This window comes from Campylobacter ureolyticus ACS-301-V-Sch3b (assembly GCF_000413435.1).
Classification (GTDB): domain Bacteria; phylum Campylobacterota; class Campylobacteria; order Campylobacterales; family Campylobacteraceae; genus Campylobacter_B; species Campylobacter_B ureolyticus_A.
The window spans coordinates 666558-781900 of sequence record NZ_KE340326.1 but is presented as its reverse complement, the minus strand read 5'-3'; the positions used below and the strand labels follow the sequence as shown (position 1 = coordinate 781900).

Sequence of the window (115343 nt, the reverse complement as noted above, 5' to 3'; positions counted from 1 at the left end):
TGTTCTAGTCGTAACTCTTAAAATTCTTGCTTTGTCTCTTTGAGTGTAATTCATAAATTTACCTTTTTTTAGTGATAAATTTATCTTTTAGGCAATAAATAATTAACAGCGAAAATAAGTCGTAAATTTATTAAAAATTTAGACTTTATTTCATATAATATAAAGACATATTTTAAATAAAAGGATTATAAATGGAAAATTCACTTTTCTTACAGCTAAAGGATAAGGTTCCTGCTGATTTGCAACTTGCTTTAAAAAAGAAGTTAGAAAATTTAAGTAGCGATAAAATAGATTCGATTTCTATGCTTCAGCTAAAAGATCCTAAATTAGGTCTTATTTTGTCAATTTTACTTGGCGGTCTTGGAGTTGATAGATTTTATCAAGGTAAAATCTTGCTTGGAATTTTAAAGCTTGTAACATTGGGTGGACTTGGAATTTGGGCGATAATTGACTGGTTTTTAATAATGCCTAGCATTAAAAAAGATAATTTTGCAAAAATTAGCTACTTTGCATAAGCAACTACACTATGTGAAGTAAAATCTTAATTATATTTCACATAGTACATTTTTAAAGGAAGATTGATGGATAAAATTTTTTTATCAGAAGAAATAAAAAAAAAGATGTTCTCTAAGGCTTACAATGAATTAGCTTTAAGTGGTAAAATAAATAATCTAGATGATGAAAAATCAAGAGCTCTCAATATATCTATGATGAATATGAAACGACCATTGATTATTGTTTTGCTTGTAATTTTTCTTGGAAATTTTGGTGCTCATCGATTTTACATTGGTGATTATATCATTGGCGGTGCTTATGCTGGAGCTACTGTTATTCTAGTAATAATTGGCTTTTTTATCTATCCAGTCATAGATCCAACATGGCTTGTGTATATTGTAGCACTTGTAGATGGCATTTTATTAGCTAATAAAACATCAGAAGAAAATTATACTAAAATAAAGGAATTATTATGAATAACGCTATTTTAATGCAAAATTTAAGTAAAGTTTTACCAAACAGTGCGCTCTATGGCTTGGATAAAAAACTTGAAAATTTATCTGAAAGCCAACTTAATACACTTATGATTTATAAATTTAAAAATCCAGTATTGTGTTTAATATTGTCTATATTTGCAGGTGGTTGGGGAGTTGATAGATTTTATATAGGCGATATAAAATGGGGTATTATAAAGATTGCCATACCATTTGCAATAGTAATTATTGGATTGTTACTTTCTCTTTTTCTTGCTCAAATAGCATATGCAATTATGGGTGTAGCATTTTTGGCATACATGGTTTTTTTGATTATTGACATCTTTCGCGTTCAAAAAGAGTGCAAGGAGTTAAATTATCAGACATTTTTAAATATCATAAGGTAGAAAATATGTTTTTTTATGATATCCAAAATTATGTGCCACAAAATACTGTTTATATGCTAAATGAGGAAATAAAATCATTAGACGATAAACAAAAAGAGCAAATTTTGATGTATAAATTTAAAAACCCAACAATTTGTTTGATTTTGTCTATTTTTCTAGGTATTTTTGGTGTAGATAGATTTTATTTAGAAGATTTTTTAATTGGAGGAATAAAAGTTGGTTTAATGTGTATGCTCACTTTTTTTGGAGCCATTTCAGAAGAAATAGGTGAAAATGATGTGTTAGATATGATTATAGGGTTTATATTTATAGCTATGATTGTGTTTTGGTTTATTGATATATTTCTTTGTTTTATAAGATGCAAAGATAAAAATTATCAAAAAATGATGGAAATTTTAAATTATTTAAAAAGGAAATAAAAAATGAAAAAAATTTTAAGTTTTTTAATGGTTATGATTTTTATGTGTGGTTGCGGCAATAATAATACAAAAGCTCTTATTCTAAAAGCAAAAACCAATATCATGACAATGCAAACAGATATTTCTGCCTATCAACTAGCTGTTGGAGATTTGGATGATTTATCAAAAATGACAAATGTCCCACTTTCAATCATAAATAAAAATAGTGCTGAAATTTTAATACAAAATAAAAAATGTATAAAATTTACATTAAATAAAAATTTTACTTTTGAGCAGGGAAGCGATGCAAACAATGAAATTTGTAAAAGCATCTTAAAAGATAAAAAAATTAAAAATTTATTAAATAACAATCCACACGAAATGAGCGAAGAGTGGTTTAAATGATTAAAAAAATAGCTTTAGCAATATTAGTTTTATTTTTATTTAATGGTTGTGCTAGTAGTTACGACTGTGACGATGATGAAAGTGCATATACTGCACTTTTAATATTAAACGGTATAGATGATGCTGATAATGATTTTTTAGACGAGTTTAATAAAAACTTTGACATAATAGCGAGCTATGATTACGAACTTCTAAAAAAAGATAAAGAAGAAAAAGTTTCTTTTTGTAAGCTAAATATCAATATCGACCTAACAGCAAAATCACTCAAAGAAGCCAATAAAAAAGTAAAAGCATTTGGATTTTTAAACTCAGCTCCGTATATCGCACAGGCTAGAGCTATGAAAAGTGATTATGGTAGGCAAATGGAAAAAGAAATTATGCAAGACATAGAACTTAAAAATACATTAAATAAAGAAGACTTTAAAAGCTATAATAACAAAGCCAATATTCTAAGTGGAACTATAAGTTATAATTATATAGCATACGACAATGGAAAAGGCGAAATTCTTATAAAAGTAGAAAAATAAATTTTAATTTTAGACCATAGCTTAGGAATTTTTCCTAAGCTATTAAAATACATTCTTACTAAATTTTATTTAATTACGCTACCAAAATCTCATTTACATTTTGACCAAAACTCTCATCAACAAAGAAATTTGTTTCAAAAATATATACTTTTGTTGAAGTCTCAACTCTTAAAATAAGTTTTTTAGAGTTTTTCAAGTTATTTTGTTTGTAGGCAAGATTGTAAATTTCATTAATTATATTTTGGTTTAATTCATCTAAATTTATAGTATAAACATATTCTTCATAAAATCTTTTTTCTTCTTTTTTAAAGCCCTTTTTGGCAAAACTTCGCTTTTTAAAATCTGAGTTTTTTGCCTCATCAAGTCTTAAAAACTCATTTAAGGTTATTTTATACTGCGCATCATCTTTTTCAATTCTTACTCTAAAAGCATACGGTCTTTCAAGCTCAGTTTCTGATAAAGCTTCTATCTCGGGAAGTTTGTTATCAAAAACTACCATTTCAAAGTTTCCGTGTAGATCAAGCACATTAACTATCGCCATTTTAGAGCCTTTTTTGGTTATTCTTGTATTTATCTCTTCTATTTTTCCTACTAGTAAAGTCTCGGTTACATCATTAAGCTCTTCAAATTGACTGGTTAATGTATAATCAATCTCATTTATTTCATTCACATAATCATCAAGCGGATGTCCTGAAAGATAAAGTCCAAGCACTTCTTTTTCGTTTTTTAAAATATCTTTTTGAGTATATTCACCATTAGTTAGTTCTAAATGTACCTCAACTTCCATACTCATATCATCATCGCTTAAATCAGCAAATAAAGAGTTTTCTTTATCGCTTTTTATTTTATTTGCATTACGCGTAGATTCTGTGATATTATCAATATTTAAAAATAAATTTTTTCTCGTTAGTTTTAAACAATCCATCGCGCCGGATTTTATAAGTCCATCAAGCGCTCTTTTATTTACCTTAAAACTATCTATCCTTGAAGCAAAGTTACTAATATCAGTAAAATCTCCATTTTTTCTCTCTTCTACGATATTTTCTATCGCACCAAGACCAACACCTTTTATAGCACCCATTCCAAAAACAATTGCATCTTTTTCGCCTTTTTGAACAACGCTAAATTCTCTTAAGGATAAATTTATAGATGGTGGTAAAATCTCAATATTAAGTCTTTTGATCTCATCTATATATCTTGCAACTTTATCAAGGTTATTTTCCTCACTTGTTAAAAGTGCAGCCATGAACTCAGCTGGATAATATGCCTTTAAATAAGCAGTTTGAAAAGTAATTAATGCATAAGCTGCAGCGTGAGATTTGTTAAATCCATAAGAGGCAAATTTCATAATCATTTCAAAAAGCTCATCGGCTTTTTTGATATCATATCCACCTTTTTTAGCACCCTCTAAATACTCCTTTTTTAGGCGTTTCATCTCTTCTTCTTTTTTCTTACTCATCGCTCTTCTTACGATATCTGCTTCACCAAGGCTAAATCCACCTATTTTTTGAACGATTTGCATAACTTGTTCTTGATAGACAATAATTCCATAAGTTGGCTCTAAAATTTCTTTTATATCATCTATAAGATAGTCAATTTTTGCGTTTCCATGTTTTCTTTCAATAAAGTTTGGTATAAGATCCATAGGACCTGGTCGAAATAGCGCTATCATCGCTATAACATCTTCAAAATTATCAGGCTTTAAATCAGTGGCAAGTTTTTGCATACCGCCACTTTCTATTTGGAAAATTCCTAAAGTATTTCCACTGCTTATGGTTTCATAAACTTTTTTATCATTGATATCGATTTTTTCCCAAATGACATCTTTGTTATATCGCATTTTAACAAGCTTTATAGCGTTATTTATAACAGTTAGAGTTTTAAGACCCAAAAAGTCAAATTTGATTAAATCAACATCTTCAAGATAATCTTTTGTGTATTGCGTGATAAGATGACCTTTATCATTATTTGTTTGGATAAAAACAGGGGTTTTGTTCCAAAGCTCATCATTGCTTATCACAACTCCGGCTGCGTGCATTCCTGCATTTCTATTAAGTCCTTCAAGTTCTAATGCATAATCCCAAATTTTTTTAGCTTCTATGTTTTCTTCAAGTAAAGATCTTATTTTTGGCTCTTTATCAAATGAATCTCTTAGAGTTATTTTTAACTCATTTGGTATTAACTTTGCCATTTTATCAGCTTCGGCATAAGGCATCTCACAAACTCTTGCAACATCTCTAATAACACCTTTTGCAAGCAACTTTCCAAAAGTTGCAACCTGAGCGACATTGTATCTGCCATATTGCTCAATTACATAATCAATTACTTCCCCTCGCCTATCTTGACAAAAATCTACATCAATATCTGGCATACTCACTCTTTCAGGATTTAAAAATCTTTCAAAAAGCAAGTTATATGGAAGTGGATCAATATCTGTTATTTTCAATGAAAACGCTACCAAACTTCCAGCAGCACTTCCCCTACCTGGTCCAACTGGGATACCTTTTTCTTTGGCGTGATTTATAAAATCACTTACTATAAGCATATATCCTGGAAATTTCATAGAATTTATTATGCTTATTTCTCTTTCTAGTCTATCTTTGTAAACTTCGTGTTTTGATGAGTCTATAAATTTAAGTCTTTCTTCAAGTCCTTTCCTACTTAAATACTCAAATAAAACCTTATCATTTTCTAAATCATCTCTAACACCAGGATTTGGCAAAGTTAAATTTAAATTTTTTGCATAATCTGTTGTAAATTTGAAATTTGGTGGAGTTGGGTGACCTAAATCTAGCTCTAAATTGCATTTATCAACAATTTCTTGTGTATTTTCTATAACATTTGGAATATCAGCAAATATTTTTTCCATTTCTTGGCTACTTTTTACATAAAATTGTCTTACGGCATGACGAAGTTTCATGCCTGAAATCGCCATATAAATATTATGTGCTTCACTCATATTTTGATATGGATAATGTGCATCATTTGTGGCAATTACTTTTATACCAGTTTCTTTTGAAATTTGAAGAATTTGCTTATCTATATTTAGCTGATCTGTTATGCCATGACGCATAATTTCAAGATAAAAGTCATCTTTGAAAATTTCTTTATATTCAAGCGCAACTTCTTTTGCTCTTTCATAGCCTTTTGCACCTCTTTGTCTATTTTTTTCACTTACATTAAGATGAAAATTAACCTCACCTTGCAAGCAAGCTGCCGAACAAATCAAACCCTCACTATGTTCTTTTAAAATTTTTTTATTAATTCTTGGATTATAATAAAACCCCTCTAAAAATGCCATTGAACTTAAATACATCAAATTTTTATATCCAATTTCATTTTTAGCAAGCAAAATAATATGAAATCTTTGCCTATCGCTTTTATCACCTAAATCATCGTGATTGTGAATATAAGCTTCAATTCCTATTATTGGCTTGATGCCATTTTTTTTCATAGTTTTATAAAAATCAATAGCTCCAAACATATTTCCATGATCTGTTATCGCAACACTATTAACGCCTTGCTCTTTTAGTATAGAAGCAAGCTCTGGAATTTTATTTGCTCCATCAAGAAGTGAATACTCAGTATGTAAATGTAAGTGTGTAAATTTGCTCATAAAACTCTCTTTAAAAATTTATTTATAGATGTAATTGTATAAAAATCTTATAAAAATATGGTTAATATCAAAAAAAATGAGAAGAAATTTTAAAAAAGGATAAGACCGCAAAAGCGGTCTAAAAAGTAAATTTAGTCTTGTTTAGGACGAGCCTCATTCACTCTTAAAACTCTACCAAAAAGCTCTTTATTGTCCAAAGCTTCTATGGCTTTTGATGCCTCATCATCATTACTCATCTCAACAAAAGCAAAGCCTTTTGAGCGATTTGTTTCACGATCTTTTATGATCTTAGCACGACTAACTTCTCCAAACTGTTCAAAAGCTTCTCTAAGCTCTGATTCAGCTAAACGAAACGGTAAATTACCTACATAGATATTCAAATTATATCCCTTAAAAAAATTCCAAATTTATCTTTTGGTTTGGATATTTTACCTAAATTTTAGCTATTTTGATATAAATTTTTTAAATTTGTTTTATTTATATAAAAGTTCGGTTTTTAAAGCATTAAATTTATCATCTCCTAAAAGTACTTTTACCAAATTTAAAGCAAACTCCATCGCCGTAGCTGGTCCTTTTGATGTTATTATGTTTTCATCAATTACTACATTTTTTTTATCGGTGTAGCCTTTGTGATTTACTTTTTGCTCAAACCCTGGATAGCAAGTGTAGCTGTTTTTTAAAACTTTAGCTGTTGAAAGCGCCCAAGGAGCTGCACAAATAGCCGCAATTTTTAAATTTTTATCATTAAATTTTTTTAAAATTTCAGCTAATTTTTCACTTTTTGCCAAATACTCAGCTCCTGGAAGTCCCCCTGGTAAAACTATCATATCAAACTCGTCTACATTTAAATCATCTAAAATCATATCTGCTTTTACCTCTATGCCGTGAGTTCCATTAACTATTTTTTTATTAAGACCGACACTAACGGCCTTAATCTCAGCTCTTCTTAAAATATCTATTACAGTGATTGCCTCAATTTCTTCAAATCCATCTGCTAAAATAATTGCAACTTTTTTCATATTTTCTCCTTTTGTTTAAATTTAATACTATAATTATACTTGATTTTTTAAATAAAGGAAATTTTATGAAAATAAAGATTACATATTGTAATATTTGAAACTATGAACCAAAAGCTTTCCGTGTGAAAGATGAAATTTTATCCAAATTTCCAAATGCAGATATAGAGCTAATAGCTGGTGGAAATGGAAATTTCATAGTTGAAGTTGATGGCAGAGTGATTTTTTCTAAAAAAGAGACTAACCGCTTCCCAAACAAAAATGAAATTTTAGATTTGATATAGGGCGCTAAAAATTTCAAGGAAAAATCCTTGAAATTTAACTTATTTTTTAACTCTTTCTACATATTCGCCAGTTGTTGTATCAACTCTTATAACTTCACCTTCAAGGATATGAAATGGAATTTGTACAACAGCGCCTGTTTCTAAAGTAGCTGGTTTTTTATTACTTCCTTGAGTATCACCTCTAAAATTTGGAGCTGTTTCTATAATCTTAAGCTCAACAACTTGAGGCACTTCAAGGCCTATTGGATTTCCATTGTGAAAAAGCACATCAACCATCATTCCATCAAGCATCCATTTTTTGCTATCGCCAACTTCTTCATCACTAATTGCAACTTGCTCATAGTTTTCAGTATCCATAAACTGGCAATACTCACCATCATCATATAAATACTGCATCTGTCTTTCTTCCAAATGTGGTTCATCACATTTATCGCCTGCATGGAAAGTCTTTTCTAAAACTTTTCCTGTTGTGTAAGATTTAATTTTTACACGAACAAAAGCTGGACCTTTTCCAGGTTTTACATGTTGATAGTCAACAATTTTATATGGAATACCATCAATTTCTATCTTTAAGCCTTTTTTTAAATCACCCATAGAATAAGCCATAAATTCTCCTTAATCTTAATAAAAACAGCATTATAGCAAAAAATATAGTTAAAATGATAAAATTTTAATCCAATAATGGCTATAATATATAAAATTTTAGAAAGGATGAACTATGAAAAAATTTGCTTTTTACCTAGGTTTGAGTGCTTTAGTATTTACACAAGGTTTTGCTGAAGAAATTTTTAGTAAAAATTATGAAAGCACACTTAAAAATATAGTTAAAAATGTTGAAAAAATTGAGATAATGTCAGTAGATAGACTTGAATCAATTGATGGATTAAATTTTGTAATTACAGATATAAACGGAGAAATGGTGCCGATGTTTGTAAGCAAAGATGGAAAAAGTATAATTGGCTTTTCAAATTTAGTTTTTATAGGAAATGACAAAGATAAAACTTTAATCGAAGGAAGAATGAATAAACTTCACGCAGATATAAAGGCAAATCAAGACAAAATAGCCTATGAAATAATAAAAGAAATTCCTAAAGATAGGTTTATAAATATAGAATCTTTTGATAAAAATAACAAATTTATGACCTATATAGTAAGCGATCCTGAATGCCCTGACTGTCGTGAACATCTAACTAAAATGGTAAAGTATTTAAGAAATGCAAATGTTAGGATAATATTTGCCCCTGTTCATGGAAAAAGCGCTTATACAAAATCAGCCATAATGCTAAAAGAAGCTTCAAAAATAAATCCTGATAATCAAGAGGCTCTAATAAAGCTTTTAAATAAATACTACGATGTAAATGCTACAGTAAGTGATGATCAAGCAAGCGATGAAGAAAGAGATAAAGTACTTCAAGATGCAAAAAAACTTTTCTCAAAAGGTGTTATAAAAGGTGTTCCGTTTAGTTTTACTGTTGAAAAAGAATAAATTTTAAAACCATAAATTTTTAAAAGCTAGGATTTAATTTCTAGCTTTTTATATTTATTTAAACAATAGCCAATATACAGAGCTAAAAATTAATTATTCATAAAAATGGCGACCCTTGGGGGTTTTGAACCACCGTTTTCACACTGAGAATGTGATGTCCTGAGCCACTAGACGAAAGGGTCACAATAAATTTAAAGCTTTGATTTTATTATCTTTTTACAAATTTGTCAAATTTATAGAAATTATGTTTACTTTTACATAATCATTAGTTTATAATATTCTTAATAAAATAAAAACTATTTTACAGAAAATGTAAATTCTTTTTTAAAATAACGTAATATATGGATGCATTAAAAATTAGAATAAAAGATGGTGTCCTGCGTTGGATTCGAACCAACGGCCCCCTCCTTAAAAGGGAGATGCTCTACCTACTGAGCTAGCAAGACACCTTAAAAAGTGGCGCAGCAGACGAGACTCGAACTCGCGACCTCCGCCGTGACAGGGCGATATTCTAACCAACTGAACTACTGCTGCACCTAAAATGGTGGTCGCTAAAAGACTCGAACTTTTGACATCCACCTTGTAAGGGTGGCGCTCTACCAACTGAGCTAAGCGACCACAACTTTTTAAGCTTTTTTCCTTAAAAAGGAAATGAAATTATACAATCAAATATCTTAATTTAAGCTTAAATACTTAAAGTCTTTTATAAAAATTCAAAATTTACAATTTTTGCTATAATTTAAACTAAAATTTAAAGTTGAGAGTTGGATGTGAAAATTTTATTTTTTATATTTTTTTCTATAAATTTACTTTTTTCATACAGTTATGAAGAAATTTTATACGCTATAAAAGATGTGTCTTATAAAGAAGGAATAGCTAACAAAGTTCTTTATACAATAGTAAAAATCGAAAGTGATCTTAACCCATACGCTATTTCGTTTCTAACAAATAAAGAAAACGCAATTTATTTTAAAAGTTTAGAGACAAAAAACATAAGAGTAAAAGCAAGTCAGTATTCGCTAAACAAATCAAAATGGGTAGTTTCCATAAATCCATCAAACGAACCTTATGCAATAGAAATATCAAAACTTCTTTTAAAAAATGGCTTTAATATAGATGTTGGTCTTGGACAGTTAAACTCTCAAAATTTTAGCCTAAATGAGATTGAATATATATTTAACCCAAACTACAATCTAACAAAATGTGCAAAAATCCTAAGAAAATGTTTTAATGCCAAAAATAAAGATATGCAACAAACCATAGAATGTTATAATTACGGCATGAGACACAGAGGCTCAAATCCTTACTATAAGCGATTTTATAAGTATTTTATGAAGGAATTTGGCCAAAACTAAATTTCTTGTAAAAAAGGTAAAACTAATTTTACTTTTGGTATAATCTTGGATAAATTTTTTATTAAGGATTTTTATGAAACCTCATAAATTTAGCATAACTTTACTTATCGCACTTTCAAGTATGGCGTTTGCAAACTCAAATAATGAGAGCTTAAAAGATGCGTTATTAAATACAAAATTTAACTCAGAACTTAAAGCTTGGTATTGGGATAAGACAGATGAAACTAGCAAATTTAATAATGAAAACATTACAAATTTTGCTTTAGAGCTTGGTCTTAAAACAGGTGATTTATATGGTTTTTATCTTGGCTCAACTGCCCAAATAGCTTTTGCTCCAATTGGCACAAAAAATGCAAAACTACTTTATAATGGCGAACAAAACACTAAAGGAATTGTTTTATCGCAACTTCATTTAGGTTATAAAATATCAAATAGTGATATTAAAATCGGAAGGCAATTTATTAACACTCCTTTAGTTGCTGGAAATGGTGCAAGAATTTTAAAAGAATCTTTTGAAGGCGCTACAGCAAACATTAAAGATATAGAAAACAATGATATTTTCTTAGGCTATGTTTATAAATTTCAAGGTAGGACAAGCTCTATAATGGGTGATGAAAGCGGAAAATATCCAAAATTTAAAGATAGAATCACTCTTGGTGGGGTTGGTCCAAAAGCTCATAAATTTGATGGACTTTATTATTTAGGCTTAACAAATAAAAGTTTTGAAAATCTAGACTTGACAGCTCAATATAGTTATTTAAATAATGTTGAATTTGCAATTCCTAATATGAAAGATAAAAGTGGAGATATTCATCTTTATTATACTGAAGCAAACTACAAAGTGCCGTTTGAAAATTTTAACCTTAAATTTGATGCAAATTTTAGAGGCTCTAAAACTTCAGGCCAATTAGAAGAAAGAAATTTTAATGGTCAAATGTATGGTATAAAAGCTGGAGTTTATGACTTAAATGGATTTAACCTTATTGCCGCTGCTACAACCGTAAGCAAAAACAAATCTGTTATAATGAGCGCTGGACTTGGTGGAAATAGCTACACGTTTTTACCAGTTCGAGGCGGACACCTTTTTACCTCAACAGCGGGCATGACAACTTATAAATTTCAAACCGATTATGACTTTTCAAAAATTGGCATAAAAAACTTAAAAACTAGCGCAGCTTATGTATTTTCAAAACATAGCACTCCTAATAAACAAGCAGGAATGAACCCAGCAAATGTAAAAAGAGAATATAATGGATATAGCTTAGCGCTTAACTATAAAGTTCCTTGCTTAGAGGGTTTGAGCACAAATTTAATGTGGGTAAGCCTTAATGAGGAAAAAACATTAAACAACAAAACTGATAAATCAAAAATAGATGAACTTTGGGTAAAACTAAGTTATAAATTTTAATCTTTTAGTGGCAAAAGGCTTTTTCTTATGCCACTTATTTTTTAATTATAAATTCTAATTGATTTGGCAAAATCATATTTTAAAAGCATTATGCATTAAAAACTATAAATAAAATTTATAAAAAATACAATATTAAAGATATAAGTAAAATGCTGATAATATCAAATAGCCCTTTTAAGTTTTAAAATTATCATTACTCATAGCCATATCTGTTTAAATTTATATATGAAAATTTAATCTTAAAAATCTTTGATATTTATTAAAAGTAGGTATTTATTTTTAAATTCTTCGTGGTTTTTTCTTGATAAAATTTAATGGCGGACAGAGAGGGATTTGAACTCCTGTTTTTATTTTTTGTTATTATAAATTTTGGTTTATCCATTTCTTTTTTTTATAGTTTTTTTCTTGTTTTATTTTTTGAATTATGTATTTTATATTAAAGTATATATTCAGTTTATTTTAATTCTTTTTTTTGTATAATTAATTTGCTTAAGCAGGGGGTCGCTCCCTCTTTTTGCCTTATAGGCTTTTAAAAAAGAACCTTTACTTTTGTCAAGGTTCTTTTAAATAAGGTTGTTATCCTATGGATTTTGAAATTTTAATTAAATAATTTCGGCAACCTTATTTTTTAATTACTCTTCATAATAAAATGTTATACTTTCTTGATAATTATCATTACTCCATACACAATCTATTAAATTGTTATCTATTTTTAATTTTATTTTTCCGCCTACTGCTACGCCAAAATTAAAATATTCATCAGTTTTATCTATTACTTCAACATTATCAAATTCATCTATATAAGCTCCTAGAAAATAAGGGTTGGATAGGTATCCGTTTCCTAAACTATATATACCAACATTATTGTAATCAAAAGAATTTTCTATAAATTCCTTATAAGTGCCTATAAATGTTTCATCTACATCCTCTGTTCTAAATTCATAAATTGTATCATCGCCATTATCATAGATGATATTGTCATAACCAAAACCTGCTTGACTATATTGATAATCTTCTTCTTGTGGCAACTTAACTTCTATACCCTCTGCACTCCAACCTAAAACCGCGTCTGTTTGTGATACATAACCTTTAGTCATTCCATCATCAAATTTAAAAAAACTCATTTTCATTTTTTATCCTTTTTTTAAGATGTCTTTTTAACTTCTTTTTATGTTATAATTATATCAAATTGATACTTAAAATATGCTTAAACTAGTGTTATTTTGATATTATATTTGATTTAATAATGTTTTTATGATATAATTTTGCATTTTAATTAAAAGGTTTTAAAATGACTAAAAAAGATTTTAATAATTATTTAAAAAAGTTAGAATTAAATAAAAAAGATTTGTCTATTTTGTTAAATTTATCTTACAATACTATAAATGGCTGGAATGGAGAAAATAAGCCTTTTCCTACTTGGCTTCAAAATTGGTTTTATTATTATGAAAAGTCTTTAAAATTTGATAAGATAAAAAAACTTTTTAATGATGATATTTTATATTAATAATTTTTTATTGTATATAATTTTAGATCATAATTGATAATATTATTCCGATAATTATTATAGTTTCATAAATTCTAGCTATTTTATTTAATCCTTTTGTTTTTTGTTTTAAAAACATTTTATTCCTTATTTTCTATTTTCCTTTTTAAAACTTTTGCTTTAATTTCTGATAAATAATATTCTTTTTCTAAAATACTTAAATCATTAAAATATTTTAGTAATTCATCTATTTCACTTAAATCTTTATTTTTATCTAAATTATTGTTTTTGTATTCCATTACAATTTTATATAAAAGTGGTTTGTCCCTTTTCCAGTTATATAGTGTTGGTTCTGAAATATTCAGTTTTTCACAAAATTCTTTATTATTCATTGTTTAAGTCTTGACTTCTTTTTAGTTTTTTAGTAAAATAACTTAAACTATTTAAGTAAGTTGACTTTTTAATTAAATAGTTTAATTAAATATTTTAGCTTTTATAAGCTTAAATATCAACTTTAACTTTGGACCACTCCGCCATAAAGTAAAGATATGTAGGGAGATAACAGGAAAAGTTATTATTCGTCTTAATTGATGACAACCTAAGCAAGTTGTAAAACTGTTCTGGGGTGGCTGTAGCTCCGCCCCTTAAATCTAAGCCACAAATTTATAAAAAGGTTTGTTATATGTCTCTTTATTTTGATGATGATGATGAAAAAGAATACTATAAAGATAATTTTGATGCACATCATTTTTTTGATGATTATGAAGATATTTCAGATGAAAGTATTATCGCTAAACATATAACACCTGATTATATTCCTATACCTAAAGAATGGCGAGGTTTTGCAAGAGAATATGATCATTTTTCTGTTTTAGGTATGGAAGATGAATTTTTTGAAAAACATAATACACCTCAAGATTTAGAAAAAGTTGAATGGATAGAAAAAATTAATGACGATAATTTAAAAATTGGTCTTGATTTTTATCGTGAATTTTTTCGTGATACTGAGTTTGATTTTTCTGATGATGATGAATTTATTTGTGATGATGAAGACTAAATTTTTAATAATTTGTCCTAAATATGACATTAAACTATTTAAATTTATTTTTTTTAAAGGAGCTACACTATGTACACTTATTTAATCGGATATTGCGACGAAGTTCGCCCACTAACAAGAGTTGACAAAAAGTCTGGTGAAACAATTAGCACAATTGACGTAACTATTACTTTTGAAAGTAGAGATCAAGACGGCTATTTAATTAAATCAACTGAAACTATATCTTTTGACGCAAATTTAAAGCCAAAATTTGATGCTGTTAAGGGCAAGTATGTTGCTATTCCATATCGTTTTTTAAACACCAGGACGGGCGCTTATATGTTCCCAGATGATAGTTTGGATTTTCAAGTATTTGTTAAAAATCCTTTTATTTCAAAAGAAGTAACTAAGTAGAAAATCGCGGGGGCTTATGCCTTAATGTGAGTAGCAAACCCTCTCCCGCAAATAAATTCTAAAAAGTTTATTATTTTTTTTGTTGGTAAGTTTTTTAGAGTTTTAAAAACTCAATTTCTCAAAAAGGAGTATGAAATGAATAAAGCTAAATCATTTCTACAATCTACAAAAGCTAAAGTTGCAGCTACTGGTGCTGCCTTATTAACAGCAAGTCTTTTAACAGCTGCCGATGCTCCTGTTATTCCAACTGAACCATTAAAAGCAGATTACGCAATGTTTGATTATGTTTTCGCTGGAATTATTGGCGTTTGCTTCATTTTTATGGTTGCTGGTAGAGTTAAGAGATTTATCTTTTAATTTATGGGAGCTTTTTTGCTCCCTTAAAGGCTATATTGTGAAAGAAAATGCTATTTATATACCAGATTTAAATATTTGTATAAAGGATTTTTACGTCAAAAATGGAAAAGTTTACTTTATTGGTTTTGATAATAATACCTCTGTTTCTAGTGCTTCATTACAAAACATTTACTCAAATTATATATACGAATCAAACAATAACATCTGTTATATAAATAAAAATAATTATATTCCAAATTTAGGTATTTATGACTATCAATTTAATTTTTTAATGGGTTTAACTGCTATATTAATAGCTTTTTCTTTTTTAATCGGTTTAGTAATCGTAGGAGCTACAAGATGATTTATGATGTTTTAAATAATGATGTATTTAACTATTTTATGAGTGTTTTTGCTTTATTTTTTGTTCCTATTTTTATGTATGTAGTAGTTCTTTCGTTTGTTAAGTAAATGTTTTAGTTTGAGAAATAAAGTTCATTTTTTTGAGTTTTCGTATATTGATCTTATCCAAGTTAAAAATATTTGATTTAGAAAACTCTATAAAAAAATGAACCGAACAAGAAAAGCGATAGCTCACCTTACTTCGTCGCTTTTCGCAGTTCTTAAAAAAATATGAAAGGCTGAAAAATGATTTTACTTTTGATTATTTTAATTATTTTAAAAATAGTTTTAATTTGTCTTTTGATAGATCTCATTTTGTTTTTAAAAAATAAAGATATTAGGTCTTGTTTTTCAAATTTTCATATTTTAAAAGAGTTGAAAGAAAAGTTTTACAAATGAAACCTATACTTAAATTTATATCTATATTTTTCATATTATTAAATTTCAATCTTTTTGCAGATTGCACAAAGTTTTCAAATGTTGGTCTCAAAGTAGAAATTTTAAAAGTTGATTATCCAGGATTATATAAAAAATATAATTTATCAGGTAAAGATTTTATCTTTATTAAAGATGATAAATGGTTTAAGGCTACTTATTATTCTTCTAGTCAAGGATTTGATGGTAGTAATACTCATCTTTGTGGTGATGATGATAGATCTTTTGATGAAAATTCTTTTTATATATCAGGTTCAATAATGTATTATATTGTTTCTTTTTTAGGAAATTTGAATACTGGCGGAAAACCTGATTCTAGATATAAAGCTTATTCTTATGAATTTTATGTAATCGGATCTATTTCTGATCCTTGTCAAGAAAATGAAGTTTATAATCCTGAAACTAAACAGTGTGAACCTTGCCCTGAGGGTTTCTTTCTTGATCCATACTCTAAAACTTGTAAAAGTAAGCAAGAACGCCCTAAATGGTGTCCTGAACCTATGATTTATAAAGAAAGGCAAGGAAATTGGAAAACCGAGGGTCATAGGACAATTAAAGAATGTTTACCAGATCCTAATATTAATGAAGATGAATGTAAGCAAAGAGGTATGAAATATCACGGACCTTGTGCCGATTTGTACGGTGCTGAATTAAATGCTTGTTTAAAATATCCAACTGGGTGTTATGCTAATGAAACATCTAAGCATTTTGGAGCACAAGAGCAGTTAGACAATGATCTGTTTTCTTGGAGTGGTTTTATGTTTCCACTTCCTATTGATGCTATAAAAAATGGCTGGAATGCTTTATCTGATTTTATGAAAGGTCTTTTTAGATCTCCAAATCCTAACACTCCAAATCCAAATTTATTAGAGTTTCGCCCTCAAATAGTTGATATGAGAGCTACAAAAAATGGACCTGAGCCGATTTTTGATTTAAAGCCTATTAATGATAGTGATATTTTTACAAATCATATTTTTAAAAATACTGGTAAAACTGATCTAAATAAAATTAAAGACATTCCTACATCAGTTGATAAAACTCCTCAAAAAATTGTAGATATTTCACCTAATTTAAAAAGATTTGATTTTCCTAATGACGGTTCTATTTCAAAAATGCAAAATAATCAACTTGTTGCCGCAAAAATGAAAGATTTAAGTAAACCTATTCCTACAAAAGAAATAACTATGCCAAATGTAAATAAAGAAATAAATTTAAATTATGATCTAAATTCTATGTTGAAAGATAATCCTACTAAAAATTTACCTATGGTAATAAAACAAACCTCTAAAAATGGAAATAAAATTAATTATAAAGGCGTTATTACAACTCCAGATAATAGTGTTATAAATGTTGATATAAAGGAAACTGATGTTAGCAATGGTTCAAAAGTTCAAGATATAGATCTAAGTTTTGATTATGATACGCCAAGCGGAAAAAAGAAATTTAATACTGGTTACATTATAACTATTGATAACAGTGGAAAAGTTGTTAATAATATTAATAAGCCTAGTACGGTTACAGATCCCTCAACTGGTAACACTAATTTAAACAATAATAATCAAACTCCAGCACCTGCAAATGATCCAGATTTAAGTTCTTTAGAAAATGCAATAAATCGCACTAATTCAAAGCTTGATAACATTGATAATAAACTATCTAATACTAATTCTAAACTTGACAATATAAGCAATAAATTAGATCGCACTAATTCTAAGCTTGATGATATAAATAAAAATGTATCTGATATAAAAGCGGAGCAAAAAGCACAATGGGAGTATAAGCCTAATGTTGATACTGCTACATCTTTTTCAGCTTTAAAAACTGCTATGTCTAATTTAGATGTTTCAATAAATGACGCTTTTAATTTTTTAAATGGTGTAAAAGATGATATCAATAGTTTAATGAATGATTTTGATAATGCTTTAGATGTCTTTAAGGGTGGTATTGATGAACCTAAAATTCCTAATGGTATATGTCCTTTTAAAATTAGTGGTCCAGCTCCAGGAAGTGGAAAAACTAATATTTTTGAGATAGATCCTTGTAGGTTGGTAAGTCCTTATAAATCAATTCTTACTATATTTTTTACATTTTGGTTTAGCTTTGAAATTATTATGTTTTCTTTGAAATATCTTTTTAAGGTAGGGGGTAATTCTTAATGAAGTGGCTAATAAATTCTATTGGTGGTTTTATAGTTTTAGCCATTGAATGGCTTGTAAAAAAAGTAGGTATTAAAGTTACAATTTTAGCCTTTATTATTCCTATTTATGCTTCTTTTATTGTTTTTATGATCGCTTTTGTTGGATATGCTATTTTGTTTATGATGAAAATTTGGAATTTAATAAAAGAATATTTTCCTAAGGCTTTTGATTATAGTTCTGCTAGTGGTAGTTTTGCTGGTCTTTCAAGTCATACTATTACAAGCTCTACAATGGCTTTTTTACATGAAAGTGGTTTAGCTTTAGCTTTTTCTAATGCTATGAATTTATTTTTGTCAATTCTTAGTTTATATTTTGCTTTACAGCTTTATAAAGTGATTATGTATGTTAGAAAAAATATCAATGACATAATTACAAGCTTATTAAATTTGATGAGTAGATAAAAATGTTAACTTTACTTTTAGGACCGCCAAGAAGTGGAAAAACTTACAAAGCTGTAAATGATATTTATGAGGAATATTTAAAATTTAAGAAAAAAGAAAATAAATACAGATTTATTTATACAAATATTGTAGGTTTAAAATTTGATGAATTTGAGGGATATGTTAAGCCTTTTAATAAAACTGATTTTTTTAATGCAACTATTGAAGAAAGTGTTTTAAACTCTCAACACGAAAGCGGTTTTTTAGGCGATATAGTTGATTATGATAAATTTGCCTATGAAAAAGGAATTTATAAAAACTATCATCACACTTTAATTGTTTTAGATGAGGCTTATAATACTTTTACAAAAGAATTTAATAATTCTTTAGGTAGATTTTTGAGTTATCACGGTCATTTTGGTATTGATGTAGTTTTTCTTTTACAATCTCGCCGTCAAACAAATAGGGAGTATTTAGTTCATACAGAATTAATGTATATGGCTCAACCAAGTGGTAAAAGAATACTTTCAAGGCTTTTTAGATATAAAGTCTATTCAACTTATTTAGATTATCAAAAAAATTATATAAAATCAGAAAATTTAAGATTTAATCCTAAAATTTCAAATCTTTATAATAGCGGTTCAACTAAGATTTATAAAAGCTATGCAACTGGTAAAATTGTATTTTTACTTTTAATTATTTTTATTTCGTATTTTGGTTATAAGTTTTTAAAACCTAAACCAGCTAAACAAGAAACTATTATTTCTGATGAACGATTTAAAGATATTAATCAAACTAATCAAGGTGTAAAAGAACCGCAATTAATTCAAAATAGTGATCTAAATTTAGATCTTAATACAACAATTTTCAATGATAAAAGAACTTATTTAAAGATAACTTGCTATTCGCATTTTTGTAAATTTAGAAATTATAGTTTAGATTTGTCTTTAAATAGTTTTTTAGAATTAATTTCTAGTTTTGATTGTTATATTTTTTTAAAAGATGAGAAATCAGTAAATTATGCTGATTATTACTTATCTTGTCCTTTAGACTTTTCTAAAGTTATTTCTAATATTAATGATTTACAGGAGGTTTGCGATGAAAATAAAGGTAGTTTTAATACTTTTAGTTTTAAATAGTTTTTTATATTCTTTAGAATTTAGAACTATTAAATTCAGTGATTTTTTAGGTGAGATTAGCGGAATTACTGGTAAAAATATTGTGATTAGTGGTGAAATTAATACTAATTTTGATGTATTTTTGCCTACTCTTGATCTTACAAAAATTGAAGTTTTGGATGGATTATTAAAAGATATTTTAAAGGTTAATGGTCTTGATTATATGCTTCAAGATAGTGTTATTTTGATTTATAATCCAACTATTGAAGAAAATCCTATTTTAAATGATTATATTATAAAATTTAAGCATATTTCTAAAGATGATGTTATAAGTGCTTTAAATTTATTTAATGAAAATATTAAATTTAGTGTTTATTCTGATCGTGTTTTATTGATCACTACCGAAAGTCAATTTAAAACTATTGAAAGCCTTATAAAAGGACTTGATACAAGTTATCAGTTGAGACAACTTAGTTTTACAATTATAAGCACAGATAATTCAAAGTTAAAAGAAATTGGACCTAAAATAGAAGCTGTTTTAAATCCATTAGACCATTTTTATTTTAAGATAATTACAAATATTTTAACAGTTGATAGCACGAGTATAAAAAAAGATAGTGTTACAAGCTTGATAAATCTTTTGAAAGAAAACGGCGTTTCTGATTTGCTTTATAATCCTAGAGTTACACTTATAGATAATAAAGATAGTGTTATAGAAAGTGTAATTAAAACTCCTATTAAAAAATCACGTGTTGAAGTGCAAAATAATCAAACTGTAACAAGCGATGAAGTAGAGTATAAAGATGTAGGGCTTAGGCTTAATATAAGTAGTGTATTAATCACAAATGATAGTGTTAGTTTTAGTCTTGATCTTTATATTGAAAATTTACTAGATGATACAGATACGCCTAGAATTTCAAGTAGACATTTAAAGACAAATGTTTTTTTAACTGATAGTAATTCTTTTCTTATTGGTGGTATAAATTCAAAAGAAGTTATAACAAATGTAAAATCAATCCCTTTTATTGAAAATATACCTATTTTAGGTGATATAACAACCTATAAAAGCACAAAAATAAACGATTATAGTTTTAGTATTTTTATTACAATGTTACCAACTACAAATGAAGTAATGGTTTTTCCTTGCTATTTAGAAAATACACCTTTAAAAAGTTGTCCTAATGGTTATTTTAAAAGCACGCACGAACCGCGAAAGGGGTCCCCGCTTGCGGGGAATGGCGGGCGTGCTCTTGGCTATATATAATATAAGTGTGTAACCTAAGGTTTGAAAATGTATGGTATTACTGATTTTGATAAAAATCTCTTAAAATTAAAGCTAAAAAATCAAAAAAAGTTTTTAGATGAGAATTTTTTATTTATTAATGGCGAGTATAAACCTTATAGTGATTTTTATTTTTCATCGTGGCATAATTCTAATCGCTACATTGCAGAACTTAACAACCGTGTATCAAGTCTTAATAAATACGCTAATAAAAAAGGTTTAAAGCCTATTTTTGCTGTTTTAACTTTACCTACGGAGTATCATCAAAAAAAGCAAATTACTTTAAAAAGCGGTAGAAAAAAGCTAGTTTATAATAATAAATTTATTGATGATGAAAATCATACTGTAAAAGCTGGAGCTAATAAGCTTCAAAACGTAGTTAGAAGTATAATGAATTCTTTACATTTTAGAAAAATACCAAAAAATGAAAGATGTTATATAACCACTAAAGAACCACATTTAGACGGAACTTGCCATTTAAATTTACTTGTTTTTGTCCCTGAAAAATATGTATATGATTGTGTTTTAGCTATTAAATCAAGATTTTTAGATACTCATTCAAAAGTTACAATAGATATTAAAAATCCAACTGCTTATGTTATGAAATATATTTTTAAAACACTTGATGATTTAAGAAAAAATCCAAGTGTTGATAATTTAACTGATATTACATTTTGGTATTTAAAACATAGAATTAGGCGTTTTACAATGTCTTTAACTTTTATTTCCCTTGAAATTTATAGGAAATTAAGTGGTCGAATTGATTTAATAAGTTTAACTAAAAATTATAATAAAGGCTTAATTACTGTTTTAATTGATGAAAATAATAAACCTATTGTAATATTTGATGAATTCGGTGAAATATGGCAAAAAAAGAGAGTAAAAGAGCCTATTTTATTAAGTCAAAGACTTAAGCCAACTAAACCAAGCAAAAAAGATGAGATTTATTATAAATCTGTAAATAGAAATATGGCAATGAGTAAAAAAGAACTTCAGCATTTTTATAGGTATGATAGTCCAAAAGATAAAAATTATTATACTATGACTGATTTAGAAATTACACAAGAGTATTTTTACGCTACAAATCCACAAAGTGATTTTAATAACCCTTTAAAATTAGCTATTTTAGAAAATGAGATGTTAGATCGTGGCTTAGATAATTTTACTAAAAATCAAGAAATTCATAATCTTAATAATTCTGATGAGCTTTATTATGATTTTATAGATCAGGAAAAAATGTTTTTGGATTTTTAAAAATGAAATTTAGTTACTATTCTGATTTATATTTAAAATTAGGTAAAGATTATTGGAAGAATTCTACTTTTGAAAAAAATAAAGGTATTGTTAAAAATAGATTATCTTTTTTTAAAGATATGCCTATTAAAGATATTAAACCTAGTTTAATTAAACTTTGGCTTAATAATATTGATGATGTAAGTAATAAGAGTAAAAAGCATTATTTAAATTCTTTATCTTTAATTTTTCAACTTGCCCTGGAAGATGAAGAAATTAATAAAAATCCTATAATTTTTATTAAAAAACTTCATCATAAAACACCAAGAATAGAACCTTTTTCAAATGATGAAGTAATTAAAATTTTAAGATATTCAACTAAATTTAACGATAAATATCAATTATTTTTAAAAATAGGTTTTTATACTGGTATGCGAACAGGTGAGATATTGTCTTTAAAATTTAATGAAGTTGATTTAAAAAATAAAGTTATTTATATTAATTCAACTAGATCAAGATTTGGCGAAAATTCACCTAAAACAATTTATTCTATTAGAACAATACCAATTATAAATTTACTTTATGATAGTTTAAAATCTTATATGCAAAATTATCAAAATAATATTTATCTTTTACAAACTCAATATGATGAACCTTATAGAGATACACAGGTATTTACTAAAAGATTTTGGAAACCTACTTTAAAAGCTCTTAATATAGATTATCGTAGACTTTATAATATGCGTCATACTTATGCTACAAATATGCTTTATCAAAATATTGTTACACCTGTTGAACTTGCTAAGTTACTAGGTCATTCAAATCCTAAAATGATTTATGATGTTTATGTAAATTATCTTAATTCAAACTTAAAAGATTTTAATAGAGAAATTCAAATTTACTAAACGATACACAAAGGGTTTTTAAAAATGTGATTAAATCTTTATAAATTCCCTATAATAGGGACTAAATGGCGGACAGAGAGGGATTTGAACCCTCGAGCCCAGGTTATGAGCTGCACCCTTAGCAGGGGTGTGGTTTCGACCACTCACCCATCTATCCAAAAAAATAAGATTATAATTATATCTATTAATTTCTGATATATTGCTTAAATTCTAAAATCATCTAAAATTTAACTCTTTTAACTCTCCTACGATATCACCAAATAAAATAACATCTTTTAAAATGGCTTTTGTCGCATACCCATTTTCATCCAAAGCAAGATGAAGCTCACCTCTTTTTGATGAAAAAATCTTTTGATTTATAAAAACAATATAAGGTTGATATTTAGTATCTAGCTCTTTTTGAAGGCGTGATTTTTCCTTGTCTTGTGGAATTTTAATCTCAATTAATCCATCTTTGTCTTTTGCTCCAGCTACAGCTAAGGCAAAGTGCAAATGAGTAGTTTTTATTTTTGAAAAATTAAAAAACAAAGTCAGCAAATCATTTTGCGAGTAGTAATCCAAAATACTTTCATCTGTTTTTTCTAGGCTCTTATCATCGCCTTTATACCTTACAAATTTGATCTTTTTACTAATCTCATCAAATTTATAATTTTTCTTGCTTATTATTTGCCTACCCTTTTTATTTCGCCTAGTTTCTTGTGTATAAAATTTAGGAATTAAATAGTCCTTATAAATAGTTCCATAGCTATAAAAATACTCTCTTCTATCACCACTTAAACTATTTGCAAGCCCGGTGGTTTTAGCGTCCATATAAATTTCATAAGTGGCGTTGTTTTCATATTTTATAAGTTTTGTTTTTGCCTCTCCTACTTTGCCAAATATTCCAAATTTAACATCATAAGTAGCCGATATCTCACCACTAAAAACAAAACTAGCAAAAATAAAAATAAAGGCTAAAACTCTCATTTATCTACTTTATCCAAAACTCCATTTACAAATTTTGGTGAGGTATCACTTCCCATCTCTTTTGCAAGCTCAATCGCTTCATTTATAGCAACTGCTTTATCAATATCACTAAATTTAATCTCATAAGCTCCAAGCCTTAAAATAGCTCTTTCAACTTCGCCTATTTCATTCATTTTATACTCATTCAAATGCTCATTTAAAGCATCATCAAGAGTATTTAAATTTGACAAAATTCCATTTATCAATTCTTCAGTAAAAATTTTTTGTTTATTTCTTATCTTTTTACTCTCTAAAAACTCATCTTTAAACTCATCATTTTCGCCGTTTATATCTCTTGCATAAAGAAGCGATACAACAGCTTGTCTTACTTGGTGTCTTGTAGCCATTTACTCTCCTAAATTTTCATACAAACTAAGAAGCTCTATTAGTCCACTCATAGCTTCAAAGCCTTTATTTCCAGCTTTGCTTCCAGCTCTTTCAATGGCTTGTTCTATCGTGTCTGTTGTAAGCACTCCAAAGGCTACAGGCATATTATATTTTAAAGTAACATTTGCAATGCCTTTTGTAGTTTCTGCACTTACATAATCAAAATGAGGAGTAGAACCCCTAATTACCGCTCCAACACAACAAACTGCGTCAAATTTTTTACTTTCTAATACTTTTTGCAATGCAAATGGTATCTCAAAAGCTCCTGGAACCAAAATAAGGCTTAAATTTTCATCTTTTCCACCATGTCTTAAAAAGGCATCTTTTGCTCCCTCAACCAATCTATCGGTTATAATATGATTAAATCTTGAGCTAATGATTGCAACTTTTTTACTACCATCAATGCTGAGTTTTCCCTCTATGATTTTCATTTTTTTCCTTTTTTATAAAATTTTTAGCATTATAACACTAAATACTATTAAAGCTAAATAAAAAGCTTTTTTAAAACTAAATTTCTCATTATCAAAAACTATGCCAATTCCTACTGCCCCTATTGCTCCAATTGCCGTCCAGATAGCATAAGCTACACTCATTGGCATTGCCTTCATAGCAAATCTTAAAAAAAGAAGTGAAAGACCGAAATTTGCCATAATTACACTAAAAACTATATATTTTCTATATCCTCTAAATTTTGGAAACCTAGAATTTAGAAAAATACCAAAAATTTCCAAAGCACCAGAAATTAAAAGGGCAAAACTATGCATTTTTATTTTCCTTGCTATTTTCTTTATTTAAGCCAAAAATGCCGATTAAAAGCGTAATTATACAAAGAGTTCTAATAATATCAAAATTTTGTGTCGCAATTATCTCAGCCACAACAACAAAAAGTGTTCCAAGCCCCACATAAAGAATATATGCAAGACTTGTAGGAAGATGTTTAAATGACTGGATGAAGAAAAATGTACTTGCAAAAACAACAAAAATAGTTAAAATATAATGCAAATTTGTATGTGCAAATTTAAGACCATAAACCCATGCACACTCAAATAAAGCACCTATAATGACAAAAAATAATCCTTTATTTTTCACTTAAAATTTCTCTAATTTTTAAAGTTTGCTCGACAACTTTTTCAAGTTCTTTTAAATTTAGCATATTAGGTCCATCACAAAGTGCTTCGCAAGGATTTAAATGTGTTTCATAAAAAAATCCATCCACGCCAACAGCCGCCGCAGCTCTTGCAAGATATGGGACAAATCTAGCATCACCACCACTTTTTCCATCAAGTCCTCCAGGCATTTGCACACTATGAGTTGCATCAAAAATTACTGGGGCAAATTCTCTCATTATCGGCAAGCTTCTCATATCTACAACCAAATTTCCATAGCCAAAAGTGCTTCCTCTTTCACAAAGCCAAACACCATTGTTTTTAGCCACTTCAAAGCCACTTTCATCAACTCCACGAGTTTCAAGAACTTTTTTAACACTATGCTTCATCTGATCTGGCGCTAAAAATTGTCCTTTTTTGATATTTACGATTGTCTCAGTTTTTGCAGCTGCAACTAATAAATCTGTTTGGCGACATAAAAATGCTGGAATTTGCAAAACATCAGCTACTTCACTTACTGGTTTTGCTTGATAACTTTCATGAATATCTGTTAAAATTTTAAAACCAAACTTACTTTTAACTTCACTTAAAATTTTAAGTCCCTCTTCAAGTCCTGGACCTCTAAAGCTTTTAATGCTTGTTCTATTTGCCTTATCAAAACTACTTTTAAAATAAAAATCAAGCCTTTTATCTTCGTTAAATTTAACAAGCTTATTGGCAACTTTAAATATCAAATCCCTACTTTCAATTACACACGGTCCTGCTATTAAAATCATATTTTTCCTTTATTTTTGCATGGCGACTATAACGCCACTAACTATAACTAAAATTATACCAAAACCAGCCATTAAATTTGGCAAACTATCACCCATAATAATTCCTATTATTAAAGTAAAAATTATATCTGAGTATGCAACAGCAGCCACTGTTCCAGCGTGTCTTGAAGCAGCATACGCCTTTGTCATATAAGTTTGAAATAAAAGTCCAAAAACTCCCATTAAAACTATAAAAATCCACATTTTAGGTGTTGGCATTATAAATTTTGCAAATAAAAAATCAAGATAAATAGGCACTGTAAAAAACTCAGATGCAACCATACAAAAAAGTGGAACCAAAGTTCCTGAAAGCATAAAAGATAAAACTATTATTTTCGTATCATAAGCTTTTCTTAATTCATGCACGCTCATATAAGCAACTGCTGCTAAAAAACCATTTAAAAGTCCCATAAGATGGTTTTTTGTAAAACCTAAATTTGGCTGCATTATAAAAACTATCCCCAAAAATCCTATAAGTATACCAAACCAAGCCCAAAATCCAAGCTTTTCTTTTAAAAATATAGCCCCAAAAAGCCCCAAAAACATAGCTGAAGTTTTAGCAAATGTAAAAGCTTCGGCTAAGCCAATATTAGCGATGTTATAAAAAAATGCCATCATCGCAATTATGCCTACAAATCCACGCATAAAAAGCAAAAACAAAGCTCCACCTTTGGAATTATGCCCGTATTTAAAAATAGCCCAAAGAATTATGAATAACCCTACAACATTTCTAAAAAATGAAATTTCAACTGAACTCATCCCACCTCCCAAAGCCTTAGCAAAAGCTCCAGTAAGTGCGAAATAAAATGAGGCTAAAAGCATATAATAAACGCCTAAATTTCTTATCAAAAACCTTTTATTCATAAAATTCTCTCTTTCATAAGCACTATTTTAGTATAATCTTGCTTAACGGCTAATTTAATAAAAATACTTAAAGGCAAATTTATGGATGAAAAAAAATTAAAAAATATAGTGCTAAAACTTGTTAAAATTTTTGCTATTTTTTGTATGAGTTTTGTAGTGCTTTACTCAGCCGCACTTAGTTTAAGTGATAGCAAAGAAATTTTAGATCAAAAGCAATTTTTTATTATAAGTGCCATTACAACGCTAGTTATTTTAACAATTATATTTATTTTTATAAATTTAAGCCCAAAAAAAGATAAAAAAAATATATCAAAAAATGGCTCTAGTAATTCACTAAAATTTAAAGATCAAATTAAAGAAAAATTAAGCACTTATGAAAAAGATCCATTATATATTAATTTAAGCCTAACTATAAAAGACACGTATTCACTAAATTTTAATTATGATTTTACGCTAAATAACAAAAAAATTAATGAAATTTTTGATTTTATTTATAGCAATATAAACTCAGATTTAAAAGAAAATAAAGATGAATTTTTACTAAATTATGAAAAATATTTTCAAAATTATGATTTAAAAAATGCTGAAATTGTGATGTATTTTTCAAATTTAGTAGGTCTTTGGGAAAAAATACAAAATTTAATCTTTAAAAAACTTGATGTAAAAAATAGTGATATAAAAAATATAACCAATAAAATTTGGAATTTGTTTATGAAAAACTATATTAACGCATATTCTCCAGCTACTTTAAAAAGACAAAAAGGTCAAATTGCAATACAAATTTATAAAAACCTACTTTATGAAATTTTGCAAAAAAACTCATTTCAAACAGCAGAAAATCTCCTAGAAGATACAGGTAAAGAAAAAAGAAGACAAGTTATTTTTGAAATTTACAATAGCCCAGATAAAGAACTTTTAGAAGTTTATTTTTATAACACTTTTTATGTAGGGTCGTTTTTAAAAACTTGGCAAAAAAAACAAATTCTTTTTGAACAAGATAGGCTTTTTTACGATGCATTAAATTTTATCTTTAAACAAATGCTTGAAAGCTATATTGACAGTCCAGTTCATTTTAGCAGCCTATCACAAAACGAGGCTAAAAATTTATCTAAAACTATCTTAAAAGCCGCTCTTTATAAAAGTGGATTTGTGCCTTTTAAAGCACCACTAAGAAATGGTTTAGAAATTTTAACATACGATAATAGACCTGAGTTTTTAGGCTCTTTTGATTTTTATTTAGACTTGTTTTGTTATAAATTTAAAGACAAAAAAGAAGATGACTTTAAACAAATTTGTCAAGAAATTTTAAAAACTGAGTTAAACTCATATAGTGCAAACTGGCTTTTGCAAAAAGACGGGGAGTTTGGAAAAAAGCTTTTTTATCAAATTTTACCAATTGCACTAAATAAAATTTAGCTAAATTTAGGCGAATTTGCAGTATAATGAAAACTTAAAAATAGATTAAGGATTAATTTTTGCAAAAAATAATGATTATTGGCCGTCCAAATGTGGGTAAAAGCTCACTTTTTAACCGTCTTGCAAGGCAAAGGATTGCCATTACAAGCGATGTTAGTGGAACCACAAGGGATACAAACAAAACTGAAATTGAAATTTATGATAAGACTTGCTTTTTAATTGACAGCGGCGGACTTGATGAAAGCTCAGAACTTTTTAAAAATATAAGAGAAAAAACCCTAAAAGAAGCAAAAGAAGCCGATATAATTTTATTTATGGTAGATGGCAAAATGATGCCTCAAGATGAAGATAAGAAAATAGTCTATTCTCTTATGCGACTTAAAATTCCTATTTTTTTAGTCATCAATAAAATCGATAGTAGAAATGATGAAAAAAGAAGTTTTGAGTTTAACGAGTTTGGCATAAAGGATAGTTTTGCTATCTCAGTTAGTCACAACACAGGTATTGAAGAGCTAAAAGATGCTATTTATCCACTTTTAAAAGATAATTTAAAACCAGATGAAACAGAATTTTTGGAAGATTTTTTAGAAAACTTTGATGATAGTGGCGAGTTTGTAGAAAGTGATAAAAATATAAAAGTTGGCATAATTGGTCGTGTAAATGTTGGCAAATCAAGCCTTTTAAATGCTTTGGTTAAAGATGAAAGAAGTGTTGTAAGCAGTGTTGCAGGAACTACGATAGATCCTGTTAATGAAACTTTTATTTATAATGATAAAACTATTGAGTTTGTCGATACTGCGGGCATTAGAAGACGTGGTAAAATTGAGGGAATTGAAAAATTTGCACTAAATAGAACTGAGCAAATTCTAGAAAACTCAGATATTGCTTTATTGATTTTAGATAGCAGTGAGGATTTAACAGAGCTTGATGAAAGAATAGCCGGACTTGCAGCTAAATTTGAACTTGGTGTGATAATTGTTCTAAACAAATGGGAAAACAAAGGTGAAAAAGACTTTGATCAAATTTCACTACTAATAAGAGATAAATTTAAATTTTTAAGTTATGCTCCAATTATTAGCGTTTCAGCACTACAAGGAAAAAGAGTTCATAAAATTTATGATTTAATACTTGAAATTTATGCAAATTTTACAAAAAAACTTAAAACATCTCGCCTAAATGAAGTTATAAAAGAAGCTACTATAAATCACCCAATTCCACACGATAAAGGCAAAATTGTAAAAATTTATTACTGCGTTCAGTTTGGATTTAATCCACCAAAAATAGCACTTATAATGAACCGTCCACGCTCACTTCATTTTAGTTATAAAAGATATCTGATGAATAAAATTAGAGAAAATTTTGATTTAACCGGCGTTCCACTTGTATTAATTCCAAGAAGTAAAAACAAAGATGAAAACGATGAAGAGAAAAAATAATATCGTTTTAATTGGCTTTATGGGCGTTGGCAAGGGAACTATCGCAAGAGCGCTATATAAAGAAACTGGACTTTTTCCACTAGACTCTGATGATTTGATAGAGAGTGCGTATAACTTAAAAATAAAAGAAATTTTTGCAAAACATGGCGAAGATGAGTTTAGAAAAATAGAGAAAAAATTGGCTAAATTTATAGAAAAAAATGTTGATAATGCCATTATCTCAACAGGCGGGGGATTTTACAAAGTGCCAAATTTAAAGAAACTTGGAACTATTATCTACCTAAAATCAGACTTTGAGGGCATAATAAATAGGATAAAAAACTCTCCAAATGCTACAAAAAAACTAGCCAAAAGACCACTTCTTAAAGACTTAAATGAGGCAAAAAAGCTTTTTGATAAAAGAGAAGATGAGTATGAAAAAGTGGCTGATTTGATAGTGGATGTAAGTGGCAGATCCCCAAAAATGGTAGCTATAAAAATTAAAGAATTAATAAAGGATAAAATTTGATAACACTAACCGGACTTCAACCATCAGGAAAACTTCATTTAGGCAACTATTTCGCAAGTATAAAACCGATGGTAGAAAAGCAAAATTTAGGCGATAGCAAGATGTTTATGTTTATCGCAAATTACCACGCAATGACAAGTGTAAGCGATGCACACAAACTTAGCGATAACACTTACGAAGCAGCGTGTGCTTTTTTAGCTCTTGGGATTGATCCTAAAAAAAGCATATTTTGGGTTCAAAGTGATGTAAAAGAGGTGCTTGAACTTTACTGGATATTAAGCGCTTATACACCGATGGGACTGCTTGAGCGCTCTCATGCATATAAAGATAAGATTGCAAAAGGCTTTGATACAAAACATGATCTCTTTAGTTATCCTGTTTTAATGGCAGCCGATATTTTACTCTATAGTGCTGATTTTGTACCAGTTGGAAAAGATCAGATTCAACATGTTGAAATAGCAAGAGATATAGCTCTTAAATTTAACAACGCTCACGGTGAGATTTTTACATTGCCACAAGCAAAAGTTGAAGAAAACTTAGCCACAGTTCCAGGCACTGATGGGGCTAAAATGAGTAAAAGCTATAAAAATACAATTGATATTTTTAGCGATGCCAAAACCTTAAAAAAGCAAATTTCAAGCATCGTAACTGATAGTACTGCCTTAGAAGAGCCAAAAGAGTGGAGAGATTGCAATGTTTATAAAATTGCTGAGCTGTTTTTAAATGAAGATGAAAAACTTGCCTTGCAAAAAAGATATGAAAAAGGTGGCGAGGGTTATGGGCACTTTAAAATGTATCTAAATGAAGTCATTTGGGACTATTTTAAAGATGCAAGAGAGAAATTTGACTATTTTATGAACCATAAAGATGAAGTTTTTGAAATTTTAGATGATGGGGCAAAAAAAGCAAAAGCCGTAGCAGAAAAAAATATGCAAAAAATTAGAAAAATTTGTGGAATTTATAGATAAAACATTTATAAAAGTTTATTATAATTTTGACTTTAACTTAAAATTTAGGAGAAATGATGGGAGTATATGAATACGCTAGAATTATTCATCTATTTTGTGCGATAATTTTCGTGGGATATCTATTTTTTGATGTTGTTGTTTTTAAAATGGCTTTAAAAAAAGTTGATAATCAAACTGGTGAAAAAATGAAAAAAGCTATCACTTCAAGTGGAGTGAAAATAATGCCATTTTGTGTTTTACTGCTACTTTTAACTGGTGGACTTATGATGACAAGATGGGTTGGAAGCAACGCTGGTGGATACTTTAACTCGAATTTACAGATATTTTTTATGATAAAAGTGCTTTTAGCATTTGTTATTTTTATCGCAGTTGCTACAAATTTAAGTTGTAAATTCATCTTTAAACGCCCTAGCCCACTTGGAGATATACATCCTTTAGCGCTTATTTTATCGGCATTTATCGTTTTTTTAGCTGTATATTTTCAATATGCAGGATAAAAATTTGATGAGTTTTAAATTTAGATGCGAGTTTTATTAATTTTAATTTTCGTCACAGTTATATTTGGTCTTTTTTTGTTTTATTTTGTGTCTTTTAGGAAAGTAAAAGGCACAAAGTTAATTTTTTATCCAATAAAAATTTTTTCTTATTCGCTTTCGCTTTTTATTTTTATACTTTTTACCTATGCTATTTATGATACAATCACTGAACCTCCTAGAATTTATCATGATAAATATATAAAATTAATTTTAGAAACACAAAAATATCAATTTTATGGTGCAACACTTAGAAATTTAGACTCGAAACATGGCAGAATTTACTCATACGAGGGTGAAATACAAATAAAATGTCTAGATAAAAATGATCCAAAATGCGAAAATGGATTTTTAAAACTAACGCCTGAAAAAGAAGAATACAAAAGATTTATTAAGGCTATTATACTTATAGGGGTAATGTTTTTTCCAATTTCACTTTTAGCGAATAAAGAAATAACTATTTATAAGGGTAAAATTACGAAAAGCATGGAGTTTGGATTTTACAAAAAAAATTACACTATGAATTTAAAAGATATAACCATAAAAAAAGTAAAATCATGGTATGAGCTAATAGACAACTCAAATAACATGAAAATAACTATTTCAGCACCATATTCTAAAAAAGATTTAGATAAAATAGTTGGAATTATTCAAAGATTTCAAAATATTAAAAAATAAAATAAATCTCCAATTTTAGCCTATTTAAATCAAAATTTTGATAAAATAGCGATTTTATGGAGAATAACTATGATAAATTTAAAACTAATAGAAACAAACTTTGATGAGTTTAACAAAAAACTCATCGCCAAAAAAGTAAGCAAAGAGGCATTAAAAGAGCTTTTAGCTGTTTATAACGACTTAAAAGCAAAAAAACTTGAACTAGAAAATTTTCAAGCACTTCAAAACACAAAAAGCAAAGAAGTTGGCATAAAAGCAAGAAATGGCGAAGATATAACTGAACTTAAAAGTGAGCTTGAAGAAAATAAACAAAATATTCAAAAATTGCAAGAAATAGTAAATTCTATTCAAGAAAATCTAGATCAAAAAGCATCTCACATCCCAAACATAATAGATGATGATGTGCCTTTTGGAGAGGATGAAAACGAAAATGTTGAACTTAAAAAAGTTTTAGAAGTTCCTAAGTTTAGTTTTACTCCAAAACCACACTATGAGCTTGGAGAAAAACTTGGTTGGCTTGATTTTGAACGCGGTGTAAAGCTTAGTGGAAGCCGCTTTACCGCCATTAAAGGCTATGGCGCAAGACTAAATAGAGCTTTGATTAATTATATGATTGACTTTAACCAATCTCGTGGTTTTGAGCTTGTGAATGTCCCATTTGTTGTAAAGCCTGAAATTCTTTATGGCACAGGACAACTTCCCAAATTTGAAGAAGATCTCTATAAAATAAACGAAGATGAACTTTATCTGATACCAACAAGCGAAGTTCCAGTTACAAATTTATACGCCGATGAGATTATAAATAGTGAAAATTTGCCAATCAAAATGACTTGCTATAGCCACTGTTTTAGGCGTGAAGCAGGAAGTGCAGGGCGCGATACTAGGGGAATGATAAGACAACATCAATTTGAAAAAGTTGAGCTTGTTTCTATCACAAAAGCTAATGAGAGCGATAAAGTATTTGAGGAGATGGTAAGTTGCGCAAGTGATCTTTTAACTAGCCTTGGACTAGCTCATCGTCATATGCTACTTTGTAGTGGTGATCTTGGATTTAGCGCGGCAAAGACAATTGACCTAGAAGTTTGGCTACCATCACAAAATTGCTACCGCGAAATTAGCTCTATTTCAAATTGCCGTGATTTTCAAGCTCGTCGTGCTAAAATTCGCTATAAAGATGGCAAAAAAAATGTTTTAGCACACACACTAAACGGCTCATCGCTAGCAGTTGGTAGAACCTTAATTGCAATAATGGAAAATTACCAGCAAAGTGATGGCTCTATAAAAATACCAGAAGTTTTGGAAAAATATCTATAAAACAAAAAGTGCTTTACAAATTTAAAGCACTTTAAATTTCACTCCTTTTTTAGGCGTAAAATTTATTTAATCCTTGCAAAAATAGAGGCTAGTATTCCACCTGAAATATTGTGCCATACACTAAATAGCGCTCCAGGAACTGCGGCAAGTGGCTGGGTGGCAAAATGAGTTAAAGCTAAAGATGTTGCTAGACCTGAGTTTTGCATACCTACTTCAACTGATAGAGCCTTTATCTTTGCCATATCTTTTGTAACTGACTTGCCAACTAAAAAGCCAAACAGATACCCAAATAGATTGTGACAAACAACTACTAAAACTATAATTCCTAAATTTGCTATTATTTTTTCAGCACTTACGCTAACTACAGCTATGACAATTGCCACTATTCCAAGGGTTGAGATCATAGGTAAAACATCTTTTAAAATTCCAGCTATTTTTGGTAAAAATCTATGTGCTAAAATTCCAAGCACAATAGGAACAATCACAACCTTAACAACACTTAAAAACATAGCTATTACATTTACATCTATACTTTGACCGATTAATAGTTTTGTTAAAATAGGCGTCATAAAAGGAGCTAGTAGTGTCGTGCAACTTGTAATCCCAACAGATAGAGCCACATCGCCTTTACTTAAGTATGTAATAACATTTGAACTTGTTCCACCAGGACAGGTTCCAACAAGAACAACACCAATTGCAAGACCAAGGGGGAGATTAAACCCTTTTACCAAAACATAGGCAATTAATGGCATTATTATAAACTGCGCGCCAATGCCAATTAAAACAAATTTTGGTCTTATAAAAAGCTCTTTAAAATCACTTGCCTTTACATTAAGCCCCATACCAAACATTATAATGCCTAAAATATAAACTACCCACGATGTTTTAACTAAGCTTGATCCAACTTGTGGATAATAGAGTGAAAATAGTGTAGCAAGCACAACTAAAATAGCCAATTGCTTTGAAACAAACAAACTTATGTTTTTTAACATCTTTTAACCTTTATTAAAAATTTCTAAGAAAATTTAATACTTTAAAACCCCTAATTTTAGAGGTTTTAATTATTTTTTTAAATTAAAATAGCTGTTTAGTGCAGCAACATAGGCTTTTGCGCTAGCAAGCATAGTATCAACATCAAGCCCACTTCCCAAAACAGCTTTTTTATCTTCAAACTGAACTTTTACAGTTGCTTTTGCCATAGCATCTTTTCCACTACTTACTGCTTTTACTTGATAATCTTTTAAAACACCATTAATGTTTGAAATCCTATCAACTACTTTAAAGATAGAATCCACAGAGCCATTTCCAAGAGCTGAATCGCTTATTATTTTATCTTTATTTCTTATTGTAATGCTTGCACTTGAGTGTCCTTTATTGCATGAGTTTGAACTTAGTGTTATAACTTCAAAAACTTCAGGTATTTTTATCATCTCATCAGTTATTAAAGCCCTTAAATCATCATCAAAAATATCTTTTTTTTGATCGGCTAAAATTTTAAATCTCTCAAACGCTGCATTTAGCTCATCATCATTTAATTCAAATCCAAGAGCCTCAAGCTTGCTTTTTACAGCATGTCTTCCTGAGTGTTTTCCAAGCACTATATTATCATTTTCAAGACCAATGTCACTTGCTTTTATAATCTCATAGGTTTCAGGATGCTTTAAAACACCATCTTGATGAATTCCGCTTTCATGTAAGAATGCATTTTTACCAACAATTGATTTATTTGCTTGTGGCTCCATTCCAGTTATTGAAGAAACTAAACGACTAGTTTTATAAATTTCTTTGCAAACTATATCTGTATAAAGTCCCTTAAACTCATCTTTTCTAGTTTTTATGGCCATGACTATCTCTTCAAGTGCAGCATTTCCAGCTCTTTCACCAATTCCATTAATTGTGCACTCTACTTGCCTAGCTCCAGCCATTACTCCAAATAAACTATTTGCAGTAGCAAGTCCTAAGTCGTTGTGATTATGAACTGAAATAATGGCTTTATTTGCAACATAATCACTCATTATTTTTATAAAATTATAAATTTCATTTGGAAGCCTATATCCAACAGTATCTGGTAAATTTATAATGGTTGCACCTGCTTCAATAGCCGCATCAACAATCTCTTTTAAAAAACTTATTTCACTTCTTCCCGCATCTTCACAACTAAACTCTACATCATCTGTGAAAGTCTTGGCATACTTTACGGCATTTTGTGCGATTTTTATAACTTCGCTTGGTGTTTTTTTAAGTTTAAATTCCATATGAATTGGGCTTGTGGCGATGAAAGTGTGAATTCTTTTATTTTTAGCTGGATTTACAGCCATGCCTGCTGCTTTTATATCGCTTTCAACAGCTCTTGCTAAAGAACAAACATTTATTTTATTAACTGATTGAGCAATTTTTTCTATTGCATCATAGTCCCCTGGACTTGCAGCAGCAAAACCTGCCTCAATAACATCTACGCCCAATTTCTCAAGCTGCAATGCTAATCTTAACTTCTCTTCAGTATTCATAGAAGCCCCAGGGCTTTGCTCGCCATCTCTTAGTGTGGTATCAAATATAATTATTTTATTATCCATTTTTTATCCTTTTTTTAGTTATTATGGTATTAAAGAGCTAAAATTTAGCAACAAAATTAAATTGTAAAAATATAGAAAATTTTTTAAATGAGAATAAGAAGCAGTAGGGTATTAAAATCAGTGTGAAATGTTTGAAATTTTTTGAATGCATTTTGTTTGAAATTCATCCTTGCTCCTTTTATAAATAAAATTTATTGATTATACTGCATTTAGTTCTTTTTTGCAAGGATTTTATAAAAATAAACTTTACCGAGAAATTCTCGGTAAAGTTTAGTGACTTTGTTTTTCTTTAGCCTCTTTTATATCTTTTAGCTCATCATCTTCATCAACTTCTGAAAGTCTTGATACAAGATTGTTTTCTTCTTCAAATTTAGAGATTATTTCTCTAACTTTAGCACCTTCAATTGTTTCTGACTTGTAAAGCTCAGCTACCATGTTTTCAATCGCACCAGAATAAAGCTCCATAGTTTTTACAACCTCATCAAATCTTTTTGAAAGCATTTCTTTTATACTTTCATCAAGCTTTTGAGCTGTTTTTTCACTATAATCTTTTACGCTTTGTCCACCAAGGAAAGTGTTTCTTTGCTTTTCTAAAACCATAAGCCCTGCAACTTCACTCATTCCATACATTGAAACCATGGCTTTTAAAATATCAGTTGCTCTTTCAAGATCATTACTTGCACCAGTTGAAATCTCTTTTATAAATACTTTTTCAGCAGCGCGCCCTCCCAAAAGAACATCAACTTCTGCAATTAGCTCATGATATTGCATAAGAAATTTGTTCTCTTCAGGTGTGTTTAAAGTATATCCTAAAGCTGAAAGTCCTCTTGGGATGATTGAGACTTTTGTAACTTTTTTAGCCCCTTTTGTAACCTCTGCAATAAGCGCATGCCCGCATTCATGATAAGCAACAATTCTTTTTTCTTTTGGATTAACTCGGCGTGATTTTTTTTCTAGTCCTGCTATACTTCTTTCAACTGCCTCAACTAAATCCTCTTGTTCAACAGCTCTTTTAGACTCACGTCCAGCTAAAAGAGCGGCTTCATTTACGATATTTTCCAAATCAGCTCCAGCAAGTCCTGTTGTAAGTCTAGCAATCTCTTCAATATCAATATCATCAGCAAATTTTACATCTTTCATGTGAATTTTTAAAATATCAATTCTACCTTTGAAATCAGGTCTATCAACTAAAACTTGTCTATCAAATCTACCAGGTCTTAAAAGTGCTGGATCTAAAATCTCAGGTCTATTTGTTGCAGCCATCACAATAACAGGAGATTTATCAGCATCAAATCCATCCATTTCAGATAAAAGCTGATTTAAAGTCTGTTCTCTTTCATCATTCCCCCCCATTGGAGCACTTGATCTACTTTTTCCAATAGCATCAATCTCATCTATAAATACAATAGATGGTGCCTCTTTTTTAGCATTTTCAAACAAATCTCTTACCCTACTTGCTCCAACTCCAACAAACATTTCTATAAAGCTTGATGCTGAAATACTAAAAAACGGCACATCAGCCTCCCCTGCAACAGCTCTAGCTAAAAGTGTTTTACCAGTTCCTGGAGGTCCTACAAGTAAAATTCCTTTTGGAATTTTTGCTCCAAGGCGCAAGTATTTATCAGGACTTTTTAAATAATCCACAATTTCTTGAACTTCTTCTTTTGCCTCTTCAACGCCTGCAACATCATCAAATTTTACCTTTGGTTTTTCAGAATTAACAAGCTTTTTACTACTTCCAATTCCTAAAATTCCACCACCTACATTTTTTTGCATTCTGCTTACCAAAAACATCCAAATTCCAAAGAAAATAAAAATTGGTATAACCCAAGTAAATAAAATATCGGTTAAAACATTTGACTCATTAAAAGCTCCATAAGGAATTTCATTTTCATCAAGTGTAGCTGTAAGGTTTGGATCTTGCACTTTTTTAGCAGTATAAAGCACATTTCCACCATCTGCTTTTATAGTGCTTTGACCAATATAAACTTTTGAAATTTGCTTATTGGTTATTAAGCTTTTAAGTTCAGAATAAGGAACATTTCTCGTTGTTTTTGAGCCGTCCATACCAATGTCTGGCGACATAGATCTAAATACCGCTATAATCAAAACTGCAAAAATTAAAAACACAATTATAGGATTTTGATTAAAAAAATTGCTGTTTTTATTGTTTTGATCATTTTGGTTATTATTTTTTAAGTTATTATTCAAATTTAATCCTTTTAAATTTATTTTTTAAATACAAAACTTACCCAATCGTTTTTTTGCAAACTCTCAACTAACTCAAGTTGGCAAAATTCTTTTTTAATTTTATCAAAATATTTTTCCAAAATTCCTGATAAAATTAAAATCCCACCTTTATTTAAAGATTTTATAAGATCATTTTTTAACACTATGATAACATCAGCAATGATATTTGCTACAACAATATCATATGTTTTATCTGTGTTTGTAACGCTTCCTGTATAAATTTCAAATAATTCTACACCGTTTTTCAAAGCGTTTTCTTTAGTTGCTAAAACTGCCTGAGCATCAGTATCGCAAGCAGTTACTTCAAGTCCTAATTTTGATAAAGCTATACTTAAAATCCCACTTCCACATCCAACATCTAAAGCTGATTTATAGCCATTTTTATATTTTTGAATAAGAGCTAAGCACATATTGGTGCTTTCATGATGACCAGAGCCAAAAGCAAGTGCTGGATCGATCATTAAATTTAATTTGTTATCTTTTGGTTTCTCCCAACTTGGATGGATATAAATTTCACCAACTTCAACTGGTTGAACACCTTTTTTATACTCATCTATCCAATCGATATTTTTTTTCTTTTCATCTTTTAACTCTAAATCTATTTTTAAATTTAGAGCTTTTTCAAGGCTTTTTCTATACTCTAAAAAGGCAAATTTTAAAGTATCTATAGAGCTTTTATCCTCATCACGAATTATGAAAAAATCATCTTTAAACTCAACTGCATCAACACCCATTTCAAAAGCAAAATTTTTAAAAAATTCCAATGCATTGCTTCTAACAATAAGTTCAAAGTAAAATTCTTTCATTTTTTACCTCATTTTGTAAAATTTGATATTTATTTGAAAATTATTATTTTACAAAAAAATAGTTCAAATTTAGCTTAGTTTAAAAGCTTTTTCTAAATTTATTTTACCTTCGTAATATGCTTTTCCTACAATTACTCCATAAATTTCATCTATTTGTTTTGCTTTTACAATATCATCAATGCTAGAAACTCCGCCACTTGCAATAGTCTTTTTTCCACTTTTTAAGGCTATTTCTTTGGTAAAGTCAAAATTTACTCCACCAAGCATTCCATCTTTGTTTATATCAGTACAAATTATAGCATCAACTTCACTATCTTTATAAATAGCTGCTAAATCAAAAGCTAAAACTTTACTTTGTTTTGCCCAGCCATGTGCTGCCACAAATCCATTTTTTGCATCTATTCCAACTGCAATTTTATAAATTTTAGCTAATTGTTTTGTAAGTTCTGGATTATTTAAGGCAGTTGAGCCTAATATAAATCTATCAACTCCTAAATTCTCATAAAATTTAATTGCCTTTTCATCTCTTATGCCGCCACCTACTTGTATTTTTAAATTTGTTGATTTTACTATTTCTTCAATGACTCTATAATTTATACTTCTTCCTGCAAAAGCTCCATCTAAATCAACTATATGAAGCCACTTTGCACCAAAATCTTCAAATTTTTTGGCCTCATCGCTTGGGTTTTTAGAGTAAATTTTTGCACTATTCATATCGCCCTTGCTAAGCCTTACAACGTAGCCTTCTTTTAAATCAATTGCTGGGAAAATCTCCATTTTATCTCCTTTTGTTTTTTTATTTTGTCTTTAAAAAATAACTTTTTTTAGTTATGTAAATATATAATCCCAAAGAAGCTACTAAAAATGCGATTGCCACTATCAAACAGATTGGATAAATAATTTCATCTGGTGAAGTCATGGCAAATTTAAACACAAGCATCAAAGCTTCAATCGCAAGAGCTATGATAATTGATGATAAAAATTTTATCATAGTTTTTGAATTTGTGCTATTTTTTTCATGTCTTCCTAAAATTTCTTCCTCAAAATATGCTTTTATAAGGTCCAATATAGCCAAAGAAAGAGTTAATAAAATCGTTGATTCAAATATTTTTGATGTATCGTTTAAGCTAAAATTTGTAACAACTATACTTTTTACACCAAAATAAAATAAAATTGCCGCTACACAAAAAAGTGTTACACTTATAATAAAGTATGAAAGTCTTGAAATTTTACCAAAAGCACTATCAACAGAACTTGGATTTATAAGCTTTAAAATATCTTCAAGTAAAATATCACAGCAAACAACATATAAAAGCTCTTTATCTTGCGAATAAATAGGAACTGCCATAGTAACTTTAAGCTTGCTATCAAAAGTGCCAGGATATGGCTCACAAAGATAAGCTCTTTTTTCTTTTACAGCTTTTTTATAATATGACTTAGTGCTTTTATCCTCGCCTTTAAAAGTGTTTTTTATACCCTTAGCAGAAAAAACTAAATTATCACTTATTTGATAGCCATTTTTATCTAAAATATAAAAAGTATCGTATCCCATAAGCTCATCTGAGATATTTTTACAACTTTTTAAGATTTTTTCTTCATCTATATCTTCACTAAAATTTGGTAAATTTTGACTAAAAATATAACTAAGATAGGCTTTTATTTTAGACTTTGTTAGTTTAAATTCTTCAATTTCTCTAATTATCAAATATTAATCCTTTTTATTAAGTGCGTGAGAAAACTCAGGAACTATTTCACAAAGCTTAGACTCCATATCTTTTTCATCTAAATTTAAAAGTTCATTAATTTGTGAATTCAACAAATTTAAATCATATTTTTGAGATTTTGTTACAAAAATAGATTCAAATTTGGTCTGCTTGTCATTTTCATTAATTAAAAGCTCTTCATAAAGCTTTTCACCAGGTCTTAGACCTGTAAATACAACCTTTAAATCAGTTCTGTTTGCAAGTTCAAGCATCTTTTTGGCAAGATCAGCTATTTTAACCTGTTTTCCCATATCTAAAACAAAAAGTTCACCACCTTTTGCAATACTTGCGGCTTGAAGTACAAGCTGACAGGCCTCACTTACAAGCATAAAATATCTTACTATATCAGGATGAGTTACAGTTAAATTCTCACCATTTTTAATTTGTTCTTTAAATTTTGGTATTACACTTCCACTGCTTCCTAAAACATTACCAAATCTTACTGCAACAAATTCGGTTTTTGAGTTTTGATTTAGCGCATAAAGCTCACAAATTCGCTTTGTTGTGCCCATTATACTTGTTGGACGAACAGCTTTATCTGTTGAAATTAAAACAAATCGCTTGACATTATATTTATTACTTAAATCTATCATATTTTTTGTGCCAAGAATATTATTTTTAATGGCTGATTTTATGTTAAACTCACAAAGAGGCACATGCTTATAGGCTGCCGCGTGAATAACAATATCAATATCAAACTCTTTAAAAACTTCGTCTTCAATATCTTTTAAATTAACAACACTTAAAAGTTTTAAAACATTTTTTTTGTTACTTTTGGTAATTTCATTTATTTTATAAAGATTAAATTCGCTGTGATCAAGCATAATAATACGCTTTACACCAAATTTCAAACACTGTTTGCAAATTTCACTTCCTATCGTTCCACCAGCACCTGTTACCAAAACTACTTTATCAAGCATAAATTTTTTTACAATATCATCATTTAAATCTTTTGGTTTTCTAGCAAGCAAATCCTCAATAGAAATATCTCTAATGCTCTCTTTTTCAAGCAGTGAAAAAACTTTAACATCTCTTATGCCAAAGCTTATAAGCTCGTTATGAAGTTTATTAAGCTCATCTTGTTCAAGCCTTAAAGCAATGATTGCAGTTTTTATATCTTGTTTTTTAATGTCATCTTTAAGTTTTGATTTATCCTTTACGCTAAAGCTTTCAAAAGATGTGCCAACAAGCTCTTTTCTCTCATCGTAAACACCAACTGCGTAATAATTTATATATCCTTCTTTTATACCTTGTATAATGTGAACTGCTTTTTTTGTAGCGCCAATTACAACACAAGGTTCGTTTTGATGAGATTTTTTAGAACTATCCAAAAGCATCCTTTTTATAATTCTAAATCCGCTTATTAAAATATATGATATCGCTGCATCGATTATGATAACACTTCTTGGAAAAGGATTAAAAACATCATCAAGCAATAAAAATAGGATAAAAAATGATAAAGCTGCCAAAAAATGAGCTAAGAATATTTTTTTAGCTTCATAAAGTCCAAAAAATCGCCATGGAACAAGATAAATTTTAAAGCTCCATAGATAAAATATCTTAAAAATAGCCAAGAAAATGCAACTTAATAAAAGTCCTTTTTGAAAAGCTTCAGGCATATCTCCACTAAAACGAAGATAAAATGCCCAAATAGTTGAAAAAACTGAGATAAAAAAATCAGCTATTAAAAAAAATAAAAATCTTTTTAACTTAGTTGGTTTTAAGAAATTAGTCATTTTTTATAACGCTTTTTACAATTTCGCAAATTTTATCTATTGTATTATCACTCATATCAGTTCCACTTGGAAGACAAATCCCTCTTTCAAACAGATCCTCACTAGTACCATCAATAACACTTAAAGCTCCTTGAAATACTGGTTGTAAGTGCATAGGCTTCCATAAAGGTCTGCTCTCAATATCAAATTTATTTAATTTATCTATAACTTTTAAATGAGTGTTTTTTTCTTTAAAAACTAAGGTTGTAAGCCATCTATTGCCTTTGGAATTTGGAATTTCTGGCATAAATTCAATGTCTAAATTTGATAAATTATGCTTATATTTTTCAAAAATTTCTCTTTTTTTATCTACCCTTTTTTCTAAGACTTCCATTTGCCCAACACCAATAGCTCCTAAAACATTGCTTAATCGATAATTATATCCATAAGTTTTGTGCTCATAGTGTAAAAATGGCTCTCTTGCTTGAGTGCTTAAAAATCTAGCATTTTTAACTATATCTTCATCATTTGAAACAAGCATGCCACCACCACCGCAAGTTATTATTTTATTTCCATTAAAACTATAAACTCCAACATTTCCAAGTGTTCCAAGAGCTTTATTTTTATATGTTCCACCAAGTGCTTCAGCAGCATCTTCAATAACTTTAATATTATTTTCAAAACAAATTTCTAAAATTTCATCCATTTTTGCAGCTTGACCATAAAGATGGGTTACAATTAAAGCAACAGGCTTTTTAGGAGCTTTTTTAATAGCTTTTTTTAAAAGTTCTCGGCTTAAATTCCAACTTTCATCACTATCAATGAGCAAAGGTTTGCATCTTTCATAAAATATCGGATTTAAAGACGCCATAAAAGTAAAAGTTGATCCAAGTACCAAATCACCATCTTTTATGCCAAGGCTTTTTAATGCTAGATGAAGTCCTGCTGTACCAGAACTTAGTGCAAGTGCTGATTTTACACCTGTAAAATTGCAAATACTTTTTTCAAATCTATCAACAAATTCTCCAAGTGGAGCAATATAATTGCTTTTAAAAACTTCTTCTACATATTTCTGCTCATTTTTGCCCATATTAGGTGGGCTTAAAAACACTCTTGCCATAAATTTTCCTTAAAATAAAACTGTTATTTTACTTCAAAAACATTAAGCTTTTCTTATAAATTCTGTTTTTAAAACAACAGTTCCAAGCTTATCAAGTTTGCACTCAACCTCATTTTCATTTTTTGTTAAGCGAATTTTTGCTTTAGTACCTTGCTTAACACTATTTTTAGAACCTTTTAGTTTTAAATCCTTAATAACAACTATGTTATCTCCACTTTGAAGCTCAACTCCATTTACATCAACAACTGCCATTTTTTCTCCTTTGTTATTAATTTATATTATTCTTTACATTCTTTTAATGTAAAATTTTCAATCTCTACAATATAGCCAAAAAATCTATAATCTTTATAATTTTCTTCAAAACGATTTGTATTAATACAACATTTTACAAGCCTATTACCATTGTCATCCTTGTAAAGTTTGTTTATACTTTTTACAACTCCAACTAGGCTGTATGGATTAATTGCTCTACAATGCCCATCGTAATATAACTCTATGTTAAACTTATCTATTTTTAACTCGACATCTAAATCTACACTCCAGTCAATCTTATCTCTGACACTAAAAGATTTTCCACAGCAATCAAACTCCCAAGACTCATAATAGATAAAAATACTTTTTTTATCCAAAAGACTTTTTAGTTTCAAATTTTTTATTACTTTTGCTGGAACTCCAACAACAACGCTATTTGCTGGGACATTGTTTATCACAACTGCACCTGCGCCTACTACTGAGTTTTTACCAATTTTAATATTTTGAATTACAGAACTTCCAATGCCCAAATGGCAAAACTCCCCAACCACTACGCCACCAGCTAGTGCTGAATTTGGACTAATGTGTGCAAATTTTTTAATCACGCATTCATGCTCTATAACAGCAGCTGAATTTATAATGACTCCATCTTTTATTATTGCATCTGGATTTATTATAGCTCCAGCCATTACAACTACGCCTTGGTTTATAACAGCACTTTTTGAAATAACTGCTTTTGGGTGAATTAAACTAACTACATTAAAGCCTAAATTAAGTACTTTTTCTTGTAATTTTGCTCTAATTTTGTTATCTCCAACTGCGATTATAATATCAAATTTGGCTAAATTTTTACTAAATTTAAGCCCTTTTTTATCATCTAAAAAAATTATATTTTCATATCCGTTTAATCTAGCAATTTCGCCTACAACTTTTCCATGACCACCGCTTCCATAGATATAAATACTTTTAGTTTGAACCATTAAATTCCTCCGCAGTAGCCATACCTTTTTTCGAAATGCCCTCTTTTTTTATAACTTTTTTTATAGTTAAAAACAGTATTTTTAGATCAAGCAAAAAGTTTAAATTTGATGCATAAAAACTATCGTAACGAAATTTGTTTTTCCAAGAAATCTCATTTCTGCCATTAACTTGCGCTAAGCCAGTAATTCCTGGGCGAACGCTGTGACGAAGCCTTTGTTTTGGAGAATAAAGAGTTAAATATTTTTCAAGCAAAGGCCTTGGACCTATGAAACTCATATCTCCTTTTAAGACATTGAAAAGTTGAGGAAGCTCATCAAGACTAGTTGAGCGTATTTTGGCTCCAAATTTGCCAAGCCTAAGTTCATCACTAAGCAAATTTCCATTTTCATCTTTTTCATCACTCATCGTTTTAAATTTGTAAATTTTAAAAAGTTTTTCATTAAGCCCTGGGCGAATTTGCTTAAAAATTGGCTCTTTTGAAATTTTATTTTTGATTAAAAAATATAAGATTATCATGATAGGTAAAGTTATAATTATTAAAATTAAACTTCCTAAAATGTCAAAAAACCGCTTAAAAAACGCTCTATACATCAATAAATTTCCTATAAATTTCTAAATATTTTTTAACAACAATCTTTTCATCGTATTTTTGCAAAACTTCATCTCGTGCGTTTTTACCAAATTCATATGCCATTTTTTCATTATTTGCCAAAATTTCAATTTTTTTGGCTAAATCACTAGAGTTTTTTGGCTCGCATAAAAGACCATTAAAGCCATCTTTTATAGCTTCATTGCACCCTGTTACATTGTTTACAACACAAGGTTTTTGCATGCTCATAGCTTCTAAAACAGTTCTTGGAAAACCCTCTTTATAGCTTGGCAAAACAAACATATAAGCTCCTTTTAAAAGCTGGGCAATCTCATCACTCCATTTTATCCAACTTACATTTTTATTTTCCAAAAATTTTTTATCGGCACTACTTTTATTTCCCTCATAAGTATCTCCCACAAAGACAAATTTAAGATCATTTCTGTTTTTTAAAAGCTGTGCTGCTTCATAAAATTCTCTTATGCCTTTATGCCACAAAGCTCGCCCTATCATTAAAACTATTTTTTTATCACTTTTATAATCATAAGCTTTTACTTTTTGTGGATCAAATTTTAAAGAATCAATTCCAACGCTTTTTACTATGAAGGTTTTTTGTTTTAAAATTAAATTTTTATCTAAAAAGTAGCTTGGATCAGCCTCATTTACAAATATACATGCATTACTCAAATTTAAACTTTTTTTATAAAGTCTTTCCATAGTAAAACGCACAAAGCGTGATTTAAAGTTATTATCAACATAAAAGCTTCCAAGTCCTTCGATTAAATTTATAATAACTCTAATCCCGGCTTTTTTTGCTGCATAAGTTCCAAAAACATTTGATTTATGAGCTGAAGTTTGAAGCATGTCTAAATTTAAGTTTTTTAAAATTTGTGCTAAATCTCGTGAGTTTTTTGCTATTTTAAATGGATTTAAGCTAGCCTTATCAATTTCATAATTTATAGCCCTAAACTCTGATTTTATAACTTCATCCATAATTCCTTTTGGATAAATAGCATAAACTTCATGTCCAAGATCTTTTAAAGCTCTCATTATAGGAGCACGAAATAAAGCTATGCTTAAATCAGAATGAGATAAAAAACCAATTTTCACTACTTTTCCTTAAATTTTTAATTTATAAACTTTTGCAAGTGGCGTTAAAATAACTGGTTCAAAAAGCTTTTCATCATAATTTTCTAAATAAAAAAGCTGAACATAGCTCGATTTTAGCGCTTCATCATCTAATATTATAAAAGTTCCATCATTTTTTACTAAAATTAAGCTTAAAAATCCATCTTTATTTAAGTGAGTAACATTTTTACTAAATTTGCCATCTTTGTTTTCAACTTCATAAAAAGTTTTTATATTAAAGCTTTGATCTGCTAATTTTAGAGTTTTTAAATCAGGCGATAAAACAATGCCATTATTTAGTAAAATTCCATCTGCAGAGCCTGAAACAGCATAAGAGGTATTAAAAAATGGTTTATTTTTACTCTTGCCAGTTTTTAAATCCAAATTTGAAAATAAAACAACAGTATCAAAAATATTTGACATTCTTTTTGGCAGATAATAATAAACATCCCTTGTTTTTTTAGGCAAAGTAAAGTCCCTAAAACTAAGACTTAGAAGTAAATCATCAGCATCTTTAAGATTATAGTCTTTTAAAATTTGATCTAGTATGTTTGGGAATTTTTCTTTATATTGTTTTTCTGTGTATTCTACAATAAGTCTTGCCATATTTGCAGAACTTACCTCATCTTTAAAAAGGGCAAAGCTTACTGGAAAATTTTGATTTCCAAGATGTTTTCCACCATCAATTAGAGTTTTAACATCACTATAATAGCGAATCGGATAGCCATAATCCCACCAAGCAAGTGCATAATCCTCTCTATTGGCAATATTTTTAAGATTGTTTAAAACCTCAACCTCTGGAGCAAAAAACACTGTTGGGCTTTTATACTCTTTAATATGTAAAATTGCAGGAATAGAGCAAAGGATTGCCAAAATAAATGAGATTATAATATTCAAGCCATCCTTAAATTTAAAACTTTTTACAATAAAATAAAGAAAATATCCTAGCCCTAGCCCCATAATAGGTACTGCATAAATAGTAAATCTAAGACCAGCTTTTAAGGCTAAAAAACCAAGTCCTAAAATTGGAAGTGAGAGTAAAAATGCTCTATTTTTAAAACACAATAAAACATATCCTAAAACTGATAAAAAAAATAACGCCGCTTCTGAACTAATCCTATCCATAAAATAATCATAATCAATAATGCCTGATTCTTGGATAGTTTGATTAACATTAAAAAATATATAATTTGTGGTTTTTATCTCTGATAAATCTCTTAAAATATAAAACTGAAGGTTAAAAAATACAGAGTTTAATCCTCCTAAAATAGCAAATATTGCAAAAACTACTCCACCAATAATGGCTGATTTTTTAAAACTAAGTCCTTTTTTAAATATAAAATAAAGTGCTAAAATGGCTATAAATTTTATAAAAATAGCTATATTTATAAGTGCGACTAAATATAAAATAAGATTTTGATAATTTGCTAAAACCTTTCTTTGAAAAACTAATGTATAAAGAAAAAATGTCCCAAATAAAGCCAAATTTAGAGTAAAAGATGATGGATACCACCAAAGGCTAATTAAGACAAACAAAGGAGCTATTATACAAGGTTTTTCTTTTAATGATGCTCTTATAAGCCCCCAAAGCACAAAGCAAGGAAGAACGATATTTAGCATATCAGTATCATAATATCCTGCCATGGTGCGGTTATAATATGAGTTTGCAATAACGCTTGTAAAAGAAGCAATTATTCCTGTGGGGATGGCTTTAAACTCTTTTGATATAAGAAGTAGTGGAATTACTAAAAGTGAGCTTAAAACTACGCTCATATATAAAATCACACTTTCAAACTCAAATGGTAAAATTTTTGCTACAAAAGCTGTAAATTTAGACATTGAGTGATCTACATAACTTAAATCATTTGGTTGATGAAAACCTGCTATTATATCCCTTGCTCCTTCTGCAAAAGCATATCCATCGTTGGTATTTATCATAACAATATCATCAAATTTCATCTCGCTAAACTCACCAGCCCACCAAACCCAATAAAGCCTACAAACAACACCAAATAAAAAAGCTATTATTATAAAAGTACTAACCCAAGTTTTATTATTAAAGTCAAATTTAGTCATTTATTTCCTTAAATTATTGTAAAATTTCCAAATTCTAGCACAAATTTTATAACCAAAACAAAAATAAAGCAAAAAGTAAATTTTATGAGTAAATTTTACATTTTTATTAAATAAAGTTTCTATGAAATCTTTAAATTTAAGAGGTTTTTTATATGGTTTATAATCATCACCAAATCGAACTGCTGCTGCTAAATTTACTAAATTTTCATAAAAATTTATAGCACGTAAAGTTTTTTTATCATTTATAAAATTAGATTTTAAATCATTTAAAGCCTTAAACATGAAAAGATTTTTTTGGCTAAAAACATTAGTTCTTGAAATAGAATCACTTCTTAAAAGATAAAAATAATCTTTTTTATCACAAAATACTACTTTCTTTGCATTTTTAAAAATATATGGAATAGTTGCTAAATCTTCTGAAATTTCGCCTTTTGGAAAGCGCAAACCATTAAAAAGCTCTTTTTTAAAAAGTTTTCTAGTTGCGCCAATATCATAAAGCTTACTATAAAAAATTTGTGATAAAAACTCATCTTTTTCATGAGTTAAAACACTGTCATTTTCATCTATTTTTGCCGAAATTTCATCCTCGTTATTTCCAAAAACATATTTAAAGCTTGTAATTGATATATCAGAGTTGGTTCTTAAAGACAAATTTAATAAATTCTCTATATAGTAAGGACTTACAAAATCATCACTATCAACAAAACTTACCCATTCCCCACTCATTACATCAAGTCCTGCATTTCTTGCATCACTAAGTCCGCCATTTGTTTTATGAATAACTTTTATACGGTTATCTTTTTGGGCAAATTCATCACAAATTTTACCTGAGTTATCACTACTTCCATCATCAACTAAGATAATTTCTAAATTTTCATAAGTTTGCTTTATAATACTTTGAATACTTTTTTTAAGATATTTTTCTACATTATAAACTGGAACTATAACTGAGATTAAGCAAATCATTTAAAACTTTCATAAATTTTTTCTAATTTTTTGGCTTCTGTTTTTATATCAAATCCTTTTTCTGCTAAAATTTTTAAACTATTTTTTTCTCTAAGAAAGTTGGAATTTAAAATTTCATTTACCCATAAATCAATATTTTCAATAGTTAAAAAACTACAATTATCTATAAATTTGATCTCTTTTGAAACCCTGTCCGAAACTAAGCATTTTAATCCATTAGCTTGAGCCTCTACTAATACTATAGGAAAACCTTCAAATAGGCTTGGCAAAATAAAAATGTCAAATAAACTATAAATTTTATTTACATTATCAATGTTTCCTAGAAAAATAATATTATCACAAACACCAACATCATTAGAATAGTTTTTAATCTCGTCAAAAAGCTCGCCATCTCCTGCTAACAAAAGATAAAAGTTATGATCTTTTTCTAAAACCTTTTTAAATACATCGATTATAAATTTATGATTTTTCTCTTTTGAAAATCTACCAATATGTCCTATAATTTTTTTATTAAAAAGATTGTTTTTTTCAAAAAAATGCTTTTTGAAATTCTCATCAAAAACAAAATCATTTAAATTTATGGCGTTATGAATTATTGTAAATTTTCTATTTTTAAAAACATATTTTCCAGTATTTTTACCACATGCAAAGTATGTGTTAGCAAAACTACAAACTAAAAACCTTCTTATTCTATGCTTAAAATCTACTTTAGTCTGATAGGCATGAGAATGAGCTATTATGGTTTTTATACCAACAAGTTTGGCTATAAAATATGGAAGTGGGGATAAATAATTACAATGAAAAATGCCATTTTTATTTTCTTTTAAAATTTTAAAAACAGTTTTTATATAAGATAATTTATCTTTATAATAATCAGGTGTTAATACTAGCTTTGCATTTAAATATTTAATCTTATCGTATGGTATTTGCATAGAGCTTTTACTGGTTACAAATATAAAATTAAACTTATTTTTATCTAGGTTTTCACAATAGCTTAATATTATCTTCTCCACTCCTCCACCATTCATAAGACCTATGAAAAATATTATTGTAGTTTTTTCCATTTTATACCCTGCTTTCATAGTATTTATAAGTATGCGTGTTAATCCTTTTTTCTTCTGGTGGCAATTTCATATAATCACCATAATAAATTCTTAAAATAGTATCATAGTTTTGAACAGCCATTAGTTTAAAATTTTCAAAGCTCACATCAATATAGTTTTTAAAATCATTCTTATCATAAATCTCCTTTAGCCCATCTGAGAAAATACCACATTTTTTTGTAGTTATATTTTTATATTTTAATATTGTTTCTTTTAAAATTCTTATTAGATATTTTTTTGTAAAAAACACTCTTGAAATGCAAAATAACGGAAAAAACAAAGAAAATTTAGCTATTTTTTTCAAAAAGCTTCCTGGTGATAAAATCATATTAAAATTTCTATATATAAGCAAATGTTGTATTAAAGATATTTTTCTTAAATGTCTTTTTGGCTCTTTTTCTGGCAAATTATCAATGGGAAAAATATCAACAAACACACCAAACAAATTGCACTTTAAGCGATATTTGTCTTTTTCTATAGCCAAAGTATTCTTATAGCAAATTTTGGAAAAATTTAAGATAAAGCCACTATCAAAATCCAATAAATCATACTTATCATCTTTTTTAATGATTTCTATGAGCTTGTCGTAATTGTCTCTTGTTAGCATTATATCCATGTCATCATCCCATGGAATAAATCCTTTATGCCTAATAGCTCCTATTAATGTGCCATAAGCTAAAGAATACTTTATATTGTTTTCTCTACAAACTTTATCTATATAGCACATCATTTCAAGCATTTTTTCTTTTGCCTCATCAAGGCTAATTTCTACTAAATTTTCCATTTAGCTTTTCCTTTAATTCATCTATATCTTTTATATCATCTAATTCGCATACATAATTTGGATCTATAAACTTAGAGTATATAGATATTTTATCTATTAATTTAGCAATAACATTATCATAATATAGCTTAGAATCTAAAAAATAATCATCATCTAAATTATATATCTCATCTTTTATTATCTTTGCATCTTCTTTTGTAAAATAGCTAATCCCAAGTAAGCTTGGCTTTTCATCTGTGCATATTTTTATATCAAAAACTCTATCTTTTTCATCTGCGCAAACAATCCATTCAGCTTTTTGTGTTTTTCTTCTTAATGTTGTGTAGTATGTAGATCTGGTTTCTAAACTAAATATATTTTTTAACAATACAACATCAGCATCTATAATAAAACTATCTGAAAAATAATCTATTGCCAATTTAAAAGAATAAGCATTATTTTTAGTTGCAAAATCTGAATTAAAGATTAAATTTATATTTTTATACTTATCTTTTAAATATAAAAATTGCTCACTTAAATAACCTATAACTATATGTATTTCATCTATGCCTATTTCATTTAAATATCTTATAGTTCTTTCTAAATTTGGTACATTATCAACTAAAAAAAGAGATTTATGTGTAGTTTTTGTATACTCTTTTAATCTTGATCCAAGACCAGCTGCCATTATTATTGCATTACTCACTAGCTATCCTTTATTATTTATATTTGTAAGCATACTTCCTGTTATTATAAATAAAGCAAGTATAAAAGTTGTTAGCATAAATTGTCCACTTATAAAAAACATTATTAAAACAGTCCAAGCAGAGTATGATATATTTAATCCCATAGCTTTAAGCACACCTATTTTTTTTATTGCGGCATAATAAAACAAGTATGAGATAGTTCCAAAAATAGAAGCTAAAAAAACTATATTAAAATCTTTGGCTTGAAAGCTAGTGTTAAAATCTGTATATAAAAAATAGATAAAGGCTATAAAACAATATGTAGTAAAACTAATACCTTGCCTTATACAAAGTGCAGAAAATTCACTAAGTGAGCTATCTTTAATAAAAGCTTTTTTTATAATAACACATTCACTTCCCCAAGAAAGAGCTGTTATAAGTGCAAAAACAAATCCTAATATACTAATATTAAATTTAATATTTAAAGAATAAAGTAAAATTGTAGAAACAATAGCTATAAAAAGACCTATCTTGCCTATTAAATTTAACTTTTCTTTTAATAAAAACCTTGCTAATAGTGCTGCAATTACTGGATAAGTTATACTAATGCAAGTAGCTAAAGCTGGTCCTATCAAAGATATAGCAATGATATATGAACCCATTCCAATAGGTCCGCCAATAAGACCAGCAAAAATTACTATTTTAAAACTATCACTTTTAACTATGTTTTTAAAATTTGAAGTTTTTGAAAAAGATGATTTTATGGATAATAATAAAAATCCAAAACCATCATGTATAAAAGCTGTAAGTAAGATAAGTAAAGTTGAATAAGATAATAATACTGTATCTATACTCCAAAATATACCACTAAAAAGACCTAATAAAAATCCACTCAAAATATTTTCCTATCAAAGGCTTGTTTAAACCTATTATCAACATATGATGTCAAATCTTCTCCCGCGCTCATTTTTGCAAGTCCCCATACAGACCATAAAATATCTTGAATGCTTTTAAAAATATCAATCTTGATAACTTCATCATTTTTTAAACCATAGCTTTTTATAAGCTTTTCATCTTCTTGTTTGTTAAAATTGCTCTCAACTGATATAAAAGCAACATCCCAAATAGGATCATTTAAACCTGAGTATTCCCAGTCTATAAAATAGAGTTTTTTTATACTATTATCAGGATTTTTTATAGCTAAAATATTTTCAGGCACTATATCCCCATGAGTTGGAGTATAAATAAAGCTTTTATTGTATAAATCCATATTTATTTCAATTAATTTGTTTTTTAACTTTTCAAATAAAATAAGTCCATCTTTTAAAAATTTATGATTTTTATACTCACTAGAAAGCAAAGATAGATATTTATCCATCTCTTTAAATGCATCAAAATGATTTGTAAATAGCATGTTTGAGCTATGGATGTTTTTAATATCTTTACCAATTTCTTTTATATACTCTCTTGCGGTTTGTGGACTTAAAGTTTTTGCCTCTTCTAAAAATTTAGTTATTTTTATTCCTGATTTGTCATTAAAATAAACTGTTTCTACATTAAACCCACTCTTAAAACTTAAAATTTGATTGTTTTTTTCATTTATTCTATTTATTATGCTATTTGCATTTTTTCCAGGAATTCTAAAAACAAATTTATCATTGTCGCAAACAACAAGATAGTTTTTATTGGTCATTCCTCCGATAAAAATAATTTTATTAACTTTGCAATCTGTAAAAATCTCTTTGAATTTTTGCTCTATTTTAACACTATTCATATACTGCACCATTTTTTTCATTATTGATCATTTTGTTGATGCGTCTTTTTAAACGCATTCTTTCAAATTTGGCATAAGCATGACAACCAAAACAGATAAAAAATATAATTTTTATCTTTAATTTTAAATTTATATTTTTATTAAAAAGTAAAACAAATAATCTTTTATTATTTATATTTTTACTTACTTCATTAAACAAAATCCTTTCATTATCTGAAGAAATCTTTATTTTAGGTAAATCTGTCAAAGGCGATAGAGCTTTAATATCTTTTAAAACATTTTTTATAGATAAATTATTACAAAAGTATCTATCTAGACTATCTAAAGCCTCATATCCTTGCATATTTTTCTTAGAAAAACCTGACTTTGTTGTTGAATTTTGCCTACAATAATAAAAATAATCTACCACATTACAAAATGCCACTTTTTTTGATTGACTAGTGATAATTGGCATCAATTCAAAATCTTCATAAATTTTACCTTTTGTAAATCTGTTATTGTAAAATAAATCTTTTTTATATATTTTTGACCATGGGCTTACAGAGTAGTACTTTCCATAAAGCATATTTTTTACGGCTTCATCTGGATTATGAAGTAACACTTCTTGATTTGATATTTTACTTGATGATAATTTGGTATTTTCATTAAAAAATCTAACAAATGAAGTTATAGCTATATCTACATCATATTTGTTTACTAAATAGTGCAAATTTTCTATATAGTAAGGACTTACAAAATCATCACTATCAACAAAACTCACCCACTCTCCATTCATAATATCCAAGGCTTTGTTTCTAGCATCTGCTTGACCGCCATTTGTTTTATGAATAACTTTTATACGGTTATCTTTTTGGGCAAACTCATCACAAATTTTACCTGAGTTATCACTACTGCCATCATCAACTAAGATAATTTCTAAATTTTTATAAGTTTGATCTACAATGCTTTGGATGCATTTTTTAAGATATTTTTCTACATTATAGACTGGAACTACTATAGAAATTAAAGGATTATTTTGCATTATCAACCTTTAAATTTGATATCAAAAAATTCTTAGAAAGCTCTCTTTGCTCTTTAATAATTTCATTAACTTTTTTATAATTTATATTTTTTTGACTAAAATTATTATAATCTATAATTCTATCAAATAAATCAAACATTTCAAATAAAGAATAAAATCTATCAGCCCCTCTTTCTTTATTTATGAAAGTATAAAATGGTTTATTAAACAAAATCGAAAAAACACATCCATGAAAAGAATCTGTTATTACGGTATCTGCTTCATAAATGCTTTTTAGCCACTCTTTAATAGATATAATATCACTGGATAAATTTCCATCATTTATCTCATAAATTTCTAAGTTCTTATCTTTTGCAAAATCAGTGATAAGTGTTTGTTTTTCTAAACTTTTGTCTAATACATAGGCAAAAACCTTACCTTTTGAATTTGATGTTTTTATATATTTAAAAAGTTTTTTGTACTCATCTATTTCAAGCATCATAGTTGGATCTAAAACCCAAGTTGCATCAACTCCAAAAGTTTCTTTACATACCTTTATGCCACTTTTTTCTCTAACAGAAATGGCTCTAAATTTTTTAAAATTCTTTGCATGAAATTCCTCTTTATAGCCACTATATTTTGCTCCTCCAAAAGAAGCAGCGTATGAAAGCTTTATAACATTGTCATTTAAAAACCCCAATGAAAAACTATCTTTATAAAGCCAAAAATATTCTGGTCTAAAAACCTGATCGCTTCCTACTATACAAGCATCAAATTTATATCTTTTAAAGACTTTATTTAATTGCTTAGCGCTATTTATTTTTGATGTTAAAGGTATGTTTTCTAAAATAAACCTTTCAAATTTTTTATATTGTTTCTTTTTAAAAACCACATTTTTATATTTTTTATAATATATAATTTTTGCTATTAAAAATTTTAAATAATTAAGACTAAATCTGCTCTCATTTGGCTCTAAATTTAATAACTTCGCACTAAATCCACACTCATTTAAAAATTTCACTAAAGCAAAAGCTTGCAAAATTCCACCGTAATTATTTAAAAGCGGAAGTGTAAAAACTGCTATTTTCAAACTGTTTTCCTTAAAATATGCTTTTTAAAAAGATAAATAATGGTATCTTTTCTTGCTTTTAATTTTATCTGTTTTTTTAATTTTTTAAGCTTTATTTCATCCATTTTTTTATCTTTTAAACTTTGTTTTTGAATATCTTTTTTTATTCTTACTATTTTTTTATTTAAAATATTTTGTTTATCATAAAAATAAAAGCTATTTTTTTCATTTATAGCACCGTTTTGTGATTTTACCACTAAATTTGGATCTATTTTTTTATAAAAAACATCATTTTTATCAACATTTTTTAAAATTTCATCAAAAATTTTATTTCTCACAATTAGCAAAGAGTGTCCTGAATAATCTTTTATCTTTTCATCAAGCCAAGCATCCATTAAAGTTACATCCGCACATTTTGCAAAAACATCTATGCAGTTATTACAAGCAAGTGGCGTAAAAGCCCTACTTGTCCAATACTTAAAAGCTGATTTATCCCTATAATCAATCGCTAAATCGCCATTTATATCTTCAAACTCAAAAGCAAACCCATACGCTGTTTTATGTGGAATCTTTTTTCTAAAATTTACACTTTTAATCAAAGTTTTATTTTTAAAAGTCTCATCTGCAATTTGCTGTGCAAAATCTTTACTCTTCATTTGACCGCAAACCAAGCCTACTATAAATTTTATTCTATTTTTAGCTTTATGATTGTTTTTTTGAAAAAGTCTTATGGCTTTTGCAAAACATGGAAGTGCTGTTATTGCGTATCTTTTATCGTTTTTTAAAACGTATTCTAAAACCTCATCCATAGAGACTGGGTAATAAACTGAACCTCTACTTTCATCTATCTCATCTTCATTCTTAAAAACATTAAATTTAAATAGTTTATTTGGATCATCATTTGGCTTAACTGTTAAAATTTCATCAACTAAATCAAGCTCTAAAAGTTTTTTAAGCAAATAATTTCCCGCTCCACCACTTGCCGAGCAGAGTTTTTCTTTTAAATTTAATTTTGAAAACTCGTATGTGTTTATAAAATATCCAATGTGTTGCTTATATTCTGATTCATAAAATAACTCTTTTGATAAAATGTCCTCATACTGTTCTTTTTCGTAAAAAGGACACACTTTTAAACACAACGAACACTTTTTTAAACATCCTGAAATTTCTTTTGGTTCATATAAACCACTACTATTGAAATCCATAGATAAAACATTTACAGGACATATCGAAACACAAGCTCCACAACCTATGCATCTATTTTCTTTTACTACGAGTTCTATAATATTTGGTTTCATATATTGCCTTTATTTTTTACAACTAAAGACCTTATTAGACTTTTTTCATATTCATTCATAGATATAAAATAACTTATTAAAGTGTATAAAATAATAAAAAATATCATACTTATGAAAAATAACTTTTCATCCATAAATTTAAAAAATAGATTAAATAAAATAAATAAAACGAGCTGTGGAAAAAAATTATAAAATATATTTTTCCAAAATTTAAAAATATTTAGACCAATTTTTTTATAATACCAATTAACAATAACTCCATTTACCATTAAAAAAGACATACAAATACTAAAAGCAACACCATAATAACCATATATTTTTACAAAATAAATAGAAGAGATAATGCTTAAAATAGCACCTACTAAAGCAGATAAAGATCTAAATGCATACTTATTTTTAGCTTGTAAAATACTAATACCTAAATTCTGCACAAGAGGAATAGCAAGAGGAATCATTATAATAACGGTTAAATAATAGGCATCTTGATACTCTTTACCAGCCCAAATTTCAATAAATTTTTTACCAAATAAAATAAATCCAAAAAGCATACAAAAAATAATATACCCTTGAAGTCTTCCTATCTTTATCATCTCATCAGTTAAAATGTCATTGCTTACGCCACTTGAAACCATTTGAGAAATTTTTGGTAAAAAAACACTGCTAATTGCAGTTGAAAGCATTATAAACATACCATTAAAAAGTATAGATATGGCAAAAATACCAACTTCTTTGGCACCAAGAGCAGACCCTACTATAAGCTGTCCAAAATTCCAATTAATCTGATCAACAATAGCTGCAATAAAAACAAAAACAGAATAGCTCAAAATTATTTTTAAAGCTTTGAATTTAAAATTAAAAATATCTATTTTTATACCAATATTTTTTCTATAATAAAGTATTATAAAAAAAGTATATAATATATTTAAAATTGTTATTGAGATTATTATTTGTGTTGATTTAAAACCAGCAAATAGCACAAAAGCAATGATAACAGGTGTTAATAGCGATCTTAAAATTCCCATTTTTTTCATAAATATAAATTTTTCATAAGCATTTAATATAGATGAAAAAATGCTGCAAGGAAGTAAAAAAGCCATATTAAATATAAGAAGTAAAATGATATTTTTTAAAGTTTTTATCTCATAAGCATCAAAGGAATTTTTAAAAATAATATCAATATTATTCAAAAAAACAACACCAAAAACAACAACTAAAAAACTCATAAAAATATAAAAACTAAAAACAGTTGAATATAGTATTTTTTGCTTATTTGTTTGGTTTTTTATCAAAAATTTAGAAGTAAAAACAATAATCGCATTTCCTAAACCAAAATCAAATATAGCAATGTAACCCATTATGCTTAAAGCAAGCGAATAAAGTCCAAATTCGCTTTGCCCAAGCATTTTAATAACAAAAGGTGTGTAAAAAATCATCACAACGGTGCTTATAAAAATATTTATATACGTTAAAATAGCACCTTGTTTTCTTTGCAATTTTTAATCACCTAGAATTAATTAAGTATTTTACTTTCTACTTTTTTAAATACTTCATATTTTACACTAAAATCTATCGGCACATAAAATACAAGTGGATAATTTGAGTTATAACGAACTATCAAATTTGGATCAAAGCTTAAAAAACTAAGCTTTTTTGGCTCGCTGCAAAGCATCATAGTTGAGGCTATCTCATCACTTCCACTAAGTTTAAAATACTCATATCCATAGCCTTGAAGTATTTTTTTTTCTAAATTAAGCCCCATAAAAGAGTGAGCGTTGCAATCTAACATCATCTCTTTTCCAAAAAACACTTTTACTAAATACTCATCTTCATTTTCTAAAGACTTAAGTGTTAAAATAACTTGCTTTTCTCCATTTTCAGTCTTTGGAAAAATGCTAGTATCAAAACCAAATATTGTACTTGTCATGATTAAAAATCCTAAAATAAATCTCATTTTTTTAGCCTTTTATTTTCTTTTCCCACTTTAAAGCTGAGCTTATAATTAAGCCTAAATCATCATTTTTTGGTTTCCAGTTTGTTAAGCTTCTAAGCTTTGTTGAATCCGCCACAAGTCTTGCAGGATCGCCATCTCTTCTTCCACTAACTTCAGCTTTAAAGTCAACCCCACTAACTTCTTTGGCTTTTTTAACAACTTCTTTTACGCTATATCCTTTGCCATATCCAACATTAAAAATCTCACTTTTTCCACCATCATTTAGGTATTTTAAAACCGATAAATGTGCAGCAGCTAAATCTTCGATATGAATATAGTCTCTTATGCAACTTCCATCCTCTGTTTCATAATCCTCACCAAAAATACTCATTTTTTCTCTTTTTCCGAGTATTGTTTGGGTTGCTACTTTTATTAGATGTGTTGCGTTTGGATAATTTTGCCCTAAAAGTCCATCATTGCTTGCACCTGCAACATTAAAATATCTTAAAATTCCATATTTAAAATTTGGATTTGACAACGCATAGTCTTTTAAAATCCACTCTGTAACGATCTTGCTTCTACCATAAGGATTTATTGGATTCAAAGGAGTTACCTCTTTTACTATTCCGTCTTTAGGCTCTCCATAAACAGCAGCTGTTGAGCTAAAAATAAATTTATTAACATTATATTTAGCACATAAAGTTATTAAATTTAAAGCATTTGCTGAGTTATTTCGGTAGTATTTAAGTGGCTTTTGAGTACTTTCAAAAACCTCTATAAATGCCGCAAAGTGAATAATAGCTTCAAATTTATGCTCTTTAAAAACATCTTCAAGCTCATTTATATTTTCTAGGCTTAAATTTATAAACTCAAATTTTACCTCATTTTTTTTCGCAACATCTTTTAAAGTCTGTATAGCTAAATTCGACCCCTTGCAAAAATTATCTATTACAACTATTTCATAATTTTTGCTTTCAATTAGCTGTTTTGTAACATGTGAGCCGATATATCCAGCACCACCGGTAATTAGAATTTTCATTTTTTATCCTTTTTGTTATTTTACATTAAATTTGTTAAATTTCATCTCTGATTCTTAAAAATACTGGAAATCTTGGCACTTCATTTGTAGTTAAATTTTGGTATTTATAAGTAATAATTTGCCCTATTTTTGGTGGATTTTTTCGATCACTTTCTTTAAAGCCACTTCCAATTTTAAAAACTTTTGAATTTGGCATTTTGCAATCAATCGAACCCATTAATCCTTCAAATTTGCCTTTTCCAGGATTTATTTTTACCACTTCACACTCTGCATCTTTAAATTTTTTAATTTTTAAAATTTTAGTGCTTCTTTTGTTTTCATAAATCAAATTTGGATCACGCACAACAACGCCCTCTCCACCACCAGCAACAACCTCATCTAAAAACTTAAAAACTTCATCATTGTTTTTAACTCTAGTTTGTGAAATCACCTCAATAAATTTAGAATTTTTAGAAATTTCTTTCATTTTTTCATATTTTATGCTGAAATTTTCTCTATATTCAGGCATATCAAAAATATAAAATTTAAGCTCTTTCCACTCATCGCTTGGAGTTAGTTTTGAAGTAATTGAAGCAATGTTTTCAAAATCATCTCTTTTTGTATAAAGCTCTCCATCAAGCTTGGTTTTAGGAAAATCCTTTGTAAAAAACTTAGGAGCGGCAAATTTATTTCCTTTTCTTGAAATTAAATTTTTACCATCCCATGTGGCACGAACGCCATCAAGTTTTTCACTCATAAACCAGCCGCTTAAATTCTCGTCCTTATACTCGCTTAAAAGCATCACAGCATTTAAATTTGCAAAGATTAAGCAGACCAAAAGCCATTTAAATTTCACTTTCGCACCTTTTTATCTCTTCATCAATGCATTTTGTAAAAACAGGCGTGTAGTTAATGCCTTGTTTTTCAGAGCTTAAATATTCTTTTGTTTCTAAGATAGAACTTGCATAATCTTCTAAATTTATATTTCCTTTTAAAAGCTCATATTTTAAAAAAAGCAAATATGTATTTAAAACATCACTTTGGCAATAAATTTGAATTTTTTCAAGCTCATCGTTATAAAAAAGCTCCATAACTTCATCGCCGTGAGTGTCAAATTTACCAGGTAAATTTAAACTAAGGCAAAGCGAGTTTAAATTTAGTCCTCTAACTGAGCCAAATTCGCTTATATGGTCCATTAAATCAAGATGAAATTTGCCATCATATCTGCTTTTATAATTCCCATCCCATTTGCTTTTATTTAATTCTTTATTTTCAATCTCAAAATAAGCTGGAATGCTTAAATTATAACGCATTGCTCTTATCATCATCATCGGTAAGTCAAACCCACGCCCATTAAAGCTAATTAGTCGCATATTTTTTTCCATTATCATAAAGAAATTTTTAATCATCTCTTTTTCATTTCCTGGAATTTGTGCAACTCTTACAAAATTTCCGTATTCATCGGCAAAAACAACACTAATTGCAACAATTTTATGAAAATTTACTGGCAAAAAACTACTTCCTGTTTTTTCAAGACGCAAATTTTGTATAAGATTTGAAAACTCATAATTTATCTTATTTTCATCCGCATTATTTTCATAGTTTTTTAAAATGCTTTCATACTCGCTTGGAAAAGCTTTTTTAAGACTTTCAACACAAGGAATTGTCTCACAGTCAAATACACATAAGCTTTCTTTCATAAAATATCCTTACTTATCCTTATCCCATGCTAAAATTGTTTTTCCCTCTTCATCTTTGGCTATATCGCCCATTCCAAGGATATTATAACCACAATCAACATAGTGAATTTCTCCAGTTACTGCTGAAGCAAGGTCACTTAAAAGATACATTCCACTTTTGCCAACATCTTCAATTGTTACATTTCTTTTAAGTGGAGCATTTATCTCATTCCATTTTAAAATCATTCTAAAATCCCCTATTCCACTCGCTGCAAGAGTTTTTATAGGGCCTGCAGAAATTGCATTTACTCTTATATTTTTACTTCCTAAATCATGAGCTAAATACCTCACACTACTTTCAAGTGCAGCTTTTGCAACGCCCATAACATTGTAATGTGGCACAAACTTAGGACCACCTAAATATGTTAAAGTTAAAATACTTCCACCTTCATTTATGAGTGGTAAAACTGCATTTGTTAAAGCTAAAAGCGAATAAACACTTGTTTGCATAGTAACATTAAACGCTTCTCTTGAAGTATTTACAAACTCACCCTCTAATGCCTCTTTTGGAGCAAAAGCAACTGCGTGAAGAACAAAATCAATTTTTCCAAAATCTTTTTCTAAGCTATTTTTTAAATTTATTAAATCTTCATCACTATTTGCATCAAGCTTATAAATTTTATCACTGCCAAGCTCATTTGCTATTGGCTCAACTCTTTTTAAAAGTGCATCATTTAAATATGTAAAAGCTAAATCTGCCCCCATATCTCTACAAGCTTTTGCGATACCATAAGCAATTGATTTTTGATTTGCAACTCCAACTATTAAACCTTTTTTCCTTTTTAAAATCATCTTTTATCCTTTTTTGTAATTTATTAAATTTATAAAATTATTTACATCTAAGCTTGCACTTCCAACTAAAACACCATCGCAGTTTTTAACGCTTAAAATTTCACTAATATTACTTAAATTTACACTTCCACCATAAAGAAGTGGAGCATCTGTAAAAGTTCTTAAAAAATCTAAAACCTCACTTATCTCGCTTATTTTTGCACTTCTTCCAGTTCCTATAGCCCAAATCGGTTCGTAAGCTAGGTTTAAATTTTCATACTCTAAATCAAGTCCTTCAAGCTGTGATTTTAAAAATCTTTTAGTTGAAGCATTCATATAGGTTATATCACTTTCACCAATGCAAAAAATTATTTTATATCCATTTTTTTTAGCAAACTCAAATTTAGCTTTTAAAAATTCATTACTTTCACCTAAAGCTCTTCTTTCGCTATGTCCTATCAAAACTGTTTTTATGCCAAACTCATCTAAAATCTCACTTCCAATTTCACCTGTAAAGCTTCCATTTTTTACAGGATAAAAATTTTGAGCACCTTGGTTAAAAACAAAGTCGCCCTCTAAAAATGCTGAACTTGTAGGAAAAACAAAAATTTCATCACTATTTTCACAGCTTTTGCGATTTTTTAAAAAGTTATTTAAAACGCTTGCATATTCTAAAAAGCTACTTCTTGTGTGATTGCACTTTAAATTTGCAGCAAATATCACAAATCTTCCTTTCTTAATAAAACCTTAACTCCGGGAAGTTCTTTTCCTTCGATTAACTCCAAACTTGCTCCACCGCCTGTTGAGATAAATGTTATTTCATCTTGATCGCCTGCTCTTGCTACAACATCAGCCGTATCGCCACCTCCAACTACTGTAGTTGCATTACTTTCAGCAACTGCGTGGCTTATCCTTAAGCTTCCTCTTGCAAATTTATCCATTTCAAAAACACCCATTGGCCCATTCCACCATATAGTTCCTGCATCTTCAATTGCTTCTTTAAATAAAGTAACCGTAGCAGGTCCGATATCTAAACCCATCCAATCTTTTGGAATTTCTTGAGTTGTAACATACTTCATAACACTATCTGCTGAAAAATAAGGCGCTACAATGGCATCAACTGGAAGATAAATTTTAACTCCAAGCTCTTTTGCACTGTCTAGAATTTTCTTTGCATCTTCTAAAAGCTCTTCTTCTAAAAGTGAATTTCCTATTTCAAAACCAATTGATTTTAAAAATGTAAATGCCATTCCTCCACCAATTATCAGCTTATCAACTTTTGGAAGAAGATTTTTTAAAGCTTGAAGCTTCCCACTAACTTTGCTCCCTCCAACTATCGCAACAAAAGGACGAGCAGGATGTTTAATCAAATTTTGAGCAAAATTTATCTCTTTTTGTAGCAAAAAGCCAGCTGCTTTATGATTTTCATCAAAAAACTTAGTTATTGCATGAACTGATGCATGAGCCCTATGACAAACGCCAAAAGCATCATTTATATAAAAATCGGCAAATCCAGCCAATTTTTTGGCAAACTCATCATCATTTTTAGTTTCACCTTTTTCAAATCTCAAATTATCTAAAAGTAAAATTTCATTTTCGCCCAGTTCATTTACTGCATTTTGAGCATTTTCGCCTGTTATATCATTTACAAATTTTACATCTTTTTTTAAAAGTCTGCTTAGTCTTTTTGCAACTGGACTTAGACTAAATTTCTCCTCAAAACCATTTTTTGGACGACCCAAGTGACTAGCTAAAATAACTGCCATACCTTCATCTAAGCAGTACTTTATAGTAGAAAGCGCTGATCTAATCCTTCTGTCATCAGTTATATTTTGATACTCATCCATTGGCACATTAAAATCGCATCTTATAAAAACTTTTTTACCTTTTTCAAACTTAACATCTTTTATAAACAGTAAATTTTCACTCATTTTAGCCCTTTTATTTCATCTTGTTTTTTGCATAAATAGCCAAGTCAATAAGTCTGTTTGAATAACCCCATTCATTATCATACCAACTCAAAACTTTAAGCATATTTTTATCTACAACTTGTGTCATATCAGCTGCAACAATACTTGAAAAGCTACTTCCTATAAAATCACTTGAAACACAATAATCTTCATCGACGCTTAAAATTCCCTTCATTGAAGAGTTTGCATACTCTTTAAATTTTGCATTTACCTCGTCAGCAGTAGTATTTTTTTCAAGTAAAACAGTTAAATCAAGCATTGAGACATTTGGCACTGGAACTCTAAGACTAAGTCCGTGCATTTTATCTTTTAAGTTTGGCAACACTAAACTTATAGCTTTTGCAGCGCCTGTGGTTGTTGGAATGATATTAATAGCTCCTGCTCTACTTCTTCTATAATCTTTGCTTTTTACATCAAGCAAGTTTTGACTACTTGTATAAGCGTGAGTTGTATTCATAAGTCCCTTTTGTATACCGAACTCAGCATCAAGTACTTTTGCAATAGGTCCAAGACAGTTTGTTGTACAACTTGCATTTGAAATGATTTTTTCGCCTTTATAGTTTTCATTATTTACGCCCATTACAAAAGTTGGCGTATCATCTTTAGCAGGGGCACTCATCACAACTAAATCAAGCCCGTTTTTAATATAAACTTCACAACTTTGAGTTGTTAGAAAAGCTCCTGTACATTCAAGCACAACTTCTGCGCCAAAATCTTTAAATTCTAATTCATTTGGATCGCGTGTTGAAAAAACCCTTATTTTTTTACCATCAACAGCGATATAATCATCATTTATTACTTCAACTTTTTTGTTAAATTTACCATGAACTGAATCATGTTCTAATAAATATCTTGTAATATCTCTTTTAGCTGTATCATTTATCGCAACAAGTTCAGCATCAGGTCTGTTTAATAAAATTCTAGCAGCACATCTTCCGATGCGTCCAAAACCGTTTATTGCAAATTTAAGTGCCATATATTTTCCTTTTATTTGGTATAATCAAAGCTTATTTTACTCAATTTAAGGTTAAAACTAATTAAAATGAAAATAGCACTTTTTGGTGGGAGCTTTGATCCCCCACATTTAGGACATGATAAAATTGTAAAAAAAGCTTTAAAAGTTCTAAATTTAGACAAACTTATCGTAATGCCAACTTTTATAAATCCATTTAAAAATGGTTTTTTTGCCCCACCAAATTTAAGGCTTAATTGGTGTAAAAAACTTTGGCAAAATTTAGATAATGTTTTAATAAGTGATTATGAAATTTTACAAAATCATCCAGTTTCCACGATACAAAGTGTTAAATTTTTATATTCTAAATTTGAAATTGATAAATTTTATTTAATTATTGGCGAAGATAATTTAAAGGATTTAAATAAGTGGCATAAATTTGATGAGTTGTGTAATTTGGTAGAATTTATAGTGGCTTCAAGAAATGAAGATGAAATAAAAAACTTAAAACAAATTTTACCCTTGAAAAAGTTAGACATTAATGTTAATATTTCATCTACAGAATTTAGACAAAATTTAAACAAAGACTTCATACCAAATTCTATAAAAAATGAAGTTATGAAATTTTATAAGGATAAAAAAATGGAAAAAAAACTTGAAATTATTAAAAAAGTCTTAGAGGATAAAAAGGCTGAAAATGTCGAAATAATCGATATGAGAAATGAGGACTATATCGCCAAATATGTAGTAATTGCTACAACTCTTACAGGAAAACATGGACTATCTTTAACTGATGATTTAGACGCAGCTTTAAAGCCTTTGGGTGAAGAGTTTTTAGGCGTTGAAGCAAGTGATGAATGGAGCGTAATAGACTTAGGCGATGTGATCATTCATCTAATGAGTGAAAGCCATAGAGCAAAGTATGATATTGAAGAACTTTTAGCAAAACTTAAGAAAAAAGAGAATTAAGAAACTAATAAATACATTTCACATAAGGAGAAAAAATGACAATATCAGAAATTTGTCAAAAATTTGACATAGACGGCGTTAATGAAAGGTTCCAAAAATCTTTAGAAGACAAGATAGAAATTGGTTTTTTAGGTGAGTTTTCAAGCGGAAAATCAAGTCTTGTAAATTCTTTATTAGGTAGAGATCTATTAAGTATAAACCCACTTCCTACGACAAAAACGGTGGTTGAGATAAATTTCAGCAACAAAGATGAGTTTTTTAAAAAAGATGGCGATACAATAAGTGAAATTTCCGAAGATGAGTTTACAAATTTACAAACAAAAGATGGAAAATTTCATCTAATTGCAAATATTTCAGCCGCCACCGAGAGAGAGAGAGAGAGAGAGAGAGAGAGTAAATAACTCCGATTTTGTCTTTATAGATACTCCAGGGGTTTCAAGTCTAGATAAAAGTGATTTTGATATAACATTTGGTTATTTACCACGCCTTGAATGTGCAATAATTTGCCAAGATATAAACCAAGGTGGGCTTACAAAATCGGTAATTGATTTCATCTCACAAAACTTAGATATAAAAAACAACCTTATATTTTGCCTTACAAAAAGCGATTTAAAACCACAAAACATAAGAGAAAATATCAAAAAATCAGTTTTAGAGCAACTAAAAGATTTAAATATTGAAAATTTAGAAGACAAAATAGTTTTTACAAGCACAAAAGAGCCAAATACTGAACTTTTAAATTTAATAAATAACAATTTTTACTCTAAATTCGCAGAAATTAAAAAACAAAAAATAGCCAAAAATACAAAAATATTTTCAAAAGAATTATCTCAAATTTTAAAACAAAGAGTTGAGTTGATTGATTTTAACACAGATGAGCTTGATGAAAAACTAAAAAATATTCAAAAAGAAGAAGATAAAATCCAAGATGAAATTCAAAACCAACAAATAAAACTTGATAAATTTATACAAAGTTTAGAAAATAAAATTTACTCAGAATGCTTAAACAATATACCTCTTCTTAAAAATGGAGAAACACAAGAATTTTTTGAAAATATGATAAAAATCATAGAAGAAAATACAAAAAATTATTTTAATGATTACTTTGTATTTAATGCAAATGATATGGATTTAGGTACTTTTGAAAATATGAAAAAAGATTTAAATATGAATCAAAGTATTAAATTTATCATAGCCGAGGGATTTCCTTTTGTGCTTGATAAAATAGGTAGTGTTTTAGCCACTATTCCAAAAGTTGGGATAATTTTTAAAGGATTTCAACTATTAAGCATGCCACTTTCATTAGCTGGAGGTTTTTTGGCAAATCAAATAGAAAAACTTGTCGCAAAAAATCCAGCAGAAGTTGCAAAAATGGCTACTTTAGTCGTTATGAATTTCACTAAAGGTTATATTGAAAAAATTTCAAACGAGCAAATTTTTGAACCTTTAAAAAACAAACTTCAAACCACAAAAGACAGTATAGGCGACACAATTACTCTAAAAAGTAAAAAAATAGATGAGATAAAAAAGACTAAAAAAGATATGGAAAAAACTATAATCGAGCTTGAAAATTTTATAAATTCATAAGCCTAAAGGGTAAAAATTGGAAAACTTAAGCAAAAATTTAGAGAGATACATTGATTGTATCTCTTTTTTATATGATTTATCAGATGATGTAAAGGCTGATGAGGTTACAAATTTACTTGAAAATTTGATAAATGAAGCAAAAGATATAATTGCCAAAGAAATTTCTCCCTTGGCAAATACAGCCAAAAATTTGGAGTTAGAAAAAGAAAAATTCTTAGAAAAATTAAGCGTATGTTTAGATATCATAGCAGATGATATAGACCAGCAAAAATTTAATAACGATAAAAAATTTCTATTTTTTTTAAATGAAGATGACTTTAAAAAGCTAAGACCTGAGTTTGAAAATTTAGCAAAAAAAGTATGTGATGATTTAGAAGTTGTAAGTAAAGAAATTTATGTTTTGGAAAATAAAGAGTGCTTTAATGATTATTTCTACATAAAAATTGAAAAGTTTGATGAAGAGCTTAATAGCCTCAAGGGTTTTCTAATAAATTTTATCCAAAGCAAGTATGAAAATATCAATACACAAATCCTTTATATAACACTTTCTAGAGCTTTTGAGTTTTTTGCAGTTGACACTGTGCAGATATCAAACAAATACGCACGCCATATCCCAAAGCATTACAGCAAAGAAGAAAGAAAAGAATATATAAGTGAAATTAAGGAAAATTATATCGATTATATCGTTTCAAATTTAGCACATTTTGAAGATATTATAAATCACGCAATTGATGATTATAACAATATCGTTTCAAATTTAATCAGCGATGAAGACTATAAACTTGATGATACTTTGCTAAAAATAACATATTTTATGCTTAATAATGAAAAACTAGCCCTAATGCCAAGTTATATGGCTTTAAGTATCGCTTGTGAGAGGTTTTACAAACCAATGAGAAAAGATGACAAAGACTATATTTTCAATGCAAAATATCACTCAAAATCTCTTTTTGAAACAGCAAAAATGATACTTAAAAATTGTTCATATGATGAGAAAATTTTAAAACAAATAATTGAAGATTTTTTAGCAAATTTAAAAAAAGAAATCTGTGAAAATCCAACAAATAACTACGAAATTTTTTATTTTTTTATTTTGATGCGAAGCATTACACATTTTAGATATGCACTAATAAACAAATTTGAGTTTAGAAAAGTTGCTGAAAATAAAGCCAAAAACAATGAGGAGAAATAATGATAAATTTAAGTGATGATTTTAAAAAATATATTGATTATATTTCATTTTTACACGATCTATCAAATGATGCTGGTGTTAGCGACCAATATGACTACATTGAAATGTTAAAAAATGGTGCAAAAGAATTAATCGCAAAAGAAGTAATCCACTCAAACCAAATAGCAAAAGCAGAAGTTGCCGTCATAGGTGACTTCTCATCTGGAAAATCAAGCTTCATAAACTCAATTATTGGCAAAAATTTGTGCCCTGTTGGAGCCGGTGCGACAACTTCATCGATTACTACATTTAACTACTCAGATGAGGTTAAAATTTTAATAAATGGGGATGAAATTTCTCAAAGCGAATATGAAAATTTAGCCAAACATAACGACCCAAACACAAAAAGCAAAGCTTATGATATAAAATATTTTTATCCATTTGAAAGTTTTAGAAATGTGGTTCTTTATGATACTCCAGGATTTTCAAATGCAGGAAATTTGGATAATGGTAAAAACGGCGATACAAAACTTACTATGGAAAAAGCAAAAGCTGTTGATGTGCTTTTAGTGGTTATTGATATACATCAAGGCTCAATTACAGATGAGCTTAAAAAAAGACTTTTGGAAATAAAAAATCAAAATAAAGATGCGTATTTTATAGCTGTTTTAAATAAAGCTGATAAAAAATCACCAACAGCAAGAGAAAAAATAAAAGAAGAAATTCTAAAAAACTTTGAATTTAGAGAAATTTTCATTTATAGTAGTATAAAATCAGACAAAGATGAGTTTATAAATGAAAAAAGCAAAATGCTTTCATTTTTTAATCAAATCAGCAAAAATAAAGACAAATTTATAAAAGATCGTTTTAAAAATGAAAAACAAGATTTTATGGATAATTTAAGTATTACTTTAGATGTTGTGAGTGATGATATAATCAACCAAATACATAACAATGCTGCGAATTTATTAAAAAACTTAGAAGAAAATGATTTCTACGAAATGAGAGCCAGTTTTGAAAAAATATCAAAAAAGGTATGTGAAAATTTAGAAACTATAAGAAAAGAAACTTATGCTGAAAGAGGTGAGGGGTTTTGGGATGGTCTTTTTGGAACTGATAAAAAATGGCATGATGAGTATTACTATATAAAAGAAGAAGCACTACAAAACGAACTTCAAAATTTTAAAAATTTAACAATACATGCTATACAAAATATAAATCATTATTCAGATATAAATATGGAAAATTTAAATGCTACCATTGATAGAAATTTAAATTTTTTTGCAAATAAAATGATTATAAATTCAAGCAAAGACCCATATTGTATTCAAGCAATAGAGTATTACGACGAGCATGGAAATGAAAAACTAGAAATAATAGAAGAAATTCAAAATGGCTATCTTGACTTTTTCATGCAAAGCACTGAATTTTTTGAAAGTTGTATAAATAATTCAATTCGTGAGTACAACGATGAAAATATACAAATAATTAATAAAATAGATGATGAACTGGTCACAACGCTGTTTAAAATAGCTGATTTTTTATTTGACAATGCAATAGCTAATTACTTATCCTTATGTTTTTCTTTTTTTGTAAAACAAGAGAATATAGAAATACTTTGTGATAAAAATGGATATATCATTTTTGATAAAGAATATTTTGCACAAAATATTCTTGATGGGGCAAAGATTATATTGGAGAATTACTCATATGATAAAAACTCTTTAAAAAAATGCATCGACAACTCTTTAAACGATTTAGAGCAAAAGCTATCAAGTGATTCAATAAAAAGTGATGAAGGTCAGTTTAAAGCTTGTATAACTCGTCATTTTTTTATGAATTTTAAAAATGAATTGAAACAAAATTTTGCTCTTACAATAAATAATTAAAAAAGAAAGGACTAAAAATGCTTGAAATTTTTGAAAAAAACAAAGATGAATTAATTAAGATTTATGGCGAACTTATTGAAAACAAAGCCATAAATTTAAATAATATAAACGAAGAAACTCTTAAAGAAAAATCTTTAAATTTACAAAAAGAAGAATTTATCCTAGCCGTTGCAGGCCAAATAAAAGCTGGTAAATCAACACTTTTAAATGCATTGATTTTTGGTAATGACATACTCCCAAGTGATGATACGCCATATACTGCTAAAATCACAGAGATAAGATATGGAAGTGATAAAAAACTAAAAGCCATCTTTTATACAAAAGATGAGTGGCAAGAGCTAAAAAATGAAATTACCGAAATTGATGATAAAAAGGTAAATTATTTTAAAAATTTTATAGAACCTGATATTAAAAACAGCTCTTATATAAAATTTCTAAATCAGACAAAAGAAGATAATATATCAAACTTAAAAGAATATGTCGCAAAAGGCGGAGTTTATACACCATTTGTAAAAAGTGTGGAAATTTACTATCCAGCTGAAATTTTAAAAAGCTTAGTTGTAGTTGATACCCCAGGGACAAATGATCCAAATATCTTTAGAAGTAAAATTACACTTGATTGGATAAAAAGATGTGACGCTGCCATATATGCGACATATGCCGGAAGAGCCTTTGATGAAAGTGATATAAAATTTATAAATGAATATCTACTAAGTCTTGAAAACTCAAAAAGAATAGTTGCTATAAATAAAATAGATGTTTTAAGAAATTTTGATGAGGCAAAAGAACTGCTTGAAAATAATAAAAAAAATGAAACCTATCAAAAAACGGTATTTAATGAAGCTAGTTCATTTGTCTTTACAGCCGGACTTTATGCACTTTTGGATGAAAAAGAAAAAAATGGATTTTCGCTAAATGAAGATGAGCTTTGGTATAAAGATGAAGCAAATGCTGAGTTTTGGCAAAACAACGGGCTTAATGAGCTAAAAAATTTAATAAGCGATAAGATTATCCAAAATAAAGGTAAAGATTTACTTGTTTCGCATATCAATTTTATAAAAAATGCTTTTGAGAAAAAAGAGGTATTTTTAAATACAGAAATAAACGCTCTTGAAACGAAAATATCTCAAAACCAAAAAAGCAAAGATGAGATAAGTAAAGCACTTGGTGAAGTGACAAATTTTAGAATAAAGCTTGATGAAGTGCAAAAAAAATTTATTTATAGCATCAGAAATAATTTAGCTCAAAAAATTAAAAATTTAAATAAAAATATAGATAGAGAATTTAATGACATTAAAAATACTCTAGCCTCAAAAATCAATAACTACAGAAGGATTACAGAATTAAAAAACAATATCATATGGGATATTAAAAATGCTCTTGAAAGTGAAAAGTTAAAAATGGATGACCTAATAAGTCAAGAAATGCAAGATATCAAACAAGATACAAAAAATGAAACTGGAAAGTTTATAAATGAGATGAGTAAATTTGAAGCTTTTGACTCAGAGTCTTTAAGACAAACTCTTAGATATGATACTTTTGACATATATAGAGATTTTAGTGAGTTTTTTGATGCTGGTTTTATAAATAGCGATATTTTAGAGGATATTGCTTTTGGAAATTTTAATTTATTTAAAAGATTAGCCTTCAAGGGAGCTAAAACCTACATACCAAAAGTTAGAGATTTCGCAATTGAAAAGGTTGATGAAAGTAAAAAAGAATTGCAAGAAAAAATTTTAAATAATATTCATAGTTTTGGAGAAAAATTATGTGCACAAGTGCCTAATTCTATAAAAAATGTATTGCTTAACAATCAAAAGGATTTAGAAAATATAAAAGAAAAAGGAAGTTTAAATGAAAAAGAATTAAACGAACTTATTTTAAATTTAAATCAAAAAGAAAATAACATAAATAAATTTAAAGAAATTAAAGAAAATTTTATGAAAAAACTTGAAAATATGAAAGGGGAAATTTATGAATAGCAGTCAAATAGCCATAGCACTTTTAATCGGTGCAGTTGTAGTAGGTGGAGTTATATACTCTCAAAAAAATCAAAAAGAAAAAGGAAATCATTTAAAAAAAGATGACATAAAGCCATCAAATTTAAAAGAATTAAGCGACAAATTCAAAGATGATTATTTCAATGAAAAATTAAGCGATTTTGCATTAACAAAAAATATAAATTTTGAAAAAGTAAAAGAAATTTATCCTAAATTTCAGCATACAAATTTAATGGCACGAATAGACTGGGCTACTTTTACAGGAAGACATAAAGAGTTAGAAGAGATTTTAAAAAACTGGGATAAACATCAAAATTTAACTATTGTAGATAGATATATTTATTTTTTACAAGAAAGCTACGAAGATGAGCTAAATTCTATAAAAACCAAAATAAAGGATTTAAAATGATATCTTACGCTTCACTTCAAGGTCAAACTTTAAGAGTTTATGGAGCTGGTGGGAGACTTCTATACTCTCGTCCGGTAAGTGGAGCATTGTCAGTCAGCAATACCTCCACAACAGTTACCGTAAAAACAAGAACCATGATATATACCTATGATGAAAAAGGTCGTCAAATTTCAGTAAGACCTGCTTAAACTAAAAATTTAGCGATCACAAAACAAATCATAAAAAGCCATATAGCTAAAAAAGTAGCTAGGATAAATGGCTTTTTACCTGATTTTTTTAACATATCTTTTCTAATTGTAACACCAAGAGCAAACATAGCTGTTGTTAAAAGCATAATGTCTATAAAATTTACAACTGGAAGTAAAATATCACGCAAATTTAATGGCAAAAATGACCCAATAAAAACCATAGCCAAAAACCAAAGTCCAAACCAAGGAATAGTTACTTTTTTACTCATTTTTTCACTATTTTTATCACTACTTTTTTCAAAATTTAAAAAACTTATCATAAATAAAAATGGCACAAGCATTAAAACCCTAAGCATTTTCATTATAACACTTAAATCATTTGCCTCCTGGCCAACAGCTGCTCCAGCACCAACTGCGTGAGCTACTTCATGAAGAGAAAGTCCCATTAAATATCCCATTTGTGTTTTTGATAAATCCAAAACTCCAAGTCTAAATAAAACTGGATATAAAAACATAAAAATAGTCCCATAAACCACAACAGTACAAACCGCAACTCCTATTTTATCGCTCTTTGCTTTTATAACACTGCTTGTTGCTAAAACTGCTGCTGCACCACAAATAGAACTTCCTGAGCTTATCAAAATAGAACTTTTTTTATCAAGTCCTAAGAAAAGTCCTAAAAAATATCCTATAAAGAATGTAGAAAAAACTATAAAAAATGCCATTAAAACGCCGCTAAATCCAACATGACCAATATCATTTAATGTTATTTTAAAGCCATATAAAACTATTCCAAGTCTTAAAATTTGTTTTGTTGCAATTTTTATAACGCCTGTTTTTTCTAAAAAAAATGAAGCACCATAAAAAGTATTTGACAAAACAGCTCCTAAAATAACAGCAATTATCAAAGGGCTTATTGCCAAAGCCTTAATTGGCGCAAGAAGCGACAAAGAATAAGCACAAAGCGCGCTTGTTAAAATAAAAATCCAAGCTTTTACTCTTCTTTTTTTATATATTGATTTATGAGATAATTTTTCTTTATTAAGTTCTTTTTTAAAGTTTTTTTTGCTTAAAGTGGAATTTTTCAAAAAATTTCCTTTATATTAATTTTTATATTAATTTTGATATTTTATCAAATAAAACTAAATTATTACATAAATTCACAAAACATTTAAAAAATTTATATACTAAAATATTTTATATAATATATTTTTAATTATTTAGATATAATGTTATAAATTTCATAATCAAAAAGGATCTTCTATGACATTAAAGCAGATTGAGTATTTTATCAAGGTTTGTGAATTAAAGCAAATTAGTGAGTGTTCAAAATTTTTTGGTATTTCACAATCAGCAATGTCAATTGCTATTAAAAATCTTGAGAACTCGCTTGGCGGTGAGCTGTTTGATCGAATAGGCAAAAGTCTTGTAATCAACGAAAGAGGAAAAGCTTTTTTAAAATCAATTACTCCAATTTATAACCGAGTTTTAGAAATTAGAAAAAATATGCTAAATGGAGGTATGTTTGATATTGCAATTACATCGAGTAAAAATATCGGAAGTTATCTTTTGCCAGAAGCAGTAAGCGAAATATTGGAAAATAAAAACGATAAATCAAAAATTCACTTAGATATAAAAATTGAAAATACTGAAGCTATATTGCAAAGTATTTTAAATAATCAATGCGATATTGGTCTTATTGAAGGCAGCTTAAAAAACAGTGAAGTAAGTACTATAACAATATGTGAAGATGAGCTTTTTATAGTAACTGGAGATAAAGATCTCGCGCAAAAATCTTGGAACATAAGCTCTTTAAAAGACTATGGTTGGGTTATGAGAGAAGTTGGCTCTGGCACAAGAGAAGTCTTTTTTAATAATATTAAAGAAAATCCAAATTTAAATATAATCTTAGAGCTTCCAACATCAGAAGTAATAAAAAACTCTATTAGGAACAGACCATTATTTACCTGTTTGCCTTATTTTGCAATACATAATGAACTTGGAAATGGACTTTATAAAGTGAATATGAAAGGTAAAAAGTTTATAAGAAATCTATATGCAATTTACTCAAAAGACAAGAAAAATAGCGAAACTTTTATGAATATAATAAATGAAATTATTGAAAATATAAGAAAATTTCACAAGAAAATCTCATCACAAAACAGCTGAGATTTTATCATAAATTTCTAAAATTTCAATTTTTTTATTTATGAAACTATTTTTGTTAGATATTAAAAAAGCTGAACTATCCATGATAGTTTCAGCTACTTTTAGTCCGTTTTGTTTCATTGTTGTTCCGGTTTCAACATTATCAACTATTAAATCACTTAGTCCTATTAACGGAGCAAGCTCAATGGAACCATATAGTTTTATAATAGAAACTGGAGTAGCTTTTTTGGCAAAAAATTCTTTTGTTATATTTGTCATTTTTGTTGCAACTGTTAAATTTGGCTTATCGTAATTTAAAATCTTATTTTTTTGTATGCCAACACATACTTTGCATTTACCAATCCCTAAATCAAGCAGTCTTAGAACATTTGGCTTATGCTCTTCCAAAACATCAAGTCCAACTACACCTACATCAGCAGCACCATTTTCTACATAAGTAGGCACATCCTGGCTTCTAATAGCTAAAAATTTAAAATTTTCTACATTCAATATAAGCTTTCTATCTTCAAAAACAAACTCTTTTTTAAAAACTTTTTCAAAAATTTCTAAAGTTTCATTTGCTATTCTTCCTTTTGGAAGAGCTATTGTTATCATTTATTATCCTTAGTAACTTTACTATTGTGTTCATTTATAGCTTTAAGCATGCCCCTAAAAACCAAATTCTTATCAAAAATAGCTTTTTCAAAAAATTTGACAAAAAAGCTCCCGTCCCCACCTGTAAAATAAATCTCTTTGTTTTTTGCCATTTCATTTATAGCTAAAACTAGAGGTTTTACAATCCCATAAGCAACAGCATCATTTGTTTTTTGTGGAAAACAATCAAGCTCAATTTGTGAGTTAAATACAATATCTAAAACTGGCGAGATACTTTTATAAGCATTTAGATAAGCTCCGATGCCTGGGGTAATAAATCCGCCTTGATGAGTATTTGAAATCATCAAATCAATAGTTATTGCACTTCCTGCATCTACAATAACCCCGTTTTCTATAGTATAACACCCTGCAATCCTATCTATGCCAAGACCTTTATAAATAGTATCAAATTTAAAATAATCTTTTATATCTATAAATCTACTGCTTTTTGGAACAAATTTGGAATTTACACTTATATAATAAACATCTTCTTTTGGGTTAAATTTATTAAGCTCATCAATGCTTAGACTAAAAAGCCTGCCATCATCCCAAAACTTAGCACTACAATTTCCTACATCACAAAGTAACATTTCCAACCATTCTTTTTCAAAAGTTCCAACGCTTTTGAACAAATTTGTGAGTTATAAAAAAATATCTTTTTTTTGATGATTCTATTTTCTTTTTTTGCTAAAGTTTCTGACATCTCAATAAGCTTTAAGCTATCTTTTTGCAAAAACCTACTCTTAGCATCTCTAAAAAATAAAATTGTATTATTTGAATTTAAATCAACGCCAAATAAAGCCTTATAAGATCTTGTTTTAAACTCTTTAAGGCTTAAATTTTTGCTTTTTTGAAGTATTATATTGTGCTTTACTAAAAGCTCATCCATTTCAATACGACTTTATTTTAACTCTATAAATTTATCTTTATGATAAAAATTTTCTATACTTGCAAAGCTAAGTTTATCAAGCTCATCATTTAGTTTATAAATTTGAGCATTTTCTAAATTTAAATCTGTTTTTATAAGATATCCTGTTTTTTCAAATATATAAATGCTATTTTCATGTGGCATAACTCCTGAAAAAATTGCAAATTTAAACTTACTTTCTTTTATCTCATTTAAATTTAAATCATAAATTTGAGCTATTCCATCTTTTCTAAATAGATAAATTCTATCTTCATATCTAAAAATATCTCTTATATTTTGAAGTAATCTTTTATTTCCACTTGGTGAAATTAAAATTAAAGTTGAATTTGTAGCTGCAAACATCTTATCGCCTAAAACATCTAAATACATGATGTTGTTAAAAAATGGCTCAGCACTTACAAAAATATCTTGCGCTTTCATTCCATTTACCGTAATTACAACTCTTCCATCAAGTGTTGGAAAAACAACAACTCCATTTCCAGCAAACAAAGGAGATGCGATCCTTGAATCAAGCGTAAAAGTAGTATCAAATTTATCACTTAAAATAACATTTTTACTATTTATATCTATCATCCAAATAGAGTTATCAGCACAAACAACTGCTAGTTTTGTTCCGATTAAACTTGCACTAACAGGCTGAGATGGAAATTTTTCATCAAAAATAAGATTTGAGTTTGTATCTAGTATTTTTAACCTTCCATCGACAGTTGAGGTTATTATTTTTTCATCATTATAGTTTAGAAATTTCTCTTTTTTTTCTAAATTTAAATTAAAAGACCTTTCATCTTTTGTTATAACCTTGCCATTTTTAAGAGTAATTCCACTTTTTGTTACATATAAAATTTCACTTCCTGTTTTATTGTCAAAAGAAGCTTTTCCTAAAATTTCCTCTTTTTGTGGTGAAAAATACTCTCTTTTTGTTGAACAACCAACTAAAAAAATAGATAATAAAACTATGCTTAATAAATTAATTTTTTTCATTTTTATTTCCATTATAATGTCTTAAATTTTTAACTATTTGAGTTAGTCCTGAGTTTGGAGAAATCTTAATAAATTCTTTATTAGCCTCTTCTACTTTTCCATCTTTTAAATAAGCGTATCCATTCATAAAAGCACTATATGAACTTAAAATCTCACCACTTTGTTTCCCAGCTTCATAACTTATAATATCTTTTAAAAGCTTATCAATACCTTCTAAATTTGACAACTCGTCAATTTTTTTACTGTCATTATTATCCAAGGCTTGTCTAAATTCAAAAAGAGTAAAAAGGTTTTTATCCAAACTTTTTAACTTTTTGGCTGCTTCTTTATCATTTGGATTTAAAATAAGCTCACTATAACTTTCATTTGCTTTTTTAAATTTTGTTTCTTTTTGATAATCAACCACCAAATACACAACAACAGCCAAAAGTGCCACAATAAAAGCACCAACGATTGGCTTTTTGTATTTTTTGACAAACAACTCACTTTTTATAATATTTTCTAAAAATTGTCCTTGAGAGTCCATCCTCTCTTTGACATCTTTAATATCGTCTTTTATAGCCAAACTTATTCCCTTTTAAATAAAATTTTCGTGTATTGTATCATAAAATCTTTTAAATAACGCCTAATGTAAGATAAAATGTGTTATAATACCAACACTTATTATTTGCAAAAAAGGAAAAATTTTATGTTAATTGATGATGAATTATTAAATAAACTCGAAAAACTAAGTGCCTTAAAAATACCAGAAAACAAAAGAAGTCAGATGAAATCACAGCTTGAAAAAATTATAGATTTTGTTAAAATTTTAGATGAAGTTGATAGTAAAAATTTGGAAATTAAAAACCAAAATTTCACCCCATTAAGAGAGGATGTACCACATCAAGATCAAGAAGTTGTTGATATGATTTTAAAATCAGCTCCAGCAAGTGAAGATCATTTCTTTGTAGTTCCAAAAATTATAGAATAAAAGGATGCCATAATGGAAAAAAGCAATATAAAAACCGACATTCAAACCCTTTTAAGGGTACAAATAAACAACGACGCAAGTGACCTTCACATGGTAAGCAGAAGTGCTCCACAAATTAGAATTGATGGAAAATTAGTTCCTCTTGATATGCCAAATTTAACAGGAACAGACATCGAACATCTTTGCTATGCGATTATTACAGATGCTCAAAAAAGCGAACTCGAAGAGAAAAAAGAGCTTGACTTTGCTGTGGAAATTCCAAACATAGGAAGATTTAGAGGCAACTATTATTATACTATGAATGGTGATTTAGCAGCTGCATTTAGAAAAATTCCTGTTGATATTCCTTCCCTTGATGATTTAAGAGCTCCAAGTATTTTTAAAGAGCTAGTTAAAAGAGAAAAAGGAATGATTTTAGTAACTGGTCCTACAGGAAGTGGTAAATCAACTACTTTGGCTGCAATGCTAAATGAAATAAATTTAAATGAAAGAAAACACATTATAACAGTTGAAGACCCAGTTGAGTTTGTTCATGACAACAAAAAATGTCTTTTTTCTCATAGAAATATAGGAACCGATACTCACTCTTATGCAAATGCTTTAAAATATGCTCTTCGTGAAGACCCTGATATTATACTAATTGGTGAGATGAGAGATAAAGAAACTATTTCAATCGCCATTACAGCAGCTGAAACAGGACACTTAGTTTTTGCTACACTTCACACAAACTCAGCTATGCAAACAATCAGCCGTATAGTTGATAGTTTTGATGGAAGTGAACAAACCCAAATAAGAAATATGCTATCAGTTTCATTAAGTGCGATAATTTCACAATCTCTACTTCCAAAAATTGGAAAAGGACGACTTGCAGTTCATGAAATTTTGGTAAATAATCACGCCATTGCCAACCTAATAAGAGAGGATAAAACTCAACAAATTTATTCTCAAATGCAGTTAAATCAACAAGAAACAGGCATGGTAACTCAAACTCAAGCACTATTACAAGCACTTAATAAAAGACTCATTTCAAAAGAAAGCGCTCTTGCTTATACTACAAATAGACAAGAATTAGTTAAAGCTTTAGGGGGTGAGTAGATGAGTGGCATAAACTGGCTTGATTTAATAGTAATAGCTTTTACTTTAATTTTTGCGCTAAAAGGACTTAGCTCTGGTCTTGTAAGAGAAATTTTTGGAATTATAGGTATGATTGGTGGATTTATAATTGCAATAAAATTTAAAGCAGAAGTTGGAGCTTGGATAAGTGCAAATGTTTATGATTTAAATAAATTAGGACTTATGGACTCAAATGGAACTGAAATTATAGTAGGTTTTGTAGCTGCACTTTTTGGTATTTGGTTTATAGCTTTAATTTTGGGTGAGCTTTTAACTAAAATGTTAAGCCTTAGTGGTCTTGGTATAGTTGATAGAATTGGCGGATTTATATTTGGCGGGGCAAAAATATTTTTAATTTTTGCAATAATTGCTGTTTTTATAAGATCATCGGCTTTTTTAAACAAGCAAGCAAGACCTTTTTTTGAAAACAGCTTTACTTATCCATACCTTATAAATACAGGTGCTTGGATGATGGGACTAAAATTAAATGATATTATTCCTGTTGTTGAAGACGAAAAAAGCCAAGAAGCAAATCAAACAAATGTAATTTATGAAAAAAGTAATTTTGATGAAAATTTTACAGATGGAGAGAGCAATGAAACAGAAAAACAAAACTACGAGAATTGAAAATTTAGAATTTGATGCAATTTTACATGAGTTTAGAGAAATCTTAAGAAAAAACAAGCTTAAATATACAAAACAAAGAGAGTCTGTTATCAAAATGCTTTATAACAGTGATCATCACTTTACTCCAGAAGAGCTTTATCTAGAAATAAGAGAGGAACAACCTGAGCTAAATATAGGTATTGCAACCGTTTATAGAACTTTAAATTTGCTTGAAGATTCAGGTATGGTTACATCTATTTCTTTTGGCACGCAAGGTAAGAAATTTGAACTTGCAACAAAACCACATCATGATCATTTGATTTGTAAAAACTGTGGTAAAATAGTGGAATTTGAAGATCCTTCGGTTGAAAAAAAGCAAGAAGAAATAGCAAAAAAGAATGGTTTTGTTTTAACAGGACATTTAATGCAACTTTATGGAATTTGCAAAGATTGTAATAAAAAGGAGTCATAATAAGTGGTATTTGATAATCAATTAGAAATTCAAAGAATAGAAAAAAAAGAAGAATTAAGAAACTTAGGCATAAATCCATATCCGCATTTTCTAAAAAAAGATATGGATATAAAAGAATTTAGAGATAAATTTGAGTATATAAAAGAACTCGATGAAAAAAGAGTTAGCGATGAAGTCACAATTTCAGGACGTCTTATGCTAAAAAGAGTGGCTGGTAAATCAACATTTGCAAATATTGAAGATGAAAGTGGAAATGTTCAAATTTATTACTCTAGAGATAGTATAGGTGAAGATTTATATAAAGTTTTTAAAAAAAATCTTGAAGTTGGAGATGTAGTTTTAGTAAAAGGTTTTCCTTTTGTAACTCAAACAGGGGAATTTTCTATGCATGCTACAAACCTAACTCTAGCCTCAAAAGCAATTTCACAACTTCCTGAGAAATTTCATGGACTTGTAGATATTGAGATGCGTTACCGACAAAGATATCTTGATATGATAATGAACCCAGAAGTTAGAAACGACTTTAAAAAAAGATCAAAAATCATCTCACTAATTAGACATTTTTTTGAAGAAAAAGGCTTTATGGAGGTTGAAACTCCGATGATGCACCCAATTCCTGGTGGAGCAAATGCAAAACCATTTGTAACTTATCATAACGCACTTGATGTAAATAGATATCTTAGAATTGCACCAGAGCTTTATTTAAAACGACTAGTTGTTGGTGGAATGGAAGCTGTTTTTGAAATAAATAGAAATTTTAGAAATGAGGGAATGGACTTAACTCATAATCCGGAATTTACCTCCATTGAGTTTTACTGGGCATGGCATAATTACAACGAAGCTATGGATCTAACAGAAGAGCTTTTTAAGGTGCTATTAAAGGGACTTAATTTGCCTGAAATTTTAGAATATGATGATAAAAAGATTGATTTTTCAAAACCATTTGCAAGAGTTAAATATTTAGATGCTCTTGTTGAAATAGGCGAACTTTCAAAAGATATCATAAATGATAGAGATAAAATTTTAGAAAAATTAAAAAATGATGGCTTTGAAGCAAAAGAAAATTTGGACCTTGGACATTTACAAGCTGAGCTTTTTGACAATTATGTGGAAGAAAAATTAATAAACCCAACTTTTATAGTTGATTTTCCAATTTCAATAAGCCCACTTTCAAGAAGAAGTGATGAAAATCCAAATATTGCTGAAAGATTTGAGCTATTTATTGCAGGAAATGAACTAGCAAACGCATTTAATGAACTAAATGATCCACTTGATCAATATGAAAGATTTAAAGCACAAATTGAGGCAAAAAATGCAGGAGATGATGAAGCTCATGAAATGGATGAGGATTATGTAAAAGCTCTTGGCTATGCTATGCCACCAACTGTTGGTTGGGGACTTGGAATCGATAGACTTGCAATGCTTTTAACTAATAAAAAATCAATTAGAGATGTTATTTTATTTCCGGCTATGAGACCACTAAAAACAACACAAACCAATGAAGATAAGGAGTAAAAATGAGTTTAGAAAATTACGATAAAGAAATTTTTGATTTAACAAACAAGGAACTAAAAAGACAGTGCGATTATCTAGAAATGATCGCAAGTGAAAATTTCACCTATCCTGATGTTATGGAAGTTATGGGGTCAATTTTGACAAACAAATATGCCGAAGGATATCCGCATAAAAGATATTACGGAGGTTGCGAGTTTGTAGATGGAATCGAGGAAATTGCCATTGAAAGATGTAAAAAACTTTTTAACTGCAAATTTGCAAATGTTCAACCAAACTCAGGAAGCCAAGCAAATCAAGGTGTTTATGGGGCACTTTTAAAACCAGGTGATAGAATTTTAGGCATGGATTTAAGCCATGGTGGACACTTAACTCACGGTGCAAAGGTAAATGCTAGTGGCAAAAACTATGATAGCTTTTTTTATGGTGTTGAGCTAGATGGAAGAATAAACTATGATAAAGTATTAGAAATTGCTAAAACAGTTCAACCAAAACTTATAGTTTGTGGCGCAAGTGCATACGCAAGAGAGATAGATTTTGCAAAATTTAGAGAAATAGCTGATGCTGTTGGAGCTTACCTTTTTGCTGATGTTGCACACATCGCTGGTTTAGTTGTAGCAGGTGAGCACCCAAGTCCATTTCCACATTGCCATGTAGTTAGCTCTACAACTCACAAAACCTTAAGAGGTCCAAGAGGTGGAATTATAATGACAAATGATGAGGAAATTGCTAAAAAAATAAACTCAAGTATATTTCCTGGAATTCAAGGTGGACCTTTAATGCATGTAATTGCTGCAAAAGCAGTTGGATTTAAACACAATTTAAGCCCTGAATGGAAAGTTTATGCAAAACAAGTTAAAGCAAATGCTAAAAAACTTGGTGAGGTTTTGATAAAAAGAGGATATGATTTAGTAAGTGGTGGAACTGACAATCATCTTGTTTTGATGGATCTATCAAAAAAAGAATATAGTGGAAAAGATGCATCAGCTGCACTAGAAGATGCTGGCATAACAACAAATAAAAACACAGTTCCTGGAGAAAAAAGAAGTCCTTTTGTAACAAGTGGTGTAAGAATTGGAAGTCCAGCACTAACTGCAAGAGGTATGAAAGAAGCTGAGTTTGAGTTTATAGCAAATAAAATCGCTGATGTTTTAGATGATATAAACAATAAAGACCTTCATGCTAAAATAAAAGAAGAGGTAAAAGCATTAGCACATAAATTTATAATTTATGATAAAGCTATGTTCTAGGAGAAAAAATGAGTGATGATAGATTTAGTATAGATGACAATATTGTCTTAGACCCTAAAACTGCAAAAACAAATAATATTAAAAAAATTTTAACTGGCATTGCTATTTTAGTAGTGCTTTTTTTAATAGTTTTAATAATTATGAAATTTATAAATAGTGGAAATATGGAGGAGCCAAAACCACTTGTTATGCCAAGCGAAGAGACAATATTTAAGCCTAAAGCTAAAAAACCAAGTCAGCCAATAAGAGAAATTGATGAAGCTTCAAGCAAAAATGTGGAAACTAAAAAATTAGAGCCACAAGTTGTTGAAATTAGACCAATTAAAATAGAAGAGGCTCCAAAGAAAATCGAAAACACTATAGAAACTAAAGATGAAGTTAAACAAACTATAGCAAAAAGCAGCCCAAAGGAAGAAGTAAAACAAGAGCCAAAAGCTGAAATAGCTAAACCAAAACAAGAAGTTGTAGTTGTAACATCTAAAAAAGATACTCCAAAACAAGAGCCTAAAAAAGCTGTAAAAGAAGAAAAGGTTAAAAAAGAAGCTCCAAAACAAGAGGTTAAAAAGCAAGCTCCTAAAGCCCAAAAGCAAGAGAGCAAAGACCAAACCCCAGCGCAAAGCAATGTCGCACAGACAACTTTACAAAAAGGTAGCTATATACAGGTTTTAGCAACCGCTGACTTTAAGCCAGATGCTGATTACATAAAAAAATTAAAGAGTAAAGGATACTCATATACTCTTTATAAAACCACAGTAAAAGGCAAAGAATATATTAAAGTTTTAGTAGGACCATTTGATGAGGCAAAACTTAATAGCGAGATGCCAAATATAAGAGCGACCATAAACAAAGATGCTTTTGTCTTTAGAGTAAAATAATGAAAAAATTTGCAGTCTTTGGCGATCCAATATCTCATTCAATATCGCCAAGACTTCACAATCTCGCCATAAAAGAGCTAAATTTAGATGCCTTTTATGGCAGAGTTTGTTTAAAAGATGGAAATTTATTAAAAGAAACTTTTTTAAATTTAGATTTAAGCGGTGCAAACATAACAATTCCACATAAACAAACAGCACTTCAAATTTGCGATGAAATAGATCCTTATGCCCAAAAAATAGGCTCTTTAAATACAATAGTAAAAAATAAAAATAAGCTTTTTGGCTATAACACAGATGCACCTGGTTTTTTAAAAGCTATAAATGAATTTAAAGATGTTAAATCAGCTTTAATAATTGGAGCAGGAGGCACTGCAAAAGCCTTGGCAAATGCTTTATCAAATTTGGATTTAGAAATAGTAAATAGAAGCGATAGATCTTTAGATTTTAAAGAGTTTAATTTTTTTACTTATCAAAATTTTAAACCAAGAAAATTTGATTTAGTTATTAACTCAACCTCAGCTGGATTAAAAGATGATACTTTGCCACTTCCAGAAGAAATTTTAAAAGATTGTTTTTATAAATATGCTTTTGATGTTATATATGGTAAAAAAACACCTTTTTTAAACTTGGCTAGTAGTTTAAATATAAAATATAAAGATGGTCTTGATATGCTTATTTATCAAGCAGTTTTAGCACTAAATTTATTTTTTAATAATAAGCTTGATGAGAAAAAAATAGAGTTTTATATGAGAAAGGCTGCAAATCTAAATTAATATATTTAAATTTGCAAGCCAAAATTAAAACTTCAAGCTATTGAAGTCTTTTCATTTCCTTACATCCTGGATCATAGCCGCCAAAGCAAGCTCTTTGATAAATATCTAAAGCTTTTACTTTATCAACTGCTGATCCCTCGCCTTTTTCAAACATCTTGCCAAGTTTCATGCAAGTTGGAATATCTTGAAATCTTACGCAAGTATAATCATACGCTAAAAGTGCATTCACAAAATTGGCATTATGATAATATCCATCAGCTACTGAAATACACTGCTCTAGGCTTAGTTGATTTAGCCTATTATATAAATCGGCTGCTTGACTTGAGTTTGCAGGTGAGTTCACAACTACAACACCTTTTGGTGCTGCTGGAATCACCGCGCCACCACCATTAGATGGGGTACTTGCTACTGAAGTTTTTGGAGTAGTTTGAGAACAACCAGCCAAAATTAAAGCAGTAAATATAGCCAAACTACTTAAAATTTTATTTCTCATTTTATTATAACCTTCCTTTAATATAGTAAGTTTCCTTACCGCTAACCTTTTCTAAATTCATCTTATATTTATCTGCCCACTCAAATATCATATCTCTTACAACTTTTCTTTCTCTCTCGCTATCAGGCTCATTTTTAATTTTAAAATATGGGTTTGAATTTGACATAGCTATATAAGCACCATAAATTTTAAGTTTATTATTTAAATTGATAATATCATCAAGTTCGCTTTGATTAAAATCACATTTTGATAATATACCTCTTAACTGCTCCAAAGTAGAGTCGTTTAAAACATAACCCAAACTTACTAAAATTCCTTCTTCGTTCATACTAAATCCTTTTATTTAAAATTGTTTTTTATCAGATTGAGAGATTAAAACTCCCTCAATGATTTTTTTAATATCACCATCTAATACCGCATCAACATTTGAATAACTTAAATTTGATCTATTGTCTTTAACTTGTTGATATGGAAACAACACATAACTTCTTACTTGATGTCCCCATCCAATTTCGCTTTTATCGACATTATTATGTGCTTCATTTTGTTTTTGAAGCTCTAACTCATAAAGTCTTGATTTAAGCATTTTCATTGCGGTTGCTTTGTTTTTATGTTGGCTTCTGTCATTTTGACACTGCACAACAATGCCAGTTTCATAGTGAGTTATCCTAACTGCACTTTCTGTTTTATTTACATGCTGACCACCTGCTCCACTTGCTCTATAAACATCTATTCTTATATCTTTTTCTTCTATTTCTATATTTATATCATCATCAAGCTCAGGACTTACCATAACGCTTGTAAAGCTTGTGTGGCGTCTTCCAGCACTATCAAATGGACTTACTCTAACAAGTCTGTGGATGCCATTTTCAGCTTTTAAATATCCGTAGGCATTTTCACCTTTTACTATAAAGCTTACATCTTTTAATCCAGCCTCATCACCTTCTTGAAAGTCCAAAACATCAACTTTATAGTTTTCTCTCTCACAAAATCTCAAATACATTCTATATAACATACTTGCCCAGTCATTACTCTCTGTTCCACCAGCTCCTGGATGAATTGTTACAATTGCATTTTTAGAGTCATTTTCACTACTTAAAAGCATTGAAATTTCTAAATTTGTAATTTTTTCCTCTAGTTCATTGGCATCTTCAAAAAGACTTTCTAAAAGTTCATTATCGTTTTCATCACTTGCTAACTTAAACATATCAAACGCATCTTTAACTGCTTGTTTTGCTGATTTAAATTTAGCCAACATAGATGAAATTTGAGTTTTTTCTTTATTTATTTTTGCCGCATTTACTGCATCACTCCAAAAGCTAGGATCTGTTTGCTCTACTGCTATGTCATCAACTCTTTTTTGCAATAAATCTGGCTTTATTATAAGGCTTATATTATCAACTTTAGTTTTTAGTTTTTTTAATAATTCACCGTATTCGTAACTATCCAATGCTTTCCTTTAATTTCTGCTCTTCTAAGACTTTTTGTGCTTCTTTTGCCTTTTGGGCTAATAAATAATCATCTTCTTTTAAAATTTCTCTTTCTTTTTGATATTTATAGCCTATTTTCATGACAAAATATCCAGCAATTGCTGCAATAAATGATGCTATAAGTATAGCAAATTTTTCAGCATAATGGAATATGTTACTATCATGATAAGCAATTGAGCAGATAAATAAACTCATACTTGCGCCAATTCCTGTTAAAACACAAAGCCCAAAAAACTGCATTAAATTTGCACCAGATGGAAGTTTTGAAACTCCAAATTTTATAATAACATAAGAAAATCCATAAATTCCAAGAGGTTTTGCTATAACAAGTCCTACAATAATTCCTAAAGAAACAGGGTGAATTAAATGATTAAACGCATCTGAAGTTAGCGGTATACCAGCATTTACAAAAGCAAATAGTGGCATTACAAAATAAGTTATAAACCCACCCAATTTATTTTCAATATCTCTAAGCATAGAATATCCATGAATTGGCTTTAAAGGAATGAAAATAGCGGCTATTATCCCAGCTATTGTAGTGTGAACGCCTGATTGCAAAAACGCTGTCCAAAGCAAAAGTCCAGTTACAATATAAAAAAACTTTTTATTTACCTTAAGCAAATTTAAAATAATTAAAATTCCAACCAAAACTCCAGCCATTATAAGAGCATAATTAGAAAGCTCACTTGTATAAAAAATAGCGATTATAACAACAGCACAAATATCATCAATGATTGCTAAAAGAAGTAGAAAAATTCTTAAAGATGGTGGTACTTTTGATCCAAGTAGTAGCAACACTCCAACAGCAAAAGCAGTATCGCTAACAGTAGGTATCGCCCAGCCACGCATAGCAAAACTATCACCATAAGTAAAAGCTACAAAAGCAAGTGCAGGAACTATAACACCACCTAGTCCTCCAACCAATGGAAGCGCAACTCTATCAGGAGAACTTAACTCACCAACTAGTATCTCTCTTTTAACTTCAAGTCCAATATAAAAGAAAAAAAGCGACATTAAGCCATCATTTACCCATAAAATGATTGGCTTAACTATTTTAAAATCCTCTACCATAATTCCGGCTTTTAATCTTAAAAAATCATTATAAAATTCAGTTAAAATTGTATTTTGACAAATAAGAGCTAAAAAAGTGGCCATAATTATCAAAATTCCACCGATTGATTCGTGTTTTAAAAATCTCCCTAGTCTTTCCACTTGCACCCTTTCTTGCACTTTTACATGACAAAAATTTAATTATACATTCTATCTAAAAATCTTTAAATCTAGTATAGATTAAGAGTAATTTAGAAAATTTAAGTTATAATTGCGAATATTTTACACTAAATAGGAAAGTTTTATTATGAAAATAGCTCGCACAATTAGCGAATTAAAAGAGAATTTAAAAGAATTTAATGGAACAATTGGATATGTCCCTACAATGGGAGCTTTACATAGAGGACATCTAAGCTTAATAGAAAGTTCAAAAAAAGATAATGATTTTACAGTTGTTTCAATTTTTGTAAATCCAACACAATTTTTACCAGATGAGGACTTTGAAAAGTATCCTAAAAATCAAGAAGCCGATACAAGAATATGTGAAGTTGCGGGAGTTGATTTGCTATTTTTACCAAGCGTGGATGAAATTTATAAAAAAAGTGAAACAACTATAAAAGCAAATGAAAAATTAAACTCCATTTTAGAGGGTGCTTTTAGACCAGGACACTTTGATGGTGTTTGCAGAGTTTTAAATAAATTTTTTAATCTTATAAAACCAAATAATGCATATTTTGGAAAAAAAGATGCTCAACAAATCGCAGTTGTAAAAAATATGGTTGATTCATTTTTTTTAGATGTTAAAATAAATCCTTGTGAAATAGTTAGAGAAGCTGATGGCTTGGCACTTAGCTCAAGAAATACTTACCTAAATGAAGAGCAAAAACTAGATGCTTTAAAACTATCTAGATCTCTTTTGAAAGCTTCAAATTTAGTAAAAAAAGGTGAAACCGAATCAAAACAAATTATTGCTTCTATAAAAGAAACGCTTGAGCCATTAAAAGTTGATTATGTAGCAGTTGTGGATCAAAATTTTAACGAAATAGAAAAAATCGAACTAGGAAATACAATAATTTTAATAGCAGCATTTGTTGATAAAACAAGATTGATCGATAACATTTGGATTTAAAATGCCAAAACTTTATCTTTGCTCTTTAGGCTGTAATAAAAATTTAGTTGATAGTGAAATAATGCTTGGAAGACTGCAAAACTACGAAGTTGTAAACTCTCCAGATGACGCTGATGTTATGATAGTAAATACATGTGGATTTATAGCTTCTGCAAAAGAAGAAAGCATAAAAACAATCTTAGAATTAGCAAACTACAAAAAAGAAAACTCGGTTTTAGTAGTAACTGGATGCTTGATGCAGCGCTATAAAGATGAACTTATGCGTGAACTTCCAGAGGTTGATATTTTTAGTGGAGTTGGGGATTATGACAAAATAGATGAGATGATTTTAAAAAAACAAAATTTATTTAGTCCAAAAACTTATCTGCAAAAAAATGAAAAAAGAGTTATAACAGGCTCAAACTATCATGCTTATATTAAAATTTCAGAAGGCTGTAATCAAAAATGTAGTTTTTGTGCGATTCCAACTTTTAAGGGAAAACTAAAAAGTAGAGATTTAAAAGACATTGTCAAAGAGGTAAAAAGTCTAGTCAAGCAAGGCTTTTATGATTTTAGTTTTATCTCTCAAGATAGCTCAAGTTATTTAAGAGATTTAGGCATAAAAGATGGACTTATAAGCTTAATTAATGAAATTGAAAAAATTGATGGTGTTAAATTTGCTAGAATTTTATACCTTTATCCTGCTACAACTTCCACAAATTTAATTCAAAAAATAATTGATTCAAAAGTATTTTTAAACTATTTTGATATGCCTTTACAACATATCAGTCAAAAAATGCTAAAACTTATGAAACGCCCAAATGGCAATGAATTTAAACTTTTAGAAATGATGAGAAAAGCACCTAATTCATTTTTAAGAAGTGGGTTTATCGTGGGACATCCAGGAGAAAGCCAAGAAGATTTTGATGAGCTTTGCAATTTTTTAAAAGAGTTTAGTTTTGATAGAGTTAGTGTTTTTGCCTACTCAAAAGAAGAAGATACAGCATCGTTTGAAATGGAACAAATTCCTTCAAAAGTAGTTACAAAAAGATTAAATTTAATAGAAAAAATAACTTTAAACTCACTTAAAAATAGCCTTGAAAAAGAAGTAGGAAAAACAATATTTTGTGAAATTAATGGCATTAGCAGTGAAGGTGAAATGTTTTATGGTACAAAAAATGTAATTTGGGATAAAGATATTGATGGAGAGATTTTAATAAATGATAGTGAAGTTAAAAATCTTGAAATTGGCAAAGTCTATAAATGTCTTATAACTTCAATTGCTGGTGATAAGCTGGTTGGAGAAATTATTGCTTAACCAAAATGCTTTAAATTTATTAAAAGATAAAAGTTCGATTTTAGCATTTTCCCACGGAGTTGATAGCACAGCTTTATTTTATCTTTTGGCTAATCAAAATATTGATTTTGATTTGGCATTTGTAAACTACAACACAAGAAAAGAAAGTATTTTAGAAGAAAATGAAGCTATAAATTTGGCAAAAAAATTCAATAAAAAAATATTTGTTAAAAAAGTAAATTTAAATCTTGAAAAAAGTTCAAATTTTGAAAAAATAGCAAGAGATTTAAGATATGAGTTTTTTAATGAAATTTTTTCTAAATTTGATTATAAATTTCTAATTACAGCTCATAATTTAAATGATCTTTTTGAATGGTTTTTAATGAGAATTTCAAAAGGCGCTGGACTTTGTAATGCCCTTGGAATGAGTATTTGCGATAAAAAAGAAAATTTAAATATAATAAGACCTTTATTATATACTTCAAGAGATGAAATACTAAATTTCTTAAATGAAAATCATCTAAAATACTTTATAGATAGCTCAAATAAAAACACTAAATTTCAAAGAAATTTTATAAGAGAAAATTTTAGCAATGAGTTTGTAAAACTTTATAAAAATGGCTTAGAAAACAGCTTGAAATTTATGCAAAAAGATAAAGAAATTTTACAATATGGTTTAATATATGAAAATTTAGAGTTTTTCGTTATAAAAAACCAGCCAAACTCCATAAATTTACTAGATAAAATTTTAAAAAGATTTGGTATTGTAATGAGCCAAAAACAAAGAAATGAAGCAATAAAAGACACTGTTATAAGTGGCAAAATAACAATTTCTTATAAAGATGATAAAATCTATATAGCGCCATATAAAAAAGAAATTATGACTAAAAAATTTAAAGAAATTTGTAGAGTAAAAAAAGTCCCTAAATTAATTAGAGGCTATATTTTTACTCATCAAAATTTGCTTAAATATTTTTAAAAGTTTTCTTTTATATTTATCTTGTTTGCAAAGTCTATTATATTTTCCATGCCAACTTCTGTTTTTATGAAAATTTTAGTAAAAATATAATATCCAATCTCAGGTCCTATACTTCCGTAAATCATAATTTTTTCTATAAAATCATCATGTTTTTTATAGAATTGTTTTAAATACTTTTCAATAGCTGCGCAAAAAATTTCATCACTATTTATATCTAAATCTAAATTTTCTGAAATCATTTTTTCATAACTTTCTTCTAAAGATATCATTTTTGCATCAATTACTTTATCTTTACTAGCAACCATTACTGCAATAGTTTGATGAAATTTTATTAAAAATAGATTAACGCCATCTAGTTTGCAATTTTTATATAAGAAATAAAGCACTTTAAAAGGACTTATATATTCAAATTCATTTGCTTCTAGATTTTCTTTATATATTTGAAATTTATCTTCATCTAAAATAGCTATTATATTTTTATCTATTTTTTGTGTAAGTTTATCTTTTAGATTGTCGCTATTTTCCATAACTAAAGAGTGTTTTAAAGATCCATCTATCACGGAAACATAACTTTTTTTATCTTTTTTAGCATCTTTTAAATACTCATTTACACTTTTAAACAAGTCACCATCTTTTGGTCTTACTGTATTAAAATACTCTTTTAATATCACTTTTTGTGAGTTAAGATTTCTAAATTTAATCTTACATGAACCATCGTCAAAAAAAACCGTATAAAAATTTCTTAAATTTCGTTTTAAAAAAGCCATTATGATTTCCTTTTATGTAATTATTTACAATTTTATCAAATTTTTAATAAAATAAACTGAAAATTTGAATTTTGTGTTTTTTTCATAACAATTTACTTAACACAAATTTAATATTTCTGTGATAAAATTAACTTTATTATTTTTTTCTTAGGAGTATACAAATGGAAAGAAGAAATTTCTTAAAAGCAACTGGATTAGTTTTTTTAGCAGGAAGTATTGGTTTTAGTCCAAATCTTTTTGCAAAAATGGATATGAGTGAGGTTGATTTTAGAGAGGTAAAACCCGAGGAAGCCATTCTTTTACAAGATGGAGATGGTAAAGAGTTTTGCATAGTTTGTGGTATGAGTTTAATTAAGTTTTATAAAACTTCTCACGCAAGTGATTATGATGTAAATGGCAAAGATGAGACTCATCAATACTGCTCAATTCACTGCATGTTTGAAGAGGCAATGAGCGAAAAAGTGGAAATTAAAAATCCAAAAGTAGTTGATGCTAAAACTTTAAAATTTATAGATTCAAAAAATGCTTTTTATGTTTATGGCTCAAATAAACCAGCCACAATGGCAACTGTAAGTTCATACGCATTTGAAAATGAAGATGATGCAAAAGAGTTTAAAAACAACTTTGGTGGAGAAATTTTAAGCTTTGGCGAAATTTCAAAAAAAGTTGAAGAAAGTTTGGCTGATGATATAGCCTTAATCGACAAAAGACAAAAAATGGCAGCATTAAAAGGTGAAGAAATCTACAAAGCAAGTTGTGCAGATATAAAAGAAACATTTAGCACATCAGGAAGAGCAAAAGCTTATCTAATTAAGCATAAACCTTGCGGCGATTTGAATCCAAAAGAACTTTCCCAAGTTGCACATTATCTAAAAAGAAGATAATTTTAGGGCAATTTTGCCCTAAAATTTTATTTTTTAAACTCCATCAGTTTATAATCATCTTCTTTTAAGTCTTTTTTGGCTTTTTCCTCATCCATTTGAACAAAATTAAGACATTAGCAAAAAATCTATTTTTACATATCACCCAACAAAAAACCAATACATATAAATAAGTGCTTAATTGTATATTTAAAATATTTTTCTTTTTTTAAAATTTTACTTTAAAAGTTTTAAAATCTGTTTTGAAATTTTAGTTAAATTTGCTTTTGCAATCTCTTTTTTCATAGCATCTTCAAGGCTAATTGGTGAGTTTAAAATACAAAACGCTCCATTAAAAAGCTCATCATCAAAACTCTCATCAACCGCACCACCTAAAGCCACTACTTTTTTGGAATACTTTTTGGCTAGTTTTGCCACCTCGCTAGGAACTTTTCCCATAGAACTTTGAACATCTAGTTTTCCCTCGCCAGTTATAATCAAATCAGCATTTTTTATCTTTTCTTCTAAATTAATAATTTTTGAAATTATTTCAAATCCTCTTAAAAGTTTAGCATTTAAAAAACTCATAAATCCAAACCCAAGCCCACCAGCTGCCCCACTTCCAGCAATATTAGAATTATCAATGCCTGTAAATTTATGAACTACTTTACTAAAATTTATAAGTCCTAAGTCAAGTTTTTTTATCATTTCATTACTAGCGCCTTTTTGTGCAGCATATACATAAGCGGCTCCATTCTTGCCATATAGGGGATTATTTACATCGCAAGCTATTTTAAATTTGCACTCTTTTAATTCTTTTAAGATGTTTTTATCTGAAATTTTAGAAATTTTTATCAAATTTTGACCATTTGCTTTTATTAAATTATCATTTTCATCAAAAAAGCTAAACCCCAAAGCTTCAAGCATTCCAGTTCCTGCATCATTTGTTGCGCTTCCACCAATTCCTATGATAAAATTTCTTCTACCTTTTAAAATAGCATCTTTTATCATAATTCCAAGTCCATAAGTCGAAGTAAGATATGGATTTTGCTCATCTTTTTTTAATAAATTTAATCCAGAACTTTGAGACATTTCTAAAATTGCTAAATCATCTTTATAAGCATATTTTGCCTTTATTTGTCTAAAAAGCGGATCAAAAGTTAAAATTTCATCAAAATTTGCTCCAAGAAAATTTGCAATAGTATCTAAACTACCCTCACCTCCATCAGCAATTCCAATCACATCAACCTCATCACAAAGGCTAGAAATACCATTTTTTACAGCATTTCCAGCCTCAATAGAAGTTAAACTACCCTTAAAAGAGTCAATTGCCACTAAAACTTTCATAGCAATATTACAGACAATATAAACACGCTTATTATGCCTACAACTGAGATTACAAGCGTCATTAATGTTTGAGTTTTATAGCCAAGTTCAGCTGATAATCCACTAAAATTTGTTACAACCCAAAAATAACTATCATTTGCATGAGATACGCACATAGCACCGCAACCTATCGCCATAACACAAAGTGCTGCAGCAAGTGAAGTATTGAGTCCCAAAACTGCCATTAAAGAGTTTGGATCTGCATAAGCTCCCAAAATAGAAGCGGTTGTTACAATGGCAACTGTTGATGAGCCTTGAGCTGTTTTTAAAACAGCTGCAATAATAAATGGGAAAAATATGCCAACACTTGAAACAACACTAGCATTTTCTTTCATAAAACTCACAAAACCCGCCTCAGTTATAACTTTACCTAAAACACCACCCGCAGCAGTTATAAAAATAATTGGACCAACAACTTTTAATGAACTTTCACAAAGCTCATAAAACTCACCCAATTTATTTGAACTATAAAGCTGATAAATTCCAAATAACACACCGATACTTAAAGCAATAATTGGAGCTCCTAAAAATGTGCATAAATTTCCAAAAAAACCACCAAATTTTAAAATAGAGCTGATTGAGCCAAGTGCCATAAAAATAATTGGAGCTAAAATTGGCATAATGGCATTAAAACCAGACGGAAGAGTTCCAAACTCAGCCTTTAACTCATCATAAGTTTTAAAAATTTCATCTTTTTCATTTTTAGAAATCTCTTTTTTATCCATAAATTTAGAGATAAAACACAAAGATATTAAAATTGGGATACTTATAATAACGCCAAGCATAATCACTAAAAAAAGATTTTCTCCAACGCCCAAAGCTCCAGCAGCTGCAATTGGTCCTGGGGTTGGTGGGATTAAATTATGTGATATAAAAAGTCCTCCACTTAGTGAGACTGCCATTGCCATAGGATTTGCTGATGATATTTTTTGGGCAAGAGCTTTTCTAATTGGATTTAAGACAACATATCCACTATCGCAAAATACCGGAATTCCTACAACCCAACCCATTACCATCATTGCTAAATTTGGTCTTTTTTCACCAACAGCACTTACAACCATATCTGCTAGCTTAAGCGCGGCTCCAGTTTTTTCCAAAATGGCTCCAATTAATGCACCTAAAATAATAACTATTCCAATATTTTTAAAAATGGAGCTAAAACCTTCTCCAATAATTGTAGGAATTTTTACAAGCGGAATTCCTACCACAATTGCCAAAAGCAAAGAAACACTCATTAAAGACAAAAATGCATGAATTTTTAGTTTTGCTATCATATAAATAACTAAAATAATGGCTATAACTAAAGCCACAATAAGCCAAATTCCACTCATAATAAGCCTCCTTAAAGCTTAGTTTTCATAAAACGCGATGCCTAGCATTACCTTATCCACATGTTTATTATAATCAATCAAGCTCTCACCATATCCACTAAAATACTGCACAAATCCGTGAAGTTCTTTAAAAAATGGAAGTGGGAAATAATAATTTAATTCTATCGCTCCGCGGTTTTCCTTATCAAATCTTAAGTTATTTCTCCACAAAGCTGTTAAGTGATGATTTCCAATATCATAGTTAAATTTAATATCTCCATAGCCTAAATACTGTCTTATATCATCATTGGTTTTATCGAAGGTAAATGAGTGCCAAACTCTTGGAGTTATGCGTAAATTTCCTAAATTAAAGCTAGTGCTTGCAAAAATCCTATTCCAAGATCTTGAAGTTTCTTCTGCTTCACCGTTTGAGTGATGATTAAATCCAACTCTAAAATAATCAAGCCCTAAGAAATCAGTTGGTATAGTTACAAAAATTTCAGGCTCATAATCAGTTGTTCTAAACGGAGCTGAATCTTGTGAAATTTGCCAAAAAGATTTTTGAGTATAAGCCACGCTCCAAGTTTCATCAAGACCTAAAATATCATCAACAATTGGTTTTTGAAAACTTATTTGAAATTTAGCTTCACCTTTTTTTCTATCTGGCTTTTTGCCAAAATCATACGCATAACCTACATAAGTTAGCTCATACATATAAAGCCACTGAGGATTTTCTTCATCTGCTTTTGGATATAAGGATTTTGATTTTTGTGAGATTTTAGGTGTAATTTCTTCACTGCTTAAAGCAGTTTTTGGCTCATCTAGGTTTTGAGAATTTAAATCTACATAGTGGGGCTTTGCCTCATCTTGCGATTTATTTAAGGTATTAATGTTTTCTTTAACCACTTCTTTTTGTAAAATTTCATTTTGTGTTTTTGAAAACTCAGCAAGCTTTTTATACTCAAGCATTGCATTTTTATAATCACCCTTTTTTTCAAACTCCATAGCTTTTTTAAGTGATTTTTGATACACTTCATCACTAAAATTATTTGCCAAAGACAAAGTTGCTATTAGTGATAAATAGACTATTTTTTTCATAAATTTCCTTTTTTTATTGCTTTTTCATATTCGTTAAAGTAGTTCAAATTTAAAAACTCTTTTTCATCATCAAAAAAAACGCTTTTAAATTTGGACTTTTGAAATAAAGCTTTTATTTTATGAATGTTTTCTTCATATAAAGACAAGGCTAAATCACTCAAATTTGAATTGTAAAATCCGCACAAACTATGAATATGCTCTTTATCTTTTGCAACGCAAATTTCGTTTTTATCTAAGTTTTCATAAAGTAAATTTATAGTTTCAAATTTTACAAAAGGCATATCAACAGCTATTATAAAAACATTTTGATTTTTAAAATTTGATAGAACTGAGTAAAGTCCGCCCATTGGCGAAAAATCATCAAAAGTATCTTTAATAAGTTTAAATTCACCGTTAAATTTATCAAATTTAGAACTTACAAAAACATTTTTAAAGATTTTACTAAATTTAAAAACTTGAAAATGCGTTAAAGTGTGAAAATTTTCAAATGGCAAAAGTGATTTGTCTCTTCCCATTCTAGAGCTTTTCCCACCAGCTAAAATAACGCAATTTTCATACATTTTAAATCTTTATAAATCCCTTGGATCAGCAATTTTTCCAGCTATAGCTGAAGCTGCTGCAACAGCTGAGTTTGCAAGATAAACCTCGCTACTTCTATCGCCCATCCTACCTACAAAATTTCTATTTGTTGTAGAGATGCATCTTTCTCCTGCTCCTAAAATTCCCATATATCCACCAAGACAAGCTCCACAGGTTGGATTACTTACAACTGCACCAGCTTGTATAAAAATATCAATAAGTCCCTCTTTTTGCGCTTGTAGGGCTATTTTTTGTGTAGCTGGTGTTATTATAAGACGAGTTTTGCGAGCTACTTTTTTACCTTTTAAAATACTTGCTGCAATTCTTAAATCACTCAATCTTCCATTTGTGCAACTTCCTATAAAAGCTTGATCAATTGCGATATCGTCTTTAACAGCCTCTCTTACGCTTTTTCCATTACTTGGTAAAAATGGATATGCAATTACTGGATCTAGCTTTGAGGTATCTATTTCTATAACTTTTGTATAATTTGCTCCCTCATCTGAGTAAAAATACTTTGGCTCATCTCTTAAATTTTTATCTTTTAAAAACTCTTTTGTTATTTCATCAACTGCGATTATACCGCTTTTTCCGCCTGCTTCTATGGCCATATTACAAAGACTAAATCTTGAATCCATATCCAAATACTGAACGCTCTCGCCTGTAAATTCCAAAGCTTTATAAAGTGCTCCATCAACGCCAATTTGTCTAATTACTTCTAAAATTAAATCTTTTCCATAAACATACTGTGCAGGTTTTTTCTTAAAAACAATTTTTATTGTTTCAGGTACTTTAAACCAGTTTTTTCCAGTTATCATCGCATAAGCTAAATCAGTACTTCCCATACCTGTTGCAAAAGCTCCTAAAGCTCCGTGAGTACAGGTGTGAGAGTCAGCTCCTATTATCACATCTCCTGGAATTACAAGTCCTTTTTCAGGCAAAAGTGCATGCTCAATTCCCATATCTTTTTCATCAAAATAGTTTTTTAAGTTATGCTCATACGCAAAATCTCTTGAAATTTTTGCTTGATTTGCACTTAAAATATCTTTGGCTGGGATGTAGTGATCCATAACAATGGCAAAACCATCTGGGTTCGCAAGGCTTTTTGCACCGCTTTCTTTAAAAGCTTTTATGGAAATTGGTGTTGTTATATCATTTCCTATAACCATATCAATTTTACTATCTATTATTTGCCCAGCTTTTACCTCATGTCCTACGTGATTGCTGAAAATTTTTTCAGTAATTGTTTGTTTCATCAAATCCCTTTTAATTAATTTTTATTTAAACTGAAAGATTTTATCTAAATTTTGCTAAAATTAGAGTTATGAAGTATAAAATATTAATGCAAATTGCGGATTTTTTAAAAAAATTTGAAAAAATAAACAGTATAAAAAGAGTTGGCGATAGAGTTGTTTTGATAGAATTTGATAAACAAAATTCCATTTTTTTTGATATGGATAAGCAAAACTCAGCTATTTATAAAAACGATGATTACAAACATTTTAAAAGCTATAAAGCACCTTTTGATGTAGTTTTAAGTAAAAGATTTAATGCGTCAAATTTAATAAATTTAGAAGTTTTAGAAAACAATAGAATACTTTTTATAAAAGCAAAAAAAAGTGGAAGCTACAAAGAGATAGTTTCAAATTTATATTTTGAATTTACAGGGCGATTTACAAATATCATAATAACAGATGAAAATGATAATATACTAGAAGCTTTAAGTCATTATGAAAATGCAAATAGAAGAATAAAACCTGGAAAAACTTTAAAACATTTAAGCCAAATCACAATAAAAGAAAAGCCAAGCCAAATAATTGTAAATTTTGATGAGTTTTTAAAAAGTGAGTTTGAAAAAATAAACTCAAAAAAGCTTTTTGATATAAAAAATTCAAAAATAGCAATTTTAGATAAAAAAATAGATAGTTTAACTAAAAATTTAACTGAGCTAGAAAGCCAAGAAAATTTACTTGAAAAATCAATAAATTTGAATAAAAAAGGTGAAATTTTAACAGCAAACTTACATCTTTTAAATGATTTTCAAAAAGAGTTTGTTTTAAAAGATTTTGACGGAAATGATGTTTTTTTTAAATGTGAAAAAAGCCCAAAACTTGAAGCAAAAAGACTCTTTGATGAGAGTAAAAAACTAAGGCAAAAAGCTAGTGGAGTTAAATTTGAAAAAGCAAATTTAAATGAAAAAATAGAGTTTTTTCAAAATTTGAAAGAATTAGTCAAAAATGTCTCAAATTTAGATGAAATTGAAGCTTTGTTTCCTAAAAAAAGTAAAAAACTTCCTTTAAATAAGGAAAGCGAGATAATAGAAAATTTTTATATAGGTGATTTTAAAATCTCTGTTGGAAAAAATGAAAAAGGAAATATAAGTCTACTTAAAAACTCAAAAAAAGATGATTTTTGGTTTCATCTAAAAGATATCCCATCAACTCATGTGATAGTTAAAACAAATAAACAAAACTTAAGCGATGAAATAATTAAAATAGCAGCAAAAATTTGTGTTAATTTTAGCGTTAAAAATAGTGGAAATTTTGAAGTTGATTACACAAAAAGAGCAAATGTAAAAGTGGTTGATGGAGCATTTGTAAATTACATAAACTACAAAACAATTACTATTTTAAAGACTTAAATAAGTAAATTTAGATAAAATGTGTTTAAAATTTCTACAAAAGGATGCATTATGAAAACTCGCTTAAAAACAGCAGGGATACTCATTTTAGCACTACTTGTGCTTGTTTGGCTAGACTTGTATTTGCTCAACTTTTTAATATTTGCAGCTGTTTTAGCATTATCTTTAAGTGAGGCTTTAAAGCTTTATAAAATCGATGATGAAACTATCATCCCACTTGGCGTTGGACTTTTTATAATATTTGCAATTTTTTCAGGAAATAGCTTTTCACATGTTTATAAATTTATAGCACTTACTTTACTTGTTGCAAGCTCATTTTTAGCCTATAAAAATAGTGAAAATTTAAATTCTTTAAAAGTGCTTATCTATCCGCTAGCTCCAATATTTATAATGTTTAGCATATATCAAGTTTTAGGCATTACTTGCCTTGTTTATCTACTTGTGATAATTGCCTGTGCAGATAGTGGTGCATATTTTATCGGCAAAGCTTTTGGCTCACACGGTTTTTGTCAAACATCGCCTAACAAAACACTTGAAGGACTTCTTGGTGGTGTAGTTTGTGCTGTATTTGTAGGTGGGGCTTATTACGCATTTTTCATGGATGCAGGAACACTGCCAAATCCTTTAATTTCAACTATTTTTATCGTTGTTGCTGGAATTTTTGGGGATTTGTTTGAAAGCTATCTAAAAAGAAAAGCTGGAGTTAAAGATAGTGGTGAGATATTCCCAGGACATGGTGGAATGCTTGATAGAATAGACAGCTACTTTTTTGGCGCTATTGCTATGAGTTTAATTTATATATGGTAGTTTTAGGCTCAACTGGATCAATTGGCGTAAATTCGCTTCTTATAGCCAATAAATTTAACATTGAAGTTGAAGCATTAAGCTGTAATAAAAATGTAGATTTGCTAAATTTACAAATTTCAAAATTTAAACCAAAATTTGTTTGTGTTGGTGATGAGAGTTTAGTTAAATCAGTAAATCACAAAACCGTTTTTGTTGGTGAAAATGGACTTTTAAAAATGCTTGAAAACTGTAAAAGCAAGAAGATAATAAACGCCCTTGTTGGTTTTGCTGGACTAAAGCCAAGTATTAAAACACAAAATTTAAATAAAACTTTATGCCTTGCAAATAAAGAAAGCTTGGTTGTGGCTGGGAAATTTCTTGATACAAAAAAAATAATTCCAATTGATAGTGAGCATTTTGGGCTTAAATTTCTACTAAAAGAGATGAAAATTCATAAGATGATAATCACTGCAAGTGGAGGAGCATTTAGAGATACCAATTTAAATACGCTTAAAAATGCAACTCCAAAAGATGCACTAAAGCATCCAAATTGGAGCATGGGAGCAAAAATAACAATCGATAGTGCAACTATGATGAATAAACTTTTTGAAATAATGGAAGCGTTTCATCTTTATAAAGTTTCAAATTTAGATGCATTCATTGAAAGAACCTCAACGATTCACGCATTAATTGAGTTTATTGATGGCTCAACCACGGCTCATATCTCAAAAACAGATATGAAACTTGCAATTGCAAATGCCGTTTTAGATGAGATAAATGAGCCTATTTTAGAGCATTTTGATTTGTTGAGTTTAGAAAAAGGGCTTAAATTTGAAAAAATTAATTTAGAAAAATATCCAGTTTTTTCACTAAAAGATGAAGTTATAAAAAACCCTGATTTAGGAGTGATAATAAATGCTGCAAATGAAATTTATGTTAATAAATTTTTAAATAATGAGTGCAAATTTTTAGATATTAAAAAAATAATTTTTGAAAGTTTAGATAAATTTGCCTCTTTTAAGCCTTTAAATTTGGATGAAATTTTTGAAATGGATAAAAAAGTAAGAGAATTTGCTAAAAAATTAGTATAAAATTCTAAAATTTAAGTGATTATTTTAAATTATCAAAAAAAATATCTTCAAATCAGCCATAAAAAAGAGCATAAAGACTTATTGCAGCAACCATAACAATTTTAACATTTATAAGTGTTATAGCTGATATTTTCAACCTTTTTGATAGATTTTTTAAATAGAATCTAAAAAAATCAAGCAATTGGGCTTGATTTTTCAAACTTTTCTATCAATACTTCTTTTTATATCTTGCAATAGCTTAATAGATGCTTCTATTTCAACTTTTCTAGTTGAAATACTTTCAACATTTGCCCCAACAACAACGCCTTTATTTTTAGCATATCTATATATAAACTCAAACATTTCAAAACTAAGCGAAACTGAACTTTGTAAAATATCAATACTATTTTTTAGCCTATTTTCCAAAAATGGCGGAATTGAAATACCAAGCCACTTCATAAACTCAAGTGTTTTTAAGCTTCCACATGGCGTGAAAGTAAAAATAATGGGAACTTTTTTTATATTTAATTTTGCATAATCATCTATAAAATTCTTGGCATTTATCGCATTATAAACCGCTTGAGTTATAAAAAACTCACAACCATTTAATGTTTTATTTGCCACTTTTAAGTGCTCATTGTGTTTTGCCTCATGTCTTTCAGGTATGCAAATTCCACCAAGTGGGATATCTTTTGCAAATTCTTTTTTGATCTCATAAGCTTTTTTTAAACTAAGTTTTATTTTTTGATCTTTTGAACTAGCTCCAACAAAAACATTTGCTATATTTTTATCAAATTTTAAACTTTTTATAAACTCATCTTGGCTGTATTTTCCTACTGATTTATAAATAATACCTGGAAATTTAAGCTCTAAAGACTTATAATATTCGTACGGATCTATAGTTTTTACAAACTCAAAAGTTCTTTTTTCATCATTTCTATCGCCCTCATCTTGCAGATCATATATAACGATACCATCAACATCAAGCAAGTTAAGTCTTTTTTTTCTAAGTTCAAGTAAATTTTCTAAGTTTTGATGATTTTGCTTTGGTGGTGTTTGTCCATAAAGCAAAATTCCACTTTCATTGTTTTTAAGTTTTTCAAAAAACATATTTTTCCTTAAATTATTTTTTTGTATGATAACAAATTAAAATTTTGCTTTTTCTTAAACCTTGATATGGTATCATACAAAAAACTTTTAAAAAGAGGCGAAAATGCTACAAGAAAATTTAAAATTATTTTATTTAGGACTTAAAGAAAACGGTGAGCCATTTTTGTATAAAAACAAAGACTTAACAACTCACGCAGCAATTATTGGAATGACTGGAAGTGGAAAAACTGGTCTTGGAATTACGCTTTTAGAAGAAGCTGCTATTGATAATATCCCTTCAATTGTAATCGATCCAAAAGGCGATATGACAAATTTAGCTCTTGCTTTTCCAAAAATGCAAGCAGATGACTTTTTACCATATATTGATGAAAATGAGGCAAAAAGCAAAGGTATGACAACAAAAGAGTTGGCAGAAAAAACAGCTGAAATTTGGAAAAATGGTATTGAGGGGTCATTTCAAAGTTTAGATAGAGTAAATTTATTAAAAAACAGTGCTGAGTTTAAGATATTTACTCCAAAAAGTAGCTCTGGACTTGGTGTAAGTCTTTTAAGTAATTTTGAAGCACCTCTAAATTTAGATGAAGAAAGCCTAAATGAATACACACTGTCTTTATCAAACTCAGTATTATCGCTAATAGGAGAAAATGACAATTCAAAAGAGCTTTTTTTACAAAATATATTTTTAGAAAATTTCAAAAAAAATATAAATTTAAGTATTGCAGATTTAATTCATCAAATAGTAACTCCGCCATTTTTAAAGCTTGGAGTTTTTGATGTAGAAACTCTTTATCCGGCAAATAAAAGAATGGAATTTGCGATGAAGCTAAACTCCTTAATCGCAAGTCCGTCATTTTCACAGTGGTGCAAAGGCGAAAAACTTGATATTTCAAAAATGCTTTTTAATGATAGTGGAAAAGCAAGATGCAATATCTTTACAATTTCACATCTAAATGATGATGAAAGAATGTTTTTTGTAACCTTGCTTTTAAATGAAATCATAAGATGGATGCGAACAACTGATGGCACAAGTAGTTTAAGAATGATTTTATATATGGATGAAATTTTTGGCTTTTTCCCACCAACTTCAAACCCTCCATCAAAAACACCAATGCTAACACTTTTAAAACAAGCAAGAGCTTTTGGTATTGGATGTGTTTTATCAACGCAAAACCCAATAGATCTAGACTACAAAGGTCTTTCTAACATAGGCACTTGGTTTATTGGAAGACTTCAAACAGCTCAGGATAAAAACAGAGTAATAAGCGGGCTAACTGGCGTTGGAGAAAGTGATAAAAATAAATTGTTGGAGCAAATTTCAAATCTTAAAAAAAGAAGTTTTTTAGTTAAAAATATAAATGAATCAAATTTAGAAATAATTTCTTCAAGATTTGCATTAAGTTATCTAAAAGGCCCATTAAGTAGTGATCAAATTTCAAATTTAATGGCTGATAAAAAAGAAAATTTCAAACCATTAAATTTAACATTATCAAAAACAAAACCTGTAGTTTCACCAAATATTGATGAGTATTTTTATTATGAAAACTCATCAAATTTAATACCACATCTTTTAGCAAGTGCAAAAGTAATATACAAAACAAAAGATTTTGAATACCAAAAAGATTTAAATTTAGCAATACCACTTGTCAGTGATGAAATAAAGTGGGAAAACGCCTTTAATTTTAATCAAATTTTAAGTAAAACAGTAAAAGAAGATAGCGAGTTTGAGCCACTTCCTTCATTTATAGCATCAAATAAAGATTTAAGTAAAGAAGCAAGAGATTTTAAAGATTATATTTTTAGAAATATTAAACTCACACTTTTTGAGGCTCTTGGTGAAATTTCAAAACCAAATGAAGAAAAAAGCGATTTTTTAATAAGAATAAATGATAAATGTAATGAAATTTTAGAAGATGAAACTTCCAAATTTGAAGCTAAATTTAAAGCAGAAAAAGAAAAATTAGAAGCTCAAATTCAAAAAGCTCAAATTAAGCTTGATAAAGAAAAATCAGATGTCAAATCAAGTGGAATCAACGCAGCTATTAGTATCGGAGGTGCCATTTTAGGTATGTTTTTAGGAAATAAAACTCTTACAAAAACAAATGCTTCAAAAGTTTTAACGAGTTCAAAAAGTGCAAATAGAGTTTTAAATGAAAGAAAAGATGTCGCACTTGCAAAAGATGCGCTTGAGGCACTTGAAAATAGATTAAATGAGCTTGTATTGGAAGAAAGTGCGAAATTAAAAGAGCTAAGAGAGAAGTATAATTTAAAAAATTTAGATATTAAAACAACTGAAATTTCAGCTAGAAAAACTGATATTTTTGATGAAAAAATAGCTCTTTTATGGAAAAGTTAAAATAGTTTTGATAAAATTTTAGGCTTAAAAATTTAAAGGAAAAACAGTGAACGGATTAATAAATTTCTTAACAAATCCAAATATTATGCTTTATTTGGCTGCTTATTTAATAGCTTCAATTCCATTTGGAGTTATTATCGTAAAGTCTCTTTATAGTGTGGATATTACAAAAGAAGGAAGCAAAAGCATTGGAGCAACAAATGTTTATAGAGTTTTAAAAAATATTGATTTAAAAAATGCAAAAAAAATAGCAATTATTACAATAATTTGCGATGTATTAAAAGGCTTTTTGCCTATTATTATTGCTAAATTTGCAGGAATTGATGAAAATGTTTTATGGATGATGGCAGTAATGGCTGTGTTGGGGCATTGTTTTAGTGCGTTTTTAAAATTTGAAGGTGGAAAAGGCGTGGCAACAAGCTATGGAGTTTTTGCAGCATTCTTACCAATTGAGGTTGCTTTATCTTTAATTGTTTGGTTTTTGGTAGGAAAATTTATAAAAGTTTCATCCATTGCATCACTTAGTGGAATTTTTACTTTTTTAATTCTTTCACTAATAATACATCCACAAATTTTACCGATAAACACACACGCACCAATCATAATAATTGTTTTTATCGTATTTTATAAACACATTCCAAATATTAAAAGACTTATTTTTAAAGAGGAAAAACAGGTTTTATGATAACTGTTTTAATTGAAAATTTAGAGTTTAAAACAATTATTGGAATGCTTGAGTTTGAGCGAACAAAAGCTCAAAAGATAAAAATAGATGCAAAATTTCAAGCTCATGAGTTTATCGACTATGCGCTAGTTTGTGAAATTATAGAAAATGAGTTTAATAAAAATAAATTTGTAAAAGTTGAAGATGCCTTAAATTATTTTTGTGATTTTTTTAAAAAAAAATATCCAACAATAAATTATTTTTCTATGAAAATTATAAAAAAAGAAATTTTACAAAATGCAGATGTTGGGGCAATGATAGAAGAAATTTTTTAAGATATTTTTAAAAAACTTGAATTTAAGCTTAAATTCTGTTATAATCACTGAAATAATTTTAAAATTAAGGAAAGTATAATGAGAATTTTGATAGTAGAAGATGAAGTTACTCTAAATAAAACAATTGCCGAAGGTTTGCAAGAATTTGGTTATCAAGCAGACTGTGCTGAAAACTTCAAAGATGCTGAGTATTATATCGGCATAAGAAACTATGATTTAGTTCTAGCAGACTGGATGCTTCCTGATGGAGATGGAATTGATCTTATCAACATTATAAAACAAAAATGTCCTAGAACTGCAGTTGTAATGCTATCAGCAAAAGAAGATAAAGAAAGCGAAATAAAAGCATTAAAAGCAGGAGCAAGTGATTATATAAAAAAACCATTTGATTTTGATATTTTGCTAGCTAGAATTGAAGTTCAACTTAGATTTGGCGGTACAAATGTAATCCAAATAGGCGAACTTACAATAGATCCAGATGAGGAAAAAATAATTTATAAAGATCAAGAAGTAGAATTAAAAGGAAAACCATTTGAGGTTTTAACTCATCTTGCAAGACATAGTGATCAAATAGTCTCAAAAGAACAACTCCTTGATGCGATTTGGGAAGAACCAGAACTTGTTACTCCAAATGTGATTGAAGTAGCAATAAATCAAATTAGACAAAAAATGGATAAACCTTTAAATATATCAACAATAGAAACTGTAAGAAGACGCGGATATAGATTTTGCTTTCCCAAAAAAGTTTAAGAACTAAATTTATCATTCAGTTAGCATCGGGTTCTTCGATGCTAATTTTAATATTTTCAACTATGCTTTACCACTATATAAAAATAAATATTTTTGAAACAGTGGTGCAGGTTTTAAACCAAGAAGCTATAAAACTATCATCTCAAAATATAACTAATAGTTTTAACTTTTATATAAAAGAGCTTGGTCACACGCCAATAAATGCAAAAATAATTCAAAATGAAAAAAATCTAAAAAAGCCAAAATATACAAGCATAAAAACAGAAGAAAAATCATCTCTTATGCTCGAATATCCCTATAAAAATAGCATCATCATACTTGATACAGACACAACTTTTTATAACAAATTAGTTTCTCAAGTATTAACTGATATTATTATTATAAATGCAACCATGATATTTTTAATTTTGTTTTTTGCTCTATTTTTATCAAGATCTCTTTTAATTCCTATTAAGCTTCTTTCAGCCAAGCTTTCAAAACTTAATGAAATAGCACTTGATCACATAGATGAAAATGAAATTCCACTAGAATTTAAGCCCCTTGGAATGGGTATAAATAGGCTTATTGATAGAATTCACACTTTTATAGGATATCAAAAAGAACTTTTTATAGGCATTGCGCATGAGTTAAAAACTCCACTTGCAGTTATGAAAACTAAAAATGAAGTTACTCTTTTAAAGCCAAGGGAAAATGAAAAATATATAGAAGCTTTAAAAAATAATAATATTTCAATTGATAATATGAATAAAATGATAAGCTCAATTTTAGAAATTGGCAGGCAAGAAGGTGCGCAATTTGAAAAGCCTGTTGAAATTGATATTATAAAACTTATAAATGAAACTTGTTTAAATTTTAAGATACTAGCACAATCAAAAGATAAGGCAATAATTACAAAATTAAAACCAGATGAGTTTTTTATGAGTATTCAACCAAATTTATTTTTACATATTATCCAAAATTTCATTCAAAATGCTATTAAATTTTCACCGCAAAACTCAGCTATTATCATAAAAAGCACTATTTTGGATGATTATTTTAAACTTGATGTTGTTGATGAGGGAATTGGAATAGATGAAAGCTTAGATCTTTTTGCGCCATTTAAACGAAGTGGTAATAAAAGCGGTGCTGGACTTGGATTATTTTTAGCAAAAGGTGCAGCCGATGCGATGAATGCCCAAATTTCACTTAAAAATAGAAATGATCAAAAAGGAGTCATTGCAACTATTAAAATTCCAATTTCAAAAACAAGTAAAAAATTAAATAAGGCTTTTAAATGACGAAAAAAGTAGCAGTTATTGACCTTGGCTCAAACTCAGCAAGAATGGTAATTTTTGGAAGAACTAGTAGGCTTGGATTTTACATACTTGGTGAATACAAAATGAAAGTAAGACTTGGTGAAAGAGCTTATGAGCATAGTGGAATTATCCAAGAAGATGCTATGAAAAAGTGCTTTGGCGCTTTTGTGGAGTTTAGAAAGATACTAAATAGATATAAAATTCAAAAAATTCTAGCCGTTGGAACATCAGCTTTAAGAGATGCAAAAAATGCAAATGAGTTTATAAATATGGTTAAAAAACTTGGTATTAACCTAAAAGTTGTAGATGGCGATATGGAAGCATATTATGGCGGTTTTGGAGCAGCAAGACTTGTAAAATACCCAAATAATGCAACAACTGTTGATATTGGTGGAGGATCTACAGAACTTGCTAAAATAGAAAATGGAAAAGTTGTAAAAACATTTTCTTTAAATTTAGGAACTGTAAGATTAAAAGAGCTTTTTTATGATAAAGAAAATTTAAATGGACTTGATGAGTTTGTTAAAGAACTAACAGATAAAATTTCTAAAGATTTTCAAAACAATACAATTATCTCAATTGGAGGAAGTTTAAGAGCCATTTCAAATGCAATTATCCAAAGAAGAAACTATCCTTTAAAAATGGTTCATGGCTTTTCTTATAATTATGAAAAAGAAAAAGGCTTTATAGAAAAAATTTATTCTTCAAAAATATCAGATTTGGGAAACTTTTTTATAAAAAAAGATCGTTTTGATACGATAAGAGGTGGAGCTTATATTTTCAAAAAAGTTGCTGATATTCTAAAAGCAAAAGAGATAATTACAAGTGGAGTTGGTGTTAGAGAGGGAGTTTTTTTAACAAATTTAATAGGCAAAAATGCAAAATTTCCTGGAAATTTTAATCCATCTTTAAAAAGCTTGCAAGATAGGTTTATAACTCAAAATCGTCCAAATATAACTAAATTTTCAAAAGAGCTTTTTTATACCCTAAAACCACTTCATAAAGTTAGTGAAATTTATATAAATGATCTTTTAGCAGCCTCAAAACTCGCCGACATTGGAAGAAAAATAGGTTTTTACTCAAAGCATTTAAATGCTAATTTTATTATCTTAAACGCACTTAATTATGGCTATACACATAAAGAAAAAGCCCTAATTGCAACGATAATAAAACAAAATGGCAAAAGAGTAATAAGCCAGATTGAATATGAAGAATTAAAAGAGTTATTGCCTGATGAAAACTCAGTTATTTGGCTAAGTTTTATTTTAAAACTAGCTACGATTTTAGACTATAGTGATATAAAAAATGTAAGCCTTAGCTACAAAAATAAAACGCTTGAAATTTATGGGTTAAAAGAAGATGAATATATAAAAGACACTATTAAAAAAATGCAAAAACCAGGAATTTTTGCAATTACATTTAATTAAAAAGGAATAAAAATGCCACTACTTGATAGTTTTAAAGTTGATCATACAAAAATGAAAGCTCCAGGAGTAAGACTTGCCAAAACCATGAAAACCCCAAAAGGAGATATTATAAGTGTTTATGATTTAAGATTTTGCCTGCCAAATAAAGAGATTATGAGCGAGGCTGGAACGCATACATTAGAACATCTTTTTGCAGGCTTTATGAGAGAACACCTAAATAGTAAAGATGTTGAGATAATAGATATTTCACCAATGGGCTGTAGAACTGGTTTTTACATGAGTTTAATAGGAAGTCCAAATATTGATAAAGTTATAAAAGCTTGGGAAAACTCAATGAAAGATGTTTTAAATGTAGCTTCACAAAGTGATATCCCAGAACTTAACATTTATCAGTGTGGAACTGCTTCTATGCATAGTTTAAAAGAAGCTAAAGAAATAGCTCAAAATGTTCTAAATAAAGGAATTTGTATTATAAACAATGATGAAATTGCTTTAAAAGATATATAAACTAAGGAAAAAGCATTTATTTTGCTTTTTCCCAAATTAATTTCTTACCAAAAATAGCCTTGTTATTTGTAAATTTCGCCCACGAAATTTCCATACACCAAATACTTGGTTTTAAAGCAAGCGCATAAGGAAATCTTTTAAAATAAATTTTTTTTTGCTCTTCATTAGCCTTTTTAAACTCGCCTAAAAGCTGAATGCCTTTAATATTTCCAACTATTTTTGTATCAAGATGTATTATTCCTGAGAGAATTGGATTTTTTAAAGCCATTTGAATATGGTTTGTTTTTTCATCTGAAGCAAAAATTAAACTTGAATTTTTTTCATCATAAGCATAAAATGCACTTGCGCAATATGGCTTATTATCAAAACTCACGCAAAAAGATAAAAGGTGCATTTTTTTTACAAATTTATCTATTTCTTCATACAACTTTTTTGCCTTTTTTATAAATTTACTAAATAATAGCAAATTTTTTGTATAATTTAATGAAAATATTAAGGAAATTTAATGGAAAATGTAGAAATTCTAAAACAGATGTTTTTAATGCAACAACGACTAAATGATGAAACAAATGGCAAAAAATGGGAAGAAGGAACCGCACAAAATGGCAAACTCATAAATTGGAAAAGATGTATTTATATGGAGTGTGCTGAACTAATCGATAGCTTTTCATGGAAACACTGGAAAAGCATAAACCAAAAAGCAAATAGTGAAAATATAAAGATTGAACTAACTGATATTTGGCATTTTATAATGAGCTTAGTATTAGAAAAAGCATATCCTAATAAAAACATTGATGATATTGTAAAAGATATTATTTCAGTTAGTGGATTTAGGGATTTTACACTTGAAGCTTATAGCATGAGCGAGTATAATTTATATGAAATTATTAACGATATTGAGATCATAATACATGAATGCAGTGGTTTTGAGCTTAAAATTCATGAGCTTTTAACTAACTTTTTTAGACTTTCACTTAAATGCGGCTTAAATTTAAATGAGCTTTTCAAAAAATATGTTGGCAAAAATGTGTTAAACAAATTTAGACAAGATCATGGATATCAAAACGGAACTTATGTAAAAATTTGGAATGGCAAAGAAGATAACGAAGTATTAAGTCAAATTTTAAACTCAGGCATTATAAATATGGATGAAATTTATAAAAAACTTGATGAAAATTATAAAAAAATCAAAAAATAAATTTTAAAAACAATATATAAATTTTGAATACATAGTTATAAAAACTACAAAATACAAAAAAGATGTGTTCGCACATCTTTTACACAAAAATAATATAAAATCACAAATATCAAATTTCTTAAAACTTAGAATTTACTTGATATTTCAAACTACTTTTAATATTTTGTTTGATACTTAGTATCAATAAATTTTATTATTGACAAATTTTTTTTAATATGATAAAATCTGTTGATTTTGATAATGAAAGGTTTAATGATGAGACAATACGAAACTTACAAATGCCATAAATGTGGTAATGAAGTTGAAGTTCAAAAAGTTGGCGGCGGAAAACTAGTATGCTGCGGCGAAGAGATGGAATGCATAACAACTGATTTAACTTCTGTAAATTTGATGAAAGCATTTGCCGGTGAGTCAATGGCTAGAAATAAATATGATTTATATGGAGATTTGGCTAAAGAAGCTGGATATCACGCTATCGCAAAGCATTTTTATGAAGCAGCTGAAAATGAAAAATGGCATGCAAGAGCTGAGCTTAAAAAACATCATGAAATGGCTAATATACCTCTTGATAAAATGGATAAAAACTTACTTGATGCAGCAGCTGGAGAGAGATTTGAACACGAAGAGATGTATCCAGATTTTGCAAAAATAGCTGAAGATGAAGGAAAAAAAGATGTTGCAAGACTTTTTAAAGCTATTGCAAAAGTTGAAGTTGAGCACGAAAGAGAGTATTTAGAACTCAAAAAAATGCTTGAAAATGAAGGCTTTTTTGAAAGCGGGGAAGAAGATGTTTGGGTTTGTGAAGTTTGCGGTCATGTTCATCGTGGCAAAAAAGCTCCTGGTGCCTGTCCTTTATGTAAAGCTCCAAAAGAGTATTTTAAAAGAGAATTTTTAGGGTAAAATCAAAAATTTATAATAACATTTAGGAGAAAATACTTCTCCTAAATTTTCTCTTTTTTACCTTAATTAAATTTAAAATCCACAAAGCTTTTTTAAATCCTCATCAATAACTCTTTTGTTCCCTGCCCTATCAACGCTTACATAGGTTACTTCTGCACTTGTTACTGGTATTTTAACAACTTTATTATCTTCATTTAGTCTTTGAACTATAACATCAACTTTTACCCTTATAGATGTTTTTCCAACTCCTATGATTTTTGCATAGCAACTGACTAAGTCTCCAACAAAAACAGGTTCTTTAAAAATAACTTCTTTAAATGAGATAGTTACAACTCTAATTGGTGCAACTTCCCTTGCTGCAACTGCCCCGGCTTTATCTATTTGAGCTAGTATCCATCCGCCAAATATATTTCCAGCAGGATTTGTGTCTCTTGGCATTGCAACTATTTTTATCTTTGGCTCTCCCATATTTTTTAAATCCATAAATTTCCTTTAGTTATAAATTTATTATGATTTTACCAGCTATTTTTAAAGTTTGTTTTAATACTGGTTAATTATATTTCGCTAAAATTTTTCATAAACTTAAAAGGATAGATAATGAATGATTATAAAAAACTATTACAATATTCAGATGAAAATCAAAAAATAATAAACGATTTATATAAAAATCAAGATGATGACTATGTAAAAAAAGCTCTTGAAATTTGTGGTTTTAAAGGAAGCGAGTCTGAAAAAATAGCTGTTTTAAGACGAATTGTTGATCTAAAAACAGACCCTCTTTTAGCTGAGCTAAAAAAGAAAAATTATAGTGAAGATAAAATTTTAAAAATACGCGATGAAATGTATGATTTTGTATCTTTAATACATGAAAACTCTCATAGAAATTTAATCCTAAAAGCTATTGATAATAAAATTTTAAGCGAATTTAACCTAGCTTTAATAAGTGGTGTTCATAAAATAGGTCTTATTATTAATAAA

Annotated in this window: 126 protein-coding genes, 5 tRNA genes and 1 pseudogene (2 of these 132 cut by a window edge); 62 read left to right on the top strand and 70 right to left on the bottom strand. The window is 28.6% G+C overall.

Annotated features, from left to right (window positions below; translation table 11 throughout):
• Positions 1-54: the 5' end (the start) of a hypothetical protein gene (locus tag HMPREF9309_RS04035; protein ID WP_016646647.1), read on the bottom strand. 144 nt of this gene lie to the left of the window's left edge; the window shows 54 of its 198 coding nt (coding positions 1-54); its start codon is at positions 52-54; the stop codon falls past the left edge of the window.
• A 137-nt stretch (positions 55-191) separates the two neighbouring features.
• Between HMPREF9309_RS04035 and HMPREF9309_RS04030 the strand changes: the two genes are divergently transcribed.
• The 6 genes from HMPREF9309_RS04030 (at position 192) to HMPREF9309_RS04005 (ending at position 2705) form a co-directional block, all read left to right on the top strand.
• Entirely contained in the window at positions 192-515 is a 324-nt protein-coding gene (locus HMPREF9309_RS04030) for a TM2 domain-containing protein (protein WP_016646646.1), read from the top strand.
• A gap of 66 nt (positions 516-581) precedes the next feature.
• Positions 582-971, top strand: a complete 390-nt coding sequence (locus tag HMPREF9309_RS08770) for an NINE protein (protein WP_016646645.1) — start codon at positions 582-584, stop codon at positions 969-971.
• The gene (locus tag HMPREF9309_RS08765) at positions 968-1375 is read left to right on the top strand and encodes an NINE protein (RefSeq protein WP_016646644.1); all 408 of its coding nucleotides are present in this window, start codon (positions 968-970) and stop codon (positions 1373-1375) included. Before HMPREF9309_RS08770 ends, HMPREF9309_RS08765 begins: the two co-directional genes overlap by 4 nt.
• Positions 1376-1380: 5 nt before the next feature.
• A complete protein-coding gene (locus HMPREF9309_RS08760) occupies positions 1381-1794 on the top strand; it encodes an NINE protein (protein WP_016646643.1) in 414 nt (137 codons plus the stop codon).
• A gap of 3 nt (positions 1795-1797) precedes the next feature.
• Positions 1798-2178, top strand: a complete 381-nt coding sequence (locus HMPREF9309_RS04010) for a hypothetical protein (RefSeq protein ID WP_016646642.1) — start codon at positions 1798-1800, stop codon at positions 2176-2178.
• Positions 2175-2705: a hypothetical protein gene (locus HMPREF9309_RS04005; RefSeq protein ID WP_016646641.1), complete on the top strand. Its 531-nt coding sequence runs from the start codon at positions 2175-2177 to the stop codon at positions 2703-2705. Before HMPREF9309_RS04010 ends, HMPREF9309_RS04005 begins: the two co-directional genes overlap by 4 nt.
• 73 nt (positions 2706-2778) lie before the next feature.
• On the opposite strand, the gene dnaE is transcribed toward HMPREF9309_RS04005, so the two are convergent.
• The 3 genes from dnaE to HMPREF9309_RS03990 all read right to left on the bottom strand — a co-directional run bounded on the left by dnaE (position 2779) and on the right by HMPREF9309_RS03990 (position 7340).
• A complete protein-coding gene (dnaE, locus tag HMPREF9309_RS04000) occupies positions 2779-6321 on the bottom strand; it encodes a DNA polymerase III subunit alpha (RefSeq protein ID WP_016646640.1) in 3543 nt (1180 codons plus the stop codon).
• A gap of 131 nt (positions 6322-6452) precedes the next feature.
• Complete coding sequence (locus HMPREF9309_RS03995; protein WP_016646639.1) at positions 6453-6701, bottom strand: RNA recognition motif domain-containing protein; 249 nt, start codon at positions 6699-6701, stop codon at positions 6453-6455.
• 93 nt (positions 6702-6794) lie between these two features.
• On the bottom strand, positions 6795-7340 hold the full coding sequence (locus tag HMPREF9309_RS03990; RefSeq protein WP_016646638.1) for a DJ-1 family glyoxalase III: 546 nt from the start codon (positions 7338-7340) through the stop codon (positions 6795-6797).
• Positions 7341-7405: 65 nt separating this feature from the next.
• Here HMPREF9309_RS03990 and HMPREF9309_RS08830 point away from each other — a divergent pair, with 65 nt between their 5' ends.
• Entirely contained in the window at positions 7406-7621 is a 216-nt protein-coding gene (locus tag HMPREF9309_RS08830; RefSeq protein ID WP_269208084.1) for a SelT/SelW/SelH family (seleno)protein, read from the top strand.
• A 39-nt stretch (positions 7622-7660) separates the two neighbouring features.
• Here the strand turns inward: HMPREF9309_RS08830 and efp are convergent, their stop codons facing one another.
• Positions 7661-8227: an elongation factor P gene (gene efp / locus HMPREF9309_RS03985; protein WP_016646637.1), complete on the bottom strand. Its 567-nt coding sequence runs from the start codon at positions 8225-8227 to the stop codon at positions 7661-7663.
• Between the two features lie 112 nt (positions 8228-8339).
• Here efp and HMPREF9309_RS03980 point away from each other — a divergent pair, with 112 nt between their 5' ends.
• On the top strand, positions 8340-9107 hold the full coding sequence (locus HMPREF9309_RS03980) for a hypothetical protein (RefSeq protein WP_016646636.1): 768 nt from the start codon (positions 8340-8342) through the stop codon (positions 9105-9107).
• 106 nt (positions 9108-9213) lie between these two features.
• On the opposite strand, the gene HMPREF9309_RS03975 is transcribed toward HMPREF9309_RS03980, so the two are convergent.
• From HMPREF9309_RS03975 to HMPREF9309_RS03960, 4 genes are all read right to left on the bottom strand, one after another.
• Positions 9214-9289 (bottom strand) — tRNA-Glu (locus HMPREF9309_RS03975).
• Positions 9290-9477: 188 nt separating this feature from the next.
• Positions 9478-9553, bottom strand: a tRNA-Lys gene (locus tag HMPREF9309_RS03970).
• An 11-nt stretch (positions 9554-9564) separates the two neighbouring features.
• Positions 9565-9641 (bottom strand) — tRNA-Asp (locus tag HMPREF9309_RS03965).
• Between the two features lie 8 nt (positions 9642-9649).
• A tRNA-Val gene (locus HMPREF9309_RS03960) sits at positions 9650-9725 on the bottom strand.
• A 152-nt stretch (positions 9726-9877) separates the two neighbouring features.
• On the opposite strand from HMPREF9309_RS03960, the gene HMPREF9309_RS03955 reads away from it, so the two are divergent.
• The gene (locus HMPREF9309_RS03955; protein WP_016646635.1) at positions 9878-10462 is read left to right on the top strand and encodes a transglycosylase SLT domain-containing protein; all 585 of its coding nucleotides are present in this window, start codon (positions 9878-9880) and stop codon (positions 10460-10462) included.
• Between the two features lie 73 nt (positions 10463-10535).
• On the top strand, positions 10536-11870 hold the full coding sequence (locus tag HMPREF9309_RS03950; RefSeq protein WP_016646634.1) for an OprD family outer membrane porin: 1335 nt from the start codon (positions 10536-10538) through the stop codon (positions 11868-11870).
• A gap of 632 nt (positions 11871-12502) precedes the next feature.
• Here HMPREF9309_RS03950 and HMPREF9309_RS03945 read toward each other — a convergent pair.
• Positions 12503-13000, bottom strand: coding sequence for a hypothetical protein (locus tag HMPREF9309_RS03945; protein WP_016646633.1), 498 nt, complete (start codon positions 12998-13000; stop codon positions 12503-12505).
• Between the two features lie 161 nt (positions 13001-13161).
• Here HMPREF9309_RS03945 and HMPREF9309_RS03940 point away from each other — a divergent pair, with 161 nt between their 5' ends.
• Entirely contained in the window at positions 13162-13377 is a 216-nt protein-coding gene (locus tag HMPREF9309_RS03940; protein ID WP_016646632.1) for a hypothetical protein, read from the top strand.
• A gap of 119 nt (positions 13378-13496) precedes the next feature.
• Here the strand turns inward: HMPREF9309_RS03940 and HMPREF9309_RS03935 are convergent, their stop codons facing one another.
• The gene (locus tag HMPREF9309_RS03935; RefSeq protein ID WP_016646630.1) at positions 13497-13748 is read right to left on the bottom strand and encodes a hypothetical protein; all 252 of its coding nucleotides are present in this window, start codon (positions 13746-13748) and stop codon (positions 13497-13499) included.
• 233 nt (positions 13749-13981) lie between these two features.
• Here HMPREF9309_RS03935 and HMPREF9309_RS03930 point away from each other — a divergent pair, with 233 nt between their 5' ends.
• The 10 genes from HMPREF9309_RS03930 to HMPREF9309_RS03885 all read left to right on the top strand — a co-directional run bounded on the left by HMPREF9309_RS03930 (position 13982) and on the right by HMPREF9309_RS03885 (position 23095).
• Positions 13982-14413 carry a hypothetical protein gene (locus HMPREF9309_RS03930; RefSeq protein ID WP_155827318.1) on the top strand — a complete coding sequence of 144 codons (432 nt, stop codon included), beginning with the start codon at positions 13982-13984 and terminating at the stop codon, positions 14411-14413.
• Between the two features lie 69 nt (positions 14414-14482).
• Entirely contained in the window at positions 14483-14806 is a 324-nt protein-coding gene (locus HMPREF9309_RS03925; protein ID WP_016646628.1) for a hypothetical protein, read from the top strand.
• A gap of 135 nt (positions 14807-14941) precedes the next feature.
• The gene (locus HMPREF9309_RS03920) at positions 14942-15163 is read left to right on the top strand and encodes a hypothetical protein (protein WP_016646627.1); all 222 of its coding nucleotides are present in this window, start codon (positions 14942-14944) and stop codon (positions 15161-15163) included.
• Positions 15164-15200: 37 nt separating this feature from the next.
• Entirely contained in the window at positions 15201-15506 is a 306-nt protein-coding gene (locus tag HMPREF9309_RS03915; RefSeq protein WP_016646626.1) for a hypothetical protein, read from the top strand.
• A gap of 433 nt (positions 15507-15939) precedes the next feature.
• On the top strand, positions 15940-18135 hold the full coding sequence (locus HMPREF9309_RS03910; protein ID WP_016646624.1) for a coiled-coil domain-containing protein: 2196 nt from the start codon (positions 15940-15942) through the stop codon (positions 18133-18135).
• Positions 18135-18578 (top strand): hypothetical protein, encoded by a 444-nt coding sequence (locus HMPREF9309_RS03905; RefSeq protein ID WP_016646623.1) that lies wholly within the window; start codon positions 18135-18137, stop codon positions 18576-18578. Before HMPREF9309_RS03910 ends, HMPREF9309_RS03905 begins: the two co-directional genes overlap by 1 nt.
• A gap of 2 nt (positions 18579-18580) precedes the next feature.
• A complete protein-coding gene (locus HMPREF9309_RS03900) occupies positions 18581-19696 on the top strand; it encodes a zonular occludens toxin domain-containing protein (protein ID WP_016646622.1) in 1116 nt (371 codons plus the stop codon).
• Entirely contained in the window at positions 19656-20939 is a 1284-nt protein-coding gene (locus HMPREF9309_RS03895) for a type II secretion system protein GspD (RefSeq protein WP_016646621.1), read from the top strand. Before HMPREF9309_RS03900 ends, HMPREF9309_RS03895 begins: the two co-directional genes overlap by 41 nt.
• 27 nt (positions 20940-20966) lie before the next feature.
• Complete coding sequence (locus HMPREF9309_RS03890) at positions 20967-22211, top strand: replication endonuclease (RefSeq protein ID WP_016646620.1); 1245 nt, start codon at positions 20967-20969, stop codon at positions 22209-22211.
• 2 nt (positions 22212-22213) lie between these two features.
• Positions 22214-23095, top strand: a complete 882-nt coding sequence (locus tag HMPREF9309_RS03885) for a tyrosine-type recombinase/integrase (RefSeq protein WP_016646619.1) — start codon at positions 22214-22216, stop codon at positions 23093-23095.
• Between the two features lie 66 nt (positions 23096-23161).
• Here the strand turns inward: HMPREF9309_RS03885 and HMPREF9309_RS03880 are convergent.
• From HMPREF9309_RS03880 to HMPREF9309_RS03845, 8 genes are all read right to left on the bottom strand, one after another.
• A tRNA-Ser gene (locus HMPREF9309_RS03880) sits at positions 23162-23252 on the bottom strand.
• A 59-nt stretch (positions 23253-23311) separates the two neighbouring features.
• Positions 23312-24061 carry a DUF3108 domain-containing protein gene (locus HMPREF9309_RS03875; RefSeq protein ID WP_016646618.1) on the bottom strand — a complete coding sequence of 250 codons (750 nt, stop codon included), beginning with the start codon at positions 24059-24061 and terminating at the stop codon, positions 23312-23314.
• Positions 24058-24447, bottom strand: coding sequence for a transcription antitermination factor NusB (nusB, locus tag HMPREF9309_RS03870; RefSeq protein ID WP_016646617.1), 390 nt, complete (start codon positions 24445-24447; stop codon positions 24058-24060). The genes HMPREF9309_RS03875 and nusB overlap by 4 nt, the downstream gene beginning before the upstream one ends.
• Positions 24448-24918, bottom strand: coding sequence for a 6,7-dimethyl-8-ribityllumazine synthase (ribH, locus tag HMPREF9309_RS03865; RefSeq protein ID WP_016646616.1), 471 nt, complete (start codon positions 24916-24918; stop codon positions 24448-24450). It abuts the gene before it with no gap.
• Positions 24919-24930: 12 nt separating this feature from the next.
• Positions 24931-25251 carry a DMT family transporter gene (locus HMPREF9309_RS03860; protein WP_016646615.1) on the bottom strand — a complete coding sequence of 107 codons (321 nt, stop codon included), beginning with the start codon at positions 25249-25251 and terminating at the stop codon, positions 24931-24933.
• A complete protein-coding gene (locus HMPREF9309_RS03855; protein ID WP_016646614.1) occupies positions 25244-25576 on the bottom strand; it encodes a DMT family transporter in 333 nt (110 codons plus the stop codon). Before HMPREF9309_RS03855 ends, HMPREF9309_RS03860 begins: the two co-directional genes overlap by 8 nt.
• Complete coding sequence (kdsA, locus tag HMPREF9309_RS03850) at positions 25566-26369, bottom strand: 3-deoxy-8-phosphooctulonate synthase (RefSeq protein WP_016646613.1); 804 nt, start codon at positions 26367-26369, stop codon at positions 25566-25568. Before kdsA ends, HMPREF9309_RS03855 begins: the two co-directional genes overlap by 11 nt.
• 9 nt (positions 26370-26378) lie before the next feature.
• Positions 26379-27272, bottom strand: a complete 894-nt coding sequence (locus tag HMPREF9309_RS03845; RefSeq protein WP_016646612.1) for a DMT family transporter — start codon at positions 27270-27272, stop codon at positions 26379-26381.
• Positions 27273-27353: 81 nt separating this feature from the next.
• Between HMPREF9309_RS03845 and HMPREF9309_RS03840 the strand changes: the two genes are divergently transcribed.
• From HMPREF9309_RS03840 to serS, 7 genes are all read left to right on the top strand, one after another.
• On the top strand, positions 27354-28688 hold the full coding sequence (locus tag HMPREF9309_RS03840; RefSeq protein ID WP_016646611.1) for a hypothetical protein: 1335 nt from the start codon (positions 27354-27356) through the stop codon (positions 28686-28688).
• A 59-nt stretch (positions 28689-28747) separates the two neighbouring features.
• The gene (gene der / locus HMPREF9309_RS03835; RefSeq protein WP_016646610.1) at positions 28748-30124 is read left to right on the top strand and encodes a ribosome biogenesis GTPase Der; all 1377 of its coding nucleotides are present in this window, start codon (positions 28748-28750) and stop codon (positions 30122-30124) included.
• Entirely contained in the window at positions 30099-30632 is a 534-nt protein-coding gene (locus HMPREF9309_RS03830; protein ID WP_016646609.1) for a shikimate kinase, read from the top strand. Before der ends, HMPREF9309_RS03830 begins: the two co-directional genes overlap by 26 nt.
• On the top strand, positions 30629-31600 hold the full coding sequence (trpS, locus tag HMPREF9309_RS03825; protein WP_016646608.1) for a tryptophan--tRNA ligase: 972 nt from the start codon (positions 30629-30631) through the stop codon (positions 31598-31600). Before HMPREF9309_RS03830 ends, trpS begins: the two co-directional genes overlap by 4 nt.
• A gap of 53 nt (positions 31601-31653) precedes the next feature.
• Positions 31654-32097: a copper resistance protein CopD gene (locus tag HMPREF9309_RS03820; protein WP_034907686.1), complete on the top strand. Its 444-nt coding sequence runs from the start codon at positions 31654-31656 to the stop codon at positions 32095-32097.
• A 75-nt stretch (positions 32098-32172) separates the two neighbouring features.
• A complete protein-coding gene (locus HMPREF9309_RS03815) occupies positions 32173-32811 on the top strand; it encodes a hypothetical protein (RefSeq protein ID WP_196799662.1) in 639 nt (212 codons plus the stop codon).
• Positions 32812-32880: 69 nt separating this feature from the next.
• On the top strand, positions 32881-34125 hold the full coding sequence (gene serS / locus HMPREF9309_RS03810; protein ID WP_016646605.1) for a serine--tRNA ligase: 1245 nt from the start codon (positions 32881-32883) through the stop codon (positions 34123-34125).
• Between the two features lie 62 nt (positions 34126-34187).
• Here serS and HMPREF9309_RS03805 read toward each other — a convergent pair whose 3' ends face one another.
• From HMPREF9309_RS03805 to gap, 32 genes and pseudogenes are all read right to left on the bottom strand, one after another.
• Complete coding sequence (locus HMPREF9309_RS03805) at positions 34188-35117, bottom strand: bile acid:sodium symporter family protein (protein ID WP_016646604.1); 930 nt, start codon at positions 35115-35117, stop codon at positions 34188-34190.
• A gap of 69 nt (positions 35118-35186) precedes the next feature.
• Positions 35187-36698, bottom strand: coding sequence for a 2-isopropylmalate synthase (locus HMPREF9309_RS03800; protein ID WP_016646603.1), 1512 nt, complete (start codon positions 36696-36698; stop codon positions 35187-35189).
• Between the two features lie 270 nt (positions 36699-36968).
• On the bottom strand, positions 36969-38909 hold the full coding sequence (gene ftsH, locus HMPREF9309_RS03795) for an ATP-dependent zinc metalloprotease FtsH (protein ID WP_016646602.1): 1941 nt from the start codon (positions 38907-38909) through the stop codon (positions 36969-36971).
• 17 nt (positions 38910-38926) lie between these two features.
• Positions 38927-39754: a 50S ribosomal protein L11 methyltransferase gene (locus tag HMPREF9309_RS03790; RefSeq protein ID WP_016646601.1), complete on the bottom strand. Its 828-nt coding sequence runs from the start codon at positions 39752-39754 to the stop codon at positions 38927-38929.
• Positions 39755-39823: 69 nt separating this feature from the next.
• Entirely contained in the window at positions 39824-40531 is a 708-nt protein-coding gene (gene hisA / locus HMPREF9309_RS03785) for a 1-(5-phosphoribosyl)-5-[(5-phosphoribosylamino)methylideneamino]imidazole-4-carboxamide isomerase (protein WP_016646600.1), read from the bottom strand.
• Between the two features lie 19 nt (positions 40532-40550).
• Entirely contained in the window at positions 40551-41459 is a 909-nt protein-coding gene (locus tag HMPREF9309_RS03780) for a PDC sensor domain-containing protein (protein WP_016646599.1), read from the bottom strand.
• 3 nt (positions 41460-41462) lie between these two features.
• Positions 41463-43253 (bottom strand): UDP-N-acetylglucosamine 4,6-dehydratase (configuration-retaining), encoded by a 1791-nt coding sequence (gene pglF / locus HMPREF9309_RS03775; protein WP_016646598.1) that lies wholly within the window; start codon positions 43251-43253, stop codon positions 41463-41465.
• A complete protein-coding gene (gene pglE / locus HMPREF9309_RS03770) occupies positions 43246-44352 on the bottom strand; it encodes a UDP-N-acetylbacillosamine transaminase (RefSeq protein WP_016646597.1) in 1107 nt (368 codons plus the stop codon). The genes pglF and pglE overlap by 8 nt, the downstream gene beginning before the upstream one ends.
• Before the next feature lie 42 nt (positions 44353-44394).
• A complete protein-coding gene (locus HMPREF9309_RS03765; protein WP_016646596.1) occupies positions 44395-44604 on the bottom strand; it encodes an alkylphosphonate utilization protein in 210 nt (69 codons plus the stop codon).
• 26 nt (positions 44605-44630) lie between these two features.
• Positions 44631-44981, bottom strand: coding sequence for a DUF6578 domain-containing protein (locus HMPREF9309_RS09260; RefSeq protein WP_331270858.1), 351 nt, complete (start codon positions 44979-44981; stop codon positions 44631-44633).
• Positions 44982-45002: 21 nt separating this feature from the next.
• Positions 45003-45584 (bottom strand): annotated as a pseudogene (locus HMPREF9309_RS09135) (acetyltransferase); the annotation flags it as partial.
• The gene (gene pglC, locus HMPREF9309_RS03755; RefSeq protein WP_016646594.1) at positions 45571-46176 is read right to left on the bottom strand and encodes an undecaprenyl phosphate N,N'-diacetylbacillosamine 1-phosphate transferase; all 606 of its coding nucleotides are present in this window, start codon (positions 46174-46176) and stop codon (positions 45571-45573) included. The pseudogene HMPREF9309_RS09135 and the gene pglC, both read right to left, overlap by 14 nt.
• Positions 46169-47284 (bottom strand): glycosyltransferase family 4 protein, encoded by a 1116-nt coding sequence (locus tag HMPREF9309_RS03750; RefSeq protein WP_016646593.1) that lies wholly within the window; start codon positions 47282-47284, stop codon positions 46169-46171. The genes pglC and HMPREF9309_RS03750 overlap by 8 nt, the downstream gene beginning before the upstream one ends.
• Positions 47285-47293: 9 nt before the next feature.
• A complete protein-coding gene (locus HMPREF9309_RS03745; RefSeq protein ID WP_016646592.1) occupies positions 47294-49378 on the bottom strand; it encodes an STT3 domain-containing protein in 2085 nt (694 codons plus the stop codon).
• Positions 49379-50344, bottom strand: coding sequence for a glycosyltransferase family 2 protein (locus HMPREF9309_RS03740; protein WP_016646591.1), 966 nt, complete (start codon positions 50342-50344; stop codon positions 49379-49381).
• Complete coding sequence (locus HMPREF9309_RS03735) at positions 50341-51408, bottom strand: glycosyltransferase (RefSeq protein WP_016646590.1); 1068 nt, start codon at positions 51406-51408, stop codon at positions 50341-50343. Before HMPREF9309_RS03735 ends, HMPREF9309_RS03740 begins: the two co-directional genes overlap by 4 nt.
• A gap of 1 nt (position 51409) precedes the next feature.
• A complete protein-coding gene (locus tag HMPREF9309_RS03730; protein ID WP_016646589.1) occupies positions 51410-52231 on the bottom strand; it encodes a LicD family protein in 822 nt (273 codons plus the stop codon).
• Positions 52209-52916 (bottom strand): NTP transferase domain-containing protein, encoded by a 708-nt coding sequence (locus HMPREF9309_RS03725; protein ID WP_016646588.1) that lies wholly within the window; start codon positions 52914-52916, stop codon positions 52209-52211. Before HMPREF9309_RS03725 ends, HMPREF9309_RS03730 begins: the two co-directional genes overlap by 23 nt.
• Before the next feature lie 3 nt (positions 52917-52919).
• Positions 52920-53792 (bottom strand): DMT family transporter, encoded by an 873-nt coding sequence (locus HMPREF9309_RS03720; RefSeq protein WP_016646587.1) that lies wholly within the window; start codon positions 53790-53792, stop codon positions 52920-52922.
• Positions 53789-54670, bottom strand: a complete 882-nt coding sequence (locus HMPREF9309_RS03715) for a choline kinase family protein (RefSeq protein ID WP_016646586.1) — start codon at positions 54668-54670, stop codon at positions 53789-53791. The genes HMPREF9309_RS03720 and HMPREF9309_RS03715 overlap by 4 nt, the downstream gene beginning before the upstream one ends.
• Entirely contained in the window at positions 54663-55691 is a 1029-nt protein-coding gene (locus HMPREF9309_RS03710; RefSeq protein ID WP_016646585.1) for a glycosyltransferase family 2 protein, read from the bottom strand. Before HMPREF9309_RS03710 ends, HMPREF9309_RS03715 begins: the two co-directional genes overlap by 8 nt.
• On the bottom strand, positions 55681-56760 hold the full coding sequence (locus HMPREF9309_RS03705; protein ID WP_016646584.1) for a polysaccharide pyruvyl transferase family protein: 1080 nt from the start codon (positions 56758-56760) through the stop codon (positions 55681-55683). The genes HMPREF9309_RS03710 and HMPREF9309_RS03705 overlap by 11 nt, the downstream gene beginning before the upstream one ends.
• Positions 56757-58037, bottom strand: coding sequence for a Coenzyme F420 hydrogenase/dehydrogenase, beta subunit C-terminal domain (locus HMPREF9309_RS03700; protein ID WP_016646583.1), 1281 nt, complete (start codon positions 58035-58037; stop codon positions 56757-56759). Before HMPREF9309_RS03700 ends, HMPREF9309_RS03705 begins: the two co-directional genes overlap by 4 nt.
• A complete protein-coding gene (locus HMPREF9309_RS03695) occupies positions 58034-59530 on the bottom strand; it encodes a lipopolysaccharide biosynthesis protein (protein WP_016646582.1) in 1497 nt (498 codons plus the stop codon). The genes HMPREF9309_RS03700 and HMPREF9309_RS03695 overlap by 4 nt, the downstream gene beginning before the upstream one ends.
• 17 nt (positions 59531-59547) lie before the next feature.
• Entirely contained in the window at positions 59548-59988 is a 441-nt protein-coding gene (locus HMPREF9309_RS03690) for an ecotin family protein (RefSeq protein WP_016646581.1), read from the bottom strand.
• 4 nt (positions 59989-59992) lie between these two features.
• Positions 59993-61006, bottom strand: coding sequence for a UDP-glucose 4-epimerase GalE (gene galE / locus HMPREF9309_RS03685; RefSeq protein ID WP_016646580.1), 1014 nt, complete (start codon positions 61004-61006; stop codon positions 59993-59995).
• Positions 61007-61040: 34 nt separating this feature from the next.
• The gene (locus HMPREF9309_RS03680; protein ID WP_016646579.1) at positions 61041-61841 is read right to left on the bottom strand and encodes a DNA ligase; all 801 of its coding nucleotides are present in this window, start codon (positions 61839-61841) and stop codon (positions 61041-61043) included.
• Positions 61831-62685, bottom strand: coding sequence for a 3'-5' exonuclease (locus HMPREF9309_RS03675; protein WP_016646578.1), 855 nt, complete (start codon positions 62683-62685; stop codon positions 61831-61833). The genes HMPREF9309_RS03680 and HMPREF9309_RS03675 overlap by 11 nt, the downstream gene beginning before the upstream one ends.
• 9 nt (positions 62686-62694) lie before the next feature.
• Positions 62695-63516, bottom strand: a complete 822-nt coding sequence (gene fabI / locus HMPREF9309_RS03670) for an enoyl-ACP reductase FabI (RefSeq protein ID WP_016646577.1) — start codon at positions 63514-63516, stop codon at positions 62695-62697.
• Between the two features lie 3 nt (positions 63517-63519).
• Positions 63520-64218, bottom strand: coding sequence for a triose-phosphate isomerase (locus HMPREF9309_RS03665; protein ID WP_016646576.1), 699 nt, complete (start codon positions 64216-64218; stop codon positions 63520-63522).
• Entirely contained in the window at positions 64215-65426 is a 1212-nt protein-coding gene (locus tag HMPREF9309_RS03660; protein WP_016646575.1) for a phosphoglycerate kinase, read from the bottom strand. The genes HMPREF9309_RS03665 and HMPREF9309_RS03660 overlap by 4 nt, the downstream gene beginning before the upstream one ends.
• Positions 65427-65436: 10 nt before the next feature.
• Positions 65437-66441 carry a type I glyceraldehyde-3-phosphate dehydrogenase gene (gap, locus tag HMPREF9309_RS03655; RefSeq protein ID WP_016646574.1) on the bottom strand — a complete coding sequence of 335 codons (1005 nt, stop codon included), beginning with the start codon at positions 66439-66441 and terminating at the stop codon, positions 65437-65439.
• 66 nt (positions 66442-66507) lie between these two features.
• Here gap and nadD point away from each other — a divergent pair, with 66 nt between their 5' ends.
• From nadD to HMPREF9309_RS03615, 8 genes are read left to right on the top strand one after another with little or no spacing between them, the layout of a single operon-like run.
• Positions 66508-67386, top strand: coding sequence for a nicotinate (nicotinamide) nucleotide adenylyltransferase (gene nadD, locus HMPREF9309_RS03650; protein WP_016646573.1), 879 nt, complete (start codon positions 66508-66510; stop codon positions 67384-67386).
• Positions 67387-67421: 35 nt separating this feature from the next.
• Positions 67422-67787 (top strand): dynamin family protein, encoded by a 366-nt coding sequence (locus HMPREF9309_RS03645; RefSeq protein WP_016646572.1) that lies wholly within the window; start codon positions 67422-67424, stop codon positions 67785-67787.
• Positions 67729-68973, top strand: a complete 1245-nt coding sequence (locus tag HMPREF9309_RS03640; protein ID WP_016646571.1) for a hypothetical protein — start codon at positions 67729-67731, stop codon at positions 68971-68973. Before HMPREF9309_RS03645 ends, HMPREF9309_RS03640 begins: the two co-directional genes overlap by 59 nt.
• A 16-nt stretch (positions 68974-68989) precedes the next feature.
• Complete coding sequence (locus HMPREF9309_RS03635; RefSeq protein WP_016646570.1) at positions 68990-70165, top strand: hypothetical protein; 1176 nt, start codon at positions 68990-68992, stop codon at positions 70163-70165.
• Complete coding sequence (locus tag HMPREF9309_RS03630; RefSeq protein WP_016646569.1) at positions 70165-72033, top strand: dynamin family protein; 1869 nt, start codon at positions 70165-70167, stop codon at positions 72031-72033. The genes HMPREF9309_RS03635 and HMPREF9309_RS03630 overlap by 1 nt, the downstream gene beginning before the upstream one ends.
• A gap of 17 nt (positions 72034-72050) precedes the next feature.
• Complete coding sequence (locus HMPREF9309_RS03625) at positions 72051-74015, top strand: dynamin family protein (RefSeq protein WP_016646568.1); 1965 nt, start codon at positions 72051-72053, stop codon at positions 74013-74015.
• Positions 74008-74442, top strand: a complete 435-nt coding sequence (locus HMPREF9309_RS03620; RefSeq protein ID WP_016646567.1) for a hypothetical protein — start codon at positions 74008-74010, stop codon at positions 74440-74442. Before HMPREF9309_RS03625 ends, HMPREF9309_RS03620 begins: the two co-directional genes overlap by 8 nt.
• Positions 74439-74630, top strand: a complete 192-nt coding sequence (locus HMPREF9309_RS03615; protein WP_016646566.1) for a hypothetical protein — start codon at positions 74439-74441, stop codon at positions 74628-74630. Before HMPREF9309_RS03620 ends, HMPREF9309_RS03615 begins: the two co-directional genes overlap by 4 nt.
• Here the strand turns inward: HMPREF9309_RS03615 and HMPREF9309_RS03610 are convergent.
• Positions 74627-75718 carry a YeiH family protein gene (locus HMPREF9309_RS03610; protein ID WP_016646565.1) on the bottom strand — a complete coding sequence of 364 codons (1092 nt, stop codon included), beginning with the start codon at positions 75716-75718 and terminating at the stop codon, positions 74627-74629. The genes HMPREF9309_RS03615 and HMPREF9309_RS03610 overlap by 4 nt on opposite strands.
• A gap of 175 nt (positions 75719-75893) precedes the next feature.
• Between HMPREF9309_RS03610 and HMPREF9309_RS03605 the strand changes: the two genes are divergently transcribed.
• Positions 75894-76799: a LysR substrate-binding domain-containing protein gene (locus HMPREF9309_RS03605; protein ID WP_016646564.1), complete on the top strand. Its 906-nt coding sequence runs from the start codon at positions 75894-75896 to the stop codon at positions 76797-76799.
• Here HMPREF9309_RS03605 and hisG read toward each other — a convergent pair.
• The 5 genes from hisG to HMPREF9309_RS03580 are packed head-to-tail and all read right to left on the bottom strand — an operon-like array spanning position 76785 to position 79906.
• A complete protein-coding gene (gene hisG, locus HMPREF9309_RS03600; RefSeq protein ID WP_016646563.1) occupies positions 76785-77393 on the bottom strand; it encodes an ATP phosphoribosyltransferase in 609 nt (202 codons plus the stop codon). The genes HMPREF9309_RS03605 and hisG overlap by 15 nt on opposite strands.
• Positions 77390-78022, bottom strand: a complete 633-nt coding sequence (locus HMPREF9309_RS03595; protein WP_034907681.1) for a type III pantothenate kinase — start codon at positions 78020-78022, stop codon at positions 77390-77392. The genes hisG and HMPREF9309_RS03595 overlap by 4 nt, the downstream gene beginning before the upstream one ends.
• Positions 78004-78321: a hypothetical protein gene (locus tag HMPREF9309_RS03590; RefSeq protein WP_016646561.1), complete on the bottom strand. Its 318-nt coding sequence runs from the start codon at positions 78319-78321 to the stop codon at positions 78004-78006. Before HMPREF9309_RS03590 ends, HMPREF9309_RS03595 begins: the two co-directional genes overlap by 19 nt.
• Before the next feature lie 12 nt (positions 78322-78333).
• Positions 78334-79341, bottom strand: coding sequence for a hypothetical protein (locus tag HMPREF9309_RS03585; RefSeq protein WP_016646560.1), 1008 nt, complete (start codon positions 79339-79341; stop codon positions 78334-78336).
• A complete protein-coding gene (locus HMPREF9309_RS03580) occupies positions 79328-79906 on the bottom strand; it encodes a hypothetical protein (RefSeq protein ID WP_016646559.1) in 579 nt (192 codons plus the stop codon). The genes HMPREF9309_RS03585 and HMPREF9309_RS03580 overlap by 14 nt, the downstream gene beginning before the upstream one ends.
• 123 nt (positions 79907-80029) lie before the next feature.
• On the opposite strand from HMPREF9309_RS03580, the gene gatC reads away from it, so the two are divergent.
• Genes gatC through HMPREF9309_RS03540 form a run of 8 tightly spaced genes read left to right on the top strand, consistent with a single transcriptional unit; the run spans position 80030 to position 86912 of the window.
• Positions 80030-80311, top strand: a complete 282-nt coding sequence (gatC, locus tag HMPREF9309_RS08915; protein WP_016646558.1) for an Asp-tRNA(Asn)/Glu-tRNA(Gln) amidotransferase subunit GatC — start codon at positions 80030-80032, stop codon at positions 80309-80311.
• 12 nt (positions 80312-80323) lie between these two features.
• Positions 80324-81406, top strand: coding sequence for a type IV pilus twitching motility protein PilT (locus tag HMPREF9309_RS03570; RefSeq protein ID WP_016646557.1), 1083 nt, complete (start codon positions 80324-80326; stop codon positions 81404-81406).
• Positions 81407-82051 (top strand): CvpA family protein, encoded by a 645-nt coding sequence (locus tag HMPREF9309_RS03565; protein ID WP_016646556.1) that lies wholly within the window; start codon positions 81407-81409, stop codon positions 82049-82051.
• Entirely contained in the window at positions 82020-82502 is a 483-nt protein-coding gene (locus HMPREF9309_RS03560) for a Fur family transcriptional regulator (protein WP_016646555.1), read from the top strand. Before HMPREF9309_RS03565 ends, HMPREF9309_RS03560 begins: the two co-directional genes overlap by 32 nt.
• A 3-nt stretch (positions 82503-82505) precedes the next feature.
• The gene (gene lysS, locus HMPREF9309_RS03555) at positions 82506-84017 is read left to right on the top strand and encodes a lysine--tRNA ligase (RefSeq protein ID WP_016646554.1); all 1512 of its coding nucleotides are present in this window, start codon (positions 82506-82508) and stop codon (positions 84015-84017) included.
• 2 nt (positions 84018-84019) lie between these two features.
• Positions 84020-85264: a serine hydroxymethyltransferase gene (locus HMPREF9309_RS03550; protein WP_016646553.1), complete on the top strand. Its 1245-nt coding sequence runs from the start codon at positions 84020-84022 to the stop codon at positions 85262-85264.
• 8 nt (positions 85265-85272) lie between these two features.
• Positions 85273-86139 (top strand): SPOR domain-containing protein, encoded by an 867-nt coding sequence (locus HMPREF9309_RS03545; RefSeq protein WP_016646552.1) that lies wholly within the window; start codon positions 85273-85275, stop codon positions 86137-86139.
• Positions 86139-86912, top strand: a complete 774-nt coding sequence (locus HMPREF9309_RS03540) for a shikimate dehydrogenase (RefSeq protein WP_016646551.1) — start codon at positions 86139-86141, stop codon at positions 86910-86912. Before HMPREF9309_RS03545 ends, HMPREF9309_RS03540 begins: the two co-directional genes overlap by 1 nt.
• A gap of 37 nt (positions 86913-86949) precedes the next feature.
• Here HMPREF9309_RS03540 and HMPREF9309_RS03535 read toward each other — a convergent pair whose 3' ends face one another.
• The 4 genes from HMPREF9309_RS03535 to nhaA are packed head-to-tail and all read right to left on the bottom strand — an operon-like array spanning position 86950 to position 90107.
• Positions 86950-87405 (bottom strand): SEL1-like repeat protein, encoded by a 456-nt coding sequence (locus HMPREF9309_RS03535; protein ID WP_016646550.1) that lies wholly within the window; start codon positions 87403-87405, stop codon positions 86950-86952.
• A gap of 4 nt (positions 87406-87409) precedes the next feature.
• A complete protein-coding gene (locus HMPREF9309_RS03530) occupies positions 87410-87733 on the bottom strand; it encodes a hypothetical protein (RefSeq protein ID WP_016646549.1) in 324 nt (107 codons plus the stop codon).
• A 15-nt stretch (positions 87734-87748) separates the two neighbouring features.
• Positions 87749-88855 (bottom strand): peptide chain release factor 2, encoded by a 1107-nt coding sequence (prfB, locus tag HMPREF9309_RS03525; protein WP_016646548.1) that lies wholly within the window; start codon positions 88853-88855, stop codon positions 87749-87751.
• On the bottom strand, positions 88848-90107 hold the full coding sequence (gene nhaA, locus HMPREF9309_RS03520; RefSeq protein WP_016646547.1) for a Na+/H+ antiporter NhaA: 1260 nt from the start codon (positions 90105-90107) through the stop codon (positions 88848-88850). Before nhaA ends, prfB begins: the two co-directional genes overlap by 8 nt.
• A 145-nt stretch (positions 90108-90252) precedes the next feature.
• Between nhaA and panC the strand changes: the two genes are divergently transcribed.
• Genes panC through tilS form a run of 3 tightly spaced genes read left to right on the top strand, consistent with a single transcriptional unit; the run spans position 90253 to position 93329 of the window.
• On the top strand, positions 90253-91074 hold the full coding sequence (panC, locus tag HMPREF9309_RS03515; RefSeq protein WP_016646546.1) for a pantoate--beta-alanine ligase: 822 nt from the start codon (positions 90253-90255) through the stop codon (positions 91072-91074).
• A gap of 1 nt (position 91075) precedes the next feature.
• Positions 91076-92371 (top strand): 30S ribosomal protein S12 methylthiotransferase RimO, encoded by a 1296-nt coding sequence (rimO, locus tag HMPREF9309_RS03510; protein ID WP_016646545.1) that lies wholly within the window; start codon positions 91076-91078, stop codon positions 92369-92371.
• Entirely contained in the window at positions 92364-93329 is a 966-nt protein-coding gene (gene tilS, locus HMPREF9309_RS03505; protein WP_016646544.1) for a tRNA lysidine(34) synthetase TilS, read from the top strand. Before rimO ends, tilS begins: the two co-directional genes overlap by 8 nt.
• On the opposite strand, the gene HMPREF9309_RS03500 is transcribed toward tilS, so the two are convergent.
• Positions 93326-94096, bottom strand: a complete 771-nt coding sequence (locus HMPREF9309_RS03500) for a hypothetical protein (RefSeq protein WP_016646543.1) — start codon at positions 94094-94096, stop codon at positions 93326-93328. The genes tilS and HMPREF9309_RS03500 overlap by 4 nt on opposite strands.
• 161 nt (positions 94097-94257) lie before the next feature.
• On the opposite strand from HMPREF9309_RS03500, the gene HMPREF9309_RS03495 reads away from it, so the two are divergent.
• Positions 94258-94980 carry a nitrous oxide reductase accessory protein NosL gene (locus HMPREF9309_RS03495; protein WP_016646542.1) on the top strand — a complete coding sequence of 241 codons (723 nt, stop codon included), beginning with the start codon at positions 94258-94260 and terminating at the stop codon, positions 94978-94980.
• Positions 94981-95193: 213 nt separating this feature from the next.
• Here the strand turns inward: HMPREF9309_RS03495 and HMPREF9309_RS03490 are convergent, their stop codons facing one another.
• From HMPREF9309_RS03490 to leuC, 5 genes are read right to left on the bottom strand one after another with little or no spacing between them, the layout of a single operon-like run.
• Positions 95194-96303 (bottom strand): glycerate kinase, encoded by a 1110-nt coding sequence (locus HMPREF9309_RS03490; protein WP_016646541.1) that lies wholly within the window; start codon positions 96301-96303, stop codon positions 95194-95196.
• The gene (locus tag HMPREF9309_RS03485) at positions 96300-97673 is read right to left on the bottom strand and encodes a GntP family permease (RefSeq protein ID WP_016646540.1); all 1374 of its coding nucleotides are present in this window, start codon (positions 97671-97673) and stop codon (positions 96300-96302) included. Before HMPREF9309_RS03485 ends, HMPREF9309_RS03490 begins: the two co-directional genes overlap by 4 nt.
• Positions 97674-97691: 18 nt before the next feature.
• Positions 97692-98750, bottom strand: coding sequence for a phospholipase A (locus tag HMPREF9309_RS03480; RefSeq protein ID WP_016646539.1), 1059 nt, complete (start codon positions 98748-98750; stop codon positions 97692-97694).
• Entirely contained in the window at positions 98747-99310 is a 564-nt protein-coding gene (locus HMPREF9309_RS03475) for a molybdenum cofactor guanylyltransferase (protein ID WP_016646538.1), read from the bottom strand. Before HMPREF9309_RS03475 ends, HMPREF9309_RS03480 begins: the two co-directional genes overlap by 4 nt.
• A 9-nt stretch (positions 99311-99319) precedes the next feature.
• Entirely contained in the window at positions 99320-100585 is a 1266-nt protein-coding gene (gene leuC / locus HMPREF9309_RS03470) for a 3-isopropylmalate dehydratase large subunit (protein ID WP_016646537.1), read from the bottom strand.
• A gap of 68 nt (positions 100586-100653) precedes the next feature.
• Between leuC and HMPREF9309_RS03465 the strand changes: the two genes are divergently transcribed.
• From HMPREF9309_RS03465 to dxr, 3 genes are read left to right on the top strand one after another with little or no spacing between them, the layout of a single operon-like run.
• Positions 100654-101970, top strand: coding sequence for an NFACT RNA binding domain-containing protein (locus HMPREF9309_RS03465; RefSeq protein ID WP_016646536.1), 1317 nt, complete (start codon positions 100654-100656; stop codon positions 101968-101970).
• A 51-nt stretch (positions 101971-102021) separates the two neighbouring features.
• Positions 102022-102777 (top strand): phosphatidate cytidylyltransferase, encoded by a 756-nt coding sequence (locus HMPREF9309_RS03460; protein ID WP_016646535.1) that lies wholly within the window; start codon positions 102022-102024, stop codon positions 102775-102777.
• Entirely contained in the window at positions 102771-103847 is a 1077-nt protein-coding gene (dxr, locus tag HMPREF9309_RS03455; protein ID WP_016646534.1) for a 1-deoxy-D-xylulose-5-phosphate reductoisomerase, read from the top strand. The genes HMPREF9309_RS03460 and dxr overlap by 7 nt, the downstream gene beginning before the upstream one ends.
• A gap of 195 nt (positions 103848-104042) precedes the next feature.
• Here the strand turns inward: dxr and HMPREF9309_RS03450 are convergent, their stop codons facing one another.
• Positions 104043-104936, bottom strand: a complete 894-nt coding sequence (locus tag HMPREF9309_RS03450) for a methylenetetrahydrofolate reductase (RefSeq protein WP_016646533.1) — start codon at positions 104934-104936, stop codon at positions 104043-104045.
• Between the two features lie 103 nt (positions 104937-105039).
• Between HMPREF9309_RS03450 and HMPREF9309_RS03445 the strand changes: the two genes are divergently transcribed.
• The 7 genes from HMPREF9309_RS03445 to luxS all read left to right on the top strand — a co-directional run bounded on the left by HMPREF9309_RS03445 (position 105040) and on the right by luxS (position 112267).
• Positions 105040-107289, top strand: a complete 2250-nt coding sequence (locus HMPREF9309_RS03445) for a helicase HerA domain-containing protein (RefSeq protein WP_016646532.1) — start codon at positions 105040-105042, stop codon at positions 107287-107289.
• Between the two features lie 85 nt (positions 107290-107374).
• Positions 107375-107974: a glycerol-3-phosphate 1-O-acyltransferase PlsY gene (gene plsY / locus HMPREF9309_RS03440; protein WP_196799673.1), complete on the top strand. Its 600-nt coding sequence runs from the start codon at positions 107375-107377 to the stop codon at positions 107972-107974.
• The gene (locus HMPREF9309_RS03435) at positions 107971-108288 is read left to right on the top strand and encodes a dihydroneopterin aldolase (RefSeq protein WP_016646530.1); all 318 of its coding nucleotides are present in this window, start codon (positions 107971-107973) and stop codon (positions 108286-108288) included. Before plsY ends, HMPREF9309_RS03435 begins: the two co-directional genes overlap by 4 nt.
• Positions 108289-108366: 78 nt before the next feature.
• Positions 108367-109038: a homeostatic response regulator transcription factor HsrA gene (hsrA, locus tag HMPREF9309_RS03430; RefSeq protein WP_016646529.1), complete on the top strand. Its 672-nt coding sequence runs from the start codon at positions 108367-108369 to the stop codon at positions 109036-109038.
• Between the two features lie 38 nt (positions 109039-109076).
• Complete coding sequence (locus HMPREF9309_RS03425) at positions 109077-110315, top strand: sensor histidine kinase (RefSeq protein WP_051115717.1); 1239 nt, start codon at positions 109077-109079, stop codon at positions 110313-110315.
• Positions 110312-111760, top strand: coding sequence for a Ppx/GppA phosphatase family protein (locus tag HMPREF9309_RS03420; RefSeq protein ID WP_016646527.1), 1449 nt, complete (start codon positions 110312-110314; stop codon positions 111758-111760). Before HMPREF9309_RS03425 ends, HMPREF9309_RS03420 begins: the two co-directional genes overlap by 4 nt.
• 12 nt (positions 111761-111772) lie before the next feature.
• Entirely contained in the window at positions 111773-112267 is a 495-nt protein-coding gene (gene luxS / locus HMPREF9309_RS03415) for an S-ribosylhomocysteine lyase (RefSeq protein ID WP_016646526.1), read from the top strand.
• Positions 112268-112283: 16 nt separating this feature from the next.
• Here the strand turns inward: luxS and HMPREF9309_RS03410 are convergent, their stop codons facing one another.
• Positions 112284-112694 carry a hypothetical protein gene (locus tag HMPREF9309_RS03410; protein ID WP_016646525.1) on the bottom strand — a complete coding sequence of 137 codons (411 nt, stop codon included), beginning with the start codon at positions 112692-112694 and terminating at the stop codon, positions 112284-112286.
• Positions 112695-112772: 78 nt separating this feature from the next.
• Between HMPREF9309_RS03410 and dut the strand changes: the two genes are divergently transcribed.
• Together dut and HMPREF9309_RS03400 are read left to right on the top strand one after the other, a co-directional pair.
• Positions 112773-113465, top strand: a complete 693-nt coding sequence (dut, locus tag HMPREF9309_RS03405; RefSeq protein ID WP_016646524.1) for a dUTPase — start codon at positions 112773-112775, stop codon at positions 113463-113465.
• Between the two features lie 255 nt (positions 113466-113720).
• Positions 113721-114365 carry a ferritin family protein gene (locus HMPREF9309_RS03400; RefSeq protein ID WP_016646523.1) on the top strand — a complete coding sequence of 215 codons (645 nt, stop codon included), beginning with the start codon at positions 113721-113723 and terminating at the stop codon, positions 114363-114365.
• A 72-nt stretch (positions 114366-114437) separates the two neighbouring features.
• Here HMPREF9309_RS03400 and HMPREF9309_RS03395 read toward each other — a convergent pair whose 3' ends face one another.
• Positions 114438-114848, bottom strand: a complete 411-nt coding sequence (locus tag HMPREF9309_RS03395; protein WP_016646522.1) for an acyl-CoA thioesterase — start codon at positions 114846-114848, stop codon at positions 114438-114440.
• 114 nt (positions 114849-114962) lie between these two features.
• Between HMPREF9309_RS03395 and ciaB the strand changes: the two genes are divergently transcribed.
• A protein-coding gene (gene ciaB, locus HMPREF9309_RS03390; RefSeq protein WP_016646521.1) for an invasion protein CiaB crosses the window boundary here: on the top strand, positions 114963-115343 show its start. Its footprint extends 1404 nt past the window's final position; the window shows 381 of its 1785 coding nt (coding positions 1-381); its start codon is at positions 114963-114965; its stop codon lies off the right edge, out of view.

Bases quoted from the DNA above. Each gene is read 5' to 3' on its own strand.
- HMPREF9309_RS03585 (WP_016646560.1), bottom strand. From the start codon at position 79,341: ATGAAAAAAATTAATTTATTAAGCATAGTTTTATTATCTATTTTTTTA.
- panC (WP_016646546.1), top strand. From the start codon at position 90,253: ATGAAAATAGCTCGCACAATTAGCGAATTAAAAGAGAATTTAAAAGAA.
- HMPREF9309_RS03625 (WP_016646568.1), top strand. From the start codon at position 72,051: ATGCTTGAAATTTTTGAAAAAAACAAAGATGAATTAATTAAGATTTAT.
- HMPREF9309_RS03910 (WP_016646624.1), top strand. From the start codon at position 15,940: ATGAAACCTATACTTAAATTTATATCTATATTTTTCATATTATTAAAT.
- kdsA (WP_016646613.1), bottom strand. From the start codon at position 26,369: ATGATTTTAATAGCAGGACCGTGTGTAATTGAAAGTAGGGATTTGATA.
- pglE (WP_016646597.1), bottom strand. From the start codon at position 44,352: ATGGCAAGAGTGTTTTTAAGCCCACCTAATATGGGCAAAAATGAGCAG.
- ribH (WP_016646616.1), bottom strand. From the start codon at position 24,918: ATGAAAATCATAGAGGGAAAACTCAGCATTGATGGTAGTAAAAAAGTT.
- HMPREF9309_RS04010 (WP_016646642.1), top strand. From the start codon at position 1,798: ATGAAAAAAATTTTAAGTTTTTTAATGGTTATGATTTTTATGTGTGGT.
- galE (WP_016646580.1), bottom strand. From the start codon at position 61,006: ATGAAAATTCTAATTACCGGTGGTGCTGGATATATCGGCTCACATGTT.
- HMPREF9309_RS03630 (WP_016646569.1), top strand. From the start codon at position 70,165: ATGATAAATTTAAGTGATGATTTTAAAAAATATATTGATTATATTTCA.
- efp (WP_016646637.1), bottom strand. From the start codon at position 8,227: ATGGCTTATTCTATGGGTGATTTAAAAAAAGGCTTAAAGATAGAAATT.
- HMPREF9309_RS03450 (WP_016646533.1), bottom strand. From the start codon at position 104,936: ATGTTTTTTGAAAAACTTAAAAACAATGAAAGTGGAATTTTGCTTTAT.
- HMPREF9309_RS03570 (WP_016646557.1), top strand. From the start codon at position 80,324: ATGGAAAAAAGCAATATAAAAACCGACATTCAAACCCTTTTAAGGGTA.
- gatC (WP_016646558.1), top strand. From the start codon at position 80,030: ATGTTAATTGATGATGAATTATTAAATAAACTCGAAAAACTAAGTGCC.
- dnaE (WP_016646640.1), bottom strand. From the start codon at position 6,321: ATGAGCAAATTTACACACTTACATTTACATACTGAGTATTCACTTCTT.
- HMPREF9309_RS03475 (WP_016646538.1), bottom strand. From the start codon at position 99,310: ATGTATGAAAATTGCGTTATTTTAGCTGGTGGGAAAAGCTCTAGAATG.
- nadD (WP_016646573.1), top strand. From the start codon at position 66,508: ATGAAAATAGCACTTTTTGGTGGGAGCTTTGATCCCCCACATTTAGGA.
- HMPREF9309_RS03860 (WP_016646615.1), bottom strand. From the start codon at position 25,251: ATGCATAGTTTTGCCCTTTTAATTTCTGGTGCTTTGGAAATTTTTGGT.
- nusB (WP_016646617.1), bottom strand. From the start codon at position 24,447: ATGGCTACAAGACACCAAGTAAGACAAGCTGTTGTATCGCTTCTTTAT.
- HMPREF9309_RS03925 (WP_016646628.1), top strand. From the start codon at position 14,483: ATGTACACTTATTTAATCGGATATTGCGACGAAGTTCGCCCACTAACA.
- HMPREF9309_RS08760 (WP_016646643.1), top strand. From the start codon at position 1,381: ATGTTTTTTTATGATATCCAAAATTATGTGCCACAAAATACTGTTTAT.
- HMPREF9309_RS03945 (WP_016646633.1), bottom strand. From the start codon at position 13,000: ATGAAAATGAGTTTTTTTAAATTTGATGATGGAATGACTAAAGGTTAT.
- HMPREF9309_RS04005 (WP_016646641.1), top strand. From the start codon at position 2,175: ATGATTAAAAAAATAGCTTTAGCAATATTAGTTTTATTTTTATTTAAT.
- HMPREF9309_RS03425 (WP_051115717.1), top strand. From the start codon at position 109,077: ATGCTAATTTTAATATTTTCAACTATGCTTTACCACTATATAAAAATA.
- HMPREF9309_RS03605 (WP_016646564.1), top strand. From the start codon at position 75,894: ATGACATTAAAGCAGATTGAGTATTTTATCAAGGTTTGTGAATTAAAG.
- HMPREF9309_RS03885 (WP_016646619.1), top strand. From the start codon at position 22,214: ATGAAATTTAGTTACTATTCTGATTTATATTTAAAATTAGGTAAAGAT.
- HMPREF9309_RS03920 (WP_016646627.1), top strand. From the start codon at position 14,942: ATGAATAAAGCTAAATCATTTCTACAATCTACAAAAGCTAAAGTTGCA.
- HMPREF9309_RS03710 (WP_016646585.1), bottom strand. From the start codon at position 55,691: ATGCAAAATAATCCTTTAATTTCTATAGTAGTTCCAGTCTATAATGTA.
- HMPREF9309_RS03490 (WP_016646541.1), bottom strand. From the start codon at position 96,303: ATGAAAGTTTTAGTGGCAATTGACTCTTTTAAGGGTAGTTTAACTTCT.
- HMPREF9309_RS08765 (WP_016646644.1), top strand. From the start codon at position 968: ATGAATAACGCTATTTTAATGCAAAATTTAAGTAAAGTTTTACCAAAC.
- HMPREF9309_RS03940 (WP_016646632.1), top strand. From the start codon at position 13,162: ATGACTAAAAAAGATTTTAATAATTATTTAAAAAAGTTAGAATTAAAT.
- HMPREF9309_RS03645 (WP_016646572.1), top strand. From the start codon at position 67,422: ATGACAATATCAGAAATTTGTCAAAAATTTGACATAGACGGCGTTAAT.
- HMPREF9309_RS03900 (WP_016646622.1), top strand. From the start codon at position 18,581: ATGTTAACTTTACTTTTAGGACCGCCAAGAAGTGGAAAAACTTACAAA.
- HMPREF9309_RS03445 (WP_016646532.1), top strand. From the start codon at position 105,040: ATGCTACAAGAAAATTTAAAATTATTTTATTTAGGACTTAAAGAAAAC.
- HMPREF9309_RS03420 (WP_016646527.1), top strand. From the start codon at position 110,312: ATGACGAAAAAAGTAGCAGTTATTGACCTTGGCTCAAACTCAGCAAGA.
- HMPREF9309_RS03905 (WP_016646623.1), top strand. From the start codon at position 18,135: ATGAAGTGGCTAATAAATTCTATTGGTGGTTTTATAGTTTTAGCCATT.
- HMPREF9309_RS03540 (WP_016646551.1), top strand. From the start codon at position 86,139: ATGAAAAAATTTGCAGTCTTTGGCGATCCAATATCTCATTCAATATCG.
- HMPREF9309_RS03675 (WP_016646578.1), bottom strand. From the start codon at position 62,685: ATGAAAGAAAGCTTATGTGTATTTGACTGTGAGACAATTCCTTGTGTT.
- HMPREF9309_RS03890 (WP_016646620.1), top strand. From the start codon at position 20,967: ATGTATGGTATTACTGATTTTGATAAAAATCTCTTAAAATTAAAGCTA.
- HMPREF9309_RS04030 (WP_016646646.1), top strand. From the start codon at position 192: ATGGAAAATTCACTTTTCTTACAGCTAAAGGATAAGGTTCCTGCTGAT.
- HMPREF9309_RS03595 (WP_034907681.1), bottom strand. From the start codon at position 78,022: ATGTTACTTTGTGATGTAGGAAATTGTAGTGCTAAGTTTTGGGATGAT.
- HMPREF9309_RS03740 (WP_016646591.1), bottom strand. From the start codon at position 50,344: ATGATTTGCTTAATCTCAGTTATAGTTCCAGTTTATAATGTAGAAAAA.
- HMPREF9309_RS03895 (WP_016646621.1), top strand. From the start codon at position 19,656: ATGAAAATAAAGGTAGTTTTAATACTTTTAGTTTTAAATAGTTTTTTA.
- HMPREF9309_RS03735 (WP_016646590.1), bottom strand. From the start codon at position 51,408: ATGGAAAAAACTACAATAATATTTTTCATAGGTCTTATGAATGGTGGA.
- HMPREF9309_RS03950 (WP_016646634.1), top strand. From the start codon at position 10,536: ATGAAACCTCATAAATTTAGCATAACTTTACTTATCGCACTTTCAAGT.
- HMPREF9309_RS03480 (WP_016646539.1), bottom strand. From the start codon at position 98,750: ATGAAAAAAATAGTCTATTTATCACTAATAGCAACTTTGTCTTTGGCA.
- HMPREF9309_RS03715 (WP_016646586.1), bottom strand. From the start codon at position 54,670: ATGAATAGTGTTAAAATAGAGCAAAAATTCAAAGAGATTTTTACAGAT.
- pglF (WP_016646598.1), bottom strand. From the start codon at position 43,253: ATGACTAATTTCTTAAAACCAACTAAGTTAAAAAGATTTTTATTTTTT.
- HMPREF9309_RS03495 (WP_016646542.1), top strand. From the start codon at position 94,258: ATGGAAAGAAGAAATTTCTTAAAAGCAACTGGATTAGTTTTTTTAGCA.
- HMPREF9309_RS03990 (WP_016646638.1), bottom strand. From the start codon at position 7,340: ATGAAAAAAGTTGCAATTATTTTAGCAGATGGATTTGAAGAAATTGAG.
- luxS (WP_016646526.1), top strand. From the start codon at position 111,773: ATGCCACTACTTGATAGTTTTAAAGTTGATCATACAAAAATGAAAGCT.
- HMPREF9309_RS03820 (WP_034907686.1), top strand. From the start codon at position 31,654: ATGATGGGAGTATATGAATACGCTAGAATTATTCATCTATTTTGTGCG.
- HMPREF9309_RS03745 (WP_016646592.1), bottom strand. From the start codon at position 49,378: ATGACTAAATTTGACTTTAATAATAAAACTTGGGTTAGTACTTTTATA.
- HMPREF9309_RS03830 (WP_016646609.1), top strand. From the start codon at position 30,099: ATGAAAACGATGAAGAGAAAAAATAATATCGTTTTAATTGGCTTTATG.
- dut (WP_016646524.1), top strand. From the start codon at position 112,773: ATGGAAAATGTAGAAATTCTAAAACAGATGTTTTTAATGCAACAACGA.
- HMPREF9309_RS03660 (WP_016646575.1), bottom strand. From the start codon at position 65,426: ATGAGTGAAAATTTACTGTTTATAAAAGATGTTAAGTTTGAAAAAGGT.
- HMPREF9309_RS03980 (WP_016646636.1), top strand. From the start codon at position 8,340: ATGAAAAAATTTGCTTTTTACCTAGGTTTGAGTGCTTTAGTATTTACA.
- hisG (WP_016646563.1), bottom strand. From the start codon at position 77,393: ATGATAACAATAGCTCTTCCAAAAGGAAGAATAGCAAATGAAACTTTA.
- HMPREF9309_RS03530 (WP_016646549.1), bottom strand. From the start codon at position 87,733: ATGAACGAAGAAGGAATTTTAGTAAGTTTGGGTTATGTTTTAAACGAC.
- HMPREF9309_RS03730 (WP_016646589.1), bottom strand. From the start codon at position 52,231: ATGGAAAATTTAGTAGAAATTAGCCTTGATGAGGCAAAAGAAAAAATG.
- HMPREF9309_RS03535 (WP_016646550.1), bottom strand. From the start codon at position 87,405: ATGAGAAATAAAATTTTAAGTAGTTTGGCTATATTTACTGCTTTAATT.
- HMPREF9309_RS03565 (WP_016646556.1), top strand. From the start codon at position 81,407: ATGAGTGGCATAAACTGGCTTGATTTAATAGTAATAGCTTTTACTTTA.
- hsrA (WP_016646529.1), top strand. From the start codon at position 108,367: ATGAGAATTTTGATAGTAGAAGATGAAGTTACTCTAAATAAAACAATT.
- HMPREF9309_RS03460 (WP_016646535.1), top strand. From the start codon at position 102,022: ATGAAAACTCGCTTAAAAACAGCAGGGATACTCATTTTAGCACTACTT.
- dxr (WP_016646534.1), top strand. From the start codon at position 102,771: ATGGTAGTTTTAGGCTCAACTGGATCAATTGGCGTAAATTCGCTTCTT.
- HMPREF9309_RS08770 (WP_016646645.1), top strand. From the start codon at position 582: ATGGATAAAATTTTTTTATCAGAAGAAATAAAAAAAAAGATGTTCTCT.
- HMPREF9309_RS03485 (WP_016646540.1), bottom strand. From the start codon at position 97,673: ATGAGTGGAATTTGGCTTATTGTGGCTTTAGTTATAGCCATTATTTTA.
- HMPREF9309_RS03805 (WP_016646604.1), bottom strand. From the start codon at position 35,117: ATGTTAAAAAACATAAGTTTGTTTGTTTCAAAGCAATTGGCTATTTTA.
- fabI (WP_016646577.1), bottom strand. From the start codon at position 63,516: ATGATTTTAAAAAGGAAAAAAGGTTTAATAGTTGGAGTTGCAAATCAA.
- HMPREF9309_RS03700 (WP_016646583.1), bottom strand. From the start codon at position 58,037: ATGAAACCAAATATTATAGAACTCGTAGTAAAAGAAAATAGATGCATA.
- HMPREF9309_RS03465 (WP_016646536.1), top strand. From the start codon at position 100,654: ATGAAGTATAAAATATTAATGCAAATTGCGGATTTTTTAAAAAAATTT.
- HMPREF9309_RS03875 (WP_016646618.1), bottom strand. From the start codon at position 24,061: ATGAGAGTTTTAGCCTTTATTTTTATTTTTGCTAGTTTTGTTTTTAGT.
- pglC (WP_016646594.1), bottom strand. From the start codon at position 46,176: ATGTATAGAGCGTTTTTTAAGCGGTTTTTTGACATTTTAGGAAGTTTA.
- plsY (WP_196799673.1), top strand. From the start codon at position 107,375: ATGCTTTATTTGGCTGCTTATTTAATAGCTTCAATTCCATTTGGAGTT.
- gap (WP_016646574.1), bottom strand. From the start codon at position 66,441: ATGGCACTTAAATTTGCAATAAACGGTTTTGGACGCATCGGAAGATGT.
- HMPREF9309_RS03800 (WP_016646603.1), bottom strand. From the start codon at position 36,698: ATGGATAATAAAATAATTATATTTGATACCACACTAAGAGATGGCGAG.
- HMPREF9309_RS03765 (WP_016646596.1), bottom strand. From the start codon at position 44,604: ATGGCAGTTGTTGATGTAAATGGAGTTGAGCTTCAAAGTGGAGATAAC.
- hisA (WP_016646600.1), bottom strand. From the start codon at position 40,531: ATGGAGATTTTCCCAGCAATTGATTTAAAAGAAGGCTACGTTGTAAGG.
- HMPREF9309_RS03500 (WP_016646543.1), bottom strand. From the start codon at position 94,096: ATGGCTTTTTTAAAACGAAATTTAAGAAATTTTTATACGGTTTTTTTT.
- HMPREF9309_RS03935 (WP_016646630.1), bottom strand. From the start codon at position 13,748: ATGAATAATAAAGAATTTTGTGAAAAACTGAATATTTCAGAACCAACA.
- serS (WP_016646605.1), top strand. From the start codon at position 32,881: ATGATAAATTTAAAACTAATAGAAACAAACTTTGATGAGTTTAACAAA.
- leuC (WP_016646537.1), bottom strand. From the start codon at position 100,585: ATGAAACAAACAATTACTGAAAAAATTTTCAGCAATCACGTAGGACAT.
- HMPREF9309_RS03620 (WP_016646567.1), top strand. From the start codon at position 74,008: ATGAATAGCAGTCAAATAGCCATAGCACTTTTAATCGGTGCAGTTGTA.
- HMPREF9309_RS03560 (WP_016646555.1), top strand. From the start codon at position 82,020: ATGAAACAGAAAAACAAAACTACGAGAATTGAAAATTTAGAATTTGAT.
- HMPREF9309_RS03615 (WP_016646566.1), top strand. From the start codon at position 74,439: ATGATATCTTACGCTTCACTTCAAGGTCAAACTTTAAGAGTTTATGGA.
- HMPREF9309_RS03845 (WP_016646612.1), bottom strand. From the start codon at position 27,272: ATGAATAAAAGGTTTTTGATAAGAAATTTAGGCGTTTATTATATGCTT.
- HMPREF9309_RS03435 (WP_016646530.1), top strand. From the start codon at position 107,971: ATGATAACTGTTTTAATTGAAAATTTAGAGTTTAAAACAATTATTGGA.
- HMPREF9309_RS03550 (WP_016646553.1), top strand. From the start codon at position 84,020: ATGAGTTTAGAAAATTACGATAAAGAAATTTTTGATTTAACAAACAAG.
- HMPREF9309_RS03545 (WP_016646552.1), top strand. From the start codon at position 85,273: ATGAGTGATGATAGATTTAGTATAGATGACAATATTGTCTTAGACCCT.
- rimO (WP_016646545.1), top strand. From the start codon at position 91,076: ATGCCAAAACTTTATCTTTGCTCTTTAGGCTGTAATAAAAATTTAGTT.
- HMPREF9309_RS03400 (WP_016646523.1), top strand. From the start codon at position 113,721: ATGAGACAATACGAAACTTACAAATGCCATAAATGTGGTAATGAAGTT.
- HMPREF9309_RS03590 (WP_016646561.1), bottom strand. From the start codon at position 78,321: ATGGATGAGCTTTTAGTAAAGCACAATATAATACTTCAAAAAAGCAAA.
- HMPREF9309_RS03840 (WP_016646611.1), top strand. From the start codon at position 27,354: ATGGATGAAAAAAAATTAAAAAATATAGTGCTAAAACTTGTTAAAATT.
- HMPREF9309_RS03690 (WP_016646581.1), bottom strand. From the start codon at position 59,988: ATGAGATTTATTTTAGGATTTTTAATCATGACAAGTACAATATTTGGT.
- HMPREF9309_RS03790 (WP_016646601.1), bottom strand. From the start codon at position 39,754: ATGAAAGAATTTTACTTTGAACTTATTGTTAGAAGCAATGCATTGGAA.
- HMPREF9309_RS03395 (WP_016646522.1), bottom strand. From the start codon at position 114,848: ATGGATTTAAAAAATATGGGAGAGCCAAAGATAAAAATAGTTGCAATG.